This is a genomic window from Armatimonadia bacterium (assembly GCA_039679385.1).
Lineage (GTDB): Bacteria > Armatimonadota > Zipacnadia > Zipacnadales > JABUFB01 > JAJFTQ01.
Map to the genome: position 1 here is coordinate 1 of JBDKVB010000091.1, position 102,112 is coordinate 102,112.

A 102,112-nucleotide genomic window follows, 5' to 3' on the forward strand; every position below is an offset into this window, starting at 1 on the left:
GGGCAGCCAGAACACCTGGGGAGGATGGCCGCGCTGGACGACGAACTCAACACTGAGGAGCCAGACCCTGCAACTGAAGCCCGAGGGGCGTTTCAGGCCCTGCAGGTTAGTTTTGGGCCCCTACGGGCTTGCCGATCCGCTTCGATTCGTGACTGCACAAAAGGAGAAAGCCATGCCGAAGGGACTCATTCTGTCGATCCTGCTCGTCTCGGCGAGCGTCGCCGTTGCGGCAGTGAAGCCCGGTGAGAACCTCCTGATCAACGGTGGGTTCGAGGGCGAGCAGCTCAGCTTTCCGATGTTCTGGGAGAAGGGCGGTAGCAATACCGGCTTCAACCCGACCGGCGGGCCCGGCAACACCGGCGCGGTGGTATTCAGCAATCCGGAGGGGCTCAAAGGGATCCGGTCCACCTGCCGCCAGTACGACCAGCAGATCATCGCCGGCGAGACGTACAAGCTGAGCGCCTACGTCAAGACCCAGGGCTTCAGGAGCAGTCATTGCGGCATCATCGTCCACAACAACGGCTGGTACAAGGAGAGCGGCATCAAGTCGTTCCCCGAGACCAGCGACGGCTGGCAGTACCTCGAGCAGACCTTCAAGCTGCAGGAGAGCAAGGACAGCGTCTACGGGGTAGCGATCTTCGCTGTCGACTACGTCGGCGAGATCCAGTTCGCCCAGGTCAAGCTGGAGGCCATCAGCCCGGCCGCGCTGGCCGGGAGTTCGGCTTCGCGGCTCCTGGCCGAGCAGAACCGCCCCCGACTCGTGGCCTGGGAGCCACTGCTCAACCAGATCCCCCTAACCGATCCCAAGATGACCTTCCGCTTCTTCGGCAAGCCGGAGCGCGCCCTCACCGAGTACGAGTGCGTCTACACGGTCGACGACAAGACAGTGCGCAGATACCCTCTCGCGCGTGAACTCAACAGTGTGGATCTGTCGGGGCTCGCCGCGGGCGACCACAGGCTTGACGTCGCGGTCGTCGATCGTGCCACGCAGGAGAAGGTATTCGACGCTACGCACGTCATTACGTTGACGGCGCTTCCCGAGGTCGACGTCTCCGCGCACCGACGGCTCAACAACCTGGTGGTGGAAGTGCTGGCGCAGCCGCTGCAGGCCACAGCCGAACCGCAGCGTTTCGAGTTCAGCACCGTCCGGGACGGCTGGGTGTTCATCAAGCTCGAGACTGGGGCGGAGGACCCCGGATTGAAGGCCGTCCTCGAGACCGAGGACACCGTCATCACCGCCGCTACCGATCGCCGTGAAGCCTTCCGCGACCTGCCCCGGGGGAAGCATCGCCTCGTGGTCAGCGGTGCGGCCTCGGGCGGGAAGATCGTGGTACGGTCCATCGCCGAGATCTTCAACTACCCGGCCTGTGCTAGCAGTCAGGTTCCGCAGAACGGCAAATACGATTGGGACTTCCACGTCAAGCACGTCTTCCCGGCGGTGACCACTCTCAACGGTGGCAACGTCCCCGAGGAGCACCGCGCGGACGTGCGCCGCATGGGACTGAAGTGGCTCGCGAACGTCGGCACGACCGACCCGAAAGACGCCGCTGACCTCGTCGCACGAATGTCGGCAAGCCCCGGCATGACGGCGCCCTGGTACGACGGGTTCACCGCCGACGAACAGTTCTTCGGCCGCCCCGGCCTGGCACACTACACCGAGGCACTGCGACTTCTCAAGAACCCTCAGAACCGGCTGGTCTACACGTGGATCGTCGGCAAGCCCGGGCTGCCCGGCATGCACAACGACTTCATGAGCGCAGCATTGAACGCCTCACGGGGACGGGGACGCCTGCTCTTCGAGGCCTACTGCCACAGCCGTCCCAGCGAGGAAGACGCCGTCAGCTACCTCAAGGACCGCGTCGTCGACACGATGGAGCGGTTTGGCGAGTACTTCCCCAAGGTCGCTGCGGGCACGGGAATGCTCTTCGGCAACTTCAACCAGGTCCCCATCATCTCCCTCGACGTGAACCCGGAGGTGGACTACAAGTACTACCTCGACATGCAGCTCAACCTGGCTGCCAACCATCCGGCCTTCCGGGATCTGGGTATGACCGGGTACTGGGGGAGCTACTACGACGACGAGGAGCTGTACCGCTGGTCCTTCCGTCTGCTGCGCCACTACTGTGTCGAGGGCAACACGGAGATGCTCTCGAAGACGTACGGGTACCGCTACTCGCCCGGGCACCTCAGCAACTGCGATTTCGCTGCCGGGCTCGAGCACTGGACTGCGGACCCGGCGGGCGCTATCCGGGCCGACAGCTTCGCCGGCTACGGGAAGGGCAGCGAAGGCCGCTGGGGCGGCGCCAGCGAGACGGGGGACACTTTCTGCGTCTTCACCCGCGGTGAGGGCCGCCCGAACACGCTCACCCAGACCGCCACGGGCCTGACCCCGGGCAAGACCTACACGCTCCAGTTTGTCACCGCCGACCACAAGGACATGGTCGCGCACAAGGTCGATCCCAAGCAGCACAAGCTAGCCGCCGTCCTCGGCGCTGGTGCGGAGGTCCTTCCCGAGAAGTCCTATGTCTTCGTCGACGGGCGCAACTCCGGCTCGAAGAAAGACGACGGACTGGTCCGGATCAACCTGCACCATATCCGCTTCCGCGCCACCGCCCCTTCCTTCACGGTGACCTTCACAGACGCTGCGGCCGAGCCGGGAACGGAGACCGCACTCAACTACATCATGCTCAAGCCGTACTTCGAGGACTAGGTGCGCCTGGCCGCCGATGGGGTTCTGCCTGTGTATCGACTATGGGTCGCCCCCGTCGGCGCTTAGGCCGAAGGTCCAGTGACGGCAGACGATCTGTCGGTGCCGGCCGAGGAGGGTGGCCGGCACCGACAGATCCTGGGGCCCCGCGGTCTTCGGAGTGAGTTGGTGGACCACGGTATCGTTCTGCTCAAGGGGCGGCAAAGAGGGGCGATGAGGGAGGCCGGGTCATGACTGGCTCGCAACCACTGGAAGCCTTCTGGAGTGTTCCGGACGCTGACGTCCTGGAGGCCGTCTCCGCCACGCCACAGGGACTGTCGCCGGCGGAGGCCCGGCGACGCCTCACGCAGTTCGGGCCCAACAGCCTCAAGGCTGAGAAATCGGCTACCGCCGTGGGCCTGTTCCTGAAGCAGTTCACGAGCCCCCTGGTCCTTCTGCTGCTCATCGCGGCCATTCTGTCCGCCTTCCTGGGCGACGTCACCGACATGGCCATCATCCTGCTCATCGTGCTCACGAGTGGGGTGCTCAGCTTCTTCCAGGAACGCGGGGCAGTCAATGCCGTCGCGAAGCTGCTGGCTATCGTTGAGGTCACAGTAGCGGTCACGCGCGACGGCAAGGCCGAGGATATCCCCCTCGAGGAGATCGTCCGCGGCGATGTCGTCGAGCTCAACGCCGGTGACGTCATCCCCGGCGACTGTCGCCTCCTGTCCTCGAAAGACCTGTATGTCGACGAAGCCGCCCTCACGGGTGAAACGTACCCGGAGGAGAAGCAGGTCGGCACCCTCCCGGCCGACACCGCGCTCGGCCAGCGCACCAACACGCTCTACATGGGGACCCACGTAGTCAGCGGCAATGCCCAAGCTCTGGTTGTGGCCACCGGCATGGCCACTGAGTTCGGGAAGGTGTCCCAGCGTCTGACGCACCGGCGGCCTGAGACTGAGTTCGAGCAGGGGGTGCGGCGCTTCGGTTCCCTCCTGATGGAGCTCACGCTGGTGATGGTTCTCGCCATCTTCGCGATCAATGTCTTCCTGAAGCATGACGTGAAGGTGCTCGACTCCTTCATGTTCGCGCTGGCCATCGCGGTAGGTCTGACGCCTCAACTACTCCCTGCGATCATCACCATCAACCTCGCCCATGGCGCCCGTCAGATGGCCGAACAGAAGGTCATCGTCAAGCGCCTCGTCTCCATCGAGGACTTCGGGAGCATGACCGTCCTGTGCTCGGACAAGACCGGGACACTGACCGAGGGGAAGGTGACACTCCGATCGGCGCTCGACGTCAACGGCCAAGATAGTGAGCGCGTGCTCACCTACGCCTACCTCAACTCGGTGTACGAAACCGGCTTTAGCAACCCTATTGACGAGGCTATCCGCAGCTTCCGCGATCTCGACAGCTCTGCCTACGAGAAGCTTGACGAGGTGCCCTATGACTTCTTGCGCAAACGCCTGAGCATCCTGGTGTGCCACGAAGGGCCTACTGGAGCCGACGCGCAGCGGGTTCTCATCACCAAAGGCGCTCTGCAGAACGTACTGGAGGTGTGCACCGACGCCGAGACCGCTCCCGGCACGGTGGGCAGTCTTGCCAGTGTGCAGCGGCAAGTGGATGACCATTTCGCGCAACTGAGCAGCGAGGGCTGTCGCGTACTCGGCCTCGCCTATCGCAACCTGGACGCGGACGTTGTCACCAAGGCGGACGAGACCCGTATGACGTTCCTCGGTCTGCTGGTCTTCTTCGATCCCCCCAAGGCAGACGTTGGCCGGACTATCGTTGAGTTGGCGCAGTTGGGCATCAGCCTCAAGATCATCACGGGCGACAACCCGCTGGTAGCCACGAGCGTCAGCCGGCAAGTCGGCATGGCCGACCCCGTGGTTCTCTCCGGGGCGCAACTCAGGATGATGGGCGATGCCGCCCTGTGGGGGCGGGTCGGCCAGGTGGATGTCTTCGCAGAGATCGAGCCGAACCAGAAAGAGCGCATCATCCTCGCACTGCGCAAGGCAGGCCACATCGTCGGCTACATCGGGGATGGTATCAACGACGCCTCAGCGCTACACGCTGCCGATGTCGGTCTCTCCGTGGAAAGCGGCGTTGACGTCGCCAAGAACGCCGCCGACATCGTGCTGCTCGAACACAGTCTGGAAGTCCTGGTGCATGGCGTCAGAGCCGGGCGCGCAACCTTCGCTAACACGCTCAAGTACGTCTTCATGGCCACGAGCGCCAACTTCGGCAATATGTTCAGTATGGCGGGCGCCTCGCTCTTCCTGCGCTTCTTGCCGCTCTTGCCCAAGCAGATCCTGCTAACCAACCTGCTGACCGACTTCCCCGAGATGACCATCGCAACCGATGGCGTCGACCCGGAACTGGTCGACAAGCCTCGGCGCTGGAACCTCCGCTTCATTCGTGATTTCATGATCGTCTTCGGCCTACTCAGCTCAGTCTTCGACTATATGACCTTTGGCGTCTTGATCCTGCTGCTGCACGCCTCGCCGGAGCAGTTCCGTAGCGGCTGGTTCCTGGAGTCAGTAGCCTCGGCCGCACTCGTGGTCTTGGTCATTCGCACGCGTCGCACAGTCTTCAGGAGCATGCCGAGCAAGCCGCTTCTGTTCGCAACCTTGGCCTGCGTCGCGGCTGCGGCCCTCTTGCCGCTGACCCCGCTGGGTCCGCTCCTGGGCTTCGCAGTCCTGCCGATAGGGTGGACCGGTCTCATGCTCGCCATCGTGGCCCTCTACGTCGCAGCCGCAGAGATCGCCAAGGCCAGGTTCTACCAGCGGACGCACCTGTGAGCTGAGGCACTCTGAGCTCTCCTTAGTGTCGCGTCAGGTGGTCGCCATGCCATCGGGGCGGACGGTGCCCAACAGGTGGCAGTGCGAGTGGTGGCGAATCTTCGGTAGGTCGCCGTGCAGGTGATGCCAGGAATCTGGAAGAGATTGCATGGGGGTAGCCGCCTGCCGTCCTCGCCGGTCTGTGTGGAACCCGTCAAAGCCTATCTGCGCTATGGGTAACATCGACCGGCCATTGTGGCCACACCAGGGGAGGATCCCATGCGCATCGGATCATGGCTGTCAGGTGCACTCTTGGTGATGGTCTGCGGTTCGCTCCTGGCAGCGGGCGAGGTCTCGGTACTGACTGAGCAGGCAGTGGTGGAGCAGGCCCTGGCGCAGCACCCCTTCCTCCAGATGGCTCGGGCCGAAGCGGCGATGGCCGGTTCCCGCACCGATATGGCCCGCTCCGAGGCCAGGGCTCAGGTCTCGGTCAACGGATATGCCGGCCTGTCGAACATGGGCAACAACCTGCCGATCCCCGGTGTAATGCCTCAGGCCATCCTGCAGTCGCAGGATCGGGCGTCGCTCGATCTGAATGCCACGGCCATGCTGCCGATCTCCACGGGAGGGCGCATCGAGAGCGCTATCAGGGCGGTGGAGCTCGCCGCCTCCGCTGCCGAGGATGCACTGGCCGCAACACGTGTGGAGGTCGCTTACGAGGCTCGAGCAGCGTATGCTGACTGGCGAGCAGCCCTGGCCATGGAGAAGGTCGCCCAGGATGCTCTGGTAGCGCAACAGAAGCAGTTGATGCTATCGCAGCACCTGTTCGATGTGGGGAAGATCCCCAAGTTCGACCTCTTGCGCACCGAGGCGACGGAGGCCGGTGTGCAGCAGCAGCTCGCCAACGCACGGGCGGAGATCTCGGTGGCGACAGCTCGGCTCCTGCAAGCGATGGGCGCCTCCAACATCACGCTGGGCGTGCCCGCTGAGGAGGGGCTCCTGGGCCCGCCAGTGGACGTCTTGCCGACCGCGCTTGCCTCACGGCCCGACCTCCTGGCAGCCCGCAAGCAGGTCGCAGCGGCGAAGGCCACGGTCCAGGCCAGACAGGCATCATACAAGCCTCAGTGGTATGGGATGGCCATGCTGGATGGTCTGGTACCCTCCTCCATGGATACCTCTGTTGGGATCACGGCAGGCATCGTGGTGGGGTTGCCTGTGGTGGATGGTGGACGTCGGCAGGCTGAAGTGCGGGAAGCCGACCAGTCCCTTGCCAGGGCGGCGGCAGCAGTCGCTGCGCTTGAGCAGCAGGTCAGGGCCGAAGTCATCACCGCCGAGGCCAGGGCCGGTGCGGCAAGGCAGAACCTTGAGACCGCCGCCAGTCAGGTGAGAGCGGCCGAGGAAGCCTACAGGGTGGCACAGGTGCGCTACGAGGCCGGCAAGAGCATCATCCTTGAGGTCCTCGATGCTCTCCGAGCGCAGACGGAGGCACAGCAGAGCCTCGTGGTCGCGCGTGCACAGTACGCAAAGGCCCTTGCTGACATATACCGTGCCACGGGTCTGGTCGGCCCGCCAAGAGGATGACCCCGGAGCTCACGGGAGGAGGCACCGATGCGCAACATCTTCCTCTTGGTCGTGGCAGTGAGCATCTCCTCGTGTGCGGGCGCTGGTGCCGCTCCCGTGTCGGCCCGGGCCGGGAAGTTCAGCCTCGAGGTCTCCTCCGAGCCATACCCCCCCAAGTCCGGTAGTAACGCTTTCACCATCTCAGTCACCGAGGGGGGCAAGCCTGCTACGGGCGTTGCTGTCAAACTCCATGTGGACATGCTGGGCATGCCGATGCCCGCCGACTTCGAAGCTGTGCCAGGAGGCAACCCCGGCCAGTACGTCGCCACCGTCAGTCTGGGCATGGCGGGCAAGTGGAAGCTCACTGTTGCGGTGAAGCAGATGGCCGGCATGGCGATGGCGGGCGATGGGGAAGCACACTTCCTCATCGAGACAGACAGGAGCATCACGGCAGAGACCGGCGGCCCCTCGCCGTGGAAGCGAGGCCTTGGCCTCGTTCTGGGGGCTGGGCTCCTGATCGGCCTTGTGCTCCTCCTCCGTCACCTCAGGCTTCCACACGGTGCGAGAGGGGTCATCATCGGGTTACTCACCCTCGCCGTCGTTGCCGTGGGCACCTGGTGGGTCGTGCGCAAGTACCGCGACCCCAAGGTGGCCACGGTCATCGCCTCGGCCATGATGGACATGGAGGCCATGCAGGCGACTGCGGCTGCCACGCCGGTGAAGACCGAGCGGCTGCGCCCTCGGGCCTTCCAGGCCAAGGCGACCTACACGGCCACTGTCGTCGCCGACGTGGAGGAGGAGGTTTACCCGAGAGTGACGGGGCGTCTGGTGGAGATGCCACTGTATCCCGGTGATCGAGTGGGAGCCGGTCAGGTCGTGGCCCGCCTCGACACCGCCGAGCTTGCCTCCAGGGAGGCGCAGGCGGTGGCGGGACGTGAGAGCGCCTCACGTTCCGTCGAGGCTACAAGGGCCGAGGTGTCCTCTGCACGAGCCGGTCAGGGCCGTTCGGCCAAGGCCGTGGAGCAGGCTCGCACCGGTGTTCAGGAGGCTCTCTCGGGCGCACAGAGCGCCGAGGGGGCAGTGCGGGCGATGGAGGGAGAACTGGCCGAGGCAGGGGAGATGAAACGGGAAGCCGAGAGCGCTGTGGCCTCCGCCCAGGCTGCCGTCGAGCAAGCTCAGCAGATGGTAGTGCAGGCCGAGGGCGAGGTGGACAGCGCCCAGGCTGACGCAACCTACTGGCATACCGAGATCGCCAGGGAGCAGACGCTCTTCGGCAAGGGTGCCATCTCCAGAGAGGAGCTGGACCGGGAGGCTTCTCAGGCCGCTACTGCCGGTGCGAAGCTCAAGCAAGCCCGGGCTGCACTGAAGGCCGCCGAGATGGGGGTGACCCGAGCACGGAGGGACCAGGAGCAGGCACAGATCCGGGTGGCAGCGGCGAGCGCAAAGGTGCGAACCGCTGAGGCGAAGGTCGCTCAGGCGAGGTCGGACCACGGCAGCGCCCTCGCCAGGGTCGCCCAGGCCCGAGCGGGGGTTGGCACCGCCCTCGCCGATGTGGAAGCCGCATCTGCCGGAGTGAGGGCGGCAGCCTCAAAGGTGGGGGTCGCCACCGCGCAGGAGACACAGGCACGGGCGGCCCTGACGGAGGCTAGCGTCATCCGTGGCTACACGACCATCCGTGCCGCCAATGCGGGAATCGTGACCGCCCGCCTGGTATCGCCGGGCGTCCTCGTGCAGCCGGGGACGGCAGTCCTGCGCATCGCCAAGACCGACTTCGTACGCCTGCAGGCTCCGCTGTCGGATGCGGATCTGCGTCTCGTCCGCAAGGGGGCTCCCGTCCTGGCCTGGGCGTCGGATGACCCGCAGACGCCGGTCGTGGGAGAGGTCACCACCCTGTTCCCTGCCCGTGATCCCATGGCACGGACGGGCATCGTGGAGGCCCGCCTCGAGAACCCGGACAGCCGTCTGGTGCCGGGGCAGACCGTGCGCCTGGAAGTGAGCCTGGGGGACGAGGGCTCTCTGCTGTCCGTCCCGACGTCCGCCCTCTCCATGCGGGAGGGAAAGGCCTCCGTGTTCGTCGCCGTACAGGACAACGGACGGCTCATCGCGCGGCGGGTCACTGTGGAGACGGGGAGCTACGCCAACGACCGCACGGAGATCCTGTCAGGCCTCAAATCGGGGGCAGACGTGATCGTCCTCGGCTACGACAACCTGCGTGACGGGGACCCCGTCACCCTTGCCGATAGCGTGATCCAGGCACCGCCCGTCGGTAACAGTAGTGCGGAGCGCTCGCCCCACTCCGGGCATGGGGAGTGATGGGCCTCATGTCATCCCCCCCACTGTCTCAGGCGGCGAAGGTTGTCCACGGCAGCGCCCTCAACATCTCCGCCTGGAGCATAGACCACCCCTACCCGGTCCTGGCCTTCTACGCCGGCATCGTTCTCCTCTCCGTCATCGCTGTCGGGTCGTACATGCCTCGGCGCATGATGCCCTACGTGGAGAGCCCGATGGTGGGCGTCGTCTCCATGATGTCAGGGCTGTCTGCCGAGGAGATGGAGACGTACATCAGCAAGCCCATCGAGGAGCAGATGACCAACATCAAGGGAGTGCGCTACCTGCGCTCCTCCTCGCAAGAGGGCCTCTCGCTGGTGTCCCTCGAGTTTCCCTACGGCACTGACATGAAGAAGGCGTTGTTCGACGTTCAGGCTTTGATGAACGTCGTCCAGGCCAATCTGCCCATGACGGGGCCCAATCTCAAGCCCTCATGGGTTCTGTCGATAGACCCGCTCAACATCCCTATCCTCAGTCTCGCCCTCACCGGTGACGAGAGGTGGTCACCCGAGCAGTTGCGCGAGCTGGCCGACAACCAGGTGGTCAGCAGCCTCAAGACGATCAGCAACGTCTACTCGGTTGTCCCCTTCGGCGGGTACCGCCGGCAGCTCCAGGTAGTCGTGGACCGTGACAAGCTGGCCCGGTACGGACTGAGCATTACCCAGGTCAGGGACGCCCTTGACGGGTTCAATACCTCAAAGCCCGCAGGGACCCTCACTGGTGGCGACCGTGAGGCTGCCGTCAGGGTTGACAGCAAGGTGCTCACGCCGGTACAGCTCGAAGGGCTTCCCCTCCTCACCTCGCCGCCGTCGGGCCCTGGGGCCTCCCCAGCGCCGTCTACCGTCTTCCTGCGGGATGTGGCACAGGTCCTGGACACCCACTGGGAGCGGCGCAGCGCCTTCCACTTCATCAAAGACGGCAAGGCTCAGAAGGCCATCGAGGTTGCCGTCCTGCAGGACCCTGACGCGTCGTCCCCCAGGGTCATCGGTGCAGCGACGCGCAAGCTCAGGCAGTTGGAGCGAACGTATCCGGGCATCAAGTTCGAGGTCACCTACAACAACGCCCACTTCGTCAGCCTCCTGTTCAGGAACATGTTCGAGGAGCTAGGCCTGGCGATCCTCCTGACGGGAATCGCCGTGCTGCTGTTCCTGGGGGAGTGGCGGGGCACCATCATCAGCCTCACCACCATCCCTCTCTCCCTGGCGATGGCGATCCTGCTCCTGATTCCCATGGGGATGACGCTGAACTCCAGCACCCTCATCGGGCTCCTGCTCGTGATCGGCCGTCTGGTGGACGACTCGATCATTGACATCCATGCCGTGGAGCGCCACCTGCGCATGGGCAAGACCCCCCGGGACGCCACCATTGACGGCATTACCGAGGTGCGGTTGGCGGTGATGGCCTCCACCTTCATGCTCTGTCTGGCTCTGACACCGCTCCTGTTCAGCGGCGGCATCGTCCAGCAGATGTTCGTGGGGCTCGTTTGGCCCATCATCTTCGGCCTGCTGGCATCCATGCTGATCTCCTTCACCCTCACTTCCATCATGGCCGCCGCCCTGCTGCGGCCCCATGAGGAACTCACGCGCGAGCGCAGCTCCTGGCCCTACCGGATCATCCTGAACCCGATACAACACCGGCTAGAGCGTCTGGAGCAGGGATACGAGCGGCTCATCCGGTGGATGCTGCAGCACCGCTTCATCAACATGAGCCGGGTCATCGCCACCGTCATCATCGGCGCAGGCTTCTACTTCTTCATCGGCTCCGAGATGATGCCACTGGCGGATGTGGGGCAGGCCTACGGCGTCCTCGAGGCCACTCCGGGGACCTCCTTCGCAGCGACCGAGAGGATCGTGGAGCAGATCGAGGAGATCATGCTCAAGCATCCCGAGATCATGCACGTGGCCACGGAGGTGGGTGCGGAGTCGGCCTTCGAGAGCACGGGCACCTACTACACCGGCTATGCCATGCCTGCCGTGAACGCCGCCACGTTCATGATCACGCTGTCCGACAAGGATGAGCGACGCCAGACCATCTGGCAGGTCATCGACAGTGTCCGGCAGGAGGCTCTGGCGACGATCCCCGGCATCCGCCGGTTCCAGATCAGGGAGATGGGCTCCGATGTGATGGCCTCATCGGCGGCCCCGATCCAGCTCCTGGTCTACGGCCCCGACCTGCAGCGGGTTGCGGACCTGGGGAACGCTGTGGCCGACATCGCTCGCCAGACGCCCGGCATGTCTCAGGTCGCCACGAGCTGGGACATGACACTGCCCGACCACGAGGTCAAGGTGGATCCCCTGCAGGCGCAGCGCCTGGGGCTGACGGTCTCCCAGGTGGCCGACCAAGCATACTATGCGCTCCGGGGCGGTCTGACCTCGGAGTTCTGGCGCTTGCCCAACCTGCGGCAGAACACCATCCTCGTACGCTATGCCCATCAGGACCGTTCCAGTCCCGACGACCTGGAGCGCACCTACATCACTGGGGCCGATGGTCGGCAAGTACCGCTGAACGCCCTGGCAAGGGTTGAGTACCGTCAGGCACCGACCGTCATCGAGCACGACGGACTTCGTCGAGCGATGAACATCATGGGCTACTACCGCCCTGGCAGCAGGCCGTCCATGGACCTGGGCATGGACGTCCAGATGCAGGCGCTGCAGAAGCTGAGTTTCCCGCCGGGCTACGGCATCGAGGTCCGTGGCGACATGACGCAGATGATGGACTCCTTCAAGCGCCTCCTCATCGGACTGGGACTGGCGCTGGTGTTCATCTACCTGACCCTGGTGGCCCAGTTCGGCGGGTTCTTGCAGCCAGTGCAGATGGTGTTCTCCTTGCCTCTGGAGTTGTCGGGGGTGTTCCTGTTCCTCTTCCTGAACCACCAGGCCTTCAGCACCGTCTCCATCCTCGGCGTCATCATCCTGACCGGCATGGACGCGACCACGGCGATCCTGCTCATTGACCTGATCATGCAGGTGCGCCGGTCTGGCGTCCCACGGGACGAAGCCGTCGCCACCGCCTGCCCCCAGCGTCTGCGCCCCATCCTGATGACCTCCGCCATCACCGTCATCGCCATGTCGCCCGTGGCCTTCTTCCCGAGAACCGGGATGGACGCCTACAGCCCCCTGGCGACGGTGGTCATTGGTGGCCTGGTCATCGGGACGATCCTGTCACTGTTGGACATCCCGATCCTGCACACCTACATGGACGACCTCGTCAACCTGCTCGCACGAGTGAGGTCCCGTCTAAGGCGCGAGGAGTAGCCTCAGGACTCATGCCCCACATCACCGGAGGTGATCACAATGCCACTGCGAATCATGCTGGGTGTCGTGGTGCTGGTAGCGGTTCTGGCATTGACAGGCTGCCCGAAACCGCAGAGCACTGAGGTGACACCGCCTCCTTCCACAGCCCCGACCCCAACGGTCACGGCAAATGAGGCCTCGGCTACCGGAGGCGAGGAGCTGGCGAGCTGCCCGGTGCTGGGCACAACCATGCCCAAGAGCAAGATGATCCCCGTCGAGCACATGGGCAAGACCTACTACCTGTGCTGCAAGGACTGCGTGCCGAAGTTCAAGGCCGATCCGATGAAGTACATCGAGCACCCGGCCAAACCCCTGCCGCCCTCACAGGGCATGTAGCACTCGCACGGGTTGTGTGGAGCAGAGACATGAGCAAGGCACGAGACCTCCACCAAGTCACTCGGCGTCCTGCTGCATCCTGGTCGTCGGGCGAGGCCGCGCCTTCGATGGCGAAACCTCCGGGGCCACATACGAAAAACCCTTCTGCCTGCGACACAGCGTGTCGCCTTGCAGAAGGGTCAGTGGATAGCATATGGCGGGCCAGGCGGGACGACTTCGCAGAATGGTTGGGCAGTGAGGAGTGCCTGGAGTTGGCCCGCAGGGCGGTGTAAGTGACTCTCGGCCGGGCTCGTGCCGTCCCTACGGTCTGCCCCTGGCTGGCTGATCTCCCCGACCCGATCGGTAGCAAGGGGTTCTGCGGACTGGCCGCAGTGACCTGGGGTCTCGTGGACCTGACGGAGGGCTGTCGGCGGCCTCCGGGCTGGAGGGGTAGACGGGACGCATGGTCAGGCCCTCAGCCTGCGTCTCGGTGTCACCAGCTGCGGACCGAGCTGGCAGCGACGGCCGGGGATGGAGGACGGTAGCGCCATGGCGTGCTGCCGTTGAGGCCAAGAGGGACCGACAGGGGACCGGGCCTCGTCCCGGTCCCCTCTGTTTGTCACCCGGCTCAGGCTCCTTCGAGCGTCGAGGGCCTCGCCACCCTCAACGCAAAGCCGCTGTGAGGTCGACCCGCTTGCCAGTCACCGCGTCGATCACGATCTTGTCAACCCTCTCGGTTCCACGGAGAAGCCAGAACCCCCAGGTGGGCCCCTCCTCAGGCGCATAGGCACTGGACAGCACGAGCCTCGCATCAGGGCCGACGCTGTATTGCTCACCGAGCTTCCTGGCGACTGCCTCGGCCGCCCGTCGAGCCTCAGCTTCTCCGAGTTTCGGTTTGGGCACTTTGGTGGGAGCCACGCGAAGCATGTAGGACACGAGCTGGCCCTTGGCCATGTCAAAGCTCAGGGTCACCCGGCTGCCCGTGCGGACCTGTGGATTGTCGGCACTCTCCTCCCACATGATAGTGTACAGGGTCTGTCCCGCAAGGACGGGTTTGCCGGCGACCAACCGGTCGCGGTCTAGAGGGCACACTCGCCGCAGCCAGGCAGTGGCGAGCTCCTTGCATCGTGCGTCGAGCTCCGGGCTGGCCTTTTGCACCGCCTCACCTGAGAGACGGCTCAGTAGCGTAATGTCCGTCACGTAACCGCGCTTAACATCAACGGTCACGAGCCCAGACTCGCGCTGTTGTGCGCTGGCGCCGATCTCAAAGGCGAAGGCCTTCTCGTCAGCCGTTCGAGATCGACTGACGCGTCTGCGCGCGAGCCGGTCGCCGGAGGTGAGGGTGAGGTCCTCCCGCTTGCACTGAAGGAAGTCGGCGACGATCTGCTCGGGGGAGCGCTTCGCAGCCGATGTCGTCTGCGCCCCTTCCTGTGCCGCGGACGCGGCCGGCTCTGCCGTCGAGCTTTGTGACGTGGTCGCTTCCTTGTCCGGCTGCGCAGAAGCACCGCCGGGCTCGGCCACCTGGCTTTGCGGCTGTCCCGGCTGGTCTCCCCTCTGCGACTGACAGGCGCCCAGGGCACACACGAGAGCTATCGCGACAAGAACGCCCAGCTTTGCACTCGTCATATCGTCCACGCTCCCTACTTGGTGAGTAGCACGAGCCGACCGCTGGAAACAAGTACCCAGGGTCTCTTCCCGGTCGCCCTGTCGCGGTACTGAAGGGAGATCACTTCCTTGTTTCCCGGATTCGGGTTGATCTCCACTTCGGTGACTTCCAGCTCCGAGGGCGACAGCCCCAGGTACTTCGCGAGGAGTTCCTTACCGCGCTCTGCCGCCTGCGATGCCTCCGCCGGCACAGCCGGGCCGAACTCGTCACTGAAGTGCAGATACCACAGGCCACCCGGTCTCCCAAACGACGCGGACACCATCCGCTGTCCCGCCTTTGTTAGCACCTTGTACTGCCATACCTTGTAGCGCCAGCACTCCAGGGAGCGCGGGCACGGCCCCAGGCCAGAGGGCTGCACTTGGTCGCCTTCGACTCCCAGGAGAGCGACCAGGTGCGCCATCCTGCCGGCGTTATCGAGGCGATTCGAGACCGCCCACAAGGCGACGGCCAGAACGGGGATCGCAGCAAGGATGCAGACAATCCGGCGCTTGCGCATCTACCCACCTCCGAATCTCGATGGGACTAGGATGACGTTGCCCTCGACGCGATGGTCAAGTATATCGTCTCCGCACTCGTCACCAATGTCGCCGTAGGCCCACAGGGCAGCGAGGCTGCACGACTTGGCTGCGTTCAGTCCAGTGCAGGCGCAGTCCCAGAAGTAGCTGGCGAAGGGCGGAAGGTAGCCGGCAGCTATCTCCACGGTCCAGCCAATCGCGCACGATGCACCATTAGTCACAGATCCGGTCACCATATCGGATCCACCGTTGCCCTGGGCTGTGTTGCATCCCATCCATAGCGCGAGGAGGACGTGGTCCATGTCGAGCGGCAGATCGGTACAACGGAACACTTCGTCCGGGTCTGGCTGACCGGGTGAGACATAGCCCGGGTCTGCATGCCCGTAGTAAGCAAAGATGGCTGCATCCTGTACAGCGCGGTAGACAGCTTGTTTCGTCTGTGCGACCTCGCCAACATCATACGGCGGGTGGTTGGCAAGGTTGTAGGCCGCGAACCGCTCCTCCGTTGCGTTCTTGGCGCCGCTGAAAAAACCGCTAGAGATTCCGGAGCCTGCGCATATCCTGACGCGCGGCAGTAACTGCACCGCTGCCCCTCGTGGTATGGTCGGTTTTGGGGTCTCGTCTCGGTTGGCGGATCCATCTGCTTGCGTGCCCGTCAGGACGAAACGGTAGTCTCCCATTATCTGTCGGTCCACGGCGAACTTGACCACTGCCAGATGCTGACCGACCGATCCGTCCAGGGCTATCCCTGAGAGTATGGTGCCTTCGCTGAGGTCGGGCTTGAACAGGAGAAGCTCGCATCCAGAGAGCCCTTGGCTACAGGTGTAGTGCAGGGCCACGAAGGCCGCATCTGGATAGTCGTCGGTGTCCCAGGTGAAGTCGCTCAGTGACACATTGCTGATCGCGTCCACCTTGTCCGTGTCGGCGCATTCGTAGTGGTCCGCGGTGATCGAGTAGCTGTAGATGCCGACTTTGGACGGGCCGGGCGGCGTCCAGGAGAACGCCCCACTGCCTGCGTTTCTCGAGTAGGAGGGGTCGGCGACGGTATCGACTGGGTCTTGAGAGGTCGGGGTTCGGCAGACGTCATAGCACTTGACCTCGACCTTGTACTTGGGAGCAACCACCTCATGATGCGTTACGTTCCAGCCGATCGTGGCAGATGGCTCCCGGTCCTTGGGCCACTTGATCAGGAGTGCGTCCACACCGGTGGTCGTGTCCCTCACGACCGTGTTGTTGGGCGTCCATGCCCGGTAGAGGTCCTCGACGATGATGTCGGGTCCCCTTTCAAACAGGGCCTCGACTCTGAAGCAGAGCTGCCTGTTCTTGCAGACCCTCGTATCCCATACCCAGGTGGCGTTCTGGTGTGTGAGGCCATCAACTAGCACGTCAGCGCCCTTCCAGACCCAACCGTCGTCACCGGCCAGGTCCACGCGGATCCACTGGCCCTCACCGTCTAGCTGATAGAACCTGCAGCCCCGCAGCGACATGCCGCCTGTTGGCGACACCCGGTACATGAGCGTGACCGCATCCCACACACTGCTGCCCACGTCTTGGGGGAAGGGGACGTCGGGTGGGCGCTGGTAGCCGGCGAGAGCGACGAACTCCCCCATTTTGGTGGAACCTGCAAACAGAAGGACCCTCGCCTGTCCGGTCAACTCGCCACATCGGGCGGAGGCCACGCCGGTGTAGCTCCCAGGCGCCATGTATGCGTGAGTGGTGGGGTTAGTCAGGGAGTGGGGGGTGGCATCCCCGAAATCCCACTCCCAGGTCACCGCACCGGCCTCGAGCTCCTGCCCGTCCAGGTACGCAACTGCCTCGAAAGTGCACTCCTGACCAACAGTGACCTCGATCCCGTCACAAGGCTGCATGATCTCAACGGTGAGCCCCGCTGCACTCACCTGCACGACGACTGCCAACACGAGCAACGGCACCATGCAGAGCACACGACACTTCATCGACATTGCCACTCACCCTCCGTCCTTCTTGGGACCTCGTGATGAACGTCATTGTCCACCGGCCTGTGCGTCCGTCCGCATGCGTTGCAGGTATGTCTCGGCGTATCGGGCCCATTGGGTCTGTGGGAAACTGCCGACGACCTGACTCAGGTAGTCTCGCGCTGCGGCATCGTTGCGCTGGCGCAGGTATGCCAGCCCCAGGCTGTACAGTGCATTGGCGACCTCCTCAGCTTTGGGATTCTCCTTTTGCATGGCCTCTAGCACACCGGTCGCCTGATCAAGACGGTTCGCGGTCAGGTATCTGCCTAGAAGCTGTACCTGAGCGCGAAGGCGTTCCTCGCCGGGCGATGCTGCCGCAAGAGCACCCGTAAGGTGGCCGATCGCTGCCCTGTCGTCCCTGGACAAGATGGCCGCGTACCGGCGATCCTCGGGCGTGAGCTTGCTCTGGCCGAGGAGACCAGCAAGCCGTTCCAGCGCATCCGAGGCAAGAGCGGGATCGTCGCGCAGGAAGACCCGCATCGCCTGTCGGTAGAAGGCCTCACACTGAGCCGTCGGTAGCCCCTCTACCCCGGCTGTGAGGTATGCCTGGAAGAGCTCGCGTGCGACAGGCAGTGCGACTGCCGCCTGTGTCGAATGGGGTGCGCGGATCGGCGTCCGCAGGAGGAATGACCTAGTGGCATCGACCATCCTCTTGAGGCGCTGCTCACGGCCGCTGTATGGTAGTGCGAACTGCTCCAGCGCAGCCCAGAGCGCCGGCCCGAAGAGCCCGGACTTGAGCTCCGACTTGGCTAGGTCTCCCAGAAAGGCATCTCGCGCCTCCGGAGTGGTCCTCGCTTGCAGGCTTTTCAGGTACTGCGCGAAGGCCAGTTGCTCCGAGCGCGGGGACAGGTGTCGGTCCCGCTGGCACTGCCAGGACTGCCAAGCCCGTGTCTCTGGGCCATGGGGAGGCAGCCCCGCGAGTTGAGGCGTTGACCTCTCGGCCGGGTCGAGGAAGACGCCTGAGATCAGGACATTCATACTGAGGTCTCTGGAGATCAGGAATCTCAGTGTTGTGGGACCAGCGGCGAGGAACTGTTTGTACACACCGTTCACGAAGTCCCGTACGTCGGTGCCTGTCTGATAGGATCCGTTCTGGTCGAACACTGAGACCGTATACGTCCTTCTGGGTTCGTAGTAGTTGTGGTCGTTGACGAAGTACAGGCTCAGACGATGCTGACCGGCCGGCACTGGTATCTCAAGCCATAGGTCGGGGCCGGTCGCTCGTGGATGTGCTTCGCCTCGGTCGTCCCAGTTCGCAGCCCGACGGACGCGAGCGAGCGGGTTGTAGAGCACGGATCGGTGGCCGTCTGAGGGCCCGGTCACCCAGTACCGCGTCTTCTCACCCGGCCTCCCGCAACTGGGCGTGACCTCCCACCCGGGCAGCCTGCCCCCCGCCACGTCCTGTGGCGCCTGTTGCGCGCAGAGCACAAAGCCTTCCGAACCGTAGTAGGTATACCAGTCCCCCTGCGTCGCGCGGTCCTCCCCGAGGTAGCGAACGACCTGCTGCTGTGCAGGGGTGTGGGTCCTGGCCAGGGCCGCCAGCCTGATGCCTGCCATGCGCGCCTCTTCACGCAGTTCCGTATGTCTGCACTGTGTCAGCCTGGCGTACGACCTCTGCGCTTCGTTCCACTGGCCGGCGAACTCCTGGCACTGTGCTGTCCGGTAGGTGGCCCAGTCCCGCAGACGAGCGTCAGCGGTTGTGGTCGCGACCTGCTTGAAGGCCCTAAGCGCTGGACCGCACTCCCCGCACGAAAGGTGTGTCTCAGCCACACCAAGGTGTCTGCGATCACCGAGGGGCCCACCATCGGCCATCACCGTCTCGTGCTGTGCTCCTCCTGCAGAGATGTCATAGATGCCGCAGCCCCGCGCCCATTGACCCGCTGCAAGCTTGGCCAAGGCTGCGACGACTGTGCCACGATGCTTCCTCTCCAGGGCCTCAAACCTGCTGCACGCGCTTTCTGCGTTGCGAGCAAGGGCTGTTGCTTCAGCCTTCTGCCACGCGTCGGCAATGCTGGGGATCGCGTGCTGCTCGACCGGGGAGTACGGGCCGAAGTCCGACGACACGGTGTTGAGCAGTTCGAGCGCCCCTGCAAGCAGGGAGCTTGGTGTCGGTCGCGAGATACGGTCGACGAGTGGCTGGTTGTCCCGCAGTCTGGTGGTGCAGGCCGTGGTGTGCTCGCCGCTGGCATCAAAGACATCAAGCAGATAGGAGACCGTCTGTGAGCTGGTCCGTGCCGTACTCACTTGGTACTCAGCGACCTGCAGCGATGCTTGCTTGGACTCAGGGCTAGGTGGCCAGATCGCTGCGAGCGCCTCTAGGGCTGCCACATCGACCGGAGTCAGGATGTCTCTTGGTACCAAGCTTGCCAACCGGCTGCGGATGATCGAGCTCATATCAGACGCAAGACGGTTCATGTTGTAGTTGCTGGCTTCGCCGATGCCAGGTTTGGCCTTCGCTGGATCCACGGCCGCCAAAGCGGCTCGGTACCTCTCGGTCGCCTCCTTCGTCCTCCTGAGGCCTTGCAGTGCGTCGCCCTGACAGAGCAGAGCTCGGGCGACGGCAGGAGTCGCCCTGACCGCCTCGCCGTACTGCTCCCAGGTTGCAAGAGCGAAGTCATGGAGACCTGCGCGCTGCAGCATACCACCGAGGTACGCGAGCGCCGGTACCACGGACAGCGGGCAGGGGACGTCGGGGACGGAGACGAGTACGGTGGCCCCAGTCGGGGCTTCGAGTGACAAGTGTAGAGCCAGCGGAGTGGAAGTCGCGAGAGGAGCTTTCGGTAGGGACACGGGGAGAAGGGTCCAGAGCGCAGCGGGAAGCGAGACGTAGGGCGCCTGCTCGCTCCCAGCCATGTCGCCTATGGCTGCACTCATTCTGCACTTCGCCTTAGGGTCCAGGCACAGAGCAAGGAGGTGCGCGGTCGACGGGAGCTTGAGGGATGGATCGAGAGGGCACGAAGCCCTCCCGGTGCCACTTGCCGGCGTCTTCAGCGGGATGATCTGCCCGGTGACCTGAGACGCCCCGGTAACGCCGATCAGACCGTTGATAGCCTTGTCAACCGCGAGGAGGGTCTCAGACGATCTGGGGGACGTCGGGGACGCCCGCACTGTTGGAACTGCGACGGAAGTATGAGCGATACAGAGGACTAAGCACAGAAGATGAACTGATCGGCAAGAGCAGAAGCGGCAGACGCGCGCTTGGCTTGCGGTCGATTGCGTCGTGTTCACGCTCGGCCAACTCATGGGAGTTCCCCCCCGGGTAGTTGCACCTTCGTACGCAGTGGCGGCCTGAGCTGACTACTGATGGACTGTGATCGCGCCGCATCTGACCGGAACTGAACAATAGCGGCGCATGCGCACCAAAAGACAACCGCTTCATAGCATATGGTCGAAATCATGATCTATAGTGAGATTACATCATGCATACCCGTTTTTGTTAGATCAAAGATATGTGTACAGGAAATAGCGTATATCCTACATAATAACTTCGCTGCTTTCCGAAGTCAATATGGGTATCAGTTGTGCGTTACACCACACAATGCCGTCTCTGTTCACGGCTCCCTCGGGAAGGGCCTGCTCCTGTCTCCGTCGGCGCTAGCGCCGAGCAGGCTGTGGCCGAGCTCACGCATAGACGAGCAGCCGTTCCGCGGTGGGCTGCGCTGTGCTCTGAGTGGCTCTATGGGGCCATCGGGAGTCATGCACAGCTTCGGCGCCGTGTGGCGAAGTGTGAATCCGACGTCAAGGGGAAGGGTCCCGTGTGTGGATCGGGGGTGACAGCTCGCAACGGCGTGGACGCGAACCAGCGTTGGCACTCGCACCGGCGAGGAGCTACGACGTGACGATCCTCCGGTACTGATCTGCCATGAGATGGTCAGCCCTGCTGGTATGCCAGGGCGGGGACGTCTGAAGCATGGCGCACCCACGGAAGGCCGCGCGGGCGTGCGATGGCAGCCGATGAGGCTTCGCCGTGAACCGGCAATGACACGGAAGGCGAGGGCTGCTGGATGGCCATCGTCACCTTGTCACAGGCTCTTGTGCAGTGTGCTCGGCGCCGCTCCGTTCTTCCCCCCACGCGTGGGATGGCAGAAGCCGTACCACCGAGCCGCTGTAGCTCCATGTCAGAAACCTCGTCACCATCCGCAGCAACCACAGGGGCTCAAGGAATGGTTGGCCAAGACACTGTCGTACCGGAGAGACCTCCCAGAAGGGCCTCCCATTGGCGCAGAAACCCCATTTCGACGTCTCTCCGGTTTCACTTCAGGAGCTCGCGGACAAGGCGGCCCAGGCCGCGCAAGCTTGACCTACAGAAGCCTTAGCTTGCCACCGTTCTCCCTCAGCCATCGCCTTGGTCCCTCAACGTCTCCCACCATCCCCCGGACGATCAGCCAGAACCTCTGCGAGTGCTTCCGCTCCGCGAGGTGGGCGACCTCGTGGGCGACCACGTACGTGAGCACCTCTGGCGGCGCCATCACGAGACGCCAGTTGAAGGACAGGTTGCCCTGACGGGAGCAACTGCCCCAGCGGGTCCGCTGATCCATGATGTAGACCCGACCGCGCTCACGTTCGCCGCAGAGGGCCTCCAGCTCGGCCTCGATGTGACGGCGGGCCTGCTGTCGAAGCCAACGGTTCAGGAGCGGCAGCCCTGCATCGCCTGCCCGCAGGCGAAGCTGGATAGACTGTCCGGACATCGACACTCGGCGGCGTTCGCCCTCCTCGGGGTGGACGATGCTGAGAGCATGCAGGGTTCCGCGGTACAGGATTGTCTGACCGTCCTGGGGTTCGCCCTCCGGCCGCCATACCGGAGCCGATCGGAAGTACGCTAGTTGCCTCTCGATCCATGTCCGCTTGCCGACAAGCAGATCGGGCAGTAGGTCCGCATCGTATGCCTCGGGGATGACCACGACAAGACCCTCGGTGGCGTTCACCTTGAGTCGGACGTTCCTGGCCCGGTTGCTCCGCCGGACCTCGTACTTCACGTCGTGACCGCCCAGTCGCACTACCGGCATCCTCGTTGCCCCTAGCTCACGTCCGCGTAGTGCTGGACGGCGTAGTCGACGGCGGCGTTCTTGAAGCCGCCCGGAAACAGGTTCAGCTCACGGTAGTCGTGGAGCAGCAGGCGTGCGATCTCCTGGCCCACCCGCTGGCAGGCGGCGGTGCTGTCGGTCCAGCCGGCGAACGCGTTGGCTTGCACGAAGCTCGCGATGTCCTGGGCCAGGGACTTGCATCGCTCGGGATCGGCGTCGGGTGCGAGCTCGAGGGCCTGTCGCATGATGGCCAACTCGCCGGGGGAGACCCCCTCCCGTTCGGGGGCCGCGATCGTCTCCACCACGTCCTGGATGAGGTTCCTATACTCCAGCATCAACTGGATCCCATGCAGCATCCCTTCACGCTTGGCCTTGAGGATCCGCTCCAGTCGCTCGCTCAGCCTCTCGTAGGCCGGATCGGTGCCGCGACGTATCTGGATCTCCCTGGCCACGGCCTGTTCCATCTCGGCAGCCTTATCGTCGGGGTCCCCCTCCAGGTCGTGGATGAGGACCAGGTAGTTCTCATCGATCCGGTATAAGGGCAGGTCCCGTTGTACGTCGAGGATATGGGTGTGCTCCAGTATGAGCTCCCTCGTCTTGGCCCCGTACGCTGCCAGGTTCGTCGTGTCCTCACGCTTGAACCGCTTGACGTAGGCCATGTAGAAATCGCACAGCCAAGCGTAGCTGTGCCGGTAGGCGTAGAGGTCCGGGTCCGGCATGATCGCTTCCCAAAGGGCCTGTGTCTGCCGGAACCGCCGCTCGAACTCCGCTTGCCGCTCCGGAGGGCTCTCCAGCCTCCTGAGGCAGGCCAGCAGGCACTGCACGCTGTCCTCCAGCTCGATCCCGGCGAAGTAGGACAGTGCCTCCGCGAGCGCCACCGGGAACTGCTCCTTGAGGGCGTCCCAGTCGAAGACGGCATCCTCGATCTCGGCCTCGTCGTAGTTCAGGGCGACCTGCAGGTTCTGGAAGACGCCGAAGTAGTCGACGACAACGCCGTTCTTTTTGCCCTCATGCGGGCGGTTCGTCCGGGCGATGGCCTGCAGTAGGCTGTGGTCCCGCAGTGGCTTGTCCAGGTACATGACCTGCTCGATCGGCGCGTCGAAGCCCGTCAGCAGCATGTCGCAGACGATCAGCAGTTGTGGCATCTCGCCGGGCTTCTTGAACTCCCGAATGACCGCCTCTTGGCCGGCCTTGCCGCGATGGTGCTCCCGCAGCAGGGCCTCGTCGTTCTGGCCCTCCGAGATCACCACGGTTGACGCCTCCGGCGGCAGGTGCTTGTCCAGCTCCTTCTTGACCAGGGCACAGGCCTCGCGGTCCACGCAGACGATCTGCCCCTTGAAGCCGTTGGGCTCCACGTGCTCCCGAAAGTGCTGGGCGATGTCCTCCGCTATCGACGCCACGCGTTCGGGGCTCTTCATGAGCAGCTTGAGGCGGGCGTTTTCCTTCTGGAGCCGCGTTCGCTCGGCCTCGCTGAAGTGCTCAAAGGTCTCCTCGAAGGCCGCATCCAGCAGCTCCCGCTCGATCCTCCAGCGGGCATCCCGTGGTTGGTAGTAGACGGGCACCGTCGCCTTGTCCGCGATGGCCTGGCGGATGCTGTAGATGTCGAGGTACCGTTCCTGCTTGCCCTCCACGATCGGCCCGAAGTTGCGGAAGGTGTTCAGGTGGTCGCGGTCGATCGGCGTGCCCGTGAAGCCGAACCGCTTGGCCCTCGGCATCACCCGCTGGCACTCGAGGCCGCACAGTCCCTCCTGGCTGCGGTGCGACTCATCGGCCAGCACGATGATGTTGCTCCGGTCGGTCGCCACGTCCCCGAGTTCCTGGAACTTCTGGATGGTGGTGACAAAGACGCCTCGCTTGCCGCTCTCGATGATCTGCCACAGGTCGGCGATCGAGAAAGCCCGGTCCACGTTCGGGAAGTCCACGGCCTCGAAGGTGCCGGTGATCTGCGTGTCGAGGTCCACCCGGTCGACGATGATGAACACCGTCGGCTGCTGCAGAGAGGGGTGGCGGCGAAGCTTCTGGGCGGTGAAGATCATGGTCAGGCTCTTGCCCGAGCCCTGCGTGTGCCAGACCAGGCCCCGATCGTGTTCTCCCCCGGTGACCCGGTCCACAATCTTGTTGGCGGCCCGGAACTGCTGGTAGCGGGCGACCTTCTTCACCGTGCGGTTGTCACGGGTCTCGAAGACCCAGAAGTGGGCCAGCATGTCCAGCAGGTTGTCGGGCGACAGGAGCCCCGTAACCCCGACCTGCATCTCGCAGGCCTTGGGCGGCAGACTACGCGGCCAAGCGTCCTTCCACTCTGCCCAGTACTCCGGCGGGGCGTTTGTCGCTCCGTAGCGGAACTTGAGGCCGTCCGCCGCCACGTTCAGCAGGTTGGAGGCGAGCAACTGCGGGGCTTCCTCCTGGTAGCGCACGAACTGCTTCACCGCCTCCAGCCAGTCGTCATGGGCCGTCGGTGACTTCGCCTCGATCAGCACCAGGGGGATGCCGTTGACCAGCAGCGTCAGGTCGGCGCGGATGGTCTTCGTGCCACGTACCTGATACTGCCGGGCCACACAGAGGTCGTTGTTGCCGATGTCCTCGAAGTCCACCAGCCGCACGGTCTGAGTGGGCGCACCGGGGCGAAGCTGCAGTCGGGCACCGTCCTGCAGGAGAGCCAGGAAGTTGCTGTTGGCCAGAAGCCAGTCGGGGGTGTGGTGGAAGGGACGGAGTATCTGGTCGATGACGGCCAGGGCATCTTCGCTCGTTTCGATGACGCCGAGGTTCAGCCGCAGGAGGGCGTCCACGAGGATCGGCTCCACGAAGGGGTCGGCGAGTGGGCGGGCATACCCGCGCATCTCCTTGGGTGTGCGAAAGGTCCAGCCCAGTTCGACAAGCCACTCGACGACCTGCAACTCGACGCAGTTGAGTTCAGAGAAGCTCATGTCGTCCCCCATCTCAGCAGACGTTCGTCGCACTCGTCTGCGGGCAGCCGGGCGCCCTGTTCCCTGATGGTTGTCAGTGCCCGCGCCGCCGCCCGCACCGCCAGCAACCTCCTCGCCACCAGCTCATCGAGGACCCACAGCAGACCGTGGACTTCCAACTGCTGCCCCTGCGCGGCCTCACGCAACTGGCGGTCACCTGTCAGCAGGCCCCATCCCTGCTCGATCGCCAGCAGAAGGGCGTATAGGTCCGCATCACTCGGATGCTTGTACCGGCTGCGTAGCTCGAGAAGGGCGGCACCCGACTCGGGTCCGGCGGAATGGCTGAGGAGGCCCTGGTCGAGGAGGCGGCCCGCCAGGTCCGGCCCGAGTTCGTCCACGACGGTGTCTGGACTGACGAACTCGTACCCGAGGGCGAAGACCAGGGCGGTCAACCCCCCGTTGTCCAGATCGATCCAGACGTTGGCATCGGTGACGAGGCTCAGACTCCGGCCACCTCCGGCTTCGGCCACCCCATCTCTCCTCGCAGCTCGATCAGAGACGTGTTCAGGAGGTCAGCGGCGCGGGAGACAGAGATGATGTCCTCTGCCACCGCTCGTTCGACCAGCCGCTCGAACCGCTGAGTCTGCTCGGGCCTGACCTGCTCTCCTGGCTCGCGCTTGCTCCAGCCGCTCGCCCGAAACCGCCGGGCGATGATCTGGTACTGGTTGGCAGAGATGATGTCCAGGTCTGCGAGGCGATGGAACCACGCTGCCATGCTCAGACCCCACTTGTGCTTCAGGGAGTGGATCTCCTTGAACTCGATCCGCCCCCGGTGGCTACCCACCTCTCGACGGACCGCCTCAGCCGGCACAAGGAACGCCCCGGCGAAGCGATGGCAGGCCTTCTCCGCGTCCACGTCTTCGGCCATGTGCTTTTCCAGCAGTAGGTGGCCCAACTCGTGGGCCAGCGTGAACCTCTGACGGTCACCGGGCAAGCCGTCGCCCTTTCGGCAAGCCACCACAGGGATCGTCTCATTCGCCCAGCACGAGTACCCGTCGAACTTCTCGTCCACGTCCTCGAGGAGGATGACCTTGACGCCGTGGTCCTCCAGCGTCTCGCACAGGTTCGCTATGGGGTCATGCCCGAGGCCCCAGTCACGCCGCAGGCCCTCCGCCCACTGTTCCGCCTCCTCGACACTCTTCAGCGTCCCGCTGCACGACTCGGGCCACTCGAACACCGGCATCCTGTCCGGCTCGAATACGTCCTCGGCCGCGAGGTACCGCTCCAGGAACTCCCTGATCCGGCCCTCGATCATCCCCTGGGCCTTCTTCGTGACTTTGCTGTGCTTGCGGAAGGCCGGGCACTGCACCTCCACCTGCAGTGGCCGCAGGAAGTAGCCGACCTTCACCCCGAGGGCCTTGCCCAGCCGTAGGAGCATGTCCGAGCCGGGCAGAACCTGACTGTTCTCATACTTCGAAAGGGCCATTGCCGACACGTCCACACGCTCCGCCAGCTCTCTGAGGCTCAACCCCGCAGCGAGGCGAGCCTGCTTGATCCGCTCACCCATCGACTGCATGGTATAGCTCCCCTTTCTCGATTGTCTTGGTTTACATTATAGCCTTGACGGTGACGCGTGTAAACCGTAGACTCACGAGGAAGCCCAAGCGAAGGAGGTGAGAGCAGATGGCAAAGAACGCCCCCACCGGCGATGGACATCGCCACGGAGCCGTCTCGCGACGCTCCCAGTTCGAGCTGCCAAGTGGACTGTGGGCGAAGCGAGGTACGCAAACGGGCCGCATCGTGGACGTGAAGACGTCCGGCGGCCCGTTCAAGGGAGTGCGACGTGAGAAGTAGCAATCATCTCGTCGCCTCAGGCTGCGGGGACGCCGGCACGTCCCCGCAGTTCAATCTTTCGACGGCGGCCCTGCTACACCTTCACCCGCACCTTCCCCGTCAGCAACTGCTGCATCAGGCCACGCTTGAGGGCCTGCAAGCCGGTGAGTTCTTGCTGGGTGACGGTGACGGCAGTGCCGGCCGCCTCGAGCCGGGCAGCGATATCGTGTTGCTCAATGAGAGGCGGAAGACGCACTGGTATCTCTTTGAGCACCGGAGCCTGGATTGTCTGGATTGTGGTCGCGGAAGATGCAGCCTGCAACCGCTGCTGGAACTCCGCTCCGAGCATCACGTGCTTGAGCCACAGCGGATCCACTCGCCGTCTGTCCGGCGACAGACGGATCAGGTTGGCCGTCATGTTGGCTCCGCTCAGGCAGCCGTGCACGTACCCGATCTTCCCCATCGTCCCCCGAACCGAGAGCACGAAGTCCCCCTCCTGCAGGACTGTTCGGGGGAACCGGGCGGATGTCTGTGGGGAGATGCGGCGGTATTCCGCGAAGTCATTGCTCAAACGACCATCCTCGCCGATGAGTTCGCCCCGGACCTCTGGCACGCCGGAGGCGACGTAGTCTATGTTGTAGTAGGTGGGGTATCGGTAGACTTCGTCACAGAGCTCTCCAAGCGTCGCGACACACCAGTTGGACGGGAGATGCCCCAAGTCCGTCTCCACGAACTCCGTGTGCCCGATCCCCTTGGTCAGCAGCTCCTGCATCATCCCCCGCTTGACTTCCCGCAGGGCGGCGATCACCGCCTCCGTCCGCTCGACCGCCTCGTCCACCGACCGCAGGACCGCCGCGATCTTCCGCTGTTCCGCGGGCGGGGGAAGGGCGATCTCGATCCGAGCGAACGAGTGACCGTCAACGCTCTGCACGGTGGTACCGGTCTTCACTGCTGTGCGGAGGATGTTGGTCGTGTTGGCCTGCAGTGCATAGAAGACGAAGTCACTGCAGTGGGCAGCGTCCGTGGAAAGCACCTTGATGTCCTGGTTGACGGCGTAAGGCACTGAGCACCTGGTGATCGGGAACGTGTGCCGTAGGATGCCGCTGCGAAAGACCACTGCCACATCACTCGGCTGGTAGAGTCGCAGCCCTCTGCTGGTCAGGCCGACCTCTGTTATGTGGTCTTCGGTGTCCTGTATCTGCGAGGCACTGAAGTCTTTGGGAGTCAGCCAAGGGATGGAGCCTCCCCAGTAGTCCGGCTGCGACTTGCTCGGGGTGCCGCCGCCTCGCCAGACACCCAAATCCCCAACTCGTGCGGTCGTCCAGCCTTCCGGCAAAGCAGCCTCTGTCATAGCCCCAACTCCTCAAGGTAGCCCCGCAACGTCTTCATGGCTTCCTCGCGGGCTGCCTCCGCCTCGCCCAGGGCCGCCACCGCTGCCGGCATGTCCACCGGCTCCTCCGGCTCGAAGGTGTCCACGTACCGGGGGATGTTCAGGTTGTAGTCGTTCTCGGCGATCTCGTCCATCGCCACCAGGCGGCAGTAACGCTCCTCGTCCTGCCCCGCCTCAAAGGCCGCCACGATGCGGTCCACATCCTGCGGCCGCAGGCGGTTCTGGTTCGAGAGTTCCTCGTAGTCCTTGGCGGCGTAGATGAACAGCACCTTGCCCCGTCGCTCCTGTGGCTTGCAGCGGTTGAAGAACAGCAGGCAGCCGGGGATGGTGTTGCCGTAGAAGAGGTTGGACGGTAGTCCGACCACCGCCTCAAGGAGGTCCTCCTTCAGCATCGCCCGCCGGATCTTGCCCTCGGCGTTGCCTCGGAACAGCACGCCCTGGCTGCAGACTACCCCCGCTCGGCCGGTCTCGTTCATGCTGGCGACGATGTGCTGGAGGAAGGCGAAGTCGCCATTCTTGCTTGGCGGCATGCCGTACCGCATCCGCCCGAAGGGATCCTCCTTGAGCCGCTCGTGGCCCCAGTTCGCATCGGAGAAGGGGAAGTTGGCGATGACCACATCAAAGGTGTCGATCTGTCCTTCGCCGCGAGTGAACTGCGGATCGGTGAGCGTGGAGGCCCCGCCCCGAATCTCGGCCTCCAGGTCGTGCAGGACCATGTTCATGCGGGCGATGGCCCAGGTGTTCCAGTTCCGCTCCTGCCCGAAGAGCTTCATCTTCCGAGCCCCGTCCGGCCCGTCCTGCCGCCGCACGTGCTCGGCGCTGTAGACCAGCATCCCACCCGAGCCGCAGGTGGGGTCATAGACTCGAGCTGTGGGGGAGGGCTTGAGGATGCGAACCAGTACCTGGACGACCTCACGGGGGGTGTAGAACTCTCCGCCCTTCGCGCCGGCGTCATCGGCGAACTTGAGGATCAGGTACTCGTAGGCCCGCCCCAGCACGTCCACATCCACGTTGTCGTTGGAGAGGTTGTGCGTGCTGAACTCCTGGACAAGATCGTGCAGCACCTCGTTGCCGATGCGGGGCTTCTGGATCCCGCTATCGTTGACGGTGGCGTTCCAGTCGACCGCCCGGAAGACAGCATCGAGTTGGGGGTTGGCAGAGCCGACCTCGCCCATCACATGATTGAGCTTCTGCCCAAGCTGATGGGTGGGCGTGCTGACGATGTCTTGCCAGAAGCATCCCGCCGGGATGCTGATGCGGTGCTGGTGGAAATCGGGGTCGTTCCGGATGGCCTTCCGCATCGCGGCCGTTAGCTCTGTCGTCCCCGACTGCATCTTGCGCACGGCCTGTTCGGCCTCGCATTCCCACTGGTCGGCGAGACGCTTGTAGAACATCAGGGTCAGGATGTAGTCCTTGAAGTCCTGGGAGTCGATGGAGCCCCTGAGCTTGTTTGCACAAGACCACAGGTGCGTCTCTAGTTGCTGCTGAGTTAGCATGAGTCAGTGAGTCCCTACCGTCTGATCAGATGATGGGTGCCTGCCGATGGCACACGGCCACCGGGGTGTGAGTTGTCGACACAAGGTACAGGGGCTGATGCTGAGGGCACTGTCCTGGCCAGGAGCCCTGAAGCCGTGGATCACATATCGGGATCGAATAGAGCCATCTGCTTCTGGGGCTGAGCCGTCTTTCGCGGCTTCCTGTCACGGGGGAGTTGGCTGTCTGCGAGCTTCCGCACGAATCGCCCCTGAGCATCGGTGAATGACCTGTACTCGATGTCGTAGCTGCCGGACTCGGTCTTCTTGCCGTGCCCCTGTCGGACCAACTCCTCCAGAGCGTCCCGGACCCACTGCTTCCGTGGGATGGTCCTGCAGTTCTGGCCTGCGGGCGGCAGACAGCGGGTCAGCCTTGACTGCAGGTCCCTCGCGATGGCATCGTCAGTCACGACCACGTGCGGCGACCTCTTCTTCTCTCGGCTCTCCTTGTACTGGGCGACTGTGATGAGGGACGGGAGCACCTCGTTCCAGATGACCGCCATCATGTAAGGTAGGGGTGGCGGGGAGTCATAGAAGTGCAACTGGTAGCGGGTGATCAGATAGTCGAGCTTGATGGTCAGCACCCGCCGCAGTTCCTCATCCAGTTCCGGGTCGGTTAGCCTCCCGTAGCAGCGTTCGAGACTTATCTGCTCTTCCAGATCGCGGGCCCGTTGGAAGGCGACGACGGCAAAATCCCGCTCGAACTGCAGATCACCCGCCTCGATATGTTCACTCAGGTAGTCGACCACATCGACCTTGCGGGTATGATGCACTAAGACCGTGAGGCAGTGACTCGGCAGCGGTTGCTGTGTCTGCGGCCAGCCACTCAAGCTGTCATCGTACTTCCGCATCTGCTTCTGGAGATCATCGCCCCAGTGATCCGGGTTCCTGGGGATGGTCCGTTTTACCTCGGCGACGCTGCCCCACTTGCCGCCGATGCCGACGACAATATCGGGCGTCACCGCATTGCTGGGGCATACCGCGTTCTCCTTGGAGGTCTTCAGTTTTGGCCCGATGGCGACTAGGCTGTCTGGTACGAAGTCATCCGTGTTTGGGTCCCAGAGGGCAGCATGGGCAAAGGCGAAGATCGCTTGAACGGTTGACTGGTAGTTATCGATCTCAATGTGCTTGGCCTTGGCCAGTTGATCCAGCTTGGCCTGGCGTTCCTCAGTCATGGGCTATCAACTCCCCCTCCCTGAACTGGTCCAACACGTGGCCGATCAGCCTTCCGAAGGCGGACGCTGATGCCCTGGCACCGGGCAGGATGGTGATCTCCTCGGCATCGACCACCCACACGGCGAAACTCGAACCGTCGAGGTGGTCGACCAGGCTCACGTGGAGATAGGGGTTGCCATGATAGACCGACAGAGACGAGTCGGGCAGCTTTCGGAGCTGACGGACTAGGAACTTCGCGGCTGCAACGTCCCGGAAGACTGGTTCGCCGTAGCGGATCTTCAGCGGGCGTAGGGGGAACTCGTATGAGTTGCCGCGGTCGCGGCCCTGCAGTGTCTCCTTCTCTTGGCTCAGGATCGCCGCCGACCGCAGGACTACCTGTTCCCAGACAACCGGCACAGCCGACGTTGCGGTGACAACCGCGTCCCGTCCGAGAGACCCCGCCGCCTCGCAGAATCCGGCTTCGCCTTCGTCCCAGTCGAAGCTGAAGCCGATACGTCGTACCCAACCCTTCGTCTCCGCCAGGTATAGAGACGCGTTCTCCAGCGTCCGCTGCGTCCACTTGCGATCTGACTCCCACGCACCATCTTCCGCTGCCGCATCGATCGGGGCTCGGTATGAACACCCCCGTACCACAAAGCCCGAACAGCAGTTGTCTGCAGCCACGCCCTCAAGCACCTCAAACACCATGCTCGTGTCGAGGAAGCCCCTGCCCACACTCGGGTACTCTTCCCGGAGGAAGGTTTGGTGCAGTCGTCTGAAAACACCGCTGCCGGCGGCCGAACTGAGGATACAGCAACCACCATAGATCGTCACGAAGAGCACGGGAGCATCGTGGACAGATGGGGCATCAAGCGGAAGCCCCGCAGCCCCCTGATCACTCTCGGGTCTGCCGACGGCTAGGGCCAAGTACGGGTCACCCAACAGCACCCGCCACTCGTCCCAGTGCCACGTTCGGTCAGTCGAAAGGGCAGCCTGATCCAGGTCCGCCGGCATGACGGCGAACCTGGCCGATGTCCTACCCCCTACGACGGCGTCGAGGGCGCCAAGCATGGAAGACACGTCGTGGACGTCGCGGAACCGCTCCGGGATGAGAGCCATCTGCACCGCCCTCCCACCGTTGCCTAGAGCCCTACAACGGTAGCATGACCGTACTTCTGGTGGAAGATCCCACTGTTCGCCTTGTTGGTCGTTCTCTCCTCTTCCTCTGAGACCAGCAATAGGGTACCTGACAGCCCCAACGGTGAAGCTCCTTCGCGTAGCATCTGCAGCCGCCGCCCTCAGGCTGTGACGATCGCATTACCTGTGGCCTTCTGCCTCACCACAATATGGCGTCCATCAGCCAAGATGAAGAGGTCGTCAACTCCTCCATGGCGAAGACGCATCGGTCGGTCACGTTCGCGGTGCGGTAGGAGCGCCTCGATGGAGGCGCGGCCTCTTGACCCATACATCACAACGCCGGGGGGATGTCAGTTGGCCCAAGAGTACTCGCTGAGGACGTTTCTGAGGAAGGCACCCAATGCGCTTCTGCAGAGCTACCTGACTGAGCGGTTGGGGATAGAGATCCCGTGGCACAGGCTGTCTGAGACGAGCGTCGATGAGATCATCACCGCAATCGAGAACGCCCCGGAGGCGAGCAGACGGCAAGCCGAGAATGCCTTCCGCGACATTCACGATATGGCCGACGGGAACGGCCGTCGGCTGTTCATCGAGGAGGGGCGCGACAGTCACCACAACGTCGAGCTCGCCGATATCCTGGACGCAAAGAGCGGTCATCTTGAGTGTGCGTTCTGGGTGTTCCTGACGCATCCTGCCATCTTCAACGTAGCGAGACGGTTCCACGAAGCGGATGCATTGCCCCGCCCCCGCAAACGGGACCGCCTGCCGAGTGCTGAGCCCAACACGGACAGCGAGACGGCGTGCCGTCTCGGAACAGCGATCTCCGGGTACTACTCCCATAGCGAAGGGCGAGGATACCTGTGTGAGGTCGAGCACTACCGACGCCAATACAGGCTGTACTGGTTTGCCTACCTGTCAGACTACGCCCAGAGCAACCTCACCTTCAACGACGACCAACAACTGGAGGCACGGACGCAACGGCCAGCCTTCCAGATCGTCTTTGTCTACGACCCGAGAGAACGGTCGCTCGAGATCACCCTGAAGGGCGACAAGAGACGCCTGCTTGACCTTCAGTGCATCTTCGGCAATGTGGTCTTGGGAGTGGACCTGCGCCAGGAGGATCCGTCGCGCGTCGTCTACGACTTGGCGCCGCTCATTCGCCGGGATTTCCCCTTTGATCTTGAGCCCGACGATGGGGTGGACGTCGTTAGCGTCAAACGACTTCGCCTGCGGGTAATTGGCGCAGACAACGAGCGGATCACGCTGGAGGCCGCGACCAAGGGCAACCGGAACGCTGTCTACGACTTGCTGGATAGGGTGGTCGCAAGCAAGCAACTGCCGTCTGGCCTGATGCAGGTGACCTCGGTGACGCTGTCCCTTGCTTTCAGAGCGCAGGGGCAAGAGCCGGCCCGGACAGTGACCCTTCACGTTTCCACCCCAGACTCATGCTCCCTGAAGCACGACCCGCGCCACGACCATGTCAGGGATCTGCTCAAGAGGTGGGGGATTGATGTCTCGGGACGCCCTGAAGACGATCCTGCTGATGCTCGACGCCCGGTGCAGTTCACTAATCGGGTCTGACGATGTGGCAGACTGGGGTCCCGGCGAACTCGAGGCCCTCCTCACTGCTGGCCTGTTGCGTCCAGCCGGCATGGCAAATGCGGTTGAGTGCGAGTGTGAGGCAGGTGGGCTCGAGGATGTCATCTTCGTGGACGGCGCGGAGGGAGAGGGACTGCGGGCCTACATCGTCTGCCGTGAGGGCAGCCTGGGACGTGTGAAGGTGCCTCTGGAGCGCCTGAGACGGTGGAGAACGGACCCCGCTGGTCTGGCCCGCTATCTGGCTGCCCAGTTCGACGAAGGGACGAGGGTGGACGAGTGCGTGCCTGAGCGTTTGTGGTGGCTCGGCAGACCGATCGTGGGGAACAAGCGGTGCGACCTGTTCCTTGCCCGCGGCGCCACATGGGGCGATGCGGACGAAGTCTTTGGAGCGCCAGGAGCAGCGACCGGCTGTACCAGAGCCGTGGTGCTGGTGCCGCGGCAACTGCCCACTGGCGCTCTTTTCACTCCCAGCACGCAGGTGGTCTGCTTGGGACGTGTGTTGTCTCTTGGGGACGGCGCACTGCGTGTGGACGTGAGCGTGGTACAGGATGCCATGGCGGCCGAGCAGGTCGCGGCACCACTTGGTCGCCAGCCCGTTCTTGTTATCGACGGGGTGTCGGTTGAGTACCGGAACCAAAGGGTGATGCTGAGCTCACTGCCATTGCAGCTCCTCAAGGCCCTGGCCCACAAGCCTGGAGCCCTGTTGTCTCACTTCGAGCTGGCTGAGGCCGTCTGGGGGGATGCGGGGACGCAGTACCTTGACCAGCTCAGAGGCCACGTGAAGACGGTAAACGACGCCTTCATCAAGGCAGGCAGCACCACGAGACTGATCAGGCCCAAGAAAGGAACCGGTTACCTCCTCGACCTGGGCGCCGAGCAGGTGTCATGCGACTAGTCACCGACACTCCGCCGTCCCCTCGGTTAGCAAGCCCACTCCCTCCCAAGCACTTCGTCAGCCCCCAACAGACAAACAACGAATAACGAACGGTCCTCCGACGCACGCCTCGGCGCGTTCCGCTATTCTACCTCTGTCACCGACCGAACCACAGGGAAGACGGAGTGGAGCCGTGCAGCGGGATATGGCAACGGCGTTCAGCAGCGACACCCAACGCTTCTGGCAGCAGCGTGGTGTCAAAGCTGTTTCCCCGGAGGACGCTCGCGAGGCGATCCGCAATGTGGCGGCCTTCGTCGACTTGCTGGCACTGTGGGACAAAGGTGTCGCGGACGAGTCAGAGCGACAGGCGGAATAACGAGAGTGGGTGCAACGATGACAGGGAGACAGACGAAGTGGGCGATGGTACCAGGGGAACTGAAGCGCGAACGGCGGTGGGTCTGCTGGGTCTACGAAGACCGCAATGCGAAGCGGACCAAAGTGCCCGTCGTGGCGGCAAGGCTCTTCCGTGCAGATGGCGGGCCGCGCCGGGCATCCTGTCGGGATCCTCGCACCTGGCGCAGCTTTGCAGAGGCCGCCGCCAACGCGAACCGTTTCGAGGGCATTGGCTTCATGCTTGGCAATGGGTTTGCCGGCATCGACCTCGACCGTTCACTGAGCGCGAACCAGTCGCTCGAGCCCTGGGCAGCACCCATCCTCAGCATTGTCCAAAGCTACACGGAGGTCTCCCCGTCACAACACGGGCTCAAGATACTCTGTCGCGCCCACAAGCCCCGCGACGCTGGACCGAAGGACAGCGGCAACAGGAAGCCAGTCGAGGGCGGGGAGGTCGAGTGCTACTGGGAGCGACGCTTCTTCACGATCACCGGCCAGCACTGGGCAACAAGCCCGCTGGCAACCACCGACTGTGGCGATGCGTTTGCAGGCGTCTGGCGTCAGTACGTCAAGCCCGCAGGCCAGGACGACGGCCATCGGCAGTCAGACAGAGCCGGCGGCCTGAGCGACGCAGACCTCCTTGCGAGAGCGAGGACATCGAAGAACGGCGCCCAGTTCGTTGCGCTCTTCGATCAGGGGGACACGTCCGCGTACCGACGGACCAACGAGGACGGGACCGCCAACGATGGCGCAAGCGAAGCCGACCTTGCGCTGTGCAACCACCTCGCCTTCTGGACAGGAGGCGACGAGGCTCGCATTGACCGTCTGTTCAGGCAGTCAGCCCTCATGCGCAGCAAGTGGCTCCGCGATGACTACCGCGATGGTACGGTTCAGAAGGCCATCCGGAATGCTCGCGCGACGGTGTCGTACCGGAAGCGCTGTACCAACGAACAGCGCGGGTCGTACCAGGCTTCCGCACCCCGGGGGGGCGCCGGAGACCCCGTGAGTGCTTCGCGGCTCGCTAGCGCGGTCCTGAAAGCAGACTCCTTCGCAGTGGATGAAGGCAATGCGCTCTACTACTTCGACCATGGACGCTATCGGTCAAAGGGCGAGCGCCGCATCGCGAGCCGTGTCAAGCGCCTGCTCACGACTTGGGGGCAGAGTGACAAATGGAGCAGCCGCAAGCAGTGTGAGGTGGCCGAGTACATCCGAGTTGATGCGCCTCGTCTCTGGTCCGTGCCCCCACTGAACGTACTGAACTGCGGCAACGGCCTTCTTGACCTGGCCACGGGCGAATTCCGCGAACACGACCCGAGTTTCCTATCGCTAGTGCAGCTTCCGGTGCAGTACGACCCCGACGCCACCTGCCCCGCTTGGGAGCGCTTCGTCGAGCAGACCTTCCCCGACGACGCCCTGGGGCTGCCGTGGGAGATCGCCGCGTGGCTAATGACGCCCGACACATCCAACGAGAAAGCCCTTCTCCTGCTTGGTGAAGGGGCTAACGGCAAGTCAACCTACCTGGCGGGACTGATGGCCTTCCTCGGCAACGAGAACTGCACGAACCTCAGCCTTCAGAAGCTGGAAACTGACCGCTTCGCCGCAGCCAGGCTCGCAGGCAAGCTCGCGAACATCTGTCCTGACCTTCCCTCGGCCCACCTCGCCGGCACGAGCGTGTTCAAGGCCATCACCGGGGGAGACCGGATCGACGCTGAGCGCAAGTACGCTGAAGGCTTCTCCTTCGACTGCTATGCCCGCCTCGTCTTTAGCGCCAATCACCCTCCACAGTCTGCCGACGCTTCGCCGGCGTTTTTCCGGCGGTGGTTGTGCGTTCCCTTCGCGCGGACCTTTGAGGGGAGCGCGGCAAGGAACCGCGGCGAACTCGACGCAGAGCTTGGGGCCGCCAAGGAGCTTTCTGGAGTGCTCAATCTCGCGCTTGCCGCCCTGCCTCGCGTTAGGTCGAAGGGACTCACCGAAGCGACGTCCATGCGAGAGGCAATGGGCGACTTCCGAACGGTCACCGATCCCTTGGTGGTATGGCTTGAGAGGGAGGTGGTACGTGGGTCTAGGCTGCTGACCCCCAAACGCCAGCTGCACTCCGCGTACAACGAGGCCTGTCAGAAGGCGGGTCGTCCTGTGACCACAGAGAAGTCCTTTGGCAGCGCGTTGCGGCGTTTCATGCCAGGCGTCGAGGAAGGACAACGTACCGTTGGTGACAGGCTGCAGTGGTGCTGGGTGGGGATCGGGCTTCGCTCCGCATAGCCCCAACGGCGTTCACGCGGTTCACGGGGTTCATCACGCACATGTTCAGCGCACGCACCAGAGGGCCGATGGACACGGGGGACAGCCCTGACATGGCCAATGGTAACAGGCAACGAGACCCTGTGAACCCTGTGAACCCTGCGAACCTGGTATGTAGTCTTGCTCTGGTCAGCAACCCGGGTGTCACGCAAGCTGTGCCACAGCAAGCGGGGCAGTCGCGAGAGCGTAACACAAAGGAGGGGCCACGTGATGGGTTGGGAGACGCGCAACGGGAAGGGCAGCTACTACACTCGGAGCAGACGGGTCAAGGGCAAGGTGGTGCGTGAGTATGTGGGCACTGGCGAGGCAGCACAAGTGGCTGCCGTGAACGACGCGCGCGATCGCGCAAAGCGTCTCGAGAACGCAAGGGCGTTCGAGGCTGCGCGCGCACGGTTCGAAGTCGTGGAAGCAATGACGCAAGTCTTCAGTGCAGTGTGCGACACCGTGGCCCAGGCCGCACTGGTTGCAGCCGGTTACCACAGACACAACCGAGGCGAATGGAGGCGCAGACGAGATGGCTGACAGGCAGTCCGAGCGTGGTTCTATGCAACAGGCTCTTTTGGAGGCGGCAGCAAGGAGAGCAGAGGGTGATATCACGGCGCTCGCCGGATATGCCGACCAGATCCAGGACCTGATCTGCCGGTCAGAGGCGGGTGATGAGGAGGCGGTGTCCCGTCTACGCCAGGTCCTCACCCGGTGTCCCGAGATGTGGCACTGTTTCGGCGACTTCGGGCACGTAGCCGAGGACGCTGCCCTGAAGATGGTGTCAGGCGGGAACCTATTGCTCCGGGAGGGCTTGAGGCGCCATCTGGCAGAACTGAGACAGAAGCTTGCAGAGCCCGGGGGCTCGCCGCTGGAGGCATTGCTGATAGACCGCATAGCCCTCTGCTGGCTGCAGGCTCAGAATGCGGACATCCATGCCACGCAGATGCCCAAGGGAACAGACGGGCGTGAGGAGGACTTCCGGCAGCGCCAGCAGGACCGGGCGCACCAACGCTTCATATCGGCCTGCCGGGCTCTCGCCAACGTGAGGAGGCTACTCAGACCGCAGGTCACACAGGTGAACGTCGCAGAGCAGCAGATAAACATCGCCCAGTCAGTGGCCAACTCGGCTCAGCCGGGGCTGCTGCGGACTGACGCCGGTAGCTCCGAGGATGCCCAGCCATCGCCCTCGCTTGCAGACCCCAATGGGGTCACGAGCGACCGCGAGTGACCCGGCCCTACGCCCCCTGTGTCCAGCCTCGGCCACAAGTGGGAAGGACCCACAGGCGCGCAAGAAGAAGACCATTGTGAGCCCTGCTCGCTAGGGTAGTCAGCAGCGCTCTGCAGAGCACGACGGTCTACGTCGGCAGTCGGGGGAGCGAATGATGAAGGCGACACCTCGAAGCAGCGGCACCCCAGTCGTTATCTACGCCCGTGTCTCCAGCAGGGAGCAAGCTGATGAGGGCTTCTCCATCCCGGCTCAACTCAAACTCCTGCGCGAGTATGCCTCCGACAGAGGCTTCGACGTCGCGCAGGAGTTTGTGGACGTGGAGACGGCCAAGCAGGCGGGGAGGCCGGCCTTCGGCGAGATGGTGGAGTTCCTGCGCCGACGCCAGAAGACGTGCAGAACCTTGCTGGTCGAGAAGACTGATCGCCTCTACCGTAATCTGCGGGACTACGTCACCCTCGACGACCTGGACGTCGAGGTCCACTTTGTCAAGGAGAGCTTCGTGCTCTCTGATGACAGCCGGTCCACCGAGAAGTTCATGCACGGGATCAAGGTCCTCATGGCGAAGAACTATGTGGACAACCTCGCCGAGGAAGCCAGCAAGGGGATGAGGACAAAAGCCGAGCAGGGCACCTGGCCGTCCTCAGCACCGCTGGGGTACCTCAATGTGCGATCTGGCGACAGGCGCGGTATCGCGCTGGACCCGGAGCGGGCCGGCACCATCAGGCGCATGTTCGAGGTGTACGCGTCAGGTAACTGCAGCCTGGAGGAGATCCGCGTGCGCGCCATTGCCGAGGGGCTTATGACGAGACGCGGCAGCGCGCCGTCGAAGAGCACGATCGCGCGGGTACTGAAGAACCCCTTCTACACGGGGCAGTTCCAGTGGGGAGGGCGCACCTACACAGGGGATCACACGCCCCTGGTCTCGGCTGAGCTTTTCCATCGAGTACAGGAGGCCTTCCGCCAGGGAAACCACCCCGTCCACGAGAGCAAGCGGTCCCTCGCCTACGCTGGGCTCATCAAGTGCGAACGCTGCGGTTGTGCGGTCACGGCGGGTGTTCACAAGGGGAAGTACGTGTACTACCGCTGCACGCGCGCGCGAGGTGACTGCAGGGCTCCACTGATCCGTGAAGACAGGCTGGAGGGCCTCCTGGGCGAACTCGTGCAGCGCGTGCAGATCGACGAACAGACCATCGACTGGGTCGCTATGGCCCTCAAGGAAAGCCACCGCGACGAGAAGGAGCACCATGCAGAGCAGGTGGATCACCTACAGCGAGAACTGACGAAGATCCAGGCTCGTATGGACAGGGCATACGAGGATAAGCTCGATGGCAGGATATCCGAGGACTTCTGGCAGCGGAAGAGCAGTGAGTGGCGAGCCAGTCGACTCGAGCTGCAGGCCGCGATCGAACGGCACCAGAGAGCGGCAGAACTGTACCTTGAGGCAGGCGTGCAGGTGCTCCGCCTGGCCATGCGGGCGTACCCCCTCTGGCTCCATCAGCCCCAGACTGGGAAACGGAAGCTGCTGGATATCCTCCTCTTAAACTGCACCTTCGATGGCCAAACCCTAAGGGCCACATACAGAAAACCCTTCTGCTGGTTGGCAGAAGGGTCATTGCGTACTGTATGGCGGGGCTGACGGGACTCGAACCCGCGACCTCTGGCTTGACAGGCCAGCACTCTAAACCGACTGAGCTACAGCCCCATATTGATACTGCGGAAAGACCAAAAACGCTCGCTACTCGCTGCGAGCAGGCGATAGGTTACCATACGCCCCCGAGGCTGTCAAGCTTATTCGCGCAGTGCTCGGGCGAATTGTCTTGTGCCCCCGCAAGTGCGGCTCTATCGAACCGCCTCACGAACCTCAAGAGCCTGAACCAGGGCCGCTCGCATCACCTCAACCGGCGCCGCCTGCCCGGTCCATAGCTCCAAAGCGATGGCGCCCTGATGCACCAACATTCCGACTCCCTCGACGGTTCGCGCCCCTGCCTGTCGTGCGGCCTTGAGCAGCACCGTATCACGCGGAGTGTAGACCAGGTCGCACACGCACTGTCCCTCATGGAGCCACTCCGGAGGGATCGCCGGTGCATCGTCGACATGGGGGAACATGCCACAGGGGGTGCAGTCGATGATCACTTGCGCGTCCCGGACGGCCTGCTTAGCCTCCGGCGAATCCAGTGCCGCCACCGAAGCCTGCACCGGCGTGTTGCGACTCACCAACTCAGCCACGTCGCGAGCGCGAGCCGGAGTGCGGTTGACGACGGTGACCGCTGCAGCTCCGGCAGAAGCGACGGCATAGGCGACTGACCTCGCAGCTCCACCGGCACCTATGAAGGTGACGCGCCGGTCGCGCACCTCTTCGCCGGCCTCACGCAGCGACCGCAGGAAACCCTCACCATCAGTGTTGTGGCCGTGGAGCACGCCCTCGCGATTGACGATGGTGTTGACCGCCCCGAGAACCTGCGCGGCCCCCGAGCGTTCGTCCACCAACCGCGCCACAGCCTCCTTGTGCGGCACCGTGACGTTCAGGCCGACCAGGTTCAGCGCTCGTAGTCCCTCCAGGGCCTGCGGGATCTGTTCCGGCGCAACCTCGAAGGGCACGTAGATCCAGTTGAGGCCGAGGGCCTCGAGCGCGGCGTTCTGCATGGGAGGTGACAGGCTGTGTCTGACCGGCCAGCCGATCACGCCGACCACACGGGTTGTGCCGTCCACTTCGGTAAGCAGACGCATGGGTGGATGCCTCGGAGGTGGTGGAGCCTGTGGTGTGGAGTTTCAGGACCCCTCGGGCAGGAGCCCCATCCTGCGGAAGCGGCGAAGGAGGAGCCGCTCCACGGCTCGTGAAGGCTTGGTCCCGAAGAACTCGCGCTTCTGCAGCGGCTGAACCCAGACGGTGAACAGCCCCAGTCGGTTGCCGCCGAGAACGTCGGTCATGATCTGGTCGCCGATCATCGCCGTCCGGCTGCGGTCGACGCCGAGGAGCTGAAGCGCTGCCAGTATCCCGCCCGGGAAGGGCTTGCGGCCAAGTCCCCACCGACCCACGGCCGGGATCGCCAGGCGGTCGGCCACACGGTTCAGACGACGTGGGTGGATGCTGTTGGAGACCATGCACACCTTGAAGCGTGCGGTCGCCTGCTGCACCCACTCCTCGCAACCGGGAGCCGGTTCCTCGCTGTGCCAGGGGCACACGGTGTTGTCCAGATCCAGGAGCAGCGCCTCAAGTCCGTGGGTGGCGAGGTCGTCTAGACTAAGGTCCTGTAACCGGCGGACTACCAGCTTGGGCGTTAGGTTTGACAGCACGGTCCGACCCTCCGCGTGCAGAGCTTTCAGCGCGCGCCTTGGCGGCGAGATGCTCCTGGTAGGTGGTTGAAAAGGTGTGCGTCCCGTCCCCGTTGGAGACGAAGTACAGCGCCGAGGTCTTCTGCGGATACACAGCGGCCTTGAGCGAGGCGTCACCCGGGTTGCAGATGGGGCCCGGCGGCAGGCCACGGTTGATGTAGGTGTTGTAGGGAGAGGGTGTCCGGATATCCCTATAGGTAAGCCGGGCCTTGTGCTGCGGCAGGATGTACTCGACGGTTGCGCAAGACTCCAGCTTCATGCCGCGGCTGATGCGGTTGAGGAAGACCTGGGCGATGATCGGACGCTCGGCGTCCTTGACGGCCTCCCGCTCAACGATGGAGGCCAGAGTCACCAGCTCATGCGGCGTCAGTCGACGCGTCTTGATGGGGTCCTCATACCTGCGGACGAAGCGGGTGAAGAACTCGCGGAACATAACCGCGACGATCTGGTCCGCCTTGGAGCCCGCCTCGAACTGATAGGTAGCGGGGAAGAGGTAACCCTCCGCCGACTTGGTGGGGAGGCCTATGCCGGTTGCCTGGCGGTAGGCGTCGGCAGTCGCCGCAGCCCTGATCTCCTTCGCCCTGGGCAGCCACTGGCCGCCCTCAACCTTCCCTGCCTTCTCGATGCGGTCGGCGATCTGAGCGATAGTGAGGCCTTCGGGAAGGGTGACCTTGATAGTCCAGGTCTCGTGGTTACCGAGCTGCCTGGCGATCTCCTCGGCGTTCTTGCCGGGCTCGATCCGGTACAGACCGGGCCGAAGCTTGCTCTCGATGCCGAGGCCGCGCATCGTGCGCTTGAACTGCCAGGAGCTGCGGATGATGCCCTTCTTGGCCAACTGCTCCGCCACCGGCCCGGCCTTGGCGCCCTCCTTGATCTCGAAGAGCATGAACTTGTCGCCCGGCCAGTGGCTCGGAGGCGCAAGCAGATAGCGCTGCACTCGCGGGGCGATCACCCCGAAGCCGCAGACGATGAGGATAACCAGGACAGCGAAGGCCAGCAGAAGGCGTTTCATCGGACGAACTCGACCTCAAAGCACGACTTACCGCGTTGGTGTAGTCGCCGCTGCTGTGACCGACGAGGCCACAGATCAGGGCAGGGAGTCCAGGTAGCTTTGCAGGATCAGGGCGGCTGCGACCTGATCGATCTTGCGGCGACGCTCCATCCGAGAGACGTCGGCCCCGATCATGGTGCGCTCGGCGATGGCGGTCGTCATGCGCTCGTCCCACTCGACGATGGGCAGCGCCGTGCACTCGCGAAGCAGGGCGATGAACTCCTCGATCTTGTGGGCCGCTATCTCGCGCTCGCCCCGAAGACTCACGGGCATGCCGACCACGATTCGCTCGGCCTCGTACTCAGTCGCCATCTCGGCCAGACGCGCAGCATCGGCAGCGGCGTCCTCTGAACGAAGAACAACCCCTGCAGGAGAGGCGATGGTTCCCAGAGGATCGCTCACCGCGACGCCGACGCGCTTCGTTCCGATGTCATAGGCAATGGTACGCATGGCAGGACCCGTCGTTTGCACAGTTGGGACAAGCCGCACGCGGACCCGGTTGGACGGACCGTGTGCGGCCTGGAAGTTACTTGAGTTGCCCCTTGAGAACCTCGGCTGCAGTGGCGAGAGCATCCTCGAGCTTGTCAGGCTGCGTGCCGCCGGCCTGGGCGAAGTTCGGTCGGCCGCCGCCGCCGCCACCACAGGCAGTGGCAACGGCCTTGATGAGGTTACCGGCGTGCGCGCCCTTCTTCACCAGGGGATCGGCGACCTTGCACACGAGGCTGACCTTGCCATCGTCCGAGGAGCCAAGGACCGCAATGCCTTCTCCGAGCTTCTCGACGATCATGTCGGCCAGCGATGCCAGGGCGTCGCGGTCGGCGCCGGGGATCTGTGCCGCCACCAGGCGGACTCCACAGACCTCGGCAGCAGCGGAGACCAGGTCATCAAGGTTCGTCGCTGCCGACATCTCGCGGGCGGCTTTGAGCTGTGCCTGCAGTTCGCCGATGCGCTTGTGCAGACCCTCAAGGCGGTCCGAGATCTCCTCGGGCTTGCAGTTCAGCGACGCGGCCACCTGGTCGAGAGCCGCCTCACGAAGGCGACCAAGAGCCAGGGCGCCTCGTCCCGTCACGGCCTCGATACGGCGAACCCCGGCCGCCACACTACCCTCGTGCACCACGCGGAAGATGCCGATCTGACCGGTGCGATCGCAGTGCGTTCCACCGCAGAGCTCGAAGCTGACGTCCTCGACACGGACGGCACGGACGATGTCTCCGTACTTCTCACCGAAGAGGGCCATGGCACCCATCTGCTTGGCCTCGTCGATGGGCATCTCCCTGGAGCAGACCTCTGCGTCCTGCATGATCCAGGAGTTCACCAGGTCCTCGACCTTGCGGAGTTCCTCCGGCGTGACCGCTTCGTGGTGCGAGAAGTCAAAGCGGAGCCGCTCGGGAGAGACGAAGGACCCGGACTGGGCCACATGATCGCCGAGCACCTGACGCAGGGCCGCCTGGAGCAGATGGGTCGCCGTGTGATTGCGGCGGATGTCCCAGCGGCGTGCCCCATCGACCTTCGCCGTGACCTTCTCACCGAGCTTGAGCTGCCCCGTGGTCACCTTGCCGACGTGGAGGATGGCCGCGCCGAAGACCTGCGTGTTGGCGACCTCGAAGCGTGCCCCTGCAAGCTCGAGCACACCTGTGTCGGCGACCTGTCCACCCTTCTCGGCATAGAAGGGCGTCGAGTCGAGCACGATCCCGGCCTCGTCGCCGGCGGATACGACTTCGACCTGCGCCTCGTCCTTGACGAGGAGAGTGATGGTGCCCTGAGCCGCCGTGTTGTCGTACCCCGTGAAGGTCGACTCGCCCGCGGCAGTTGCCAGAGTTGCATCGGCATGGAGTTCGAGCCCGTGAGCTTTGCCACGAGACCGTTCGCGCTGCTCCTCCATGGCGCGACTAAGGCCCTCTTCATCGACGCTGAGGCCGCGTTCGGTGGCCAGCTCGCGGGTCACCTCAACGGGGAAGCCGTAGGTGTCGCTGAGCTTGAAGGCAATCTCGCCAGGGATGGTGGTCGAGGAGGACTTGGACAGGTCCGCTGCGATCTCCTCGAAGAGCGCCAGCCCCTGCTCAAGCGTGGTGTCGAAGCGCTCTTCCTCGCCCTGGAGCACCTTGGCCGTGTAGTCCTGGCGGGTCAGGATCTCAGGATAGGTCTTGCCCATCGCCTCGGCGACTGCGGGAAGGGCGCGGTAGAGGAAGGGCTTCTGCGCTCCCAGTTGGCGGCCGAAGCGATACGCCCGACGGATGAGACGACGGATCACGTAGCCGGCGCCCTCATTGGAGGGCACCACGTTGTCTGCAATGACGAAGGCGACGCCGCGGATGTGGTCGGCGATGACGCGCAGCCCCATGTCGAGCGCAGGGTCCTGTCCATATATATAGGGTGTCTCACGGTCTTCGTTGATGATCCCCAGGGCCGTGGACAGCACATGCCACAGCTCGTCGGTCTCCATGGACCACTTCTTGCCCTGAAGGACCAGGCCCAGGCGCTCCAGGCCGCCTCCGGTGTCGATGCCCGGCGCCGGCAGCGGCGTCAGTGCGCCATCCTCGGCCTCGGTGAACTGCTGGAAGACGAGGTTCCATAGCTCGAGATAGCGGTTGCAGTTGCAGCCGAAGTCGCAGCCGCCGGGGCAGCCGAACTCGGGGCCCAGATCGATGTGAATCTCGGTGCAGGGACCGCAGGGGCCCTCCCAGCGTGCCTTGGGCCACCAGTTGTCTGAGCGTCCCCAGCGTTGGATGCGTTCCTTGCGGATGCCGATGCGCTTGTGCCAGATCTCCTCGGCTTCGTCGTCGTCCTCGAAGACGGTGATCCACAGCGGCTCTGTGGGGATCTTCACGACTTCGGTGATGAACTCCCAGGCGAAGTCGATGGCGCCCTGCTTGAAGTAGTCGCCGAAGGAGAAGTTGCCGTACATCTCAAAGAAGGTGTGGTAACGGTTGAACCGACCGACGTCGTCGATGTCGCCGGTGCGCAGGCACTTCTGCAGGCTCGTGACCCGCGGACCGGGAGGGTTCTCGAGGCCACGGAAGGCGCGCAGGTAAGGCTGCATGCCGGCGACGGTGAACAGACTGGTCGGGTCATCGTGCAGGACCAGCGGAGCGCTGGGTCGGACGAGATGTCCTCGCTGCTCGAAGTAGCTCAGGAAGGTCTCACGAATCTGCTGGATCGTCATGGCTCGGGCTGTCCTCATGCTGAGAATCGTTGAGACAGGCCGCCGGCCTGTCCCTGAGTGGTTCAGAACGGGTGTTGGTCAACTGCTCTAGGTATCGGTGGGCGGCGTCTTCGTCTCCGCTGGCCGGGCGGTTGTGTCCTCTGTCTCCTCATCGCTCTCGCGGGCGAGGCCGACGGCGTCCTCAATCCTCTCGGTCACCCGACCCAGAGCCGAGAGCGCCATGTGCGCTGCGCGCTGGAGGTCAAAGGCCAGCGGTGCAGCCTTGCCGGGCTTCGTCTCGACCTCCTGCAGCGGCAACCATCGCGCGAGAATGATCTTGATCGCTGCGGCCGCGGGAGTGGCGATGATCATCCCCGGGACACCCAGGACCTGCACTCCGGCCATGAGCGCAAAGATGATGACCAGGGGATGCAGTCCCACCTCGCGCCCCAGGACCCTGGGCGTAAGGATGTTGTCGCAGACGAAGTTGATGGTCGTCATCGCCGCCATCGCGCAGACCGCGGAGATCACCGGATCGTGGGTCGCGGTGATGTAGCCAATGATGATCGCGGCTACGTTCGTCAGGAAGGCGCCGATCCACGGGACGACGTAGACGACACCGGCCAGGACGCCGACCACAAGCCCATACTGCGTGCCGAAGATGCGACCCAGGACGAAGAGTGCCAGGGTGGCCAGCGAACCCATGATGAAGCACATGGTCGCCTGGCCGCGAAGGTACTGGCCCAGCATCACGTTCACGCGGCGCCCGATGTCGGCAACGCCGTCGCCGGTCTCCTTCGACAACATGGCGCGCACCGACCGGCGGAAGGGGTCGATGAACAGCATGAAGTTCAGAGCGATGAAGAGGACCATGAGCAGCAAGCCGAGAAAGGACACCGAGGCCAACAGAGTGTCGCTGATGAACTTGAGCAGCGAAGGCAGCCTCTCCTGGGCCCAGCCCTGGGCCTGGGTCATCTTCTCGTCCACGAAGGCCATGACGTCGTAGTCCGGGAAGTGAGCGCTCAGGTAGGCCCGTGCCCACTGTTCACAGCTCTCATAGCCCTGGACGATCTCCGCGTTGTACTGCGGCCACTGCTTGACAAGGTGCTGGGTCTGCAAGACCAGCGCCGGAATCCCCCAGGCGCCGACGGCGAACAGGATGCAGGCAAAGACGACCATCGTCAGTGCGACGGCCTGGCCCCGCGACCACCCACGTGTCTCCAGGCGGTCGAGGAGTGGATCGAGGACGTAGGCGACCGCGAAGCCGGCAGCGAAGAGCCACAGGGTCGGAGCTATCCGCTGCAGCACCCACATGCTGGCGCTGGCAACAAGAATGCCGACGCAGACCGCAGACATCAGTTGGAGCCAGCGACGCGAATCCACGGACCCCGGTCACCTCAGGTGCGGTAGCGGTGCGCAAGCGCCTCGTCACGCCAAGACCTTGGCTTCGGCGTGGCCCGACGCACCGCAGAGCTATCGGTCTTTGCCCATGATACGACGCAGTTTCTGCAAGGCCCGGTGCTGCAGTCGCGACACGTGCATCTGGGAGATGCCCAGACGATCGCCGACTTCCTGTTGCGACATGTCCTGGAAATAGCGCAGGAAGAGGATGACGCGCTCACGGTCGGGCAACTGGCGCAGCGCCCGGCGCATCTCATCTTTCTCACCGATGTCCTCAAGGTCAGGATCAAGGGAGCCGGCTCGTTCCGACTCGGGCACCGTCTCTTCGCCCGAGTTATCGGCGGTCATGGCGTCGATGCTCAGGAGCTCATACTGACGCCCCACTTCGATCGCCTCAATGACGTCCTCTTCCTGAACACCCAGTGCCTGCGCCAGCTCGGTATAGGTTGGTGAGCGTCCGTGAGCCTGCGAGAGACCCTCGCTGACCTTCCGCGCCTTGAGGGAGAGCTCCTGGACCCTGCGCGGCACTCGCACTCCCCAGGTTCGATCGCGGAAGTACCGGCGGATCTCGCCCTTGATCGTGGGGACGGCGAAGGTGGCGAACTTGGTTCCGCGGAGCGGGTCGAAGCGGTCGACGGCGTGGATCAGCCCCACGTGGCCGACGCTCACGATGTCCTCATACGCCTCGCCCGAGGACAGATACTCGCGGGCGACGTGGCGCACCAGCCCCTCATGGCGCTCGATCAGGTAGTCGCGAAGCTCGGGATCCGAGCTACTACGCAACTCCCTGAAAAGCTCATTGGTTGACATGGCATCCCAACGAGGTGCCAAAGCACATCACCTCGCCAGACGCTTTAGCATGGTTACCTTGGTACCGCTGCCCGGGGCACTCTCGATGCTGACCTCGTCCATGTAGCGGTGCACCAGGTACAGGCCCAGACCGCCCTCCTGGGAGAGGTCGGCCTCGGCATTGAAGTCGCGACTTCCCACATCAAAGCCGACGCCTTCGTCAATGATCTCGACGGCGAGACCGGTGGGTCGAGGCGTCATCCGTATGACGACGGGACGCAGTTCGCGCCCCTCAAAAGCGTGGTCGATGACGTTGGTGAAGACCTCGCTGACGGCGACCTTGAGGTCATCCACATCGTCGACCGTCATGCCGGCACGGGAGGCGACGGCTGCAGCCGCAAGGCGCACCACGGCGATATACTTGGCGTCGGGTAGCAGCTTCAGCTCAACGACGTCGGCGCAGACCTCGCTCACTGCCCCGCACCTCCCTGGGCGGTGGCCTGACAACCACCGCGGGCGGCGCGTTCGCCGGCCAGGGTCTCCACTGCCCGCCCGAAATCGTCCTGAACGTTGAGCAGCTCAGCGGTGCCGGAGACATCGAAGACGCGGCGGATGTTCGGGCGTCCGCATACGACGGCCAGGTCGCCGTTCTTCTCGCCGGCCCGCTTCACTCCACCAATGAGGATTCCGAGAGCCACGCTGTCGATGTACTCGGCCTGCCGCATGTCGATGACAAGCCAGGCGACGCCCTCGTCCAACGCGGCGGTGATTGCTTCGAGCAGACGCGGGGCTGTGTAGGCGTCCAGCTCGCCCTCGATGGCGATGTTCTTGAGCCAACCGTCGATGAGGTCAGGCTGAATTCTCAACGCTCTCACCTTTGGTGGAGCCGCTATCCTTGTCCTTGGCCGCCGAGTCGTCGGGCTGCGTCGTCTGACGCGCCTGCTGCAGAGCGGCCAGGTGGGCGGCGATCTTTTGCTCGCGTGGGTTATCCTTCGGCGTGTAGAACCGACGGCCCTGAAGGCCTGGTGGCAGGTAGTCCTGGCCGACCCAGCCGCCGGGGTAGTCGTGCGGATAGAGGTACTCGGACCTTGCGTCGCCGGGTCGCATGCCGCCTGCCAGATGCCCGGGGACGGCGGACGCACCCTCTGCACGGACGGCCTCCCGGGCCGCCGCAATGGCCGCGCAGGCCGAGTTGCTCTTGGGCGCCAGGGCCAGGTACAAAGCCGCCATTGCCAGCGGAATCTGGGCCTCCGGTAGGCCTACGTATTCTACCGCATCCGCCGCGGCAACCGCAACCCTGAGCGCCAGCGGGTCGGCCAGCCCGACGTCCTCTGCAGACTGGATGAGGATCCGCCGTGCGATGAAGCGCGGGTCCTCTCCGGCCTCGAGCATCTTCGCCAACCAATACATAGTGGCGTCCGGATCCGAACCGCGCATACTCTTGATGAAGGCCGAGATCGTGTCGTAGTGCTCGTCGCCGGCGCGGTCGTACTTGAGGACCGGCTGCTGGAGCGCCGCCTCCGCTCCTGCAAGATCGATGCGGCGACGTCCCTCCGCGTCAGGCTCTGCGGTGATGGCAGCCAGTTCCAGCGCTCCCAGAGCCACTCGAGCGTCACCGTCGGCAGCCTCACACAGGTGCTCCAGGGCGTCCTCGTCGACGTCAGCTCCGAGCGAGGCCACGCCTCGTTCCGCGTCGGTGAGGGCGCGTTGCACCAGCTCCCTCAGGTCCGCCGTTGAGAGCTTCTCCAGGCCGAACAGCCGACAGCGGGAAAGCAGCGGAGCGATGACACTAAAGTACGGGTTCTCGGTGGTCGCACCGATGAGCGTGAAGGAGCCGTCCTCGACGTAGGGGAGAAGCTGGTCCTGCTGGGCTTTGTTCAGTCGGTGGATCTCATCGATGAAGAGGATGGTGCGCCGGTTGTGCAAGGTCAGGGCTTCGCGTGCACTCTTGGCAGCCTCGCGAATCTCCTTCACGCCGGCCGAGACGGCCGAGAGCTCCAGGAAACGATGCTCGGTCTGTCCGGCAACCACTCGCGCAAGAGTGCTCTTGCCGGTGCCGGCAGGGCCATGGAGAATCACCGAGGGAAGGCGGTCGCGGTCGAGGGCACGACGGAACACAGAACCCGGCGCAGTCAGGTGAGACTGGCCCACCACTTCCTCCAGGGAACGGGGCCGCATCCTCGCCGCCAGGGGCGTCCCACTGGGGTCCTGGGGGGTGTCAAAAAGGGTCATGGGATTCCGGGCAGGTGGAGTGGGGAAGGCCAGGCGTGAACTGCAGCCCTACGGGGTCAGCAGTGACTGTGGGCCGCAGCACCCGTGGTCTACCCCCTGAGGGGAACACAAAAGAGGCTCCCCGCAAATGCCGTGCCTCCTCAAGTTTTCGGACCCACAATTAATGTGGGTGCTCTCCCACCTACATTGCATATCCCGTGTGGTCCGCTCCTGCCCGGGCAGTGGCGCAACCAGAGGCGAGACGTCGCGTTGCAGACGGAGCCCGAGCTCCCTAATCGCAGGTGTTGGGCCGAAACTGTTGGACGTCACGCGCAGCGCAGGGAAACCTCTTGCACCTGGATTATACCTGCAGCAGGAGGGCTTTGCAAGGCAGCACACCTTCGCAGAAGGTGTCGACAGGCATGCAGGAATCCCTCACACCGGCGAGGAAAGGTCCCCCGATGATCGGCGGCGTCATGGTTTTGCGGTGGTCGATATCCGTTGCCGCCAAAGCGCCTGGGTGACGACGCGGTGCGGGTAGAGGGTGGCCGATTGCCAGGCGGCTGTTTTGTTGACTTGCGGTTGTGGCGTGACCTATAATGCAACGTGCCATAAGGCGGACGGCGATCTGGCGGGCCGGGATGCCCTCGGCTTGCGCCTGACCTTTCGCCGACAGGCTGTTGCTCCGGTTACGGCTCAGCGGGCCGCCCGGCACCGAGCGTCTCGTCACATCGCACCATCATACGGGGACTTCCTACCTCACGCGAGAGGTGTATGGCCATGCGCAGGCCTGTCGGCGGTCGCAAGCAGATTGGTCAGATGCTCATCGAAAAGGGCCTGATTACCGAGCAGCAACTCAACGATGCGCTCGCGACCCAGAGCCAGACGACCGGAGAGATGCTGGGCCAAGTCCTCATCACTCTAGGTTTCGTCGATCGAGTCCCCCTCTATGAGACCCTCGCCGAGCAATTGCGCGTGCCCTTCGTCGACCTGTCCAAGCAGCCGGTCGATGCGAATGTGGCCTCCCTGGTCCCCCGTGAGATCCTCGAACGCTACAACGCTGTGCCGGTGGGCCGTGGCGATGGCTGCATCCGTGTAGCGATGGCTGAACCTGGTGACGTCATCGCAGCCGACGACCTCAAGATGCATCTGCAGCAGGCCGTCGAGCCGCTTCTGGCCGACCCCGAATCGATCCAGATTGCGATCAGCGGCGCCTTCGAACGGCGGGGTGGTGGCGCCGGCGGAACTCCACCACCGGTCGCTGCAGCTTCCTCCGCCACCGGCACCGACGGCAGCACCACGAACTTCGAAGGGCTGGACATGCGAGCCCTCACCGAGTCCGTGCGTACGTCAGGCATGCTCGGTGGCGAGGACACCTACGAAAACAAGGAGACGCGGGTCACCACGGACCGCGTGGCCGACGTCGCCGATGAAGCCCCGATCATCAAGATCGCCAAGGTCATCCTGCAGCGCGCTATCCAGGACCGCGCCAGCGACATCCACGTCGAGCCCTACCGAGACAAAGTCCGTGTGCGTTATCGGATCGACGGCGTGCTCCACGACATGATGCAGGTTCCCAAACACGTACACGCGCCGCTCGTCTCCCGGTACAAGATCATGTCGGAGATGAACATCGCAGAGCGTCGTGTTCCTCAGGACGGCCGCATCCATGTGCGGCACGCCGGCAAGGACTACGACCTGCGCTGCTCCGTCATTCCGACTACCGGTGGCGAGAAGTTCGTCATGCGGATCCTCGACAAGAGCTCCATCGAGATCGGTCTGGAAGCCCTTGGCTTCGATCGCAGCATGCTTGCCGACCTCGAGAAACTGATCCGCCAGCCGAACGGCATGATCCTTTCCACCGGTCCGACGGGTTCGGGCAAAACGACCACGCAGTACTCGATTCTGAACCGCATCAACTCGGTTGAGATCAACATCATCACGGTTGAGGACCCAGTCGAGTACCAGCTCGATGGTATCGCTCAGGTACACGTGAACCGCAAGGCTGGTCTGACCTTCGCCATCGCGCTGAAGTACTTCCTGCGCCAGGACCCGGACATCATCCTGGTCGGAGAGATCCGTGACCTCGAGACTTCAGAAATCGCCATCCAGGCAGCTCTCACCGGTCACCTTGTCTTGAGCACCCTGCACACGAATGACGCTCCGTCAACCGTTACGCGTCTGGTTGATATGGGTGTTGAACCCTTCCTTATCTCTTCCTCGGTTATCGCCTCCCTTTCGCAGCGTCTGGCGCGGCGCATCTGCCCGGACTGCAAGGAGCCCTATGAACCGCGGAAGGATGCACTGCTCGGCTTTGGGTTCGACCCCGATGCCTCCGAGAACCGGGACATGGTCTTCTACCACGGGCGCGGCTGCGAGAAGTGCCGCCACACCGGGTACCGTGGTCGCGTCGGCGTGTACGAGCTCATGACCATGAACCAGGAGATCGCCGAGCTTATCGTCAAGCGCGCCTCTGCGGGTCAGATCAAGGAAGCGGCCCTCGCGGCCGGCATGATCACTCTTCAGAAGGACGGCTTCCGCAAGGTTCTGTCGGGTATGACCACGGTTGAAGAGCTGACCCGTATCGTCTTCACAGCCGGCAGCTACGCGGGCTAGACAGATCGCGCCCGGCGTGGCGCAGCGGCATGCTTCATCCGCAGAAGGATGGTCTCTCACGATGGTACAGAACGCCAACGGTACTGGGGCCGCAGCGCAGTCCCAGGTCAAGCGTCCGAGCCGCAAGCCGGTTGAGGATGTCCACATTGACGAGCTGCTCGAGATCATGGTCAACAACAACGCCTCCGACCTTCACCTGGCCGTTGGTTTGCCACCCATGATGCGCATCGACGGTGAGCTCAAACCTACTCGCTACGAGGTCATGACTCCTCCGATCGCGCAGCGGATGATCTACGACGTCCTCACCGACGACCAGATCCAGCGCTTTGAAACCAACCTCGAACTCGACTGCTCTTATCAGATGCGTCAGATCGCCCGGTTCCGTGTCAACGTTTTCCGCGACAAGGGTACCGTGGCGAGCGCTTTGCGTCTGATCCCCCAGAAAGTGCCGACGATCCAGCAGCTCGGCCTGCCTGCCATCGTTGAGGACTTGGCACGCCGGCCGCGTGGACTGGTGCTCGTGACCGGGCCAACCGGTAGCGGCAAGTCGACCACTCTGGCCTCCATCATCCACCAGATCAACACCGAGCGGTCCGAGCATATCATCACGGTTGAGGACCCCATCGAGTACCTGCACACGCACAGGAAGTGCATCATCAACCAGCGTGAACTGGGCCAGGACACCCTGACCTTCAACGCAGCACTTCGCTCGGCTCTTCGTGAAGACCCCGACGTCATCCTCGTTGGTGAAATGCGTGACCTGGAGACCATCCAGTTGGCGATCACCTGCGCGGAAACCGGTCACCTTGTCATGGCGACCCTGCACACAAACAACGCGGCCGAGTCCGTCGACCGCATGATCGACGTCTTCCCGTCGGACGAGCAGGAGCAGATCCGCGTCCAGCTCTCCAACAACCTGGTGGCAATCATGTCACAGCAGTTGCTACCTCGCGCGGGGCAGCCGGGCCGCGTCGCAGCGATCGAGGTTATGGTCGCCAGTGCCGCCATCCGCAACCTCATCCGCGAGAACAAGGCCCACCAGATGCACTCGATCATCCAGACCAGCGCGGAAGCCGGCATGCAGTCTATGGACCAGGCGCTGCGCGATCTGTACAAGCAGAGCCTCATTACCTACGAGACCGCCATGCGCCGGTCGCACAACCCGGACGAGTTGGAGAAACTTATCCACGGCGAATAGGGCAGAACTGAGGCACTTCCCCGCCGCGTCGGGTGTTGAAGAGGGTAACGTGCCGGTAAACATTAGGTTTAGGGTGGGGATGGGCGCAGCCGATACTCTAGTGGCAGGCTTCTCGGGGGAAGGCTTCCCCGTGTTTCACGCCCCGTCGTTCGCACGACGTGAGGTTGTGGAAGAAGGAGTGAACCGCGAATGGCGACCTTCGAGTACGTAGCCAGGGACAAGACCGGTAAAGAGGTCACGGGGACGCAGGATGCGCCGACGAAGGAGGCCCTGGTCCAGCAGTTGCGGGACAAGGGCCTGATGACCAGCAGTGTGGAGGAGAAGAAGACCCAGGCGCTGGTCAAGAAGAAGGCCGGTCGTCGAATCCGAGGCCGCAAAGTCACCGCACGCCACCTCTCCATCTTCTGCCGCCAGTTCGCAACCATGATCAACGCTGGCGTGTCGCTGGTGCGCTGCCTCGACGTTCTCGAGCAGCAGACTGATAGCGCCGCCCTCAAAGAGATCATCCGAGACATCGAGGTGGAGGTCGAAGGCGGCGCCACGATGTCGCGCGCGATGGCCAAGCACCCGCGCGTATTCACCAACCTGGCCGTCGGTCTCGTTCGCGCAGGAGAGGTCGGCGGTGTCCTCGACGAAACCCTCGACCGCCTCGCAGGCTTTCTCGAGAAAGACATGGAACTGCGCCGGAAGGTCAAGTCCTCAATGACCTACCCGGTCCTGGTCATGGTCGCAGCCATCGGTATCGTGACCTTCCTGGTCACCTTCATCTTGCCTAAGTTCATGAAGATGTTCGTGGAACTGGGCATGACCGAAGACAAGTTCCCCCTGCCCACGCTCATCCTCATGAAGCTCAGCGGCTTCATGACCAGCAAGTGGTACATAATGATCGCCATCATCGTGGGCTTGACCATCGCCTACAACCGTATCAAGGCGACCAAAACCGGGAAGCGCTATCTCGACATGCTGAAGTTGCGCTTCCCTGTATTCGGCTCCCTGAACCACAAGATCGCGATCTCGCGCTTTGCCCGCACACTCTCGACACTGCTCTCTTCGGGTGTGCCGATCCTGTCCGCTATGGAGACAGTGGCCGGTACGGTTGACAACGACATCATCGCTGACGCTATCCTCCTGTCCCGTGCAGCCATCCGCGAAGGCGACACGATTGCTGACCCGTTGGCGCACTCCAAGATGTTCCCTCCCATGGTGGTGCAGATGATCACCATCGGTGAGGAGACCGGTCAGCTTGACCAGATGCTGGAGAAGGTTGCCGACTTCTACGAAAGCGAAGTGGACGCTTCCCTCGAATCTCTGACAAGCGCTCTGGAACCACTGCTTATCATGTTCCTGGGTGGCGTCGTCGGCTTCATCGTCGTCAGTATGTTCCTGCCGCTGATCGCCATCATCGGCGAGCTGTCCCAGTAGGAGCAGGGCTCCGGCACACGTCCGGAATCAGGATTGACAGCTGGTCACAGCGGTCGGGACTCCCGTTCCGACCGCTCTCCGTTTTGTGCAGAGGGCTTTGCTGAACACAGGTGACCTGGAGGGAAGGCCAGTCGTGGCTGAGGGTGGTGGCGGGCCCGGAAAGCCTCGAAGCGGCAGAAGGAATCCGAAGGGCACAAGAGGAAGAGACGGCCGCGGGCTGCATGGGGTCCGGCTTTTGTGGTGCTTGCCGGCCGGAGCCACGGGCTCGGACTGAAACGGATCACAGCGATGATATACGTCCCCGACAACCCGGCGGCCTGGGTCCTGATCTTCATCACTGGGTCGGTCATCGGCAGCTTTCTGAATGTGGTCATCTACCGGTGGCCGCGCTGTGAGTCCATCGTCACGCCGCCGTCTCACTGCGGCAGCTGTGGGGCAAGACTCACCGGAGTCGACATGGTGCCGGTGCTCAGCTATGTCCTGCTGGGCGGCCGATGCCGCCATTGCCATCACTCGTACAGCCCCCGCTATGCGGTGGTCGAGGCGCTCACCGGCCTCCTGTTGCTCGGATGCGTGGGCAACTTCGCGTTGTCATGGTATGCCCTGGGTGTGTTCGTGGTTGGCTGCTGCCTGCTTCTGGCCTTCTTCATCGATCTGGATCATATGATCATCCCTGACGAACTGGTGGCGATCATCGCCGCGGTAGGGATCGGAATCAACCTGGTCGACCTGCTCCACGATGTGACCGGGGTGACTGGCGGCCAGGAAGCCACCCATGCCCTGCGTTTCGCCCAGGAAATCGGTGGGCAGCCGCATAGCTTGCTGCTCCCCAGTTCGATCGTAGGGCTATGTCTGGGCGCCGCGGCGTTCTGGTCCGTGTCGTGGGTGTTCGAGCGGGTCTTCGGCAAGCCGGTGCTGGGTTTCGGTGACGTGAAACTGGCCGCGGGCATGGGAGCCTTCTTTGGCCCGGGTTACCTGTTCGTGGCCTGGTGTCTGTTGTCTGTCGTGGTCGGGGCTGTCGTATCGGTGTTCCTGCTGGTGACCGGGATCCGCAAACGCGGTGACTACATCCCCTTCGGGCCGATGCTGGCCGCAGGTGGTGTGGTGCTGATGTTGTACCCCGCCCTTGGAGGCTGGATTCTCAGCCTCTACGGTGGGTGAGACGGATCGAGAGGCGCGCTTCGCAGGGGCTGGTAGGCCCCTGTGCCGGGCCTCGCCGGGGGGTAACAGATGGCCTACCCAGGTTTACTGCGCACAGGTAGTGGGTAGAGACAGTAGTGGCTTAGGTTGCGGCAAGAGCGTGGCAAACCTGTTTGCTTCGCGCAAGCTGAAGCGACTTGGCCAACCCTAGAGAGGTGCAGCGGAATGCACATGATCAACCGCATGGGACGGGGTTTCACACTTATCGAGTTGCTCGTAGTGATAGCTATCATCGCAGTCCTCGCCGGTATCCTGATGCCGGTCATCAGCAGCACTCAGGAAAAGGCGCGACAGGCGAAATGCTCCGCCAACCTCATGCAGTTGTCCACCGCTCTCGGCGCGTACAAAGCCGACTGGGGGCGCTATCCTTTCCGGCCCTTCTACGATGCGAACCTCAACGAGTATCAGGGCGGCGTCAGCGCGGTAGCCCCGGACTACATCAAGTCCTCGACAGTGCTGGAGTGCCCCAACGACGCTGGGAACATCCGCGGCAAGCAGATTCCGAAGCATTACTCGACCTACAATGGCCCAGTGCATTTCATGTTTGATTCGACGGCCACGGGCACGGACATGTGGCAGTTCGAGAAAGTCGCCGGCGGGATGGGTACCGCCAGCGATCTGTGCATGATCACCTATAACTACGGTGGTTTCGACAACAACGGCTGGGACGAGTCCTGGTGGGACGGAACCAAGTGGACGATGTCGACGCCCGACGGCGGGGCTGTTCCGACCTGGTTGGACCCGGCCAAGTGGCGGTTCTACCCGCGCTTGTCCAACCGTCAGTGCCCGGACAACGCCGTGGCGCTGCACTGTCGTGCGCACCGCGCCTGGTATGGGCGCGACGAGACGAAGGCGGCCAATGCCGAGCCGGCACGGTGGCGCGATATCGTGGTGCGCATCAACGGGCGCGTTGAAACCGTTGACTACTCGGGTTGGGCCCATCCGGAAGCGTCCGGTGCGTCGCAGTGGAAGATACAGAAGTAGTTCCGGTCGCCGGCTGAGCCGCTGGGGGCTGAGCACGGGGCGCAGAATCCCGTTGCCAGCCCCATGTCGTTGAAGGTGGCGCCGTTTCCGGGTCAGTGGCCAGAGTTTGCAGGTTTGGGCGAGAGGTGTCCAGGGAAGTCTCTGCCAGAGGCACCCTCGGGATCGCCGGCCAAACACGAGGATCGGGCAGCGTACGAGAGCTCCGGCGGCCGTCCTGCATAGCGGAGGCGCAAGATGGTAGTGAACACGAAGGGGTACAGCCACATCGGCGGGCGACGTAGCGGTTTCACGCTCATCGAGCTGCTGGCGGCCATGGTTGTCCTGCTGATCGGCGTCTATTCGGTGGCGGCCCTCTTCCCACGGCTCTCCAAAAGCGTGTCCGACGAGGAGCGGCGAACCACCATCACCCGTGCGGTCGCTGAGTTGTCCTCGCGCTACCAGAGCGACGCCGCTGAGGCACCCGAGGCTACTGCGCCGGCAGACGCCGACATCAACGCCCTGGATCCCAACAGCTTGCCGCAGGACCCGGACAGCACGAGCCTCACCACGAACCCGGTGAACAGCCGGGACGACATCGTGCAGGTCTATGGTGAGGAGTTCAGGGTCCCGGCACCCTCCGTGGCCGGCGGCTTCCCCTGCTATGTGCCTAAGGGCGGTCTGATCGACCCGAACACCCTTCCTACCGTCATAGAGCTGCGTAGCCTTACCGAGGCAGCCGTGGATCCGGGACCGGGAGGCACAGTCGCTTCCGGCGAGTTCTACCTCAGGCCGGATGGGATGCTCATCGCTAACTCCGGAACCGGCTACGTCTCGGTCGACTACGACTGGACCGCGAACAACCTGGTGCGCCATGCGGTCGACGAAATGGTCCCAGTTCAGGCCGGTGGCACTCTGGTTCAAGCTCAGCAGCCGGTCGGCCCGAGCGGTCGCGGTGGCGCCGTCGTGCTGGGCAATACGCAGGCCTACGCAGTCTATGGATACACGGGCTCGGTTGGTGATCCCAACGGAACCACACTGCCGACAGGTAGCCTGAGCTTTGTCGTCGACTCCCGTGCCGGGCAGGCCATCTACTTCCCGCCCGATGCCGTGGGCAAGAGGCTGAAGATAAGCTATCGGCTGCGGCGCGAAGACATCCAGGGCGGGACCAACCAGCGGCTCGCTCTGATCATGCATGAAGACAAGACGATCCCGGCGACGGCACCTTACGAATTGCCCCTTGGGATCGAGTTCCTGGACGATGCGAACGAGCTGTTCACCCAGACCTTTGATGGGACGCAGTTGACCAAGCCGGAATGGGTCATGATGGTCGACCTGACCGACGGCACCCCAATCGGATGGGAAGGCCAGACGAGCAATGCCTCCTTCGACTTCCTGCGGGGCATCAGCAACGTCGACTTCCGGAAGGGTCTGCTGACGATCGACTCGACAGCCCTGGCAAGCCGCCTTGGGCACCCGGTGCGCATCTACTACCGGACCCTTGAGCAGCACTCGATCCAGGTTCAGCGCGCGCCGGCGGAGTTCGTCGAAGTCACTGCCGGCTTCACTCCGAACGTACCTTTCTGGCAGCACCGCCAGTTCTGTCTGGGGACCCAGGTTACAGGCGGGCATACCTACGGGTATGTCTACGGCATGCCGGCGTACTGCGAGGACCAGGCGGTGCAGGTCGACTACATGATCCGCAAGCCCGGTTGGGGTACGCCGCGGCGGGTGTCCAACGAGGTGCACGTCGTGACCGACCTACGCAACATGGGCGCGGGCTACGGATTTGGGTTCGCCCTGAACGAGCCCGACATCGTCGGGATCACCAGGGTCCGCGGGGTGTCGGTGCGAGTGGTCGGATGGTGGCGGACCGAGGCAGGACGTCAGGGGCGCATGGATCTGACCAACATGCTCTTCCCGGATGTCTGAGCCTGAGAAGTCCACGATGTTAGTTGGCCGCCCGCGGTGCACAAGGCACAGCAACGGGGAGACAACCATGAGGCGGAATATGTCTAGAGGGTTCACGCTGATTGAATTGATGGTGGTGATCGGCATCGCCGCACTGGTGAGTGCGATCACCCTCCCGGTTGCCTTCAGCCTTGCAAACGGCAACAAGGCGATGAACTGCACCACCCGGATGCAGCAGATCGGGATGGCGCTCAAGCAGTATGCGCTGGACAACGGCGCGCCGCCGCCGTACTACCCGGATACAGCCAACAACGCGATGGTCGGGGTAGGTCTGCTGGCTCTGGTCGACGGCGGCTATCTGAAGAGCTCTGACAGCCTGCATTGCCCGGCGGACAGCAGGCATCCTAAGAACGATCCGTTGTACTCCCATAGCTACGATACGGCGGACACCCAGGCAGCCTTCGATACGGGTAACCCCTATGGCGACTGGAACCAGTACAAGTTCCTGTCCTGCCGTGGGGTACGCAGGAACTCTGGCGATCCTCAAGAGAAGCAGCAGCTCTCTTCCTTGCCGGAGGCGCCGAGCACGAGCACAGTTCCTGCCTTCCGGCGTGATTGGCACCCTGATGACCGGACCCTTGTTCTGTGGTGCGACTTCCACTACCTGTCCGTCAGCAAGGGCGGCAAGGGTGTCTACCAGGCACTGTTTTGGGATGGCTCGGTCTTTCGCATGACCGGCGAGCTGTTCCGGTCCGGCACTGCCGTGAAGACTGACGCGTGGCGCATAGAGCCCGCGGATGATCCGACGCAAGCGGGGTAGTGTTGGAGTTCGGTGACGGGGAAAACAAGAGCGCAAAGAGGTCCTGAACAGAACCCGAGCGCTCACCCCGAAGGACGGTAAGCGTGTCATGCGAGCACCAAAGAAGGTGGTAGTGTGGTGAGAGTTGCCGGGTCGCGTCGTCAGGGCTTCACCCTGACTGAGGTGCTGGTTGCCCTGGCCATCATGGTCATCCTGTTCGCGCTGCTGTTTGCGCCGATGATGGCTGGATTGGACTGGGTGTCGACCGGTCGCGCCAACGTGAACCTGCAGAACGCGGCGCGCTTTGCCATGGAGCAGATCCGGCGTGAACTCGGGGAGGCCGTGTACGTTTACCCGACCGAGAGTGTGCTGGCATCCGGCGCCGTACCGAACTACTCACAGGTGTGCTTCGCGATTCCTCGGCGTGACAACTTTGGCCGTGTCGAGTACCCGGTGCGTGCCTCCATCCGCACGACGGGTGCCGGCGGCCACTACCAGGAAATCGCCCGCTACCACGTTCACCTGGCCGATCCCACGCAGCCCTATGGCGAGGACAATCCCTTCGTCCTCTACCGACAGGAACTGCTCTGGGATGACACGCAGCCGGAGGGAAGGCGCGCCGGACTGTTCGACAGCAGCAACGTCTGGTGCTATACGGATGCCGCTCTGGCGAACTCCCAGAGCCTGGCGGAGAACGCGATGACGCCGAAACACGGCGCCACCTTCCTCCCGACCACGAGCGTATGCGCCAATGCCTCCTGCGGTCAGCAGACGCCGGGCTATGCAACCGCCTGCCCGAGCTGCGGCGGCACGGAGATGTACTACCTGTTCAATGGTCTGCAGTTCGTGCCTCACCGCGTTGCCGGTGAGGAGCTGAAGACCGACAACGGTGTCGTGTACAAGTCTACTTACCCGGCGTGGGACGGCATCCTTACAGGCACCTTCATGTTGCCGCCCACCTCGATCTCTCGGTCCGAGCTGAGCCCACGTATCTCGCTGTATGCCTGGAACCCGATCACGCAGCGGTACGATCAGTCGCGGACGGACATGGACAGCTGGACGGCGGCAATCCGCAGCGTCGATCTGCAGTTGCGCCCTGACAGCGGACAGGTACAAGCCGGGCAGTGGGTAACACGCACCCTCACCCTGACGCAGAACGGCAACGGGTGGTACGTGCCGACGGCAGTTGCCGACATGAACCCGATCTGGCCTTCCTACGACACAGCCAGCATGGGAACACCGCCGGCGCCGCCGACGCCACCACCGAGTTCGCCTCCGGCGGACAGCGCCTCGGCTCCGATCGCCTTCCGCCTTGACCCGAGCTGCAACGGGACCCTGGCGCCGGCCATCATCGAGTCGGGCTCCGTGAAGGTCCGTGTGATCGCTACCAGTGGTGGCATCACCCGCGAGATCGACCTCAAGCCCAGCAGCAACTACGACCAGGCTTCACTGCGCGGCGACGAGTTCTGCCCGGTGCTGTCGCGAGCTCTGCAGGACACCAATGGCAACGGCACCTTCGACGCGGGTGAGGGAATGGGTCTCACGGCTGAGGTACGCTTCTCACGGTTTGACCCGCCCCGGCCCAACAGCCAGGCACTGTTCAGCGGAGGCCTGCCGGCGGGAAGCACCTTGCGGGTCGAGATCTCCTACTACTACCGGCGCAACTACGCCTATGACAGCAGCCGGGATACGGCCGGCAAAGAGCCCTTCGTCAATGACGTGATCCGTGTGGACTACTCCTCCCGGACCGTGCAGAACGTGGCGCTCACTCTGCAGGGCTACACGGACCTTGAGCAGAGCGGGCCAACCGTATTCATACTGCCGCCCGATCAGCACCCCAACGAGGTCGCTCTGCGCGAACAGGTGATCGTGCGGAACCTCGGCGGCCGCTAAGCCGCTCTCAGTGAGCCAGGTGGGGTAGAGGTAGGGCAGTCGCAAGCAAGAGGGCACTTCGACCCAGACAGACATGAAAGCTCCAGAGTCGCCAGTAGGGGCGGTGCCCCCGGCGGAGGCGAGAGTTAATGCTCCGAATGATCACGAAGTACCCAGGAAACCACCAACAGGGCCAGGCGCTCATGGTCGCCGTCCTGCTCATGATGGTCATCCTGCTGACCGGCATCCTCTTTGTAGCCATTGTCAGCTACAACCAGGCTCAGTCAGCGCGGAGCAGCGACGTTGTGGCGGCCCAGAGCCTCGCTGAGGCCGGCATCCGCTGGTGCAACGAGAACCTCAATCACAGCCCTGAGGGCGCGGACTGGCGCCCGCCCTTCCGCCCGCTCATCCTGGACACGAGCGATCCTCGGTGCTTCGACTACACCAATCCGGATACCTGGCCGGTTCCCCCGGTGCAGGATACCAACGGTGTCGATTACGGCTGCTACGGTGCGGACCTTACCTTGAACGCGGGGAACCCCACCGGCGCCGCCGATACTGCAGACGACTACTACAGCGAGTTCGAGCGCAGCCACGGCTGGCATGGGCTGGTCGATCCGAGTGCACGCTATCGCCGCCTGGGCTTCTTCCGGATCCCCGACATCAATAGCAAGCCGGCCGCCGTCACCTTGCCCACCGAAGTCGGTGCTCTCGGCGGCAAGGGCCACATCCTCGTGCGGGTCACCTACGATCCCGATCCGCCCTACGAGCCCGAAGACGGCACGGCCCCGACGCCGGACCCGATGAGCAAGTATATCAAGATTGAGGCGGTCGGCGTTGTCGATCAGGACGTGCCCGTGTTCCGCTACCTGGTCGCCTACAAGCCGATTGGCCTGACCGACTACACGCTCTTCGTCACCGACAAGGACCAGACGGGACGCCCCGCCAAGATCGGCTTCAGCCCGAGCATCGACATGCTCAACAACGGTGGCGCCGAGACGCTGTTCCAGTCCTTCTACGGCCCCCTCAAGTTCAACACGCAACTGCAGCTCGTGGGCGGCAACGTGAACAGCCCGAGCGACGCAGCAGGTGCAAGCACGCGCTTCGTGCTGACCGACGGCCCGACGAACGTACCTGCCACGCCGGAGGTTCCGGGTGTGAACCCGCGCATCATGGGCGGTGGCTACCTGCGCTCCGATACCGCCGAGGCCCAGGGGATCGTCGAGGCCGGTACTGCGCCGACGACCGCTGTCTACACACGGGATGCCACCGGTACCCTCAGTGCCGCTACCGCTCTCGCGCCGACCGGGCCGGCCTTCGATACCGTGCAGGGCAAGGTCATGGACGGCGAGACAGCCATCGACAGTAACGGCTTCTCCCGGGCAACCCGCCGGCTGACTCCGCCGGAGGCCGCGACCGGGCAGGGCCTGCAGCGCTACCTGGACCTCACCCGCGATTCGGGCTCGGTGGTCACGGACACGGCGACGGGCCAGGCTGTGAACCTCGGCCGCATCGGCCAGGGCCTCGGCGTCTACGTCGACAACGCCTCCGAGGTGCAGTTCGTTGACAAGGACGGCTCCCACAACCTGGACGCCCTGATCGGCGACTGGATGCGGCTGCCGCACAGTGGACAGTATCCGGACTCAGACTCCGGCTGGAACCCGCTGCAGACCCTGTACACGCCGCCCGGCGTCGAGGTCACGGTGTTCCCGACCTACGATGCTACGCTCGACTTCGGCCGTTTGTCTCCGCAGGCGCAGCCGATGGCTGACAGCTCGCGGGCGAACCCGCAGCCGAACGAGATCTGGTGGCCCAACTACAACCCGGCGCGCCAGGAACCAGGACTTCGCCTCACGCGGCACGACCGGAACTGGCAGTACTGGGATGCAACCAATAACCGGATCGTCGACTCCGGCGAGAAGACCATGTACGTGTACTACCCGGGCTACGAGCCTGGAGTCGCAGTGCCGCCTCCGTACGCGGAGCGTCATGCGAACCAGGTCCTTTACTCCCAGGGCAACCTGCGGATCCACGGAACGCTGCCCCCGCGGGCAAGCGGGAACGGCCGGGACTACAACCTGACCATCGTCTCGGGTGGCACGATCTACATCGACGGGCAGCTCCTGTCGCCGCAGGACGCACTGGGTCGCGACGACGGCGATCCGGCCACGACGGATCCGGCCGGTGCGATTCCCGACGAGCAGAACACCCACGTCGCACTGCTGGCACGCGACTGCGTGTGTCTGAACGCCTCGCGGATCGTGCCGCAGGCGGTGTCGGGTGACGTGGCGGCTGCCCCCGACGACCCGATGAACCCCAGGAGCGCCGATCAGCACTATGTGCTGTCGCCTGAGACCTCCGGGTCGGCCTACAGCAACTTCGTCCTCGGCGAGCCGGTGAACCTCGGCAACACGCAGGTCAACCTGACCGCGATCCATGCCGCGATGGACCCGGGACCGGCTGCCCTCGGCCTCAGTGTCTACGACACCAACATGGGTACCGGCGTGGCCTCGTGGCGCACCCACAACTTCGGTGGGCTGAATCCGACCAAGTTCTTCCTGGCTCAGACGGGTATCCTGGCGCCGGCCCCCAATGTTGACACGGCCCTCACGCCCAATTGGAGCCAGCCGAGCTACGCGCCAAGCGTCAACCCGACCGTGCCGTGGAACCTGAACCCGGATCTGTCCAACGGTGAGCCGGCGGTCCTGAAGTCGGTGGCGATCTCCCCGGCAGACCCGAACATCAGCACCATCGGCATGGGCTCGACGGAGTACTGGCTGAAGAAGTGGAAGGTGTACGAGACGGACGCCGCCGGGAATCCTCGCGGGTCCATCCATGCGAAGGTCAACGCGGTCATCTACGCGGAGAACGGCTGCTGGTTCGTGATCCCCGGTAACTACTTCGACAACCGGCAGTCGGGGGACATGGCACGGCGTTTCCGACGCTACAACTATGACATCTGCGTGCGTGGCGCCATCAGCGAGTGCTTCCATGCAGAGCCTGAGATGGTTCGCGACTGGTCCGATAAGTGGGCGTGGCCATACCTGACCGCCGGCGGCGCCTGGGCATGGAACACTATCCGCTATGAGTACGACGAGAGCTTGCGGGTGCCGCGCGATCAGCCTACCACGACGGTATCTGGCAACCTTCGCTCCTCCAACGCCGCTGCCGGGATTGTCCCGTGGACAAACCAGGCCAATCTGCCTCTGCTCCCGGTGCTCCCGGTTAGCAAGGATCTCATCTTCTACGGTGAAGGGTCCTAGCTGGGGCGTGCTGGGGCCGAAGGGGGCCGCACGCGAGTAGCAGTGTGATACTCGGGCAGGAGACCGGCGCTGGTTGGGAATCGGACGTACCGGCCGTGCCAGGCGGTTGTAGCCGGATCGCGGCGGGGGCTCCCAGGCCGGCTAATCTTGCGCATTTCGTGCTGTGCCTTTGCGGAGGTAGATGGTAATGCGAGTCACTGGGCGCTTGCTGCCCTTCAGCCTCATCCTCATCGCCCTGGTCTCCGCCCTGGTGCCGGCGACCGCATCCCCGGTCGCGTACAGCTCACCAGCCGGGGTGCGCGACATCAAAGCCTGCATACTGGACCTCGCCGGCCAGGACAACCCCCTGGTCTTCGTGAGCCTGATGAACGCCCCCTTCTGCCCGGAGGGATGGAGCTTCTCCAACCCTCTGGCACCAGTGGAACTGGACGCCGCAATCACCTACCGGGGGCTTCCCAACGGTACGCCGATCCTCAAGACCTGGCCTGTCTACTGGGTTGTTCCGCGGGCCGGTGTGCGCCGTGTCATGGGCATGGACCTTATATACGTACCTGTGAGCGGCGCCCTCAACACGACGCGCAATGAAGAGGATGCCCTGATCTCGGCGGTGGAGAACGGCGCTCTGCTGTGGGTCGACTACGCCGGCGGTTCGGTTACTCGCTTCCAGCCGCCTCGAACCTACCCGACTGGGGGCGGCAATCCCGTTCCCTTCAACTTCGGCAACATCGGTACCGTGGGCGACCACCTCGCCTGCAACTATAACTCCGACCTGTTCAACATACCCTTCAAGCTGTCCCAGCGTGAGATCAGCACCATCGGCAGCGGCGACATCGGCGTGGTATGGCCGAATGCCGGGCAGGTCATGGATGTGGCCTTCGAGCCCCTCCTTGAAGCCATGAATGCGGCCGGCGCTCACCTTGGGTACTCCGCCATGATGATGCCCTACGGTGGCGGCGCGATCCTCGTCACCAGCGGCAATGTCGGAGCCGAGGTCGCCAACTGGGTGCGGGTGGCCCGCTCCGCACCGGCCGGCAACAGCCCGAGCATCAAGTTCGTCTACAACGCCCTGGCGCGCATGTTCCAGTACCGGCAGCAGGCCTCCAACGGTGGCCGAGCGGCAGTCTCCCTCAGCCGCAGCCCGGTGCAGATCAAGTGGCAGTTCCCTGCTTTCGACCGCGCTGCACCCGGTGGCGGAACAGTCGACTTCGGCCCCGTGATGGGCGCTCCGATGGTCTACAACGGACGCGTCTATGTGGCGACGGGCCGAGGCAATGGTGCGGCGCAGTTGGTCTGCCTCGACGCCAACCCGGAGTGCGATCTCGACAGCGACGGCAACAAGGACGACGGGATCGTTGACTACTCGATAGGAAGCGATTACGACGTCGTCTGGACTTACAGCTTCAACGCGCAGCAGAGCCCCAAGAGCGCGTCGGTGTCGGTGGGCAACCTCGTCGACACCAGCACCTCGCCCTACGGCATCACTCCGGTGGTGGTCTGCGCCACAAGCCCGATCTCCAGTAGCGGTGGAGCCGCCGGAAGCGTGTACTGCTTCAATGCTGGGACAGGTGCCCCCGTCTGGTCAACCAGCCTCCCCTCCTACAACGGCGGCACTGCAGGCGTCTGCGATGTCTCGACGCCGGTCATCCATAACGGTTGGGTGTATGTGGCCGTCTCCGAGTATGACTCGAACCTCTCCGACTCGACCGGCGTGAACCTCGATCGCACCTACGGACGCGTCTGGTGCCTCGACCTGGCAACAGGCGGCAATCTCGCAAACAACGGTGCGCAGTGGGTCTACCCCGACCGCGATCTCGACCGCGACGGGAACATCCAGGAAGGCGCTTCACTACCGGCGAACCCCACGGAGGCGGGCGAGAACCAGCGCAGTCTGCCCTGCTTCAACGATCCCCTGTGGGTCGCCGCAGTCGGCACCGGCTCCGGAACCGAGATGCCTGCGCTGCATACGCCGGCTCCCATCGTCACCTCCAATGCCAACCTGCAGACCGCTACCAATAACCCGACGGTGCTGGATGCCGTGGCAGTAGTGCGTACACCGATCTCCTTCGTCTGGAATCAGACCTCCGGGGCCTACGAGACCTCGGAGTGGAATGGTGTGCTCGACCGTGGAGGCGGCAGTGAGATCGCGCTGGTGCCGACGCCTCTTGACCAGGCACTGACACCGCGGATCAACCTCGACTACTACCGCGTGCGGCTGAACACGGCGGCGACCGCCATCGATGCAGCACGTCGCGCCGGCGACCCTGCCGGCAATGAGCCGCCGCTGATGGTTCCTACCGGAACCAGCCTCGCGCGCTTTGAGAGCGTGGATGCCGCCAGCAACGGCGGGATCCGCCAGCTCCTGGCCAACTGGAGCGCAACCGCCGCCAACAGCGATGATCGGCTGGCCCTCCAGGCCGGCTGCGACATTGAAGTACATGACCCCGCCTGGAACACCGCGTGGCAGACCTACGAGATTCCCGGCCCGGTGCGCTGGATGCGGACCTATCCCCACAACCAGCAGCCCGCGGGGAGTACGCTCTCACAGGGGAACCTCGCGATCGGTGCGACGATCCCTCCCATCACCTGGGCCAACCCTCCGGTCACAGCGACCCTTGGCGCCGTGGAGCCCAGCGGACGCATCAGCGGCTTCGAGCTGGACAGCGGTGCCCTGAGATGGCAGGTCGACCCGCGAGCAGCCTTCCCGCGAACGACGGCAGGGATAGGTGGCCAGGAGTCTCAGGGGATGACGTTGTCCGGCGTTGCAGGCGATGCCAGCACCCTGGCAGTCGCCTCGACTCTGTGGCCCCTTGGCGGGGGAGGCCTGGCTCCGCAAACCAGCCTTAGTGCCCTGATGGGCCTGCGCGGGGACGTTGACTACCAGGTGCACCTCGGTCCCGGGGTAGCCGACACCGTGCGCGTCCGAGCGGTCGCAGCGGGCACCGGCACACAGGCCGACCCCACAGACGACAGCCCGACGCGGGTGTGGCTGCTGGAGCAGTTCAGTGCTCTGAACAGCCCCCAGGGCTGCCTGCGGCCGAGTGCGTACCAGGTCGACAGGTTCTCGCGTGTCCTGCGCGTGCCCACGATAGCGGCCCACAATGTGCCGCTCATGACGGACATGACGATCTCCGCCGATACGGTTGCGGGCAAGGCCGTGGTGACACAATGGGCCGACGACGGGGCACCGAACCCCACCTGGCGTGAGGAGCTCCACGTCTTCCCGCCGGCGCACGATTTCGTCTACGCCTCCGGCTTCATCAAGCTCAACCACTACCCGGTCGTCTGGGCGCCCTCCGGCGCCGGTGCCAGCCCGGTGGTCATGCTGCCGGATGATACGCCCGACCTGAGCGACAACCCGCGGGTGCTGGGTGTCGTCGCCGGCGAGCCAACCATGGCCTTGTCTCTCAATGGCGTGAACTACAACGCCTTGCTGCCCAACGGCTGGCTCGACCTGCGCAGCGCCTACGTGGACGTGAACGGCAACGGCAGCTACGACGCCGGGACCGACATCAGCGCCCTCGGCCTCGAAGTGATCGTGTCCTACACCGGGTTCCACGAGCCGTCGATCTCTTGGGTTCGGCCGAGCAACCTGCCAGCCGTCTACCAGCCCGACGTCAACGGTTTCGTGCGCATACCCAATCCCGGTCTGAGCCTGTCCCTGGACAGACATCAAGTCCCGGTGGAGTTCGGCCTCTCACGGGCCACGCCGACCGTGGCCGGTCGGACGCTCTTCCTGGGCACCGACGGGTTTGACCCCGACTTCAGCAACAGCTTCGTGGCGCCGGGTGGCGCAGCCTCAGTTCGCGACACCCTGCTCGCCCTCAACTGGGACCCGGTGACCGGCGGCACCAGCGGCCAACTGGTTCAGCCGGCCTGGACGAGCGCCGCCGACATCGTGCCAATCGTCCGTGCGCCGGTGACGGTCGTCGGCGACACGGCCTACGTCGCCTCCTCCGCTACCGATGCGCCAGACACAGCACCCACCCAGGGCTATGTGAGTGCGATGGCCACCGAACGCACGGTCATCGCTGCAGGCTCGCGGGTGATTGAGTGCGTGGGCTCGAAGCCGGCGCGGACGCTCGTGGGCTACGTGACCACTTCCGGCCAAGTGCGCACTTTCGGGCACCTGGCGAAGTGCACTCGCCTCGATAACGGTGACTACCTGGTGGTCGACTCGGGCCTCAGTCAGGTCATGGAGCTGGACCAGGACGGCAACGTCCAGTGGAGCGCGGGGGCCGGAAGCGGCGCCAAGCTGCTTCTCGACCGTCCGACCGATGCCTGGCGCTATGAGACCAGCGACGGCGTGACCCGCATCCGCCATACCGTGGTCGCAGATGCGGGCTACAAGCGCATCGTCGAGTTCGTTACGGTGGTCACCACCGCCCCCTGGACCGCTGGGACCAACTATGCTCTCGGCAGCCTGTCCATGGTCGGGACCACCTGCTACCGGTGCATCGAGCCCCACACCGCCGCCGCCGGTAACCAACCGGCCGGGACCGGGAACTGGAACCTCTACTGGAGCACCGCGACCGATGAGGCCTATGTCGTGAGCCCCTCCGCCGTGCCGACCGGAGAGCCCGGCCAGTTCGTGCAGTTGGAGTACCAGACTGCGCAGCCCATTCTCGACCCGCAGACCGGGGAACTGTGGGGATACCTGGCCTCGGCCAGCAACTGGCGCACTCCGCTGATTGTGGAGCCGCCTCACTGGGACGCCGCCGGCAACTACTACCCCGCAAGGATCCAGCCGACCGGGGCCGTCTGGGGCGCCACCATCGGAATCATCGGTACACCCGCCTTCGCTGCCGGAGCCCGTGTCTGGAATGCGTGGACTGCGCTGTATGACGAGCAGTTCACGAATATCCGGCAAGTCGGCTATGTGAACTACGGCAATGCGCTCTTCGGGACCAGCACGCCGGCAGACACCTTCGTGTGGGTAGTGGCTTCAAGCTACACGCCCTTGCCGGGCGCCCCGATGGGCCTGTATGAGTTTGAGCTGACCGGCGGCACTCTGTCCCACGGTTTCACACGGGCGGAGTATGTGGCCTCCGGACAGGGTACCATCACCTTGCCGGGCGGGCAGGTCTTTACGAAGGCCTTCTTCCCGACCTGCGCCCAGCGGCTGCCCGATGGTAGCTATCTGATTGCCAACTACGCCGGGGCTGTGCCGAACCTCACGCCGAACAACCTGAACGCGCTCTCCTTCGATCAGGTGCTGGGCAGCGAGGTGTTCCGCGAGTACAACGGCACCGTCTGGGTCGGGGACCGACTTCCGGATCCGAGGAAGCCGTCCTGGCCCGAGCCGATCAGTCTGATCAGTTCCGTACAGCGGCCCTAGTCGGCCGGCCTCCTATCGGTTCGGGTGCGCAGCTCGGACCGATGCACCGAAACTGCGATCTGCGTGCTGTATGTCGGTAACATTACCCCGCAGCGGGTTCGAGGGGGACGGGCGCTGGGTATCGTTAGCATGGCGGGTGCTGGTGGTGGGTCGGAGGTGAGTGTGTGAGAACGCAAAGCAATACCCATGTCTCCGCGGTTGGAGGAAGCGTTGTTATGAAGCGTGCATTGGCGCTGTTGATCACACTAGGAGCTGTTGGGTTCCTTGTCGGATGCTCCACGCCCCCACCGGGCGAGGTGCGTACCTTCATGGAAGACCCTAATGCGTCCCCGGCGCTGACGGATGCCTCACACCGCTGGAACATGACCAGCATGCGGCGGTCCTTCTCCTGTCCGCTCTGCGGCTGGTCCGCCTCGGCCGGCGTGGTTGGTGGCCTTCCTGTGCGTTGCCCCGACTACTATGGCGTCCACGGGCTGCAGACCATCTCGCTGCTGCCGACCTTCCGCAGGGTCATCGATACCGTCGAGATGACCGGCGCGAACGCTGCCGATCAGTGCGACTACCACTACCAGGATGCCGCCGGTGTGGATCGCTACTTCGCGGTCATGGGCCGTCCGTACCATCCGAACAACGTCCGGTTCATCCCGACTTCGACCCCACCAACGCCGGGATCCACGCCGCCTGCTCGGCAGTCGCGGGTCTTCGTCGAGACGCGAGGTTTGCGGGATACCACCGGGGGAACAGCCCTTCCGGGCAACGAGGGAGGCTTCACCCTTCAGCGAGCGCGGTTCCTGTACGTCCCGCCGGGCGTGTCTGAGCCTCGCGCCTATGCCTATCACGACACTCTTGAGGGCGACCAGGTCGGCGGGGCTGCAGGTGACGGCTTTGCCGACGTCTCCGAGGCCTACGGCGATCCCATGGCACAGCGCTGGATCGACCCGATCAACAACGGCTTTGCGGTCGCCGTGAATCCGCACCGCGTCTCCTCAGATGACCGCTACTGGGTCCGCTACACGGTCCTGCGCACCAGTGCCGTTCCAGCGACGAACACCTGGCGGCTGGAGATCTACAGCCGCATGAACGGCCTCGAGATGGACACGGGGGTCCGCACCGTCACGCCACCCTCCAACCCCTTCTACATCGTGACGCTCAGTGGTTCCTTGCGCTGTGCGGTGACGCAGCGACAGGATCCTGACACTTCGAATCTGACGCCGGCCTCCTGGGTGTTCTCCTTCCGGATCGCCTCGAACTGCCGCGTCGTTCCGGGCGGAGCCGACGGCCATCGTCCTGCAGTGATCGACCCGACCACTCTGGCCGGTTTCGACACCTTGACCTGGCCACAGCTCTCGTGGCCGATGGACGGCGTCCACTTCGACATCGCCGACACGGCAGCGCCGGCCTATGGGCGCGTCACTGATACCGACGACGTCCATGCCGGGAGCAACAACCTGAACCGACGTACCCGCTTCCCGATCGTGGTCCAGCCCGGTGAGGTCGGCGTCGGGCGCGTCGAAGTGCAGTGGTCTCAGCGCAACACAAACCTGAACAACCTGACCTGGTCCGGTAGTGGCGCCTCAAACAACGCCTTCCGCTACGATCCGCCGAACACGAACGGCCCACTGCATGAATGGTGGTACGATCGCGCCGGTGAAGGCTCCAACTACGGGTGTGCCTCCTACAATGCCAACGCGCCGAACGGCGCAGTCTACGATCCCATTGTGTGCCGCTTCATGTCGACCCGTGCCAACGTGCGTCCGACGAACGAGACCGACCGGCATGGCAGTGTGGAGCCTACACGGAACGCGCCCGCTAACATGGGAGCTTCCGCTTACCCGCGGATTCTGGCCGACGACAGCATCGCCGGATCGCGGGATGGTGCGGTGAGACCGGGCTCGATCACGGAGCGACGGCCCTTCACAGTCGATAACCAGGGCCTGCAGAGCGGCAGCCCGGTATTGGTGGACGGCGCCTGCTGGGCCCAGGGCGTAGCCCCCGGGAACGTGACTGAGCAGACGAGCGAAGCCAGGAACGCCACCATCGATGACATCACCCTGTGGCGAGGGACGCCGCAGGTCAACGACGCCTACTACTTCGGCGGCACTTCGCGCTTCACAGGCCTCATCCTGGACTTCTCGCGTGCGGCGGCCTCCCTGGATATGACCACCGTGTGGGAGTACTCCACCGGTGGCGGCGCGTGGAGCCCCCTGAACACAAACCTGTGGGAAGACCACACGATCGGGCTCCAGTCGCAGCTCCTCGGCCGACGCACAATGCGGTTCGACCCGCCCGGTGGTTGGTCGACGGACACCATCGGCACCATGCAGAACCTTTACTGGATCCGCTGCCGCTGCACCGTCTACAACGCCTCGGCGACCTTGCCGCTCGCGTCGCAGGCGTGGCTGATTCCCTCCTACGGCGGCATCAGCCGTTGCCCCCTGGAGGGCTGGGCGGGTGTGGCCGGTTCCGAAGGCTGCGGCGCCATCTTCGTCGATACGCAGGGCGGGACCCTTCCGTACTTCCCGCACCCGCTGACACGTACGCCGGGAACTGCGCTGAACTCCGTGGTCAACTCCGACAGTTGGTGCCCCTACTGCCTGGCCGCCGGGCGTTGCGTCCCCGTTGTTCCCTGGTCGACCGCAGCACGGCTCGATAGGCAGATGGTGCAGTCGATGATCGTGGCGGAGCAGGGCACCACCCCGGCGCAGCAATGGTCCTCGACGCTGCCGACCTTGCGACCGCAACTGCCCGATGACGCGGTCCAGATGGGGCCGGTGAACAAGAGCCTGCCCCAGTCCTCCAGTCGACCCTTCTGGGTCTCGATCGCGGTGCCCAAGTACCAGCGATCCTCTGAGCCGGGCGACGCACCGGGTAACAACCTGGCGAACAACTGGGGCTACCGTGGTCAGGCCGTCCTGTACCAGACCATCAGCCCGCGCGGCTACACCGGGCTTGACTACCCCAACGACTACAACGACAACGGGCAGTGGGATATGTTCTACACCTGCCCGGACTGCGGCACGCGTCAGGCTGTCGGCGACGTCCCGCCGAACGCCTGGGCCTGCGCCAACCCCAGTTGCCCGGGTCACGTCTTCTGCAACTGGTGCGGGACGATCTGGCCTGCCGGTACCACCAGTTGTCTGTACTGTGGGGGCACGGTCACCGCTGTCGCGCGGACGGCCAACAACGTCAACCACAACATGCTGGCCTGCGAGGAGTACGAGCCCTTCGACGTGCAGTTGAGCGTGCTCAAGCTGCTCGAACTCGCAGCGGACCGCCAGGCGGCCGACCTGGGTCGCACTGCCGGCGGCGTCAACCTGAAGTCCCCTGACGGCGGGGCTGCAATCGCCGACAATGACCCGCGTGCGGCCGACCCCGCGAACGTCTCTCACTGGGGCGAGTTCGTGATCCGCAACGAGGGCAACACTCTCCCCTCGCTGCTGGGGCTCAATGCCAACACCACAGCGGACAACGCGCTGTACCGAGCCATGCGCCCCGAGGCGCTGCAGGGGAGCCGTTCCTACAGTTGGGCCGGGAGCCGCAACCCGATCGCCCTCGGTCTGAACCGGACCTTCTTCCCGGACATGCCCGGCGGCGCTTACAACCCGCTGATCCCGACTTCCACTGTGCCCTGGCAGCCCCTGATCGCGCAGCCCAGTGCGCCGGCAGGAGCGGCAACAGGCGGCGCGGTGCGGGTAGGTGCGGGCTCAACGGCAGAGAACGGCGGCGCTGCACCGACGGCCACCGATGTGATCGGAAACGGCCAAGTGCTCGGACGCTACAACAACCTCCTCATCTACTATCAGGACACCAACAACAACGGTGTCTTCGACTTCTACCACCCGGCGACGGCGGCCAACTCGACCACGAGCGCACAGGAGGTCTTCGACCCCGTGCGTGACGAGGCGATTGAGCCCTACGTGGTCGCCCAGTCGAGGATGCGCGTTTCCGAGTCCCGACTGCCCTTCAATGACTACGGGGACAAGGATGCGGCTCCGACGCTGTGGTTCCGTCAGAACGCCGGCGGCGAGCCGTCCGGGATGCAGTTCCTGTGGATGCGCACTTCCGGGGCTACGCCGGATGCACCCAGCAGCCTCATCTACACCAATGCGACTGCTGCCGGGGCCGGTGAGAACCGGAACTACACCTGGAATGGTGGGGTCTCAGCCCTCGACCTCGGCACTGCGACGCTGGCTCAGAACGGACCTGCCGACATCTACCGCGATCCTGCGGGCGGCGCCTACGCAGTGTGGCACTCGACCAACCGTGCCGGTGGCGGCCTCCGCAGCGTGGTCCGACAGAGCACCTTCAATGCCGGCTCCGGTACCTGGAGCGCCCCCGTCAACGTGACGATGAACCAGGAGCGCGCTGAGGGCGTGCGAGGCTTCTTTGATCCCGATTACGCCAGCGGCGGCCAGCCCTTGCACTGGACCTTCTGGCACTCCGGCACGCGCGGCAACGAGCGGGCAGTGTTCGAAGCCTGGTACTGGGGCGCCGGGGGCAAGAAGACCGCGGTAGCCGGTGGCCCGCTGCCTCTGGACATGGCCAAGCAGCCGTCCGAGCCGAGTGGCACCGTGCGGACGCTGTGGGATGTCGACAGCCTTGGGCCAATCCCGGCCGTTGGCTGGAACCCCGACGGCACCGGCCCCTCCACAGGCTTCGTCGATCTGCAGAAGTTCCCGCAGGGACCCTTCTCGGCGGTCAAGGACATCAGCCCGATGCTGTACCTGCCGCCGACTGTCTACAGCGCCAACAGCGGCGATCCCAACGGCGACGTAACGCAGCCCCAGATCCGCGTGTTCTTCGCGGGCTACGCCCGTCACCTGGGCAACTACGATATCTACGAAGCGCGGTTCCGCCGCAAGGACCTCCTCAACGGCACGAACAACTGGGGCAAGATCGCCTTCCTGACGCAGGAGTATGACGAGCGAATCCGTCCCTCCGGCTTGCCCGCGACGAACCCGACAGAGGTTGAGCAGGGCATGCCTGGTTCGGAGCCCGGCGAGGAACTGACCGCCGATGCGCTGCGCCGCGAGTTCCACTCCCTTGACCTGGACTGGGTCACCGGTACCGACTACGTGCACGGTTCCGGCGGCGCGAGCTTCCTGATCGGCGTCAAGCTCTACGGCGTGCCGGACAACATCCAGTACTACGATGTCACCTGGTCCGGCAAGCCCGAACGCGGTGAGTACTACGACGCCAAGCGCGGTGTGTATGTCGTGATCCCGCGCCTGCGACGGCACGACGACCAGTTCATGGACTTGCCGAGCTGGCCGTCCGGACCCGCTGCTCCGGCCGGTGGGCTGGGGTCATGCCAGTACGTCCCGGCCGGTGCTTCCTCTGCCGGCCAGAACGAGTATGAGCTGATTGAGCCGACCACAGCGGCCCTGCCCAACGACCAGAAGCGGCCGCTGCGCATGGAAATCGACCCGGTCCTGGGGCGCATACGCTTCTCGGCACCGCTGTTCAACTCCCAGAACCCGTCGGACCGAAGCTGCGTGTTCAACGCCGGCTTCAGCCAACTTGCCAACAAGATCGAGGACGTCTTTGTCTGCGCCAACTACTCGGCCTTCCTGCGCCGCATCACCACTTCGCAGGCCGACGATGACTGCCCGACGGCGATCATGCAGTCCGGCCCGTGGAACGGGAATGTCGCAGCTCCAACGACGCAGGCGCGACCTTGGGGACCGCAGAGCAACAACAACACGCTCCAGCTCTTCTGGCGACGCAGCTTCGGAACCGGCCAGGCACCGTACTACGGCCGGAGCTGCTACATGATGAAGCAGTTCTCCTGGACCTTCCGGGTGGACCATCCTCCCATCGCGGGTCCGAAGACCTCGGTCATCGTCAAGTGCGGGGGCGCGAACTACACCGCCGGTGCCTATCGACGCGGTCCCTTCCCGCAGACCGATCCGAACGGAAGCCAACTGGTCGGTCCGGGAATGCCCACCGAGACGGTGAACTGGCCCGTCGTGAACCAGACGCGTGACGACTACCCGTCTCTGGCGCCGGGCTGGAACGAGTACGATGTGGACCTGACCAACGGCACCGTCTCCCTGTGGCCGGGTGCCTTCCGCTGGTGGGAGTACGCCCACGGCGAACACGGCATGGACTACTTTGAGCCGGGTACTGCCCTGCTGGTCACCTACACCGACCTCAACGGTACGGTGCACACCGACGAGGCTCACACAATCGGTGGCTGGAGCCAGGAAACAATTGTCCCAATTGATACGGTAATCTCGGAAGGTCCTTTGCGTGTGGCCGAGGAAACCTACACCGTTCCCGTGCGACCGGTTCCGCAGGGCAACGATCCAGCCCCGGTCTCCTGGAGATACTGGATCAGTTGGACCAGCCCGCGCCCGGTCTATGACCTGCGCACCTACCTGCCGCAGCAGTCGTCCGATATCTACTACTGTGCCGTGCAGCCGGAGTTCCCGGCACTGGTGCGTGAGTCCACCGCAAGCACCTTTGCCCGAGACGCCTTCAGGCCGTGAGCATCGTGTCGGGCCCGTCTTGTACGCGCAGACGGGCAGAGCGCCCACGCCGCACGAGCCCCGGCGGTTCCCGGTCCAGCAGTCCGGAACCACGGGGCCATCGGCTTGTTGGGGCGAGGAGAAGCGCATCTCAGGGACCGACGGTTGGCGCTCAACAACGGCCAGACTGCTGCGCAGGACTTGCTTGACGAAGCCGTTTGCATAGGGTACACTTTCGCCGAGTTCTCCGTGAGTGTACGATTTCTCTCATAGCCTTAGGAGGAGCCCGTCATGGCCAGGGGCCACAAACACATCGTGGGCCTCGACATCGGAAGCTCTGCCATCAAAGCGGTTGAGCTGCGTCGTAGTGGCTCCTCCATTGAGTTGCTCGGACGACCAGCTATTGTGCCAACCCCCGAGAACAGCGTCGAAGGGGGAGTGGTCGTAGACACCGCTGCGGTCGCAGGTGCGCTCAACGAGGCCTGCGAGATGGGCGGCTTCAAGACGAAGCAGACCTTCGTGTCCGTCGGAGGCGATTCGTCCGTTGTCGTGCGCATTACCGAAGTGCCCAAAATGTCCGGCAAGGAACTCGACGAGGCCATCCAGTGGGAGTTGGACCGTCAGACTCCTTTCCCCATTGATCAAACCATCTACGACTACCAGACTATCGAACCGCCGGACGCCGACCCCAATGCGCAGAACATGGAGGTCCTCATTGCCGTTGCTCAGGAGGACATGGTCAACGCCCACGTCGACTCCATGCTCAGCGCCAAAATGGTCCCGGTAGCGGTCGATGTCGAGCCCCTCGCGATTTCGCGCGCCCTCATCGACGTCGCTGATGGCGCCTATGCCGACCAGACTATCGGCATTGTCCACATCGGCGCTACGGCGACTCTGATCATCATCGTCCGCAAAGGCCTGCTCACCTTCGTGCGTTCGGTTCCGAACGCGGGAGGCGGACTCACAGGCACCATACGCCAGAACTTCATGGGCGATGAGAAACTCGCCGAGTATGTGAAGCGGCAGTTCGCAGACCTGTCCGAAAGCGCCTATGACACCGGCGAGGGAACGGCTCTGCCGCCGCCGCCGGCCTCTGATTTCGACGAGGGCGAAGTGGACTCGGTCTTCGAGGCCTCCGCCCCCGATGCAGTGCCCACGGGTCGAAGAAGCGCTGAGACCGAGGCCGCGGTGACGCAGGTGGACGTGCCGGATACCGCCCTGCCCTCGGCTCCCCAGCCTCCCGCTGGGACACCGGACGCGGCTCTGAGTGGGGATGAGCTGGCGGCCAGGGAAGTCGTCTACGAGGCCATCGCTCCTTCTCTCGTTGACTTGGCAACGGAGATCCGCCGCTCAATCGACTTCTACCGACGACAGCACCGCAACGAGGAAGTGGACCGGCTCCTGCTCTCGGGTGGGTCCGCCGTGATGAAGGGGCTGGCGGACTTCATGGCCGCCGAAACCGGCATCACCACTACTGTCGCCGATCCCTTCGAGCACATCCAGTGCGAGGACAAGGCGGTCTCGCGCCAGTACCTCCACGAGATCGGACCGGCAATGGTTGTGGCCCTCGGGTTGGCACTGCGAGACATGGTGTAGAATAGGCTCACAAGCAGGTCTGCTAGGCCGGCCTGCCGCGGTGAGTAGGGCTTGGCGGTGGCAAAGTAGCACTTCACAGCAACGCGTAGGGCTTGCTGCAGGGGGAGCCTTGGCGCGAAACGTAATGCGCCCCTAACGGGGAGGGTCACTGTGCTCAGAATCGATCTGCTGCCGGCCCGAATACCGAGAGCCAGAACCAACAAGAGAATCCTGGCCGTCATGGGCCTCCTCCTGGCGGCAGCAGTCCTTGGCTTCGGTTTCCTGTTCACGACGCTGCAGACGTCAATTGGCAGAAAGAACCAGGAACTCGCCGACGCCACCAAGCTGGCTGACGAGGTTCGCAAGCTCGAGAGCGAGGTCAGCGCGAAGAAAGGCCGCCTGCAGCCGATCGCCGACAAGGTGGCCTTCATCGACCAGGCCGACGAGTGCGGGTACCCGTACTTTGACCGAATGTACAAGATACTTGAGTTCATCTACGGAGGCGCTGAGCTTCGCTTCTTTGGGATCATGGCCCACAACTCCGGCGGGTTGGTCGGGGACGGTTCCCGCGAAGCCCTCTACCACGTCGGTGGGCCTGCCGGCAGCGTCGATTGCGCCTTCGGCGTGAGGATAAAGAACACCAACGAATTCGGCCGCTTCATTCTGAACCTTATCCGCTGCCCCGAGATAACTGACGTTCGTATCTCTGGAGCGGTACCGGCGGGTCGCGTCGTTGCAGCGCGGTGGCCGCAGATACTCCAGCAATGGAACTTGCCCTACTTTGGCATCCCAACCGGTGCCCTTCAGGGGCTTAGCCTCGGTGGCGGCGGCGGCGCTCAGGGAGCCGCCGGTGGAGCGCCGGAGGGCGGAATGCCGACAGGGGCCGAGGCCGGTTCCCCGTCCGAAGCAAGCGGCATGCCGACGGAGCCCGGCGCTGGTGGCGGTCCGGCCGCAATGGGCGGCGCCGCGGCGATGCAGGCTCTGTCTGTGCAGCCCGCGCTGGACGGTAGCATCGACGTCCTGGTTACGTGCCAGTTGGTACATCCCATCATGGTTCCGCAGCCGGCCAGTGGAGCGGCTGCCGCTCCCGCTGGTGGTCCGGGTGGCGCTCCTGGCGGAGCACCCGCCGGGGCTGGCGGACCTCCGGGTGGCGCACCGCCCGGTGGCGAGGCCGGAGCTGCCGCACCAGGAGCCGAAGAGCCCGGAGCATCTGGTGGTGGTAAAGCAGGTGGCGGCGGCGGTGGCGAAGAAAAGGGTGGTGGCGGCGGGCTTGGAAAGGGCGGCGGCGCCGATGCGGGAGCAGGAGAAGAGTAGTCACTGTTGCAGCGGTGGGAACAGGGCCTGAACTCGGCCAGAGGATGTAACGGTCAGGGGAGATTGACCCATGCTGGGAAAGATACCGCCGTTTGTCTTGGGGCCTGTCGGTCTCGTCCTGATCCTGGGCCTGACCGTCGCCGGGTACATGTTCATGCTGAAGCCCAAGCAGGCGGAGATAGCCAGTATCGAGCAGAAGATCGAAGAGCAGCAAAAGAAAGCGCAGGAGAAGCAGAAGGTCGAGGGCGATCTCGACAAGGTCAATAGGGACTGGGAGACGGCTCACGAGGGGCTCGCCCAGATCATGGACGAGCGCTCCATCCCCCTGTCGATGGGTCACCCCTTCGTCGCCATGACGAACCTGTGGCGCGAAACACGGGAGGACCTTCCGTCGCTGGTGGAGAAGTTCATCCGCAACAGCGGCTGTGTATTGATCCAGGGAACGCAGGGCTGGACGCCGCCCAATGCACCTCTGGGTACCGATGTCCAGTGGATCCGCTTCGGCGTCGGGCCGTCTGGCGCGACGGCGGGGACCGCGATCCCTGGCGGCGGAAACCCCTTGTGGGTTGCGGGGTCCATGGCCGATGTGGAGCGGCTCTACAAGTCGCTGCGGAACTTCCCGCGGGCGATCACCATCCATCACCTGGGTATCATCCGGCTGCGTGATTTGGTGGGGACGCCCCTTTACAACCAAGTGCGCGAGTTGATCGATCGACCGGACGAGGAAGTCGTGGTCGCACCGATCATCCTGACGATCTACCTGTTGGCTGAAGCTACTGAAGCGGCTCCCGCTGCGGCTGCTGCCGGTCCCGGCGGCCGCGCACCGGGTGGCGCTCCCGGTGGCGCCGGCGGACCTCCGGGCGGAGCACGCCCGGGTGGCGAGGCTGCAGGCGGGCCTCCTCCGGGCGAGGGTGGTCCAGGTGCCGAAGCACCGCCTCCGGGCGGCGGTGGCGGTGGGGGCGAAGAAGGCGGAGGCAAGACGGGTGGCGGAGGCGGAGCGGACGCTGGAGGCGGCGAGGAGTAACCGATACAGCAGTTGGCCGTGTGTCGGAACCGAATTCCGTGCCCACCACGGGCACAAGGAGAACCCAGCGTGGATAGAGAGCACCTAGCGAGGGCTGCGGTCGCGGCCGGCATCTTTGCCTTGGTCGTAGCTGCCGTGTGCGGCCTCTGGTTCGTCCTCCCCTCTTCCCGTGGGGGAAGTGTGGCGGTTGCACAGGGAGAGCCGGGAGCTGCGGGCGGGGCCGAGGGCGGTTCGCCGTCGGAGCCGTCTAGCCCTGGCGCGCCCCCGGCAGCACCGGGAGAGACAAGCGGCGGTCCGGGAGCTCCGGCTCCGGCGGCTGGGAGCACGGCACCCGTCGACACCGGGACGTGGAGCCTGGCGACGTCGCCGCTTGAGCCTTCGCGCCCGAATCCCTTTGCTCCAATCGACACCCCTGAAGCCGAAGTCAAGTTCAGGACTTCTGCGGTGCGGTATGGCATCGACTGGTCCCGTCAGCCGCTGGGTATGGTCACCAACCTGCCGCAGCCGAGCATTCCGGCGGCCCCACCCGCACCGTTACCCCCGAACCCGACGCCCCTTGCTGACATGGTGCGCGTGAGTAGCGTCGTATGGCCGCAGCAGGATCTCCGCGCGGGCGCCCCGGGAAGGGCTTTCGCAACCTATGAAGATGCGGAAGGACGTACACGCCTCGCGGCGCCGGGCGGTCAGATCGTCGTGACCAATCCAGACACGCGCGAATCACAGCGCTGGCGAGTAGTAGGCGTAGAGCCCGAGGCCGTTATCCTACGCAATAGCGACACCGGCGAGCAGACCCGCATGCCGGTACAGCCGCGAAGTGGCGCCGAGAAGAGGTACTGGGGCGCCAAGCGGATGTCTGACGACCTCGGCCAGGGGACCACGGACAAGCGAGTCATCCCGGGCCGGGGCTCAGTCCTTCCTGGCGGTGCCGCTGCCACGCAGTCGGCGCAGGGCGCCGCAGGGATGGAAGCCGGCAGCGGAAGCTCCATGCCCTAACGCGAGCCAAGGCGTCCCCGGGGGAGAGAATGCGTGTGGAGTGCTGATCTGCCTGCGTTTTGGATATCATAGCTTGCAATCATTCGTCGCGAGCTGCAGCCGGAAGAGAACCCGGCTGAGGATGAAGGAGAGACAACATATGGAACGGAGACTGTTGGTGGCGTTGGTCATGCTGCTCGCTCTGGGCGTGGTGACTGTCGGGTCGGCCGACGGCGGCGCGCAGATGGTTTCCGTGAACTGGGCTGACAAGCCGCTGTCGGAGGTGCTGTCCACCCTCAAGGCGAACTACGGGGTGAACTACGCCCTGCCTTCCGAGTTCGGCTCGATCCCGGTCAGCCTCAACCTGTACGGCGTGACGGTCGATCGAGCTGTGCAGGCGGCTGCACAGAAGGCCGGGCTCACCGCTACGAAGAGCGGAAACACTTGGCTTCTCAGCCGGCCTGAGGCAAAGACGCCGGCGACCGGGACAGCCGTCTATGCGCAGTTCCCCGGGATGGGCATGGGTGGCAGCATGGAGATGCCGATGATGCCTGAAGCGAATCCGGCGGGCATGGAGCTCTCAATGCCGAGTGCCAGTGGCGGCTTCGGTGGCATCCCCGGTCGGACCGTGGCCAGCAGCCAGCAGGGCGCGGCGGGAACCACACAGCAGGGCATGTTCGGGCTTACGCAGCAGAGGACAAACCTTAACTTTGTCGTCATCCCGCTGTTCCGCTCTGACCCGATCAGCATCGGTACCGCCTTTGGCGGCCCCGATATGGTCGTCGAGGACATGACCAGCAGCGCTGGCAGCGGCGGCAACGGTGGCAACGGCAACAACAGCGGGTATGGCAACAACAGCGGCGGCTACGGAAACAACAACGGCAGCAACCGGGGCGGTCGGGGTAACAACAACAACAGCGGCTACGGTGGCGGCAACAACAACAACAGTAACCGCAGTAACCGTAGCAACCGGAACTACTAGACGGCGGTAACCCCCCGCCCTGAAGAGCAGGTCGGGTGTGGCGGTCTTCGAGCGCTTCTGTGAGTCAATGCCTCCGACGCTGAGCTGACGAGCGGCCCATATGTGACGGAGGCGACAGCCGGGCGTGGGTGTACCCCACGCAGGGAGGGTATCAATGGTCGTAACAACCAACCACTGCCACGCGCGCTGGCCTGTAGCAAGGGTGGTCGCTCTGATCTGCGTGTGCCTGACTGCACTGCCTGCCTTCGCGGCAGACGAGACGGACGGCTCAGGCGCTCTCCCGATCAACCTGACCATCAAAGACGAGTCGGTCGCCAACGTGATGACTATGTTGTCAGAGGCGGCTGGCATCAACATCGTGGTGGGACAGGATGTCACGGGACGGATCGCCGGCGTGAACCTGCGAGGTGTGACCCTCGAGGAAGCCCTCCGCGCCATAGCGCTCTCGGCTGGGCTCAATTGGTACAAGCAGGACATGGGCTACATCGTTACGTCGAAGCCGTTGCCTGCCGACGCGCTCAAGCCGGCGGAGCAAGAGGCTTGGCGGCCGGTCCTTGCGGCAGGCGCGAAGGAGGCCCCGGTGGTTGCCTCCGCGCTGGTTAGGCCATCCGTATCTGCGGCTCCGGTGGCTCCGATCGTTCCGGCTGTGCCCGTAGTTGCAGGGGGTACGCCCATCGCATCGTCGACGGGCGCTGCAGAGCGAGCGCTCGTCGCAACTGCGTCGGTGGCTGCGCCGGTCACGGGCAGCGTCCGACCGACGCTGTCGGCTCCGGTGAGCCCAGTGGTGCCTCTGGCCGCCGGGCGTCTGACGAGTGCTCCTGCAGGCAGCATGGCTGCAATTGCCCCCGTCATCCCAGCGGCGGCGCACACCACTGCGGGCGCGGCTGACGCCGGCGGCATCTCCGGCCGCACGACAGCTGCAACGTCGGTGACGTCGCCGTCAGGCCCTGAGCAGACAGGGCAGCCGGTCGCCGGTGCGCCGGTTGCACCAGTCGTGCCGACAGTGGCCGCACCTCGCGCGGGTGTAGCTGCAGAGACGCCGGCGACGCCTGCTGCGACGGTCGTTCCGGCGCCGATTGCGACGGCGAGTCAGCCGACCGTAGTTGCGAGCGCTCCAACGGTAGCCGCGGCTGGCCCGGGCAGTTACGAATCGAACAATGCTGGTGGCCCGAACGGGTCCGACCAGCTTGTGGAGAGCACTGTGGAGGCGGTGCCGAGCGCAGCGCCGAGCACCGAGCGTGTGACGAAGCTGATCCCCGTGAACTACGCCGACCCGGCCGAACTCGCTACTCTTCTGGGCGGAACGGTCAAAGAGGGCGGCGACGTTGGCGCGCGGATGAAGTCCTGGCGTGACCAGGGGTCCCGGAGGGACCGTCTCTCGCGGAATCGGGGTGGCGATAGCGGCACAACGTCGGCCTCGGCCGGTGCGGACGACATCTGGGCACAGATTGGCCTCGGTGGCGGCCTTGGCCGTGGGATGGGCGGCGGCTTCGGCGGGTCAAGCAGCGGATTTGGCGGCGGCGGCGGTTTCGGCGGCGGTGGCCGTCGGGGCGGCTTTGGCGGCGGGTTCGGCGGGGCGGGTGGCACCGGTAGCATGCGCCCGACGGGTGTGGACACCGTGATCGCCTTCATGCCGCAGAACGCGCTTCTCGTGTCCGGCGAACCGGGTGCCATCGACCAGCTCCGAGAGCTGCTGACGCTGCTGGACCAGCCGGCAAAGCAGGTTGAGATATCGACGAAGTTCCTTGAGGTCGAGCTCTCCGACGAGAAGGCGGCCGGCATCGACTGGCTCGTATCCAACGGCAGCCTCGAGTTCTTCCAGCTTGGGTTTGCTCCGGGCACCGCTGTCAACAACTTGGTCCGCTGGTCACGCGGCAAGTTCGAGGCGACCCTTGGCATTACCTCGAGCCGCAACCGTGGTACTGTGATCAACGAGCCGCATGTGGTCGCGCAGAACAACATGCCGGCATACATCGAGTTCTCGACGCAGACCTACTACACGTCGGCCGAGATCACCTATAACGAGTTCGGACAGCGCACCGTTGACTATACGACTGAAGAAGTCGACATCGAGCAGTACCTTGAGGTAACGCCGCGTATCAATGCGGACGACACGGTCACGATGTACCTGATGCCGAACATGTCGGACCAGGTCGGGACATACACCGGTCCGATGGGTGAGTCCGCACCGATCATCAGCGACCAGTATGTGGAGACTCAGGTCACCGTTCCCGACGGCGAGACAGTCGTTCTTGGTGGCATCATCCGCAAGCAGAACCAGGTCAACACCAAGATGACCCCGCTGCTCTCGCAACTGCCGATCGTTGGCCGCCTGTTCCAGTCACGGACGCTGAGCACGGCGTCCTCTGAGCTGCTCATCTTCGTAACCCCTCGGATTGTGCGGGCAATCCCCGCGCCGTAGCAGTCCTGGGCGTAGAGATGCGAGTTGCGAACGGCACGGGGCCTACACCTTGTGCCGTTCGCCATTAGTGGGGAGGCGTCGAACAGCCTTGTTCCGGTATCTGACGGCTGGCGAATCGCATGGTCCGGCGCTAACCGCGATCCTTGACGGGATGCCCGCGGGGGTGCCCATTGTGGCCGCTACGCTCGACGCGGAACTGGCGCGACGCCAGCGAGGCTACGGGCGGGGCGGACGGATGGCGATTGAGCAGGACCGAGTCGAGTTGCTGTCGGGGGTGCGGCACGGCGAGTCGCTTGGCTCGCCGATCGGTCTGAAGATCCGCAACCGTGACTGGCCCAACTGGTCTGAGGAAATGTGCGCCGACTCGATGCCGGATGGCTGGCGTTCCGGGCGGGCGGTAAGGACCCCGCGGCCGGGCCATGCTGACCTGTCAGGGGCAACAAAGTACGCGCATGAAGACATGCGCAATGTACTCGAACGTGCGAGCGCCCGCGAAACTGCGGCGCGCGTTGCCATCGGCAGCCTGGCACGGTGTCTGCTTGGGGCGGCGGGCATCGAGGTGCGCAGCCTCGTTGTGCGGATAGGTAGCGCGGTGTATGAAGGGCCGCAGGAGTGGTCTCCTGAGTTGCTGCGTGCGGCGGAGGCCTCCGACGTGCGTTGCCCGGATGAGCGATCGGCAGAGTCAATGCGAGCGACCATTGACGCCGCACGGGAGGCCGGGGATACGGTTGGTGGGGTGTTCGAAGTGAGAGCCTTCGGGGTGCCTCCAGGAGTCGGAAGCCATGTCGCAAGTGATCGCCGGCTTGACGGGCGTCTTGCTGGCGCACTGATGAGCATCCCGGCGATCAAAGGGGTTGAGGTCGGGATGGGCTTCGCGGCAGCGTCCGGCCTGGGCTCGGAAGTCCATGATGAGATCGCCCTGGCGGAAGACACAGCGGCTGCCTGGCCTTTCAGAAGGCCGACGAACCGCGCTGGCGGGCTGGAAGGCGGCATCTCAAACGGCGAGCCGATCGTGGTAAGAGCCGCTATGAAGCCGATCCCAACCCTGACGCGTCCCCTACAGTCGGTCTGCCTCGACGGGATGGCGCCGGTCCAGGCGCATGCTGAGCGCAGCGACGTCTGTGCTGTTCCTGCCGCGGCGGTTGTCGGCGAGGCGGTCGTGTGCTTCGAGCTGGCTCGGGCCTTCCTGGAGAAGTTCGGCGGCGACCACCTCAGGGACGTCATCGCAGCACGCGACAGCTACCTGCGTGACCGCCGCTCCCTGTGGCACTGGGACGAGTGAGGCACCGATGGACTTGCTGCCACCGGCACGCGCCGTGTTCATCACGGGTTTCATGGGAACCGGCAAGACGACGAATGGAAGTAGGCTGGCCGGGTCGCTGCGTCTTCCCTTCGTCGACACGGACGACGTCGTCGAGGACCTCGCAGGGAGGAAGATCAAGGACATCTTCGCCGAGGACGGCGAGGAGTGTTTCCGGGAGCTGGAGACCGAGGCGCTGAGGAAGGTGCTGCGAGGGCCACGGTCCGTGGTCGCGACGGGCGGCGGAGCAATGACGCGGCCCGAGAACGTTAGCCTGATGAAAGCCGCGGGACCGGTGATCTGCCTTGAGGCGCGGGCGGAGACGATCCAGCATCGAACTGGCCGGCGGTGCGAGCGCCCTCTGCTGCTCACGAGTTCTCCTCTTGACACCATCCGTGAGCTGCTTGCGGCGCGAGCCGAGGCCTATGCCCAGGCGGACTTCCGCGTCAGCACGGACCATGGTGAGCGCGAAACGATCCTGCGGGAGATGCGAAGTGCGCTGGGCAGCGATGCCCGGGGATGCCTGCTGGTGCAGCCCTTCACGCGCGTCCCAGTGTGTGCTGGGAACGGCGAGTATGGCGTTCACCTTGCGCCCGACGCACTGAGGAGCCTTGGGCGGCTCTGCCCGCCCCTGGTTGCCGGAACCCGCTGCGCCGTGGTGACGAACGAGACTGTTGGTAGGCTGTTCGGCGAGAGGGTTCTCGAGTCGCTGCATGCCGTGGGCTGGGAGCCCCGTCTGGCGACGATTCCTGACGGTGAGGCCCACAAAACGCTGAAGACCGTGTCCATGCTGTATGATGCTCTCGTCGATGCAGGTGTCGACGCGGGCGGTGCAGTCTTCGCCCTGGGTGGCGGGGTCGTGGGCGACGTCGCAGGCTTTGTGGCAGCCACCTACCGGCGCGGGATCCGCTTTGCGCAACTGCCGACCACGCTCCTCGCCCAGGTGGACGCGAGTGTGGGTGGCAAAGTTGCGGTGGACCACCCGAAGGGCAAGAATCTGATCGGCGCCTTCTACCAGCCATCCGCCGTTGTGGTCGACACCGGAACCCTTGTGACGCTTCCCGAGAGGGAGCTGCGCTGCGGCTTGGCTGAGGTGATCAAGCATGCGATCATCGCCGATGTTGCGTTGTTCGAGTACCTGGAGGAGAACCTGCACGAGTTCGTGGCGCTCGATTGCCTCGCGGTCCGCTATGTTGTGGCGCGCAACTGCCAGATCAAGGCCCACTTCGTAGAGCAGGACCCCTTTGACCGGGGCGTCCGAGCAGCCCTCAACTACGGCCACACAATCGGTCACGCCCTTGAGCGGGCCGCCGGCGACTGGCAGTTGCACCATGGCGAGGCGGTGGCAGTTGGCATCGCTGCGGAGGCACGGGTGGCCCTGGAGCTCGGGCTGTGTGATGCGGAGACAGTGCACCGGCAGATTGCTTTGCTGGAGCAGGCCGGCTTGCCGACGTACGTGCCCGGGATCGATGCCGATGCCGCGTGGACTGCGCTGCAGCAAGACAAGAAGATCGCTGCCGGGGCGCTCCGGCTGCCCCTGGTGCCCCGCATCGGGGCCGTCGAAGTGCGTGAGCGGGTGGCACCAGAAACCCTCCTGGGAGCTCTGACGATGGCGTGTGGTGAGCCGCACGGGAGCTAGATCAAGTGGTATGAATAGAGCAACGGGAGTGCTGCTGGCCCTCTTGGAGTTCGTGCGAGGGCTCGCGGGAATTGCGGTAACCCTGGCGTTGTTCGCCGCCGCAGGCGCCCTGGTAGTAATGGGGCTCATGGGGACCGCGCCGAAGCCTGTAAAGGTGCCGGCGCTGCAAGGTCTGCCCGCAACGGACGCGCAGAAGGTGGCCTCTGCGACCGGTCTGCAGCTCAAAGTGACCGGACGCGAGTTCGACCCGAACATCGGTCAGGATCGGGTCATCTCCACCAAGCCCTATGAGGGAAAGCGCGTCAAGCGAGGGCGGGTGGTCGAGTGCACCGTCAGTAAGGGGCCGCGTTCGGTGTTGATGCCGAAGGTGGAGGGCCTGACGCTGCCTGCTGCGGAGAGCCGTCTCGGCGAGAAAGGCCTTGGGATTGGTGACGTCCGGCGCAAAGCCAGTGACGTGCCGGTCGACGAGGTGCTGAGCCAGGATCCTGAGGCGGGGAGCCAGGTTGAGCGCGGTCATGGGATCGTCCTGACCGTCAGTGGCGGGCGCGACTTCGGGCGCATCGTCGATCCAGACGGCACCACCTGGCTGTACCGGCGTGTGCGAGTTGCCGTTCCGCGGGGAGCGCCGCTGCAGCGGGTGCAGGTGATCCTGCACGACTCTGACGGCAACGATGACACCGTTTACGACCGCGTCCACCGGCCTGGTGATGCGGTGAGTGTCGACCTGATCGGGCGGTCCGGGTGGCGTGTGGAAGTGTTGGTGACGGACAAGCAGGTATTCTCCGAGCGACTGTGATGCTGGGCAGGATGTGACGCATTTGCAGGCCGATGTCGCCGAGCTGATCCGGCGCAGCAGGGAGGGGGACCGTGCCAGCTTCGATGTGCTGGTGCGGCAGCACTACTCCCTGGCCTATAACGTTGCCTTCCGCATGCTGCGCGACCCCGACCTCGCCTGCGACGCTACTCAGGCGGCCTTTGTGCGTGCCTACCGTGCCATGCCCCGCTTCCGCCAGGACGCGACCTTCTCCACCTGGCTCTACCGCATTGTCACCAATGTCTGCCTTGACCAGCTTCGACATCAGGACCGCACCGTCAACTCGCTCACGGTGCAGGACGAAGACGATCAGGGCTCCCTCGAGGAGATGGAGATCCCGGACGAGCGCAGCGATCCGGCAGCCGCGGCGGAGCAGCGCGAGCGCCAGAGCCTCGTGCAGACGGCCCTGGGCCGGCTGCAGGCCGACCACCGTGCCGTCTTGATCATGTTCGACCTGAACGGGCTCTCCTACGAGGAGATCTCCGAGACCCTGGGAGTGCCCTTGGGCACCGTCAAATCGCGCCTGAACCGGGCTCGACACGCCCTCAAAGAGGCGCTTGGGTCGCACCTGGAACTTTTCCGCTAACCCGGCAGTCCTACCCCCGACCGGGAGGCTTTCCGGTCGAGGTTCTAGGGCTCCTGACGCCGGGCATACCACGAGAGACGTGTGACCATGGACTGCCGCAAGTGCCGTGACCAATTCAGCGCCTATCTGGACGGCCAACTCCCGCCGCCGGAACTTCAGCGCTTCCAGGAGCACCTCGAAGCCTGTGAGGATTGTGCGCGCGATCTGGCTGACTTCCAGTTGGCGGTGACGGCCCTCGGGCAGTTGCCTGAGGTCACTCCCCCGGCGAGACTGCTGGGCCAGATCAGCGCCGCCCTTGATGAGGTAGACGCCGAGACTGCTCGCAGACCGCGCTTTGCGTGGCACTGGTCCTGGCAGTCGGCAGGTGCCCTTGCAGTGGCCGCGTGCGCTCTCTTTGGCTTCGTCGCGGTGCTGAACCGTGGGCCACTCAACTCCGGGATCATCACTCCGCCGGCCGTGTCACGACCAGCGCCGCAAGCTTCGGCAGCCTCAGGCGCGCCACCAGCCTCTGTCTCGGAGAAGCCGGTCGCTCCTTCAGCAGTGCCGGAGGCGCGTCCCACACCGGCAGTGGTCGCCGGGTCTAGCCGAGTGCTTCCACGGACGACGACGAGACCGCGACCCCGGCTGTCACGGCTTGCATCGAGACGGGGCCGCTCTCTAGCAGCGCCGGCTACGGTTGCCGAGCACGACGAGCGCGCTCCTGTGCCGCCACCTCCGCCTGCGCCCGTCACTGAGCGTGAAACGCCATCAGCTTTCGCCAACCTGCTGGCAGGCCGCGACGAGGGCCTGGCGACAAGGTCGATCGCGAGCGGTGTGCCCAGCCTGGGGGCATCGATGGCCGAAGCCATGGTTCCTGCGGCTCCGACTCCCGCCGTGCGGAGCGCCAGAGGCGGCGAGCTTCCTCGCCCCTTCACGCTCTCTACAGCGTCAATGGCGCCTGGTGCCGCCAAGTCAATTGCTCCTTGTATTGACCTCAGCGATGCTGCAGACCGCGACTTGCTGAGCGTCGACCTGGTGCCGCCCCGTCTCCGCGAGGTGGGCCAGCCCAGTGTTGCCGCACTGGTCATAACCCCAAGTGTCGACATCCCTGACGCAGTCGTCAGCGTGGCGCCTGCGGGCGGGCTTGAGGTTACCAACGCAGCAGAGCGCGGCGTCATCTACAAGGGCGAGCTTCCCGCGAGCCGCCGGACGACCGTGGCCGTGCGGATGCTGCCGCAGACAGCCGGCACGCAGCAACTGCGGATCGAGCTCCGCAGTCAGGTCCCCGGCGCCAGCACCGACCTGGACGTACGCCTTCCCGGCTACAAGACGCCGGCGTCGCCTGCTCAGCCCCAACGGAAGCCCACGTCGGCTCCCGCCGATGTGAACTTGGTCCTCCGCGAAACCGAGCTTCGGGCAGCCATCAAGGCCGTCAGCGACCAGACAGGGGTGCGAGTCGACGTTGCGCCCGAAGTCGGCGGGCACCGCGTCAACTACAGCTTCCATGATGTTCCGGCCGACGCAGCGCTCCGGGTCCTGGCCGACGAAGCCGGTTACCGACTTACGCCCGAGGACGGCGGCTTCCGTGTGGGCAAGCCCCAGTAGCTTGCGCGAACCGCGCCGGGGCCGACAACCTGAGCTCGTACTCGGCCGCCCGCCAGTCAGGGGCGGCCTTCGCTGTGACTGCCATGAACTCTGAGACCCTTCACCAGGCACTCCAAGTCCTCTCCCTGATCTCCGACCTTGAGTACCACGCCAGCATCGGGTCCACCAACGACCGTGCCCTGGAGCTTGCCCGGCAGGGCGCTCCGGAAGGCTTCGTCGTCGTCGCCGACACGCAGACCCGTGGCAAAGGACGTCGGGGCAAGTCGTGGCAGGATGAGTCCGGCAGGTCGCTGCTATTCACCCTCCTCTTGCGACCCAGCGTCGACCCACAGTTGCGCGGCCTGATCGGGTTGGCTCTGGCAGTGGGCGCCGCGGAAGCCGTGACGGAGCTCACAGGCCTCGCGGTTCGCACGAAGTGGCCCAACGACCTGGTTCTGCTGCAGCCTTCTGGCACTCCTGCAAAGCTGGCCGGGATCCTTGTCGAGGGCGACGCCGACTTCTGCGTGGCAGGCCTCGGGCTGAACGTGGGGCCAGTTCCACCCTTTGCTGCCGCCGGGCTGCCTGCAGTCGGCCTCGCGCCGCATGCCGCCACGGTCCCTCCGCGGGAGGCTCTGTTAGCGGCAATTCTGCGTCACTTCGAGCCCTGGTACCGGCTTCTGACCGAGGACGGGGCGCGCCAGGTGGCCAGGGCCTTCCGTGAGCTTGACATCACCCTCGGTTGCGCGGTAACGTTGCGAGAGGGCAGTAGAGAAGTGACGGGGCTCGCGGTTGACCTCGACGCCACAGGCGCCTTGATCGTCCAGATCGGTGCGGAACGTCACCGCTTTCTGGCCGGCGAGGTCAGCCTCAGTCACACCTCATCCTTCAGCAAGGATCCCAACTTTTGAACCTCTGTGCAAGGACGACCTTTGGAGGGTGCTGGCTTGTCGTCGCTGTCGTCCTGGCCCTTGCCGGCCAGGTCGCGGACGCGAGCGAAGGCCTGCTGACTGCCGCCGCAGCGCTGCAGGCCGGCGATTTCGCCCAGGCCCGAGACCTCTATGCGGCGGAAGCCCAGGCCGACCGGCTCTGTGCGGTCGCTCGTGTTGGCGTGGGTGCCGCCGAGCTGTTCCTTGGCCACACTAGCGAAGCAGCACGGGCCTTCGCCGACGCTCAGATGCTGGACCCTAACCTGGGCTGCGCACGCCTCGGTGCCGGAACCGCCTTCTCACTGACGGGCAACTGGCGGGAGGCCGAAGCCCAGTACCACGCAGCCCTTTCCTGTGCTCTGCGACCAGCGCTCGCACTGGCGGCCGAAGCGTACGCCACCTGTGCTCTCGGGCTCTATGACACGGCGCTCCAGAACGCGCAGGCCGCCCTCGATCGTGAACCCGACCAGGGCGTTGCCCGGTATGCCTTCGCTGCCGCTTCGCTGGCCCGGGGTGACGCGCTCCCCGCAGCGCAGCTCCTGAACAAAGACGGGTACACGGCGGCTCGCAGGAGCCGGGCGCCACTGGACTTGCCTTCCTGTCTCCTCAGTCCCGGTGTCGCCTACTGGAAGCTGCATCGCGCGGCAGATGAACAGCGCGTGCCGCTTGTCGAGCCGCAGCCTGTGCCGCCATCCCTGGCACCGACGCCGACCGCTGCAGCTCCGACACCGCCGGTACCAACTGCCGCTCCTGCGTCCGCAGTTCCGGCGCCGGTTGCTACGCCTGCCCCACCCGCTGACTTCCGCGTCGCCAGTCCCCATGACGGCCAGACCGTCTCGGGCGTTACGACTTTCGAAGTCGCGACCGGCCCTGAAGTCGAGCTGGAGTACGTGACCGTCCTGGTCAACGACGCCTTCGCCGGGGTCACCGCGGTCAAGCCCTACCGGATCACCCTCGACACGCGGCAGTTCCCCGCGGGACCGGCCGAGATCCGTGTGGACGGCTGTGGGCCTGCAGGCCGCGTCCTGCGGACGGCCAGACTCCGCGTCAGCATCCGCAACGGCAACCGGACCCTCGCACCCGTGGAGGTCGCACTGCGCACTGCGACCGCCCAGATGCTCGAGGAGGTCCTGCTGCCGCCGATCTCGCCGGTAGTGTTCAAGCAGCTTGCCGGTCACGGTCTGATGGGACTGGGGCAGGCCGAGAGCGCTGCGGCCGCCTTCGAGAGCGCCTATGCGTGCAACGGCGATGTGCCCGGTCTGCGGTCAGATCTGCTCGTTGCCTACCGGGCCCTCGGGCTCGAGCCGCGTGCCGTTGCCCCGGAGATACATACTCTCCGCGGGCGAGAGCGCCAGGTCGCCCTAACCTTCGACGACGGGCCGCACCCACTGATCACCCCTTGGATTCTCGACCTGCTCGACAAAGAGCACATCAAGGCCACCTTCCTTCTGGTCGGCAAGCAGGTGACGCTCTACCCTGAGCTGGCCCGAGAGATCCGCCGCCGTGGACACCAGATCGGCTGTCATTCCTACGCTCACTACAGTCTACGCAACCTGTCCTCCCTGGAGTGTGAGCAGGACCTCGTGAAGTGCCGGCTGGCGATCCGTGAGGCCTGCGGCGAGACCGTGTCCCTGTTCCGCCCTCCCGGCGGGTACTACGATGCAACAGTTCGCGCGGCGGCCGGCGCCCTGGGAATGAGCACGGTCTTCTGGACCTGCAACATCACCAGCTTCCCGGGCCGCGACGGCAAGAACATCGCGGCGGAGCTTGCCCGGCAATGCCAGTCTGGCGGGATCGTGCTGCTGCACAACGGCGAGGATGAGACGCTGGACACGCTGCCCAATCTCATCCCCGAGTTGCGCAAGCGTGGCGTCACCTTCACGACGATCACACCGGAGCTGGCCCCTCCTTCCGCTCTGGCCGCTTCTGCCGAAGGGAGTCTGCGCTGATGGCGGCGAGGGTCCGCGCCGTGTGCCTTGGCCTGGTGATGCTCACCTTGCTGTGGGGGGCCGGGGATGCTCGGGTCGCAAGCGCAGCAGGAGTTGTCCCGGCCGGAGCTGCACCACCTCTGCTCGACCCGAACCTCTCCGAGTTCCCGGCGGCGACCGTCGCCGACTACTCCGACCTTCTCGAGGCGCCGGCCGGTCGCCATGGCCATCTCTTCGCCGGGCGCGATGGCCGCTTCTACTTCGAGGACGGAATCCGCGCCAGGTTCTGGGGCCTCAATGTCGCCAAGGAGGCCGTGTTCCAGCCCAAGCCGGTGATCGATGCCGCCGTCGATGCGATCGCCCGTGCCGGCTTCAACCTGGTGCGGCTGCATCATGTGGATGACGAGACGGGGTTACTTCCCGCAGCTCTGGCAAGCTCCAAGCAGCGGCTGGACCTCTCCCGTCTGGACTGCCTGGACTACTGGATCGCCCGCCTCAAGTCCCGTGGCATCTACATCTACCTGGACTTGCTCGACTACCGCACCTTCCAGGAAGCCGAGGGTGTTCCGCAGGGGCCACGGTTGGGTCGTGGCGCCAAGCCCTACGCGGTGTTCAACGAGCGACTGCAGGAACTTCAGCGCGACTACGCCGGGATGCTCCTCTTCGATCATGTGAACCCATACACCCGGCTGTCCTATGCCGCCGACCCGGCAGTGTGCCTGGTGGAGTTGTGCGACGAGAACGGGCTGTTCCACGAGCAGACGCGCCTCGGGAATCTGCTGTCTCCCTACCGCGAGGAGCTCGTGAAACGCTGGAACTTCTGGCTACTTTCGCACTATGGCTCGCGCGAGGAGTTGGCGCGATCCTGGACCGACCGCACAGGCAAGTGCTGTCTGCAGGATGACGAGGACCCTCGGCGGGGCAATGTCGCGCTGCCGGGCGTCACGCAAGGCTCAGACGCCGGGGTTCCTCGCATGGCCGGCCGCAACCTGTTCTATGCGGCGGTGCATCGCGAGTACTTCCGCAGCATGTCCAACTACCTTCGTTCGCGGGGCCTGCGTTGCCCCCTGTCCGCAGTGACGAAGCCGGAGGTACTGCCCGACCTGTGGGCCTGTGCCAACGAGCTGGACTTCACGGCCACCAACTACTACCACGATCACCCCTACTTCCGCCAGGGCAGCGAGTGGCAGCTTCCCGGTTTCTTCTCCGGGCTGAACGTCCTCTCGGATCAGGAGGGGAACGCCTTCGCACCCCGAGCGGCGGCGGCCAGAGTCCTCAACAAGCCTCTGGTGATCCGCGAGTGGGGCGCGTGCTGGCCCAACAACTCGCGCTCGGCCGGAATGCTCGAGGCGACCGCCTACGCTTGCCTGCAGGACATCGACGCGATGATCCTGTTCACCTACAGTGCGCAGCCCGGCGCTCGGTCGCTGGACTACTTCGATGTGCGCCATGATCCGGTGCGATGGGGCCTTGCAGCCCTCTGCGGACGGGCCTTCTTGCAGGGGCGGATTCAGCCCGCGGAGCACAGTGCCGCTGTGGCCTACTCGACTGCCGATGTGTTCTACCCGGGCGCCGATCCCTTGCCCGGTGCGGTGTATGAGCTCTCTCGAGTCGTTCGCCTGGGTAACGCCTTCTTCGATCGCAGTTGCGGAAGCCTCGCCGACCTGACTCTCGCCGCCGGACGGACCGGTGCCGAGTACACCGGGAACCAGACGATCCTGTCTGCCGACCGCGATTCCACCGACTGCTATGGCCGCGGGAACACGAGCGCTGCTGCGGCAAGTGGCTACCCGGCTCCCGGGCCGACCGTCGATTCCCTTCGTTTCAGATTCGGCGGCACGGGCTTCGGGGCTAGTGGGCTGTGCGACCTGGAGGACGTGCGTCCCTTCCCGACTAAGGCCCTCGGCTCCGACGGTCAGCTTCGCGCCATCGGCATCAGCGAGGACGGCCGCTTCTGCTTCGGCCTTCGCGACATGAAGCGCGGCAACTACATCTTCGGACGGCTGGAGGACCCGATCAAGCTTCGGGTCGCCCTCGACGCTCTCGGGCAGCTCCACAAGATCCCGGTCGACCACACCAACTTCGAGCGCGGAGCCTACTCCTCCGACACCCAGGAGTTGGTGATCGACCACCAGTCCGGCGTACTGTGGATCGCGACGCCCGCCTTCTGTGCCGTTACGGGTGCTCTGCGGGCAGGAGAGAAGGCTGCCGCCGGTGCCCTTGGAGTCCAGATCGGCAGTGCGGCCCAGGTACAGGGCGCAGACGCCACGACCGCCTGCGTCTGGCAGAGCCTGGATGGCACGCCTGCTGCCGAGGCGTCGCAATGGGTCATCAAGTACGTGACCTCCTCCGCGAACACTGCGCAGAAGATCCGGCCCCATCTGGTCAAAGAGAAGCAGAGCATCCTGGCCCTTGACAGCGCCGGCACTGCACCCGTGACCACCGACGGTCGCGTCTCCGACAAGCCGGTCCTCCTGCAACTCAGCGGGCAGGAGGTCTTGCGGGCAAACCTGCGAAATGGCTCCCTGGAGTTGCTGCGCAGGGGCGATGACTATGCGCTATACTGCGACACGCCCGGCGCACTCCTGCAGCTACCGCAACTGCCTGCGACGCTCTCCGCCGTGGTCTACTCTGCGATCAGCAGCCGTCGCGTCGAGCTCCGCCAGCCCTTTGCCTGGCCCTCTGATGCTGTGCTGATCGAGGTCCTGGCGCCCGTGACCGCCAATCGTGAATGAGAGGTGCAAGATGGAATTCAGCATCTTTGACTGCGTGTCACCCCTGGACTACCGCTACTACGGCGACGACCCGAAGATGATCGAGCTGCTCGGGCCCCATGTAACCGAGCGTGCCTATATCCTCTCGGAGTTGGAGGTCGAGGCAGCGGCCGTGCAGGTATTCGCACGGCGAAAGCTCTGCTCCGAGGCAGTGGCTGAGGAGGTCGCCCAGGCCATTCACCTCGTCACTCCTGAGGAGGTGCACGAGGAGGACGCTCGCATCCACCACGATACTCGTGCGATGGTGAACTGCCTGCAGCGGCACGTGAGCGATGAGGCCAAGCCCTTCATCCACCTCGCCATGACCAGCTTCGACGTCAAGGACACCGCGCTGGCTCTGCGACTCAAACGGGCGGCGCATGACGCGGTCATCCCCGAGTTGATCAAGCTGGAGAAGACGCTCATCGACCTGGCACGGCGTGAGAAGGATACGCTGCAGATGGGCCGGACGCATGGCCAGCACGCGGTCCCCATCACCTTTGGCTTCGCGATTGCCCAGTATGTCAGCCGTCTCGGCGGGCGGATCGAGGCCCTTCGGGCTGCAGCCGACAACCTGCGCGGCAAGATCAGTGGCGCCGTCGGCGCGTACAACGCCAGCAGCCTGCTCTTCGACGATCCCCTTGAGTTCGAGCAGGAGGTCCTGGGTGAGCTGGGGCTCGAGCCCTCACCTTCCTCGACCCAGATTGTTGAGGCCGAGTTCGCCACGGACTACATGCACGCGCTGGTGTCCGCCTTCGGCGTTCTCGCGAACCTGGCGGACGACATGCGACACCTGCAGCGGACCGAAATCGCCGAGGTGGGGGAGAAGTTCGAGGCCAACCAGGTCGGCTCCTCAACCATGCCCCACAAGCGCAACCCCTGGAACTTCGAGAACGTGAAGAGCCTTTGGAAGGTCGTCGTGGCCCGCATGCAGACCGTGTACCTGGACCAGATCTCCGAGCACCAGCGCGACCTGACCAACTCGGCCTCGCAGCGCTTCCTGCCGGAGGTCATTGTCATGCTGGTGAACTCGACCCGGCGGCTACAGCGCGTCATGGGCAAGCTGGTGACCGATCCCGAGCGAATGGCCGCGAACTTCGCCATGACCCACGGGATGATCGCCGCCGAACCCGCCTACATCCTGCTTGCCGCGCACGGTCATCCAGACGCCCACGAGGCCCTGCGGAAGTTGACGCTGCAGGCTCAGGCTACCGGGCGACCTCTTGGCGAGATACTCCGCGAAGAGAAGGACCTGGCGCCGTACCTGGAGAAGTTCACGCCTGCCCAGCGAGCACTCCTCGATGATCCCAGGCTCTACGTGGGACGCGCAAGCCAGAAGACGGAGCTACTGTGCCAGAAGTGGGAGCAGGCGCTGGGGCTGTAGACCGCCGACGGCCGGCCTCCAGGACCGAAGCCGCCGACTACCGCGAAGACACCAGTCGGAGGATTTGCCATGAGCCTCATTGGCATGGATATTGGCAGCACCAACTGCAAAGCCATTCTTTTCGACGCCGAAGGACAGCAGCTCGCGACAGCATCGCGCGAGTATGCCGAGGTGTACCCGGGTCCCGCGATGATCGAGCTGCGGCCCGATGATGTGTGGAGCGCGATCTGTGAGGTCCTCCGCAAGGTGAGCGGGGCTGCCGGCGGCGATCCCGTGCAGGCCGTCTCCTTCTCTGCCCTGGGCGAAGCCTTCACCCCGGTGGGCAAGAGCGGCGAGTTCCTCTATAACACGATCGTCTCCCCGGACAACCGCGCGGTCGACGAGGCCAACAGCTGGCATGACACTCTGGGCGCTGAGCGCATGTTTGAGATCACCGGCATGCCGCTGCACCCGAGCTTCTCGCTGAACAAGATCATGTGGCTGCGCGAGCACCGGCCTGACGTCCACAAGCAGACCTGGAAGTACCTGCTGTGGCCGGACATCATCTTCTACAAGCTCGGCCTGCAGCCTCGCCTTGACTGGAGCCTTGCCGGCCGCACCATGTGCTTCGACGTGGTCAACAAGTGCTGGGCCGAGGAGGTGCTGGAGGTCGCCGGGATCTCCAGTGACATGCTGGCCGATCCGATCCGCCCGGGTTCCGTGGTGGGCGAGATCAGCGCCGAAGCCTCCGTCGAGACCGGTCTGCCCAAGGGCTGTCTGGTCGTCGCAGGAGGCCATGACCAGCCGATGAACGCCCTCGGGGCCGGGATCATCCGCGAGGGCATGGCCGTCGATGGCCATGGGACCGTCGAGTGCATCACCGTCGCCTTCGAGAAGCCGGTGCTCACCGCGGACATGCTGGCCCGCAACTACTGCTGCTACCCGCACGTCTGCGGCGATCTGTACGCTAGTCTGGCCTTCAACTACTCCGCCGGGTCGCTCCTCCGCTGGTATCGCGACCAGTTCGCTAAGGCCGAGGTCACGCAGGCTGAGGCCGAGAATCGAGACGTCTACGACCTGCTCCTGAACGACCTCCCCGAAGGGCCCTCGGGGCTGTTCTTCATCCCCTACTTCGCCGGTTCGGGCACTCCCTACATGGACCCGCTCTCCAAGGGCGTGATCGCAGGGCTGACGATCGGCTGCACCCAGAAGACCTTCATCAAGGGTCTGCTGGAAGGCGTGTGCTACGAGCTGGCCCTGAACCTCCAGGGCCTCGAGGACGCCGGTGTCCACGTGGACCGGCTGCGCTGCACCGGTGGCGGGAGCAAGAGCCCCTACTGGACCCAGCTCAAGGCCGACATCACCGGCAAGGAATGCGTAACCCTCAACGTGAGCGAGAGCGGCTGCCAGGCAGCGGCAATGCTCGCCGGCGTCCAGGCCGGCGTGTACTCCTCAGTGCCCGATGCCGTGGAGGCTCTCGTCAAGGAAAAGGACGCCTACGAGCCGCGAGCCGCGGAGCATGAGCGCTACCAGGAGCAGTTCGCGATCTACCGTGAGCTGTGGCCCAGCGTCGCCGAGGTCGTACACAAGATGCGCTAGACGCCCTGCCCGGTCACAGAGCCTCCTGCGGCAGAGGGAGTGCGCCCACGGCGTGCCCCTCTGCCTTTCGTTTGCGGTGGCGGGCGGGACTGCTGTTGGTACCGGCAATCGGTCGGGAGGCGAATCAGTAGGCACCGCGCGCGGTAAGGACTGCGGGGATCGTCAGGAGCAGGAGCTTGAGGTCAACCCAGAAATCGTGGTGACGGACGTACTCGATGTCCAGTCGCACCCAGTCGTCGAAGCCGAGGTCGCTGCGTCCGCTCACCTGCCACAGACACGTCAGTCCGGGCTTCACCGCGAGGCGCTCGGTCTGCCAGGGCTCGTACTCGTCAACCTCTGAGGGGATGGGAGGGCGCGGGCCGACCAGGCTCATGGTCCCGCGCAGGACGTGGAATAGCTGCGGGAGTTCGTCGATGCTGTAGCGCCGGATTATTCGCCCCACTCGGGTGATGCGAGGGTCGCGACGAATCTTGAACACCGGACCCGTCGCCTCATTGCTGGCGGCAAGGCTGTCGCGCAGGTCCGGCGCGGCAGCGTTCATCGAGCGGAACTTGTAGAAGTGGAAGGGCTTGCCGTCTCGTCCCAGACGGTACTGGGAGTAGAAGACCGGACCAGGCGAGTCCAGGACCACTGCGAGCGCCGTGACCAGCATGATGGGCGAGGCGATGATGAGAGCCGCGAAGGCCCCGGCGATATCAAGCAGACGTTTCGCAGCCAGGTAGCCCAGGGAGTCAACACGCTGAGCGCGCCCGAGGCGTCTCGAGGTCGGCTGCGTGTGACCTTCGGTGTCCATGAACGCACTCCCAGTATGTGCGCTTCGTCAGAACCACTGTTGCCCTGGCGCACAGCTCTCGGGCCTAGCCTGCAGTCTGTGCCTGAGGCTGGCCCTTCGGATACCAGAACCCCACTGCCCCCGGATATACCGCAGACAGTATCTCCACGAGCGCGCGCTGTGCACTCTTGGTATCGTTCCCGTTCACGCTCGTCTTGAGGATGAGGATCAGCCCGCCAGCGCCGATCTTGCCCGAGATCATCCTCGTCACATGAATGGTCCAGTCGGCGGTCGTCGCGCCAGGCCGGGCGTACACGAACATCGCCATCTCCTGGTTGCCATCCTTGGTGGCCAACAGTTGCCGCGCGTTGATCGGCCCGGAATGTGGGCAACCAGCGGGTGCCGGGATCTGCAGCTCATGGTTCTGCAGTATCTGCCAGCCCTGCGCGGGGTAGCACCCGGTCGGCGCGTGGATGCTGCGCCAGTCGGTTCCATAGATAGCCGAGAGCAGAACCTGACGGTCGGGGCTCTGATACACCCGCTCTTCCATCGCCGCGGGCTGCAGGTAGTCGTAGACGGTCTGCGCGACCGGCAGGACTTCGCTCTTGAAGGCACCCACGGTCGCGGGCATCTGCGAGAAGTCCACCTTGTAGGTCGGAGCGACCACGCGCAGGCTGCGCGCCACCTGGGTGCCACCCGCGCCAACAAGCAGCAACACGGCAGCAATCAGATATCGTCGCGCATCTTTGTGCACCGCAGCAGCCCCCCCACTGCGAACAGCCCGATGAGAGCGTACATGAACACGATCAAACCTGACGCCGTGTGGAAGAACCCCTCGGCCGCCTTCTGACCAAAGATGTGTCCGAGCACCAGCGTAGTGGCAATGCGGGCCGCATTGGCCAGGACTGCCACCGGGAAGGAGGCCAGGAAAAGCACCACTCGCTTGTACAGCGCTGCCTCGACCAGCCAGGCGTAGAGTGCGCCCAGGGCGGACATCGAGATGATGGTCTTTAACCCGCTGCAGGCGACAGCCACCTCAAAGGTGTACTCCGGCAGGCGAATCGTCGTGCCCTCAACCTTCGTGGGTACCCCGATCGCCTGGGAGAAGCCGCCGCCGAG

66 protein-coding genes, 1 tRNA gene and 1 other RNA gene are annotated in these 102,112 nt (G+C 64.5%); 41 read left to right on the forward strand and 27 right to left on the reverse strand.

Annotated features, from left to right (window positions below; translation table 11 throughout):
- The first annotated feature begins 172 nt into the window (after positions 1 to 172).
- From ABFE16_10455 to ABFE16_10480, 6 genes are all read left to right on the forward strand, one after another.
- A complete protein-coding gene (locus tag ABFE16_10455; protein MEN6345715.1) occupies positions 173 to 2,710 on the forward strand; it encodes a hypothetical protein in 2,538 nt (845 codons plus the stop codon).
- Positions 2,711 to 2,937: 227 nt separating this feature from the next.
- Positions 2,938 to 5,487 carry a magnesium-translocating P-type ATPase gene (gene mgtA / locus ABFE16_10460; protein MEN6345716.1) on the forward strand — a complete coding sequence of 850 codons (2,550 nt, stop codon included), beginning with the start codon at positions 2,938 to 2,940 and terminating at the stop codon, positions 5,485 to 5,487.
- 258 nt (positions 5,488 to 5,745) lie between these two features.
- Positions 5,746 to 7,047, forward strand: a complete 1,302-nt coding sequence (locus tag ABFE16_10465; protein ID MEN6345717.1) for a TolC family protein — start codon at positions 5,746 to 5,748, stop codon at positions 7,045 to 7,047.
- Between the two features lie 27 nt (positions 7,048 to 7,074).
- Complete coding sequence (locus ABFE16_10470; protein ID MEN6345718.1) at positions 7,075 to 9,339, forward strand: efflux RND transporter periplasmic adaptor subunit; 2,265 nt, start codon at positions 7,075 to 7,077, stop codon at positions 9,337 to 9,339.
- A gap of 8 nt (positions 9,340 to 9,347) precedes the next feature.
- Positions 9,348 to 12,608 carry an efflux RND transporter permease subunit gene (locus tag ABFE16_10475; GenBank protein ID MEN6345719.1) on the forward strand — a complete coding sequence of 1,087 codons (3,261 nt, stop codon included), beginning with the start codon at positions 9,348 to 9,350 and terminating at the stop codon, positions 12,606 to 12,608.
- A 39-nt stretch (positions 12,609 to 12,647) separates the two neighbouring features.
- Positions 12,648 to 12,983: a TRASH domain-containing protein gene (locus ABFE16_10480; GenBank protein MEN6345720.1), complete on the forward strand. Its 336-nt coding sequence runs from the start codon at positions 12,648 to 12,650 to the stop codon at positions 12,981 to 12,983.
- Positions 12,984 to 13,625: 642 nt separating this feature from the next.
- On the opposite strand, the gene ABFE16_10485 is transcribed toward ABFE16_10480, so the two are convergent.
- The 8 genes from ABFE16_10485 to ABFE16_10520 all read right to left on the reverse strand — a co-directional run bounded on the left by ABFE16_10485 (position 13,626) and on the right by ABFE16_10520 (position 26,640).
- Entirely contained in the window at positions 13,626 to 14,588 is a 963-nt protein-coding gene (locus ABFE16_10485; protein MEN6345721.1) for a hypothetical protein, read from the reverse strand.
- A gap of 14 nt (positions 14,589 to 14,602) precedes the next feature.
- Entirely contained in the window at positions 14,603 to 15,124 is a 522-nt protein-coding gene (locus tag ABFE16_10490) for a hypothetical protein (protein ID MEN6345722.1), read from the reverse strand.
- Positions 15,125 to 17,104 carry a PKD domain-containing protein gene (locus tag ABFE16_10495; GenBank protein MEN6345723.1) on the reverse strand — a complete coding sequence of 660 codons (1,980 nt, stop codon included), beginning with the start codon at positions 17,102 to 17,104 and terminating at the stop codon, positions 15,125 to 15,127.
- Between the two features lie 42 nt (positions 17,105 to 17,146).
- Positions 17,147 to 20,011, reverse strand: a complete 2,865-nt coding sequence (locus tag ABFE16_10500; protein ID MEN6345724.1) for a hypothetical protein — start codon at positions 20,009 to 20,011, stop codon at positions 17,147 to 17,149.
- A gap of 1,427 nt (positions 20,012 to 21,438) precedes the next feature.
- A complete protein-coding gene (locus ABFE16_10505) occupies positions 21,439 to 22,143 on the reverse strand; it encodes a SprT family zinc-dependent metalloprotease (GenBank protein MEN6345725.1) in 705 nt (234 codons plus the stop codon).
- Between the two features lie 11 nt (positions 22,144 to 22,154).
- On the reverse strand, positions 22,155 to 25,085 hold the full coding sequence (locus tag ABFE16_10510; protein MEN6345726.1) for a type I restriction endonuclease subunit R: 2,931 nt from the start codon (positions 25,083 to 25,085) through the stop codon (positions 22,155 to 22,157).
- A complete protein-coding gene (locus ABFE16_10515) occupies positions 25,082 to 25,594 on the reverse strand; it encodes a type II toxin-antitoxin system VapC family toxin (protein MEN6345727.1) in 513 nt (170 codons plus the stop codon). The genes ABFE16_10510 and ABFE16_10515 overlap by 4 nt, the downstream gene beginning before the upstream one ends.
- On the reverse strand, positions 25,564 to 26,640 hold the full coding sequence (locus tag ABFE16_10520; protein ID MEN6345728.1) for an XRE family transcriptional regulator: 1,077 nt from the start codon (positions 26,638 to 26,640) through the stop codon (positions 25,564 to 25,566). Before ABFE16_10520 ends, ABFE16_10515 begins: the two co-directional genes overlap by 31 nt.
- Before the next feature lie 107 nt (positions 26,641 to 26,747).
- Here ABFE16_10520 and ABFE16_10525 point away from each other — a divergent pair, with 107 nt between their 5' ends.
- Positions 26,748 to 26,918: a hypothetical protein gene (locus tag ABFE16_10525; GenBank protein ID MEN6345729.1), complete on the forward strand. Its 171-nt coding sequence runs from the start codon at positions 26,748 to 26,750 to the stop codon at positions 26,916 to 26,918.
- A gap of 73 nt (positions 26,919 to 26,991) precedes the next feature.
- Here the strand turns inward: ABFE16_10525 and ABFE16_10530 are convergent, their stop codons facing one another.
- The 4 genes from ABFE16_10530 to ABFE16_10545 all read right to left on the reverse strand — a co-directional run bounded on the left by ABFE16_10530 (position 26,992) and on the right by ABFE16_10545 (position 32,093).
- The gene (locus ABFE16_10530; protein MEN6345730.1) at positions 26,992 to 28,248 is read right to left on the reverse strand and encodes a restriction endonuclease subunit S; all 1,257 of its coding nucleotides are present in this window, start codon (positions 28,246 to 28,248) and stop codon (positions 26,992 to 26,994) included.
- On the reverse strand, positions 28,245 to 29,783 hold the full coding sequence (locus ABFE16_10535) for a type I restriction-modification system subunit M (GenBank protein MEN6345731.1): 1,539 nt from the start codon (positions 29,781 to 29,783) through the stop codon (positions 28,245 to 28,247). The genes ABFE16_10530 and ABFE16_10535 overlap by 4 nt, the downstream gene beginning before the upstream one ends.
- A gap of 140 nt (positions 29,784 to 29,923) precedes the next feature.
- Positions 29,924 to 30,994 (reverse strand): hypothetical protein, encoded by a 1,071-nt coding sequence (locus ABFE16_10540; GenBank protein ID MEN6345732.1) that lies wholly within the window; start codon positions 30,992 to 30,994, stop codon positions 29,924 to 29,926.
- Positions 30,987 to 32,093 carry a hypothetical protein gene (locus tag ABFE16_10545; protein ID MEN6345733.1) on the reverse strand — a complete coding sequence of 369 codons (1,107 nt, stop codon included), beginning with the start codon at positions 32,091 to 32,093 and terminating at the stop codon, positions 30,987 to 30,989. The genes ABFE16_10540 and ABFE16_10545 overlap by 8 nt, the downstream gene beginning before the upstream one ends.
- Before the next feature lie 321 nt (positions 32,094 to 32,414).
- Between ABFE16_10545 and ABFE16_10550 the strand changes: the two genes are divergently transcribed.
- The 7 genes from ABFE16_10550 to ABFE16_10580 all read left to right on the forward strand — a co-directional run bounded on the left by ABFE16_10550 (position 32,415) and on the right by ABFE16_10580 (position 40,124).
- Entirely contained in the window at positions 32,415 to 33,692 is a 1,278-nt protein-coding gene (locus tag ABFE16_10550) for a hypothetical protein (protein ID MEN6345734.1), read from the forward strand.
- The gene (locus tag ABFE16_10555; GenBank protein MEN6345735.1) at positions 33,622 to 34,605 is read left to right on the forward strand and encodes a winged helix-turn-helix domain-containing protein; all 984 of its coding nucleotides are present in this window, start codon (positions 33,622 to 33,624) and stop codon (positions 34,603 to 34,605) included. The genes ABFE16_10550 and ABFE16_10555 overlap by 71 nt, the downstream gene beginning before the upstream one ends.
- 184 nt (positions 34,606 to 34,789) lie before the next feature.
- Complete coding sequence (locus ABFE16_10560; protein MEN6345736.1) at positions 34,790 to 34,960, forward strand: hypothetical protein; 171 nt, start codon at positions 34,790 to 34,792, stop codon at positions 34,958 to 34,960.
- A 17-nt stretch (positions 34,961 to 34,977) separates the two neighbouring features.
- The gene (locus tag ABFE16_10565; GenBank protein ID MEN6345737.1) at positions 34,978 to 37,236 is read left to right on the forward strand and encodes a phage/plasmid primase, P4 family; all 2,259 of its coding nucleotides are present in this window, start codon (positions 34,978 to 34,980) and stop codon (positions 37,234 to 37,236) included.
- Positions 37,237 to 37,485: 249 nt separating this feature from the next.
- On the forward strand, positions 37,486 to 37,797 hold the full coding sequence (locus ABFE16_10570; GenBank protein ID MEN6345738.1) for a hypothetical protein: 312 nt from the start codon (positions 37,486 to 37,488) through the stop codon (positions 37,795 to 37,797).
- On the forward strand, positions 37,790 to 38,488 hold the full coding sequence (locus ABFE16_10575) for a hypothetical protein (GenBank protein MEN6345739.1): 699 nt from the start codon (positions 37,790 to 37,792) through the stop codon (positions 38,486 to 38,488). Before ABFE16_10570 ends, ABFE16_10575 begins: the two co-directional genes overlap by 8 nt.
- Before the next feature lie 151 nt (positions 38,489 to 38,639).
- Entirely contained in the window at positions 38,640 to 40,124 is a 1,485-nt protein-coding gene (locus tag ABFE16_10580) for a recombinase family protein (protein ID MEN6345740.1), read from the forward strand.
- On the opposite strand, the gene ABFE16_10585 is transcribed toward ABFE16_10580, so the two are convergent.
- From ABFE16_10585 to ssrS, 12 genes are all read right to left on the reverse strand, one after another.
- Positions 40,113 to 40,190: transfer RNA gene (locus ABFE16_10585), tRNA-Asp, on the reverse strand. The genes ABFE16_10580 and ABFE16_10585 overlap by 12 nt on opposite strands.
- A 137-nt stretch (positions 40,191 to 40,327) precedes the next feature.
- Positions 40,328 to 41,215: a shikimate dehydrogenase gene (locus tag ABFE16_10590; GenBank protein MEN6345741.1), complete on the reverse strand. Its 888-nt coding sequence runs from the start codon at positions 41,213 to 41,215 to the stop codon at positions 40,328 to 40,330.
- 42 nt (positions 41,216 to 41,257) lie between these two features.
- Positions 41,258 to 41,782 carry a YqeG family HAD IIIA-type phosphatase gene (locus ABFE16_10595; GenBank protein ID MEN6345742.1) on the reverse strand — a complete coding sequence of 175 codons (525 nt, stop codon included), beginning with the start codon at positions 41,780 to 41,782 and terminating at the stop codon, positions 41,258 to 41,260.
- Positions 41,730 to 42,833, reverse strand: a complete 1,104-nt coding sequence (gene mltG, locus ABFE16_10600; GenBank protein MEN6345743.1) for an endolytic transglycosylase MltG — start codon at positions 42,831 to 42,833, stop codon at positions 41,730 to 41,732. Before mltG ends, ABFE16_10595 begins: the two co-directional genes overlap by 53 nt.
- A 75-nt stretch (positions 42,834 to 42,908) precedes the next feature.
- Positions 42,909 to 43,322, reverse strand: a complete 414-nt coding sequence (gene ruvX / locus ABFE16_10605; protein ID MEN6345744.1) for a Holliday junction resolvase RuvX — start codon at positions 43,320 to 43,322, stop codon at positions 42,909 to 42,911.
- Positions 43,323 to 43,398: 76 nt separating this feature from the next.
- Positions 43,399 to 46,035 (reverse strand): alanine--tRNA ligase, encoded by a 2,637-nt coding sequence (alaS, locus tag ABFE16_10610; protein ID MEN6345745.1) that lies wholly within the window; start codon positions 46,033 to 46,035, stop codon positions 43,399 to 43,401.
- Positions 46,036 to 46,122: 87 nt separating this feature from the next.
- Positions 46,123 to 47,397, reverse strand: coding sequence for an AI-2E family transporter (locus ABFE16_10615; protein MEN6345746.1), 1,275 nt, complete (start codon positions 47,395 to 47,397; stop codon positions 46,123 to 46,125).
- 90 nt (positions 47,398 to 47,487) lie between these two features.
- A complete protein-coding gene (locus ABFE16_10620; protein MEN6345747.1) occupies positions 47,488 to 48,198 on the reverse strand; it encodes a SigB/SigF/SigG family RNA polymerase sigma factor in 711 nt (236 codons plus the stop codon).
- A gap of 54 nt (positions 48,199 to 48,252) precedes the next feature.
- Positions 48,253 to 48,678: an ATP-binding protein gene (locus ABFE16_10625; protein MEN6345748.1), complete on the reverse strand. Its 426-nt coding sequence runs from the start codon at positions 48,676 to 48,678 to the stop codon at positions 48,253 to 48,255.
- Positions 48,675 to 49,070: an STAS domain-containing protein gene (locus ABFE16_10630; GenBank protein ID MEN6345749.1), complete on the reverse strand. Its 396-nt coding sequence runs from the start codon at positions 49,068 to 49,070 to the stop codon at positions 48,675 to 48,677. The genes ABFE16_10625 and ABFE16_10630 overlap by 4 nt, the downstream gene beginning before the upstream one ends.
- Positions 49,054 to 50,382 carry a replication-associated recombination protein A gene (locus ABFE16_10635; protein MEN6345750.1) on the reverse strand — a complete coding sequence of 443 codons (1,329 nt, stop codon included), beginning with the start codon at positions 50,380 to 50,382 and terminating at the stop codon, positions 49,054 to 49,056. Before ABFE16_10635 ends, ABFE16_10630 begins: the two co-directional genes overlap by 17 nt.
- Positions 50,383 to 50,550: 168 nt before the next feature.
- A non-coding RNA gene (ssrS, locus tag ABFE16_10640) (6S RNA) lies at positions 50,551 to 50,762 on the reverse strand.
- Positions 50,763 to 51,195: 433 nt separating this feature from the next.
- On the opposite strand from ssrS, the gene ABFE16_10645 reads away from it, so the two are divergent.
- The 27 genes from ABFE16_10645 (at position 51,196) to ABFE16_10775 (ending at position 100,221) form a co-directional block, all read left to right on the forward strand.
- Complete coding sequence (locus ABFE16_10645) at positions 51,196 to 53,031, forward strand: ATPase, T2SS/T4P/T4SS family (protein ID MEN6345751.1); 1,836 nt, start codon at positions 51,196 to 51,198, stop codon at positions 53,029 to 53,031.
- 61 nt (positions 53,032 to 53,092) lie between these two features.
- Positions 53,093 to 54,229: a type IV pilus twitching motility protein PilT gene (locus ABFE16_10650; GenBank protein MEN6345752.1), complete on the forward strand. Its 1,137-nt coding sequence runs from the start codon at positions 53,093 to 53,095 to the stop codon at positions 54,227 to 54,229.
- Positions 54,230 to 54,418: 189 nt separating this feature from the next.
- Positions 54,419 to 55,651, forward strand: a complete 1,233-nt coding sequence (locus ABFE16_10655; GenBank protein ID MEN6345753.1) for a type II secretion system F family protein — start codon at positions 54,419 to 54,421, stop codon at positions 55,649 to 55,651.
- Positions 55,652 to 55,939: 288 nt separating this feature from the next.
- Positions 55,940 to 56,812, forward strand: a complete 873-nt coding sequence (locus ABFE16_10660; protein MEN6345754.1) for a prepilin peptidase — start codon at positions 55,940 to 55,942, stop codon at positions 56,810 to 56,812.
- A 204-nt stretch (positions 56,813 to 57,016) separates the two neighbouring features.
- Positions 57,017 to 57,835: a type II secretion system protein gene (locus tag ABFE16_10665; protein MEN6345755.1), complete on the forward strand. Its 819-nt coding sequence runs from the start codon at positions 57,017 to 57,019 to the stop codon at positions 57,833 to 57,835.
- Positions 57,836 to 58,069: 234 nt separating this feature from the next.
- Positions 58,070 to 59,743: a type II secretion system protein gene (locus ABFE16_10670; protein MEN6345756.1), complete on the forward strand. Its 1,674-nt coding sequence runs from the start codon at positions 58,070 to 58,072 to the stop codon at positions 59,741 to 59,743.
- Positions 59,744 to 59,822: 79 nt separating this feature from the next.
- Positions 59,823 to 60,542, forward strand: a complete 720-nt coding sequence (locus ABFE16_10675; GenBank protein MEN6345757.1) for a prepilin-type N-terminal cleavage/methylation domain-containing protein — start codon at positions 59,823 to 59,825, stop codon at positions 60,540 to 60,542.
- 117 nt (positions 60,543 to 60,659) lie between these two features.
- On the forward strand, positions 60,660 to 62,414 hold the full coding sequence (locus ABFE16_10680) for a type II secretion system protein (GenBank protein ID MEN6345758.1): 1,755 nt from the start codon (positions 60,660 to 60,662) through the stop codon (positions 62,412 to 62,414).
- A gap of 128 nt (positions 62,415 to 62,542) precedes the next feature.
- Entirely contained in the window at positions 62,543 to 65,656 is a 3,114-nt protein-coding gene (locus ABFE16_10685) for a hypothetical protein (protein MEN6345759.1), read from the forward strand.
- 187 nt (positions 65,657 to 65,843) lie between these two features.
- Positions 65,844 to 70,991, forward strand: a complete 5,148-nt coding sequence (locus ABFE16_10690) for a hypothetical protein (GenBank protein MEN6345760.1) — start codon at positions 65,844 to 65,846, stop codon at positions 70,989 to 70,991.
- A gap of 308 nt (positions 70,992 to 71,299) precedes the next feature.
- Positions 71,300 to 77,482, forward strand: coding sequence for a hypothetical protein (locus ABFE16_10695; protein MEN6345761.1), 6,183 nt, complete (start codon positions 71,300 to 71,302; stop codon positions 77,480 to 77,482).
- A 270-nt stretch (positions 77,483 to 77,752) separates the two neighbouring features.
- On the forward strand, positions 77,753 to 79,057 hold the full coding sequence (gene pilM / locus ABFE16_10700) for a type IV pilus assembly protein PilM (protein MEN6345762.1): 1,305 nt from the start codon (positions 77,753 to 77,755) through the stop codon (positions 79,055 to 79,057).
- Positions 79,058 to 79,207: 150 nt separating this feature from the next.
- The gene (locus ABFE16_10705; protein ID MEN6345763.1) at positions 79,208 to 80,350 is read left to right on the forward strand and encodes a hypothetical protein; all 1,143 of its coding nucleotides are present in this window, start codon (positions 79,208 to 79,210) and stop codon (positions 80,348 to 80,350) included.
- Positions 80,351 to 80,420: 70 nt separating this feature from the next.
- A complete protein-coding gene (locus tag ABFE16_10710; protein ID MEN6345764.1) occupies positions 80,421 to 81,374 on the forward strand; it encodes a hypothetical protein in 954 nt (317 codons plus the stop codon).
- 69 nt (positions 81,375 to 81,443) lie between these two features.
- On the forward strand, positions 81,444 to 82,367 hold the full coding sequence (locus ABFE16_10715; protein MEN6345765.1) for a hypothetical protein: 924 nt from the start codon (positions 81,444 to 81,446) through the stop codon (positions 82,365 to 82,367).
- Positions 82,368 to 82,506: 139 nt separating this feature from the next.
- The gene (locus ABFE16_10720) at positions 82,507 to 83,328 is read left to right on the forward strand and encodes a hypothetical protein (protein ID MEN6345766.1); all 822 of its coding nucleotides are present in this window, start codon (positions 82,507 to 82,509) and stop codon (positions 83,326 to 83,328) included.
- 154 nt (positions 83,329 to 83,482) lie between these two features.
- On the forward strand, positions 83,483 to 85,750 hold the full coding sequence (locus tag ABFE16_10725) for a secretin N-terminal domain-containing protein (protein MEN6345767.1): 2,268 nt from the start codon (positions 83,483 to 83,485) through the stop codon (positions 85,748 to 85,750).
- An 88-nt stretch (positions 85,751 to 85,838) separates the two neighbouring features.
- Positions 85,839 to 87,032, forward strand: coding sequence for a chorismate synthase (aroC, locus tag ABFE16_10730; protein MEN6345768.1), 1,194 nt, complete (start codon positions 85,839 to 85,841; stop codon positions 87,030 to 87,032).
- 7 nt (positions 87,033 to 87,039) lie between these two features.
- Positions 87,040 to 88,689: a 3-dehydroquinate synthase gene (gene aroB, locus ABFE16_10735; protein ID MEN6345769.1), complete on the forward strand. Its 1,650-nt coding sequence runs from the start codon at positions 87,040 to 87,042 to the stop codon at positions 88,687 to 88,689.
- A gap of 10 nt (positions 88,690 to 88,699) precedes the next feature.
- On the forward strand, positions 88,700 to 89,485 hold the full coding sequence (locus tag ABFE16_10740) for a PASTA domain-containing protein (protein ID MEN6345770.1): 786 nt from the start codon (positions 88,700 to 88,702) through the stop codon (positions 89,483 to 89,485).
- A gap of 13 nt (positions 89,486 to 89,498) precedes the next feature.
- The gene (locus tag ABFE16_10745) at positions 89,499 to 90,089 is read left to right on the forward strand and encodes a sigma-70 family RNA polymerase sigma factor (protein MEN6345771.1); all 591 of its coding nucleotides are present in this window, start codon (positions 89,499 to 89,501) and stop codon (positions 90,087 to 90,089) included.
- Between the two features lie 87 nt (positions 90,090 to 90,176).
- A complete protein-coding gene (locus ABFE16_10750) occupies positions 90,177 to 91,673 on the forward strand; it encodes an anti-sigma factor (protein ID MEN6345772.1) in 1,497 nt (498 codons plus the stop codon).
- An 83-nt stretch (positions 91,674 to 91,756) separates the two neighbouring features.
- Positions 91,757 to 92,560, forward strand: a complete 804-nt coding sequence (locus ABFE16_10755; protein ID MEN6345773.1) for a biotin--[acetyl-CoA-carboxylase] ligase — start codon at positions 91,757 to 91,759, stop codon at positions 92,558 to 92,560.
- On the forward strand, positions 92,557 to 94,527 hold the full coding sequence (locus ABFE16_10760) for a polysaccharide deacetylase family protein (GenBank protein ID MEN6345774.1): 1,971 nt from the start codon (positions 92,557 to 92,559) through the stop codon (positions 94,525 to 94,527). The genes ABFE16_10755 and ABFE16_10760 overlap by 4 nt, the downstream gene beginning before the upstream one ends.
- Complete coding sequence (locus ABFE16_10765; protein MEN6345775.1) at positions 94,527 to 97,241, forward strand: hypothetical protein; 2,715 nt, start codon at positions 94,527 to 94,529, stop codon at positions 97,239 to 97,241. The genes ABFE16_10760 and ABFE16_10765 overlap by 1 nt, the downstream gene beginning before the upstream one ends.
- Positions 97,242 to 97,251: 10 nt before the next feature.
- The gene (locus tag ABFE16_10770) at positions 97,252 to 98,643 is read left to right on the forward strand and encodes a lyase family protein (GenBank protein ID MEN6345776.1); all 1,392 of its coding nucleotides are present in this window, start codon (positions 97,252 to 97,254) and stop codon (positions 98,641 to 98,643) included.
- A gap of 69 nt (positions 98,644 to 98,712) precedes the next feature.
- Positions 98,713 to 100,221 (forward strand): FGGY-family carbohydrate kinase, encoded by a 1,509-nt coding sequence (locus ABFE16_10775; protein ID MEN6345777.1) that lies wholly within the window; start codon positions 98,713 to 98,715, stop codon positions 100,219 to 100,221.
- Positions 100,222 to 100,345: 124 nt separating this feature from the next.
- Here the strand turns inward: ABFE16_10775 and ABFE16_10780 are convergent, their stop codons facing one another.
- The 3 genes from ABFE16_10780 to ABFE16_10790 form a co-directional block, all read right to left on the reverse strand.
- The gene (locus ABFE16_10780; protein MEN6345778.1) at positions 100,346 to 101,014 is read right to left on the reverse strand and encodes a sugar transferase; all 669 of its coding nucleotides are present in this window, start codon (positions 101,012 to 101,014) and stop codon (positions 100,346 to 100,348) included.
- A gap of 64 nt (positions 101,015 to 101,078) precedes the next feature.
- Positions 101,079 to 101,747: an exosortase-associated EpsI family protein gene (locus ABFE16_10785; GenBank protein ID MEN6345779.1), complete on the reverse strand. Its 669-nt coding sequence runs from the start codon at positions 101,745 to 101,747 to the stop codon at positions 101,079 to 101,081.
- A partial coding sequence (locus ABFE16_10790) for an exosortase/archaeosortase family protein (GenBank protein MEN6345780.1) occupies positions 101,720 to 102,112 on the reverse strand: 393 nt, incomplete at its 5' end. The genes ABFE16_10790 and ABFE16_10785, both read right to left, overlap by 28 nt.

Bases quoted from the DNA above. Each gene is read 5' to 3' on its own strand.
- ABFE16_10675 (MEN6345757.1), top strand. From the start codon at position 59,823: ATGTCTAGAGGGTTCACGCTGATTGAATTGATGGTGGTGATCGGCATC.
- ABFE16_10635 (MEN6345750.1), bottom strand. From the start codon at position 50,382: ATGCGGCCCCGTTCCCTGGAGGAAGTGGTGGGCCAGTCTCACCTGACT.
- ABFE16_10775 (MEN6345777.1), top strand. From the start codon at position 98,713: ATGAGCCTCATTGGCATGGATATTGGCAGCACCAACTGCAAAGCCATT.
- alaS (MEN6345745.1), bottom strand. From the start codon at position 46,035: ATGACGATCCAGCAGATTCGTGAGACCTTCCTGAGCTACTTCGAGCAG.
- ABFE16_10500 (MEN6345724.1), bottom strand. From the start codon at position 20,011: ATGAGTGCAGCCATAGGCGACATGGCTGGGAGCGAGCAGGCGCCCTAC.
- ABFE16_10660 (MEN6345754.1), top strand. From the start codon at position 55,940: ATGATATACGTCCCCGACAACCCGGCGGCCTGGGTCCTGATCTTCATC.
- ABFE16_10655 (MEN6345753.1), top strand. From the start codon at position 54,419: ATGGCGACCTTCGAGTACGTAGCCAGGGACAAGACCGGTAAAGAGGTC.
- ABFE16_10465 (MEN6345717.1), top strand. From the start codon at position 5,746: ATGCGCATCGGATCATGGCTGTCAGGTGCACTCTTGGTGATGGTCTGC.
- ABFE16_10560 (MEN6345736.1), top strand. From the start codon at position 34,790: ATGGCAACGGCGTTCAGCAGCGACACCCAACGCTTCTGGCAGCAGCGT.
- ABFE16_10540 (MEN6345732.1), bottom strand. From the start codon at position 30,994: ATGACTGAGGAACGCCAGGCCAAGCTGGATCAACTGGCCAAGGCCAAG.
- ABFE16_10550 (MEN6345734.1), top strand. From the start codon at position 32,415: ATGGAGGCGCGGCCTCTTGACCCATACATCACAACGCCGGGGGGATGT.
- ABFE16_10650 (MEN6345752.1), top strand. From the start codon at position 53,093: ATGGTACAGAACGCCAACGGTACTGGGGCCGCAGCGCAGTCCCAGGTC.
- ABFE16_10505 (MEN6345725.1), bottom strand. From the start codon at position 22,143: ATGCCGGTAGTGCGACTGGGCGGTCACGACGTGAAGTACGAGGTCCGG.
- ABFE16_10475 (MEN6345719.1), top strand. From the start codon at position 9,348: ATGTCATCCCCCCCACTGTCTCAGGCGGCGAAGGTTGTCCACGGCAGC.
- ABFE16_10570 (MEN6345738.1), top strand. From the start codon at position 37,486: ATGGGTTGGGAGACGCGCAACGGGAAGGGCAGCTACTACACTCGGAGC.
- ABFE16_10665 (MEN6345755.1), top strand. From the start codon at position 57,017: ATGCACATGATCAACCGCATGGGACGGGGTTTCACACTTATCGAGTTG.
- ABFE16_10755 (MEN6345773.1), top strand. From the start codon at position 91,757: ATGAACTCTGAGACCCTTCACCAGGCACTCCAAGTCCTCTCCCTGATC.
- ABFE16_10725 (MEN6345767.1), top strand. From the start codon at position 83,483: ATGGTCGTAACAACCAACCACTGCCACGCGCGCTGGCCTGTAGCAAGG.
- ABFE16_10770 (MEN6345776.1), top strand. From the start codon at position 97,252: ATGGAATTCAGCATCTTTGACTGCGTGTCACCCCTGGACTACCGCTAC.
- ABFE16_10485 (MEN6345721.1), bottom strand. From the start codon at position 14,588: ATGACGAGTGCAAAGCTGGGCGTTCTTGTCGCGATAGCTCTCGTGTGT.
- ABFE16_10495 (MEN6345723.1), bottom strand. From the start codon at position 17,104: ATGTCGATGAAGTGTCGTGTGCTCTGCATGGTGCCGTTGCTCGTGTTG.
- ABFE16_10520 (MEN6345728.1), bottom strand. From the start codon at position 26,640: ATGCAGTCGATGGGTGAGCGGATCAAGCAGGCTCGCCTCGCTGCGGGG.
- ABFE16_10695 (MEN6345761.1), top strand. From the start codon at position 71,300: ATGGAAGACCCTAATGCGTCCCCGGCGCTGACGGATGCCTCACACCGC.
- ABFE16_10470 (MEN6345718.1), top strand. From the start codon at position 7,075: ATGCGCAACATCTTCCTCTTGGTCGTGGCAGTGAGCATCTCCTCGTGT.
- aroB (MEN6345769.1), top strand. From the start codon at position 87,040: ATGGACTTGCTGCCACCGGCACGCGCCGTGTTCATCACGGGTTTCATG.
- pilM (MEN6345762.1), top strand. From the start codon at position 77,753: ATGGCCAGGGGCCACAAACACATCGTGGGCCTCGACATCGGAAGCTCT.
- ABFE16_10710 (MEN6345764.1), top strand. From the start codon at position 80,421: ATGCTGGGAAAGATACCGCCGTTTGTCTTGGGGCCTGTCGGTCTCGTC.
- ruvX (MEN6345744.1), bottom strand. From the start codon at position 43,322: ATGCGTACCATTGCCTATGACATCGGAACGAAGCGCGTCGGCGTCGCG.
- ABFE16_10720 (MEN6345766.1), top strand. From the start codon at position 82,507: ATGGAACGGAGACTGTTGGTGGCGTTGGTCATGCTGCTCGCTCTGGGC.
- ABFE16_10780 (MEN6345778.1), bottom strand. From the start codon at position 101,014: ATGGACACCGAAGGTCACACGCAGCCGACCTCGAGACGCCTCGGGCGC.
- ABFE16_10670 (MEN6345756.1), top strand. From the start codon at position 58,070: ATGGTAGTGAACACGAAGGGGTACAGCCACATCGGCGGGCGACGTAGC.
- ABFE16_10480 (MEN6345720.1), top strand. From the start codon at position 12,648: ATGCCACTGCGAATCATGCTGGGTGTCGTGGTGCTGGTAGCGGTTCTG.
- ABFE16_10575 (MEN6345739.1), top strand. From the start codon at position 37,790: ATGGCTGACAGGCAGTCCGAGCGTGGTTCTATGCAACAGGCTCTTTTG.
- ABFE16_10590 (MEN6345741.1), bottom strand. From the start codon at position 41,215: ATGCGTCTGCTTACCGAAGTGGACGGCACAACCCGTGTGGTCGGCGTG.
- ABFE16_10535 (MEN6345731.1), bottom strand. From the start codon at position 29,783: ATGCTAACTCAGCAGCAACTAGAGACGCACCTGTGGTCTTGTGCAAAC.
- ABFE16_10740 (MEN6345770.1), top strand. From the start codon at position 88,700: ATGAATAGAGCAACGGGAGTGCTGCTGGCCCTCTTGGAGTTCGTGCGA.
- ABFE16_10690 (MEN6345760.1), top strand. From the start codon at position 65,844: ATGCGAGTCACTGGGCGCTTGCTGCCCTTCAGCCTCATCCTCATCGCC.
- mltG (MEN6345743.1), bottom strand. From the start codon at position 42,833: ATGAAACGCCTTCTGCTGGCCTTCGCTGTCCTGGTTATCCTCATCGTC.
- ABFE16_10490 (MEN6345722.1), bottom strand. From the start codon at position 15,124: ATGCGCAAGCGCCGGATTGTCTGCATCCTTGCTGCGATCCCCGTTCTG.
- ABFE16_10555 (MEN6345735.1), top strand. From the start codon at position 33,622: ATGTCTCGGGACGCCCTGAAGACGATCCTGCTGATGCTCGACGCCCGG.
- mgtA (MEN6345716.1), top strand. From the start codon at position 2,938: ATGACTGGCTCGCAACCACTGGAAGCCTTCTGGAGTGTTCCGGACGCT.
- ABFE16_10580 (MEN6345740.1), top strand. From the start codon at position 38,640: ATGATGAAGGCGACACCTCGAAGCAGCGGCACCCCAGTCGTTATCTAC.
- ABFE16_10765 (MEN6345775.1), top strand. From the start codon at position 94,527: ATGGCGGCGAGGGTCCGCGCCGTGTGCCTTGGCCTGGTGATGCTCACC.
- ABFE16_10565 (MEN6345737.1), top strand. From the start codon at position 34,978: ATGACAGGGAGACAGACGAAGTGGGCGATGGTACCAGGGGAACTGAAG.
- ABFE16_10750 (MEN6345772.1), top strand. From the start codon at position 90,177: ATGGACTGCCGCAAGTGCCGTGACCAATTCAGCGCCTATCTGGACGGC.
- ABFE16_10645 (MEN6345751.1), top strand. From the start codon at position 51,196: ATGCGCAGGCCTGTCGGCGGTCGCAAGCAGATTGGTCAGATGCTCATC.
- ABFE16_10525 (MEN6345729.1), top strand. From the start codon at position 26,748: ATGGCAAAGAACGCCCCCACCGGCGATGGACATCGCCACGGAGCCGTC.
- ABFE16_10530 (MEN6345730.1), bottom strand. From the start codon at position 28,248: ATGACAGAGGCTGCTTTGCCGGAAGGCTGGACGACCGCACGAGTTGGG.
- ABFE16_10685 (MEN6345759.1), top strand. From the start codon at position 62,543: ATGCTCCGAATGATCACGAAGTACCCAGGAAACCACCAACAGGGCCAG.
- ABFE16_10455 (MEN6345715.1), top strand. From the start codon at position 173: ATGCCGAAGGGACTCATTCTGTCGATCCTGCTCGTCTCGGCGAGCGTC.
- ABFE16_10510 (MEN6345726.1), bottom strand. From the start codon at position 25,085: ATGAGCTTCTCTGAACTCAACTGCGTCGAGTTGCAGGTCGTCGAGTGG.
- ABFE16_10545 (MEN6345733.1), bottom strand. From the start codon at position 32,093: ATGGCTCTCATCCCGGAGCGGTTCCGCGACGTCCACGACGTGTCTTCC.